At 69.9% G+C, this 112662-nt stretch carries 107 protein-coding genes, 1 tRNA gene, 1 other RNA gene, 1 pseudogene and 1 riboswitch (1 of these 111 only partly in view); of the genes and pseudogenes, 49 read left to right on the top strand and 61 right to left on the bottom strand.

The features are described 5' to 3' along the window. Positions 1–776, top strand: the 3' portion of a protein-coding gene (gene sepH, locus ACFSE6_RS14820) for a septation protein SepH (protein WP_388008749.1). Its footprint begins 388 nt before the window's first position; 776 of the gene's 1164 nt are visible here — the last part of the coding sequence; the start codon falls outside the window, past its left edge; it ends in the stop codon at positions 774–776. 204 nt (positions 777–980) lie between these two features. Here sepH and ACFSE6_RS14815 read toward each other — a convergent pair whose 3' ends face one another. From ACFSE6_RS14815 to ACFSE6_RS14800, 4 genes are read right to left on the bottom strand one after another with little or no spacing between them, the layout of a single operon-like run. Then, positions 981–1637: a thymidine kinase gene (locus ACFSE6_RS14815; protein WP_388008746.1), complete on the bottom strand. Its 657-nt coding sequence runs from the start codon at positions 1635–1637 to the stop codon at positions 981–983. Beyond that, entirely contained in the window at positions 1637–2773 is a 1137-nt protein-coding gene (locus ACFSE6_RS14810; protein WP_388008743.1) for an alkaline phosphatase family protein, read from the bottom strand. Before ACFSE6_RS14810 ends, ACFSE6_RS14815 begins: the two co-directional genes overlap by 1 nt. Continuing rightward, a complete protein-coding gene (locus ACFSE6_RS14805; protein WP_388008740.1) occupies positions 2770–3345 on the bottom strand; it encodes a DUF5998 family protein in 576 nt (191 codons plus the stop codon). Before ACFSE6_RS14805 ends, ACFSE6_RS14810 begins: the two co-directional genes overlap by 4 nt. Before the next feature lie 4 nt (positions 3346–3349). Then, positions 3350–6106, bottom strand: a complete 2757-nt coding sequence (locus ACFSE6_RS14800) for a GNAT family N-acetyltransferase (protein WP_388008737.1) — start codon at positions 6104–6106, stop codon at positions 3350–3352. 91 nt (positions 6107–6197) lie between these two features. Between ACFSE6_RS14800 and ACFSE6_RS14795 the strand changes: the two genes are divergently transcribed. Then, a complete protein-coding gene (locus ACFSE6_RS14795) occupies positions 6198–8654 on the top strand; it encodes a DNA gyrase/topoisomerase IV subunit A (protein WP_388008734.1) in 2457 nt (818 codons plus the stop codon). A gap of 149 nt (positions 8655–8803) precedes the next feature. Here ACFSE6_RS14795 and ACFSE6_RS14790 read toward each other — a convergent pair whose 3' ends face one another. The 3 genes from ACFSE6_RS14790 to ACFSE6_RS14780 form a co-directional block, all read right to left on the bottom strand. Continuing rightward, a complete protein-coding gene (locus ACFSE6_RS14790; protein ID WP_388008731.1) occupies positions 8804–9877 on the bottom strand; it encodes a GNAT family N-acetyltransferase in 1074 nt (357 codons plus the stop codon). Between the two features lie 163 nt (positions 9878–10040). Continuing rightward, complete coding sequence (locus tag ACFSE6_RS14785) at positions 10041–11087, bottom strand: GNAT family N-acetyltransferase (protein WP_388008728.1); 1047 nt, start codon at positions 11085–11087, stop codon at positions 10041–10043. Positions 11088–11152: 65 nt separating this feature from the next. Then, positions 11153–13294, bottom strand: a complete 2142-nt coding sequence (locus ACFSE6_RS14780; RefSeq protein ID WP_388008725.1) for a DNA gyrase/topoisomerase IV subunit B — start codon at positions 13292–13294, stop codon at positions 11153–11155. Between the two features lie 112 nt (positions 13295–13406). Between ACFSE6_RS14780 and ACFSE6_RS14775 the strand changes: the two genes are divergently transcribed. Further along, on the top strand, positions 13407–13613 hold the full coding sequence (locus ACFSE6_RS14775) for a DUF7455 domain-containing protein (protein WP_388009127.1): 207 nt from the start codon (positions 13407–13409) through the stop codon (positions 13611–13613). A gap of 118 nt (positions 13614–13731) precedes the next feature. On the opposite strand, the gene ACFSE6_RS14770 is transcribed toward ACFSE6_RS14775, so the two are convergent. From ACFSE6_RS14770 to ACFSE6_RS14745, 6 genes are all read right to left on the bottom strand, one after another. Then, positions 13732–15279 carry an RNA polymerase sigma factor gene (locus tag ACFSE6_RS14770; protein WP_465254166.1) on the bottom strand — a complete coding sequence of 516 codons (1548 nt, stop codon included), beginning with the start codon at positions 15277–15279 and terminating at the stop codon, positions 13732–13734. Between the two features lie 176 nt (positions 15280–15455). Continuing rightward, positions 15456–18314, bottom strand: coding sequence for an aminomethyl-transferring glycine dehydrogenase (gene gcvP, locus ACFSE6_RS14765; RefSeq protein ID WP_388008722.1), 2859 nt, complete (start codon positions 18312–18314; stop codon positions 15456–15458). Further along, the gene (gene gcvH / locus ACFSE6_RS14760; protein ID WP_388008719.1) at positions 18311–18697 is read right to left on the bottom strand and encodes a glycine cleavage system protein GcvH; all 387 of its coding nucleotides are present in this window, start codon (positions 18695–18697) and stop codon (positions 18311–18313) included. The genes gcvP and gcvH overlap by 4 nt, the downstream gene beginning before the upstream one ends. A 30-nt stretch (positions 18698–18727) precedes the next feature. After that, the gene (gene gcvT, locus ACFSE6_RS14755) at positions 18728–19843 is read right to left on the bottom strand and encodes a glycine cleavage system aminomethyltransferase GcvT (protein WP_465254165.1); all 1116 of its coding nucleotides are present in this window, start codon (positions 19841–19843) and stop codon (positions 18728–18730) included. A gap of 82 nt (positions 19844–19925) precedes the next feature. Beyond that, positions 19926–20013: riboswitch (glycine riboswitch) on the bottom strand. A gap of 62 nt (positions 20014–20075) precedes the next feature. Further along, positions 20076–20474: a universal stress protein gene (locus ACFSE6_RS14750; RefSeq protein WP_388008713.1), complete on the bottom strand. Its 399-nt coding sequence runs from the start codon at positions 20472–20474 to the stop codon at positions 20076–20078. Positions 20475–20573: 99 nt separating this feature from the next. Further along, on the bottom strand, positions 20574–21674 hold the full coding sequence (locus ACFSE6_RS14745; RefSeq protein ID WP_388008710.1) for a DUF4192 domain-containing protein: 1101 nt from the start codon (positions 21672–21674) through the stop codon (positions 20574–20576). Between the two features lie 166 nt (positions 21675–21840). Here ACFSE6_RS14745 and ACFSE6_RS14740 point away from each other — a divergent pair, with 166 nt between their 5' ends. Next, a complete protein-coding gene (locus ACFSE6_RS14740) occupies positions 21841–22935 on the top strand; it encodes a polyprenyl synthetase family protein (RefSeq protein WP_388008707.1) in 1095 nt (364 codons plus the stop codon). An 18-nt stretch (positions 22936–22953) separates the two neighbouring features. On the opposite strand, the gene ACFSE6_RS14735 is transcribed toward ACFSE6_RS14740, so the two are convergent. Next, positions 22954–23340, bottom strand: a complete 387-nt coding sequence (locus tag ACFSE6_RS14735; RefSeq protein WP_388008704.1) for an Rv2175c family DNA-binding protein — start codon at positions 23338–23340, stop codon at positions 22954–22956. 135 nt (positions 23341–23475) lie between these two features. On the opposite strand from ACFSE6_RS14735, the gene ACFSE6_RS14730 reads away from it, so the two are divergent. Both ACFSE6_RS14730 and pknB read left to right on the top strand, forming a co-directional pair. After that, entirely contained in the window at positions 23476–25011 is a 1536-nt protein-coding gene (locus tag ACFSE6_RS14730; protein WP_388008701.1) for a LysM peptidoglycan-binding domain-containing protein, read from the top strand. 71 nt (positions 25012–25082) lie between these two features. After that, positions 25083–27071, top strand: coding sequence for a Stk1 family PASTA domain-containing Ser/Thr kinase (pknB, locus tag ACFSE6_RS14725; protein ID WP_388008698.1), 1989 nt, complete (start codon positions 25083–25085; stop codon positions 27069–27071). Positions 27072–27109: 38 nt separating this feature from the next. On the opposite strand, the gene ACFSE6_RS14720 is transcribed toward pknB, so the two are convergent. The 3 genes from ACFSE6_RS14720 to ACFSE6_RS14710 are packed head-to-tail and all read right to left on the bottom strand — an operon-like array spanning position 27110 to position 30354. Beyond that, positions 27110–27718, bottom strand: coding sequence for a molybdopterin-dependent oxidoreductase (locus ACFSE6_RS14720; RefSeq protein WP_388008695.1), 609 nt, complete (start codon positions 27716–27718; stop codon positions 27110–27112). A gap of 40 nt (positions 27719–27758) precedes the next feature. After that, on the bottom strand, positions 27759–29111 hold the full coding sequence (locus ACFSE6_RS14715; protein ID WP_388008692.1) for a class II 3-deoxy-7-phosphoheptulonate synthase: 1353 nt from the start codon (positions 29109–29111) through the stop codon (positions 27759–27761). Positions 29112–29127: 16 nt separating this feature from the next. After that, entirely contained in the window at positions 29128–30354 is a 1227-nt protein-coding gene (locus tag ACFSE6_RS14710) for a pyrophosphate--fructose-6-phosphate 1-phosphotransferase (protein ID WP_388008689.1), read from the bottom strand. A 104-nt stretch (positions 30355–30458) separates the two neighbouring features. Between ACFSE6_RS14710 and ACFSE6_RS14705 the strand changes: the two genes are divergently transcribed. Next, a complete protein-coding gene (locus tag ACFSE6_RS14705; RefSeq protein ID WP_388008686.1) occupies positions 30459–31013 on the top strand; it encodes a hypothetical protein in 555 nt (184 codons plus the stop codon). On the opposite strand, the gene ACFSE6_RS14700 is transcribed toward ACFSE6_RS14705, so the two are convergent. Further along, positions 31010–31948 (bottom strand): ROK family glucokinase, encoded by a 939-nt coding sequence (locus tag ACFSE6_RS14700; protein ID WP_388008683.1) that lies wholly within the window; start codon positions 31946–31948, stop codon positions 31010–31012. The two genes, ACFSE6_RS14705 and ACFSE6_RS14700, sit on opposite strands and share 4 nt — an antisense overlap. Before the next feature lie 138 nt (positions 31949–32086). Between ACFSE6_RS14700 and ACFSE6_RS14695 the strand changes: the two genes are divergently transcribed. The 3 genes from ACFSE6_RS14695 to ACFSE6_RS14685 all read left to right on the top strand — a co-directional run bounded on the left by ACFSE6_RS14695 (position 32087) and on the right by ACFSE6_RS14685 (position 36141). Further along, on the top strand, positions 32087–33928 hold the full coding sequence (locus ACFSE6_RS14695; protein WP_388008680.1) for an AMP-dependent synthetase/ligase: 1842 nt from the start codon (positions 32087–32089) through the stop codon (positions 33926–33928). 109 nt (positions 33929–34037) lie between these two features. Then, positions 34038–35834, top strand: a complete 1797-nt coding sequence (locus ACFSE6_RS14690; RefSeq protein WP_388008677.1) for a DEDD exonuclease domain-containing protein — start codon at positions 34038–34040, stop codon at positions 35832–35834. A gap of 25 nt (positions 35835–35859) precedes the next feature. After that, on the top strand, positions 35860–36141 hold the full coding sequence (locus ACFSE6_RS14685) for an Lrp/AsnC family transcriptional regulator (RefSeq protein ID WP_388008674.1): 282 nt from the start codon (positions 35860–35862) through the stop codon (positions 36139–36141). 138 nt (positions 36142–36279) lie between these two features. On the opposite strand, the gene trpD is transcribed toward ACFSE6_RS14685, so the two are convergent. Both trpD and ACFSE6_RS14675 read right to left on the bottom strand, forming a co-directional pair. Next, positions 36280–37344, bottom strand: a complete 1065-nt coding sequence (gene trpD / locus ACFSE6_RS14680; RefSeq protein WP_388008671.1) for an anthranilate phosphoribosyltransferase — start codon at positions 37342–37344, stop codon at positions 36280–36282. Then, complete coding sequence (locus tag ACFSE6_RS14675) at positions 37341–37763, bottom strand: hypothetical protein (RefSeq protein ID WP_388008668.1); 423 nt, start codon at positions 37761–37763, stop codon at positions 37341–37343. Before ACFSE6_RS14675 ends, trpD begins: the two co-directional genes overlap by 4 nt. A 245-nt stretch (positions 37764–38008) precedes the next feature. On the opposite strand from ACFSE6_RS14675, the gene ctaE reads away from it, so the two are divergent. From ctaE to ACFSE6_RS14650, 5 genes are all read left to right on the top strand, one after another. Further along, positions 38009–38665: an aa3-type cytochrome oxidase subunit III gene (gene ctaE, locus ACFSE6_RS14670; protein WP_388008665.1), complete on the top strand. Its 657-nt coding sequence runs from the start codon at positions 38009–38011 to the stop codon at positions 38663–38665. Positions 38666–38720: 55 nt separating this feature from the next. After that, on the top strand, positions 38721–39503 hold the full coding sequence (gene qcrC, locus ACFSE6_RS14665; RefSeq protein WP_388008662.1) for a cytochrome bc1 complex diheme cytochrome c subunit: 783 nt from the start codon (positions 38721–38723) through the stop codon (positions 39501–39503). Next, a complete protein-coding gene (gene qcrA / locus ACFSE6_RS14660; protein ID WP_388008659.1) occupies positions 39500–40552 on the top strand; it encodes a cytochrome bc1 complex Rieske iron-sulfur subunit in 1053 nt (350 codons plus the stop codon). Before qcrC ends, qcrA begins: the two co-directional genes overlap by 4 nt. A gap of 59 nt (positions 40553–40611) precedes the next feature. Next, the gene (gene qcrB / locus ACFSE6_RS14655) at positions 40612–42345 is read left to right on the top strand and encodes a cytochrome bc1 complex cytochrome b subunit (protein ID WP_388009121.1); all 1734 of its coding nucleotides are present in this window, start codon (positions 40612–40614) and stop codon (positions 42343–42345) included. A gap of 155 nt (positions 42346–42500) precedes the next feature. Further along, positions 42501–43127, top strand: coding sequence for a superoxide dismutase (locus ACFSE6_RS14650; protein ID WP_388008656.1), 627 nt, complete (start codon positions 42501–42503; stop codon positions 43125–43127). A gap of 60 nt (positions 43128–43187) precedes the next feature. Here the strand turns inward: ACFSE6_RS14650 and ACFSE6_RS14645 are convergent, their stop codons facing one another. From ACFSE6_RS14645 to ACFSE6_RS14605, 9 genes are all read right to left on the bottom strand, one after another. After that, positions 43188–44060, bottom strand: coding sequence for a carbohydrate ABC transporter permease (locus ACFSE6_RS14645; protein ID WP_388008653.1), 873 nt, complete (start codon positions 44058–44060; stop codon positions 43188–43190). Next, the gene (locus ACFSE6_RS14640; RefSeq protein WP_388008650.1) at positions 44057–44962 is read right to left on the bottom strand and encodes a carbohydrate ABC transporter permease; all 906 of its coding nucleotides are present in this window, start codon (positions 44960–44962) and stop codon (positions 44057–44059) included. Before ACFSE6_RS14640 ends, ACFSE6_RS14645 begins: the two co-directional genes overlap by 4 nt. A gap of 2 nt (positions 44963–44964) precedes the next feature. Further along, positions 44965–46263 carry an extracellular solute-binding protein gene (locus ACFSE6_RS14635; protein WP_388008647.1) on the bottom strand — a complete coding sequence of 433 codons (1299 nt, stop codon included), beginning with the start codon at positions 46261–46263 and terminating at the stop codon, positions 44965–44967. A 164-nt stretch (positions 46264–46427) separates the two neighbouring features. After that, positions 46428–46826, bottom strand: coding sequence for a cytochrome c oxidase subunit 4 (locus ACFSE6_RS14630; protein ID WP_388009118.1), 399 nt, complete (start codon positions 46824–46826; stop codon positions 46428–46430). Positions 46827–46867: 41 nt separating this feature from the next. Next, positions 46868–48640: an aa3-type cytochrome oxidase subunit I gene (gene ctaD / locus ACFSE6_RS14625; RefSeq protein WP_388008644.1), complete on the bottom strand. Its 1773-nt coding sequence runs from the start codon at positions 48638–48640 to the stop codon at positions 46868–46870. Further along, complete coding sequence (gene coxB / locus ACFSE6_RS14620; protein WP_388008641.1) at positions 48640–49578, bottom strand: cytochrome c oxidase subunit II; 939 nt, start codon at positions 49576–49578, stop codon at positions 48640–48642. The genes ctaD and coxB overlap by 1 nt, the downstream gene beginning before the upstream one ends. Positions 49579–49696: 118 nt before the next feature. Continuing rightward, positions 49697–50632 (bottom strand): FKBP-type peptidyl-prolyl cis-trans isomerase, encoded by a 936-nt coding sequence (locus ACFSE6_RS14615; RefSeq protein WP_388008638.1) that lies wholly within the window; start codon positions 50630–50632, stop codon positions 49697–49699. Between the two features lie 91 nt (positions 50633–50723). Next, positions 50724–51077: an iron-sulfur cluster insertion protein ErpA gene (gene erpA, locus ACFSE6_RS14610; RefSeq protein ID WP_388009115.1), complete on the bottom strand. Its 354-nt coding sequence runs from the start codon at positions 51075–51077 to the stop codon at positions 50724–50726. 177 nt (positions 51078–51254) lie between these two features. Continuing rightward, the gene (locus tag ACFSE6_RS14605) at positions 51255–52382 is read right to left on the bottom strand and encodes a glycerate kinase (RefSeq protein WP_388008635.1); all 1128 of its coding nucleotides are present in this window, start codon (positions 52380–52382) and stop codon (positions 51255–51257) included. Positions 52383–52459: 77 nt separating this feature from the next. On the opposite strand from ACFSE6_RS14605, the gene ACFSE6_RS14600 reads away from it, so the two are divergent. Beyond that, the gene (locus tag ACFSE6_RS14600) at positions 52460–52915 is read left to right on the top strand and encodes a DUF4333 domain-containing protein (RefSeq protein ID WP_388008632.1); all 456 of its coding nucleotides are present in this window, start codon (positions 52460–52462) and stop codon (positions 52913–52915) included. Here ACFSE6_RS14600 and ACFSE6_RS14595 read toward each other — a convergent pair whose 3' ends face one another. Then, the gene (locus ACFSE6_RS14595; RefSeq protein ID WP_388008629.1) at positions 52916–54277 is read right to left on the bottom strand and encodes a dipeptidase; all 1362 of its coding nucleotides are present in this window, start codon (positions 54275–54277) and stop codon (positions 52916–52918) included. It lies immediately after the preceding gene. Between the two features lie 55 nt (positions 54278–54332). On the opposite strand from ACFSE6_RS14595, the gene ACFSE6_RS14590 reads away from it, so the two are divergent. Then, positions 54333–54914, top strand: a complete 582-nt coding sequence (locus ACFSE6_RS14590) for a DUF3043 domain-containing protein (RefSeq protein ID WP_388008626.1) — start codon at positions 54333–54335, stop codon at positions 54912–54914. On the opposite strand, the gene ACFSE6_RS14585 is transcribed toward ACFSE6_RS14590, so the two are convergent. Genes ACFSE6_RS14585 through ACFSE6_RS14575 form a run of 3 tightly spaced genes read right to left on the bottom strand, consistent with a single transcriptional unit; the run spans position 54889 to position 56740 of the window. After that, on the bottom strand, positions 54889–55944 hold the full coding sequence (locus ACFSE6_RS14585; protein WP_388008623.1) for a quinone-dependent dihydroorotate dehydrogenase: 1056 nt from the start codon (positions 55942–55944) through the stop codon (positions 54889–54891). The two genes, ACFSE6_RS14590 and ACFSE6_RS14585, sit on opposite strands and share 26 nt — an antisense overlap. Then, on the bottom strand, positions 55941–56390 hold the full coding sequence (locus ACFSE6_RS14580) for a hypothetical protein (protein ID WP_388008620.1): 450 nt from the start codon (positions 56388–56390) through the stop codon (positions 55941–55943). The genes ACFSE6_RS14585 and ACFSE6_RS14580 overlap by 4 nt, the downstream gene beginning before the upstream one ends. Next, on the bottom strand, positions 56387–56740 hold the full coding sequence (locus tag ACFSE6_RS14575; RefSeq protein WP_388008617.1) for a hypothetical protein: 354 nt from the start codon (positions 56738–56740) through the stop codon (positions 56387–56389). The genes ACFSE6_RS14580 and ACFSE6_RS14575 overlap by 4 nt, the downstream gene beginning before the upstream one ends. Positions 56741–56804: 64 nt before the next feature. On the opposite strand from ACFSE6_RS14575, the gene ACFSE6_RS14570 reads away from it, so the two are divergent. Beyond that, complete coding sequence (locus tag ACFSE6_RS14570; protein WP_388008614.1) at positions 56805–58280, top strand: leucyl aminopeptidase; 1476 nt, start codon at positions 56805–56807, stop codon at positions 58278–58280. A 1-nt stretch (position 58281) separates the two neighbouring features. On the opposite strand, the gene ACFSE6_RS14565 is transcribed toward ACFSE6_RS14570, so the two are convergent. After that, positions 58282–58608, bottom strand: coding sequence for an oxidoreductase (locus tag ACFSE6_RS14565; protein WP_388008611.1), 327 nt, complete (start codon positions 58606–58608; stop codon positions 58282–58284). A 154-nt stretch (positions 58609–58762) separates the two neighbouring features. On the opposite strand from ACFSE6_RS14565, the gene lpdA reads away from it, so the two are divergent. Then, complete coding sequence (gene lpdA, locus ACFSE6_RS14560) at positions 58763–60142, top strand: dihydrolipoyl dehydrogenase (protein WP_388008608.1); 1380 nt, start codon at positions 58763–58765, stop codon at positions 60140–60142. A gap of 24 nt (positions 60143–60166) precedes the next feature. Beyond that, a complete protein-coding gene (gene sucB, locus ACFSE6_RS14555; RefSeq protein ID WP_388008605.1) occupies positions 60167–62017 on the top strand; it encodes a 2-oxoglutarate dehydrogenase, E2 component, dihydrolipoamide succinyltransferase in 1851 nt (616 codons plus the stop codon). A 74-nt stretch (positions 62018–62091) separates the two neighbouring features. Here sucB and ACFSE6_RS14550 read toward each other — a convergent pair whose 3' ends face one another. Beyond that, complete coding sequence (locus tag ACFSE6_RS14550) at positions 62092–63354, bottom strand: protein kinase domain-containing protein (protein WP_388008602.1); 1263 nt, start codon at positions 63352–63354, stop codon at positions 62092–62094. 142 nt (positions 63355–63496) lie between these two features. Next, a complete protein-coding gene (locus tag ACFSE6_RS14545; RefSeq protein WP_388008599.1) occupies positions 63497–65662 on the bottom strand; it encodes an MMPL family transporter in 2166 nt (721 codons plus the stop codon). A gap of 96 nt (positions 65663–65758) precedes the next feature. Between ACFSE6_RS14545 and lipB the strand changes: the two genes are divergently transcribed. The 3 genes from lipB (at position 65759) to ACFSE6_RS14530 (ending at position 68271) form a co-directional block, all read left to right on the top strand. Then, complete coding sequence (gene lipB / locus ACFSE6_RS14540) at positions 65759–66427, top strand: lipoyl(octanoyl) transferase LipB (RefSeq protein WP_388008596.1); 669 nt, start codon at positions 65759–65761, stop codon at positions 66425–66427. 9 nt (positions 66428–66436) lie between these two features. Next, complete coding sequence (lipA, locus tag ACFSE6_RS14535) at positions 66437–67477, top strand: lipoyl synthase (protein WP_388008593.1); 1041 nt, start codon at positions 66437–66439, stop codon at positions 67475–67477. Positions 67478–67542: 65 nt separating this feature from the next. Beyond that, positions 67543–68271 (top strand): DUF4191 domain-containing protein, encoded by a 729-nt coding sequence (locus ACFSE6_RS14530; RefSeq protein ID WP_388008590.1) that lies wholly within the window; start codon positions 67543–67545, stop codon positions 68269–68271. 154 nt (positions 68272–68425) lie between these two features. Here the strand turns inward: ACFSE6_RS14530 and ACFSE6_RS14525 are convergent, their stop codons facing one another. Continuing rightward, a complete protein-coding gene (locus tag ACFSE6_RS14525; RefSeq protein ID WP_388008587.1) occupies positions 68426–68779 on the bottom strand; it encodes an RDD family protein in 354 nt (117 codons plus the stop codon). Between the two features lie 211 nt (positions 68780–68990). Between ACFSE6_RS14525 and glnA the strand changes: the two genes are divergently transcribed. The 3 genes from glnA to ACFSE6_RS14510 all read left to right on the top strand — a co-directional run bounded on the left by glnA (position 68991) and on the right by ACFSE6_RS14510 (position 71925). After that, the gene (glnA, locus tag ACFSE6_RS14520) at positions 68991–70415 is read left to right on the top strand and encodes a type I glutamate--ammonia ligase (RefSeq protein WP_388008584.1); all 1425 of its coding nucleotides are present in this window, start codon (positions 68991–68993) and stop codon (positions 70413–70415) included. Positions 70416–70847: 432 nt separating this feature from the next. Beyond that, positions 70848–71354 (top strand): GNAT family N-acetyltransferase, encoded by a 507-nt coding sequence (locus tag ACFSE6_RS14515; protein ID WP_388008581.1) that lies wholly within the window; start codon positions 70848–70850, stop codon positions 71352–71354. 109 nt (positions 71355–71463) lie between these two features. Continuing rightward, a complete protein-coding gene (locus ACFSE6_RS14510) occupies positions 71464–71925 on the top strand; it encodes a P-loop nucleotide/nucleoside kinase family protein (RefSeq protein ID WP_388008578.1) in 462 nt (153 codons plus the stop codon). On the opposite strand, the gene ACFSE6_RS14505 is transcribed toward ACFSE6_RS14510, so the two are convergent. Genes ACFSE6_RS14505 through ACFSE6_RS14490 form a run of 4 tightly spaced genes read right to left on the bottom strand, consistent with a single transcriptional unit; the run spans position 71915 to position 74457 of the window. Continuing rightward, positions 71915–72502 (bottom strand): sensor domain-containing protein, encoded by a 588-nt coding sequence (locus ACFSE6_RS14505; RefSeq protein ID WP_388008575.1) that lies wholly within the window; start codon positions 72500–72502, stop codon positions 71915–71917. The genes ACFSE6_RS14510 and ACFSE6_RS14505 overlap by 11 nt on opposite strands. Before the next feature lie 52 nt (positions 72503–72554). Then, complete coding sequence (locus tag ACFSE6_RS14500; RefSeq protein WP_388008572.1) at positions 72555–73352, bottom strand: ABC transporter permease; 798 nt, start codon at positions 73350–73352, stop codon at positions 72555–72557. Next, complete coding sequence (locus ACFSE6_RS14495; protein WP_388008569.1) at positions 73349–74095, bottom strand: ABC transporter ATP-binding protein; 747 nt, start codon at positions 74093–74095, stop codon at positions 73349–73351. The genes ACFSE6_RS14500 and ACFSE6_RS14495 overlap by 4 nt, the downstream gene beginning before the upstream one ends. Continuing rightward, positions 74092–74457 (bottom strand): hypothetical protein, encoded by a 366-nt coding sequence (locus ACFSE6_RS14490; RefSeq protein ID WP_388008566.1) that lies wholly within the window; start codon positions 74455–74457, stop codon positions 74092–74094. Before ACFSE6_RS14490 ends, ACFSE6_RS14495 begins: the two co-directional genes overlap by 4 nt. Before the next feature lie 75 nt (positions 74458–74532). Between ACFSE6_RS14490 and ACFSE6_RS14485 the strand changes: the two genes are divergently transcribed. Both ACFSE6_RS14485 and ACFSE6_RS14480 read left to right on the top strand, forming a co-directional pair. Next, positions 74533–75105, top strand: a complete 573-nt coding sequence (locus tag ACFSE6_RS14485; RefSeq protein ID WP_388008563.1) for a helix-turn-helix domain-containing protein — start codon at positions 74533–74535, stop codon at positions 75103–75105. A gap of 6 nt (positions 75106–75111) precedes the next feature. Beyond that, the gene (locus tag ACFSE6_RS14480; RefSeq protein WP_388008560.1) at positions 75112–76332 is read left to right on the top strand and encodes an MFS transporter; all 1221 of its coding nucleotides are present in this window, start codon (positions 75112–75114) and stop codon (positions 76330–76332) included. Between the two features lie 87 nt (positions 76333–76419). Here ACFSE6_RS14480 and ACFSE6_RS18985 read toward each other — a convergent pair. Continuing rightward, a pseudogene (locus ACFSE6_RS18985) lies at positions 76420–76979 on the bottom strand (peptide deformylase). A gap of 60 nt (positions 76980–77039) precedes the next feature. Beyond that, positions 77040–77585, bottom strand: a complete 546-nt coding sequence (locus tag ACFSE6_RS14465) for a helix-turn-helix domain-containing protein (protein ID WP_388009112.1) — start codon at positions 77583–77585, stop codon at positions 77040–77042. A gap of 144 nt (positions 77586–77729) precedes the next feature. Between ACFSE6_RS14465 and ACFSE6_RS14460 the strand changes: the two genes are divergently transcribed. Further along, a complete protein-coding gene (locus ACFSE6_RS14460) occupies positions 77730–78533 on the top strand; it encodes a DUF3626 domain-containing protein (protein WP_388008554.1) in 804 nt (267 codons plus the stop codon). Positions 78534–78733: 200 nt separating this feature from the next. Here the strand turns inward: ACFSE6_RS14460 and ACFSE6_RS14455 are convergent, their stop codons facing one another. The 3 genes from ACFSE6_RS14455 to ACFSE6_RS14445 all read right to left on the bottom strand — a co-directional run bounded on the left by ACFSE6_RS14455 (position 78734) and on the right by ACFSE6_RS14445 (position 80604). Further along, entirely contained in the window at positions 78734–79078 is a 345-nt protein-coding gene (locus ACFSE6_RS14455; protein ID WP_388008551.1) for a GNAT family N-acetyltransferase, read from the bottom strand. Positions 79079–79384: 306 nt separating this feature from the next. Next, a complete protein-coding gene (locus tag ACFSE6_RS14450) occupies positions 79385–79990 on the bottom strand; it encodes a LysE family translocator (protein WP_388008548.1) in 606 nt (201 codons plus the stop codon). Positions 79991–80412: 422 nt separating this feature from the next. Further along, positions 80413–80604, bottom strand: a complete 192-nt coding sequence (locus ACFSE6_RS14445; RefSeq protein ID WP_388008545.1) for a hypothetical protein — start codon at positions 80602–80604, stop codon at positions 80413–80415. Between the two features lie 796 nt (positions 80605–81400). Between ACFSE6_RS14445 and ACFSE6_RS14440 the strand changes: the two genes are divergently transcribed. Then, positions 81401–82462 (top strand): NAD(P)/FAD-dependent oxidoreductase, encoded by a 1062-nt coding sequence (locus ACFSE6_RS14440; protein WP_388008542.1) that lies wholly within the window; start codon positions 81401–81403, stop codon positions 82460–82462. A 597-nt stretch (positions 82463–83059) separates the two neighbouring features. Here ACFSE6_RS14440 and ACFSE6_RS14435 read toward each other — a convergent pair. Together ACFSE6_RS14435 and ACFSE6_RS14430 are read right to left on the bottom strand one after the other, a co-directional pair. Continuing rightward, positions 83060–86131 carry a bifunctional [glutamine synthetase] adenylyltransferase/[glutamine synthetase]-adenylyl-L-tyrosine phosphorylase gene (locus ACFSE6_RS14435; protein ID WP_388008539.1) on the bottom strand — a complete coding sequence of 1024 codons (3072 nt, stop codon included), beginning with the start codon at positions 86129–86131 and terminating at the stop codon, positions 83060–83062. A 4-nt stretch (positions 86132–86135) separates the two neighbouring features. Further along, positions 86136–87473, bottom strand: coding sequence for a glutamine synthetase family protein (locus tag ACFSE6_RS14430; RefSeq protein WP_388008536.1), 1338 nt, complete (start codon positions 87471–87473; stop codon positions 86136–86138). A gap of 115 nt (positions 87474–87588) precedes the next feature. Here ACFSE6_RS14430 and panB point away from each other — a divergent pair, with 115 nt between their 5' ends. Next, positions 87589–88434 carry a 3-methyl-2-oxobutanoate hydroxymethyltransferase gene (panB, locus tag ACFSE6_RS14425; protein WP_388008533.1) on the top strand — a complete coding sequence of 282 codons (846 nt, stop codon included), beginning with the start codon at positions 87589–87591 and terminating at the stop codon, positions 88432–88434. A 34-nt stretch (positions 88435–88468) separates the two neighbouring features. Here the strand turns inward: panB and ACFSE6_RS14420 are convergent, their stop codons facing one another. Then, positions 88469–88669 carry an SPOR domain-containing protein gene (locus tag ACFSE6_RS14420; protein WP_388008530.1) on the bottom strand — a complete coding sequence of 67 codons (201 nt, stop codon included), beginning with the start codon at positions 88667–88669 and terminating at the stop codon, positions 88469–88471. Positions 88670–88704: 35 nt separating this feature from the next. Between ACFSE6_RS14420 and map the strand changes: the two genes are divergently transcribed. The 3 genes from map (at position 88705) to ACFSE6_RS14405 (ending at position 90730) form a co-directional block, all read left to right on the top strand. Continuing rightward, complete coding sequence (gene map, locus ACFSE6_RS14415) at positions 88705–89577, top strand: type I methionyl aminopeptidase (protein ID WP_388008527.1); 873 nt, start codon at positions 88705–88707, stop codon at positions 89575–89577. A gap of 23 nt (positions 89578–89600) precedes the next feature. Then, positions 89601–90368 carry a polyphosphate--glucose phosphotransferase gene (gene ppgK / locus ACFSE6_RS14410; protein WP_388008524.1) on the top strand — a complete coding sequence of 256 codons (768 nt, stop codon included), beginning with the start codon at positions 89601–89603 and terminating at the stop codon, positions 90366–90368. Between the two features lie 155 nt (positions 90369–90523). Further along, positions 90524–90730, top strand: coding sequence for a PspC domain-containing protein (locus tag ACFSE6_RS14405; protein ID WP_388008521.1), 207 nt, complete (start codon positions 90524–90526; stop codon positions 90728–90730). A gap of 45 nt (positions 90731–90775) precedes the next feature. Here the strand turns inward: ACFSE6_RS14405 and rnpB are convergent. Further along, an RNA gene (rnpB, locus tag ACFSE6_RS14400) (RNase P RNA component class A) lies at positions 90776–91146 on the bottom strand. Positions 91147–91199: 53 nt separating this feature from the next. Here rnpB and ACFSE6_RS14395 point away from each other — a divergent pair. Continuing rightward, positions 91200–92006 carry a YaaA family protein gene (locus ACFSE6_RS14395; RefSeq protein WP_388008518.1) on the top strand — a complete coding sequence of 269 codons (807 nt, stop codon included), beginning with the start codon at positions 91200–91202 and terminating at the stop codon, positions 92004–92006. Positions 92007–92017: 11 nt separating this feature from the next. On the opposite strand, the gene ACFSE6_RS14390 is transcribed toward ACFSE6_RS14395, so the two are convergent. Continuing rightward, the gene (locus ACFSE6_RS14390; protein WP_388008515.1) at positions 92018–92773 is read right to left on the bottom strand and encodes a zinc ribbon domain-containing protein; all 756 of its coding nucleotides are present in this window, start codon (positions 92771–92773) and stop codon (positions 92018–92020) included. After that, positions 92770–93918, bottom strand: a complete 1149-nt coding sequence (locus ACFSE6_RS14385; RefSeq protein WP_388008512.1) for a Nif3-like dinuclear metal center hexameric protein — start codon at positions 93916–93918, stop codon at positions 92770–92772. The genes ACFSE6_RS14390 and ACFSE6_RS14385 overlap by 4 nt, the downstream gene beginning before the upstream one ends. 49 nt (positions 93919–93967) lie before the next feature. Here ACFSE6_RS14385 and ACFSE6_RS14380 point away from each other — a divergent pair, with 49 nt between their 5' ends. Genes ACFSE6_RS14380 through ACFSE6_RS14370 form a run of 3 tightly spaced genes read left to right on the top strand, consistent with a single transcriptional unit; the run spans position 93968 to position 95717 of the window. Beyond that, the gene (locus ACFSE6_RS14380; RefSeq protein WP_388008509.1) at positions 93968–94549 is read left to right on the top strand and encodes a DUF4352 domain-containing protein; all 582 of its coding nucleotides are present in this window, start codon (positions 93968–93970) and stop codon (positions 94547–94549) included. Then, the gene (locus ACFSE6_RS14375; protein ID WP_388008506.1) at positions 94546–95133 is read left to right on the top strand and encodes a hypothetical protein; all 588 of its coding nucleotides are present in this window, start codon (positions 94546–94548) and stop codon (positions 95131–95133) included. Before ACFSE6_RS14380 ends, ACFSE6_RS14375 begins: the two co-directional genes overlap by 4 nt. Then, positions 95130–95717 carry a hypothetical protein gene (locus ACFSE6_RS14370; RefSeq protein WP_388008503.1) on the top strand — a complete coding sequence of 196 codons (588 nt, stop codon included), beginning with the start codon at positions 95130–95132 and terminating at the stop codon, positions 95715–95717. The genes ACFSE6_RS14375 and ACFSE6_RS14370 overlap by 4 nt, the downstream gene beginning before the upstream one ends. Here the strand turns inward: ACFSE6_RS14370 and ACFSE6_RS14365 are convergent. Further along, positions 95671–96978, bottom strand: a complete 1308-nt coding sequence (locus tag ACFSE6_RS14365) for a hypothetical protein (protein ID WP_388008500.1) — start codon at positions 96976–96978, stop codon at positions 95671–95673. The two genes, ACFSE6_RS14370 and ACFSE6_RS14365, sit on opposite strands and share 47 nt — an antisense overlap. A gap of 155 nt (positions 96979–97133) precedes the next feature. Here ACFSE6_RS14365 and ACFSE6_RS14360 point away from each other — a divergent pair, with 155 nt between their 5' ends. The 4 genes from ACFSE6_RS14360 to ACFSE6_RS14345 all read left to right on the top strand — a co-directional run bounded on the left by ACFSE6_RS14360 (position 97134) and on the right by ACFSE6_RS14345 (position 99171). Next, on the top strand, positions 97134–97754 hold the full coding sequence (locus ACFSE6_RS14360) for a TetR/AcrR family transcriptional regulator (RefSeq protein WP_388008497.1): 621 nt from the start codon (positions 97134–97136) through the stop codon (positions 97752–97754). Positions 97755–97975: 221 nt separating this feature from the next. Next, on the top strand, positions 97976–98206 hold the full coding sequence (locus tag ACFSE6_RS14355) for a hypothetical protein (RefSeq protein WP_388008494.1): 231 nt from the start codon (positions 97976–97978) through the stop codon (positions 98204–98206). Then, the gene (locus ACFSE6_RS14350; protein ID WP_388008491.1) at positions 98199–98612 is read left to right on the top strand and encodes an SRPBCC family protein; all 414 of its coding nucleotides are present in this window, start codon (positions 98199–98201) and stop codon (positions 98610–98612) included. Before ACFSE6_RS14355 ends, ACFSE6_RS14350 begins: the two co-directional genes overlap by 8 nt. An 82-nt stretch (positions 98613–98694) precedes the next feature. Beyond that, positions 98695–99171, top strand: a complete 477-nt coding sequence (locus ACFSE6_RS14345; RefSeq protein WP_388008488.1) for a hypothetical protein — start codon at positions 98695–98697, stop codon at positions 99169–99171. A gap of 63 nt (positions 99172–99234) precedes the next feature. Here ACFSE6_RS14345 and ACFSE6_RS14340 read toward each other — a convergent pair whose 3' ends face one another. From ACFSE6_RS14340 to ACFSE6_RS14325, 4 genes are all read right to left on the bottom strand, one after another. After that, on the bottom strand, positions 99235–99633 hold the full coding sequence (locus tag ACFSE6_RS14340; RefSeq protein ID WP_388008485.1) for a hypothetical protein: 399 nt from the start codon (positions 99631–99633) through the stop codon (positions 99235–99237). Positions 99634–99708: 75 nt separating this feature from the next. Further along, a tRNA-Val gene (locus ACFSE6_RS14335) sits at positions 99709–99785 on the bottom strand. A gap of 78 nt (positions 99786–99863) precedes the next feature. Continuing rightward, positions 99864–100343, bottom strand: a complete 480-nt coding sequence (locus ACFSE6_RS14330; RefSeq protein ID WP_388008482.1) for a peroxiredoxin — start codon at positions 100341–100343, stop codon at positions 99864–99866. Next, entirely contained in the window at positions 100340–100768 is a 429-nt protein-coding gene (locus ACFSE6_RS14325) for a DUF3052 domain-containing protein (protein WP_388008479.1), read from the bottom strand. The genes ACFSE6_RS14330 and ACFSE6_RS14325 overlap by 4 nt, the downstream gene beginning before the upstream one ends. Before the next feature lie 249 nt (positions 100769–101017). Here ACFSE6_RS14325 and aceE point away from each other — a divergent pair, with 249 nt between their 5' ends. The 7 genes from aceE to ACFSE6_RS14290 all read left to right on the top strand — a co-directional run bounded on the left by aceE (position 101018) and on the right by ACFSE6_RS14290 (position 109595). After that, entirely contained in the window at positions 101018–103771 is a 2754-nt protein-coding gene (gene aceE, locus ACFSE6_RS14320; RefSeq protein WP_388008476.1) for a pyruvate dehydrogenase (acetyl-transferring), homodimeric type, read from the top strand. A gap of 106 nt (positions 103772–103877) precedes the next feature. Next, positions 103878–104552 carry a hypothetical protein gene (locus tag ACFSE6_RS14315; protein WP_388008473.1) on the top strand — a complete coding sequence of 225 codons (675 nt, stop codon included), beginning with the start codon at positions 103878–103880 and terminating at the stop codon, positions 104550–104552. 112 nt (positions 104553–104664) lie between these two features. Next, positions 104665–105858 (top strand): PucR family transcriptional regulator, encoded by a 1194-nt coding sequence (locus ACFSE6_RS14310; RefSeq protein WP_388008470.1) that lies wholly within the window; start codon positions 104665–104667, stop codon positions 105856–105858. Between the two features lie 130 nt (positions 105859–105988). Further along, on the top strand, positions 105989–106918 hold the full coding sequence (locus tag ACFSE6_RS14305; protein ID WP_388008467.1) for an ACP S-malonyltransferase: 930 nt from the start codon (positions 105989–105991) through the stop codon (positions 106916–106918). After that, on the top strand, positions 106915–107928 hold the full coding sequence (locus ACFSE6_RS14300) for a beta-ketoacyl-ACP synthase III (protein WP_388008464.1): 1014 nt from the start codon (positions 106915–106917) through the stop codon (positions 107926–107928). The genes ACFSE6_RS14305 and ACFSE6_RS14300 overlap by 4 nt, the downstream gene beginning before the upstream one ends. A 76-nt stretch (positions 107929–108004) precedes the next feature. After that, positions 108005–108253 carry an acyl carrier protein gene (locus ACFSE6_RS14295; RefSeq protein ID WP_388008461.1) on the top strand — a complete coding sequence of 83 codons (249 nt, stop codon included), beginning with the start codon at positions 108005–108007 and terminating at the stop codon, positions 108251–108253. 109 nt (positions 108254–108362) lie between these two features. After that, entirely contained in the window at positions 108363–109595 is a 1233-nt protein-coding gene (locus ACFSE6_RS14290) for a beta-ketoacyl-[acyl-carrier-protein] synthase family protein (protein ID WP_388008458.1), read from the top strand. Between the two features lie 95 nt (positions 109596–109690). On the opposite strand, the gene ACFSE6_RS14285 is transcribed toward ACFSE6_RS14290, so the two are convergent. From ACFSE6_RS14285 to ACFSE6_RS14270, 4 genes are all read right to left on the bottom strand, one after another. Beyond that, a complete protein-coding gene (locus tag ACFSE6_RS14285; protein ID WP_388008455.1) occupies positions 109691–110191 on the bottom strand; it encodes a DUF3145 domain-containing protein in 501 nt (166 codons plus the stop codon). Between the two features lie 157 nt (positions 110192–110348). Then, positions 110349–110837, bottom strand: a complete 489-nt coding sequence (gene def / locus ACFSE6_RS14280) for a peptide deformylase (RefSeq protein WP_388008452.1) — start codon at positions 110835–110837, stop codon at positions 110349–110351. A gap of 109 nt (positions 110838–110946) precedes the next feature. Further along, complete coding sequence (locus tag ACFSE6_RS14275; RefSeq protein WP_388008449.1) at positions 110947–111651, bottom strand: SGNH/GDSL hydrolase family protein; 705 nt, start codon at positions 111649–111651, stop codon at positions 110947–110949. An 86-nt stretch (positions 111652–111737) separates the two neighbouring features. Next, the gene (locus ACFSE6_RS14270; RefSeq protein WP_388008446.1) at positions 111738–112400 is read right to left on the bottom strand and encodes an SGNH/GDSL hydrolase family protein; all 663 of its coding nucleotides are present in this window, start codon (positions 112398–112400) and stop codon (positions 111738–111740) included. Positions 112401–112662 lie beyond the last annotated feature (262 nt).

Raw genomic sequence — 112662 nt, 5'->3', positions numbered from 1 at the left:
TCGAGACGCTCGAGTGGACGGCGGTACGCCGGGCAGGCAAGCCCTGGGAGGTGGTCGCCACCTTCCTCGCCGGCGACCGGGAGCGCGAGGCTCGCTGGTCCGTCGACCTGGCCAACCGCACCTTGCACGCCGTCGACGACGAAGGTCGCTGGCTCTCCGAGACCGAGCTCGGTGCGCCACCGCAGCCGGCCAAACGGCACCTGAACGCCGTCGTCGGTGACCGCTCTGGCCCCACCGGCCCTACTGGCCCTACCGGCACTGCCGGAACCGCACCGTCGTCGACCTCCCCCGCGTCGCCGAGTGGACGTTCCACCCGGTCGGCGGCGACACCGGCCGGATCCGCGCAGGAGGCGCCCTCGGCCGGCTCGGCCCCGGCCGCGTCCGCCGGCGCGACGCACCGAGACGACGGGACGGAGACCCTGCTGGCAGAACTCGCCGCGAGCCGAGGCACGCGCGTCGAGCTCCAGCCCGAACTCGAGGCGGAGGACGGGGACGCACTCTGGCCTCCGGCAGCACATCCACCCGCCTCCCGGCCCGAGGAGGCACGCGACGCCCACGTCCTGTCGCTGCCTCGGCGCCGGAGCGGCAGCGAGGACGGTCCGGGCACGACGCCGGCGCTGCCCGCCGAGGAGCCCGAGGCGTCGCCTCCACCCCAGGACGAACAGCCGGCCGAGCAGAGCCAGTCCCCGCAGCAGAACACGCGGCGCTCGCGGCGCCGCAACCGCCGCAGCGTCCCCAGCTGGGACGAGATCGTCTTCGGCGCGCGGCCCGAATAGCGGTTGCCCACGCGCACCGCCAACCGCCGCCGGCCACCGACCTGCGGCCGGCCGACCTGGATCAGAGCGTCTCGTGCGGCGCCGGCGCGCCCGGCCGCTCTACCTGTGCCGCGAGAGGCTCCGGTGCCTGCACGCACTCCGGTGGCACGTCGGGACGGTCGGACACGGATCCAGTGTGCGACGCGGTGCCGACACCTGCGGACTTCACACCGAGTCGTCCTCGAGCGGCAGGGTCGCCGGGCTCAGGCTGGCCGCGTGCGCGGCGGCCGCCGTCATCCTGCGGAGGTGGTGCTTGCGGCACAGCACCTCGTAGCCGACCTGGACCTCCGGACGCTCGGTGTCACCGACAACCACCTGTTCGCCTTCGGTCACCATGATGCCGCCGACCGTCCGGGCGTTGTGGGTCGCACGTGCTCCGCACCAACACAGGGCCTCGACCTGGAGTCGTTCGACCCGGTCGGCCAGTTCGATGAGCCGCGCCGACCCCGGGAACAACTTGGTGCGGAAGTCCGTGGTGATGCCGAAGGCGTAGACGTCCAGGCCGATCTCGTCGACCAGCCGGGCGAGCTGCTCGACCTGTGCCGTCGTGTAGAACTGCACCTCATCGCAGACGAGGTAGTCCACCCGGCCGCCCCGGGTGCGTCGGCGGACGACGTCCGCCCAGAAGTCGGTGGCGTCGGTGACCTCCACAGACTCCACCGACAGCCCCAACCGGGAGGACAGCACACCCGAACCGGCGCGGTCGTCGCGTGAGTAGATGACGCCGGCGAGACCGCGGGCGGCATGGTTGTGATCGATCTGCAGCGCGAGCGTCGACTTGCCCGAGTCCATCGTGCCGGAGAAGAAGACCAGCTCAGCCACTATCCGATCACCTCGCGGATCAGGGGGACCTCCATCTCGGCCGCGGTGAGTCCCCCGTGGACCCCGACGAGTCCGACCATCCCGGGAGGTTGGCTTCGCGAGTCCACCACCACCTCTTCTCCGCCGAGCACCGCGACCACATCGCCGGCCGCGTCGGCCCGGTGGGTGTCCCGGCCGAGGAGACCGGAGGCGACCAGGTCGCTCCGCTCGAAGATCGCGGCTCGGTCACCGAAGACGTCACGCCAGCGCGCGGCCACCTGCGCGGCGCGGCCGGGCGCCGTGTAGATGTGGGCGGCGCGCCCCTCACCGGCGACGAGCTCGACATCCCGGGCGAGTTCCGGCATGTGGGCAACGTCGGTGCGGCGACTGACGTCGACCATGCCGTGGTCCGCGGTGATGAGCAGGAGCGTGCCGGCGGGCAGCACGCGGGCGAGGCGCGCCAGCTCACCGTCCGTCGCGGTGACCTCCTCGCCCCACTGCCACGACCCCCAGCCGTGCCGGTGGCCGAGGTGGTCGACCTCGCCCCAGTACAGGTAGACGGCACGGACGTCGGGGCGCCGCAGGGCGCGCGCAGTGGCGTCCACACGGTCACCGAGCGACTCCGCGGAGACGTTGCGCATCCCCCGGAACGCGCACTCGGTCAGGCCGGATCCGACGAAGCGGGCCGGGCCGACGCCGACCACCGACGTGGCCTCGCCGCGGCCGGCGAGCTGTTCCGGCAGCGTGTCCACCCGCTGCCACTCGCGCGGACGGACCTGACTGTTCTCCCACGAGATCAGGTTCAGCAGCCCGCCGTGGACGGGGTCACGCAGGCTGAAGCCGAGCATGCCGGTGGCGCCGGGCAGCTCGCCCGTTCCGAGTGCGGTCAGCGCCGACGCCGTCGTCGAGGGGAAGGTGCTGGCCAGGGTGAGTGCCTCGGGAAGCCTCGCGCGGAGGAAGGGCGCATGACCGCCGCGCTCGGTGAGCATCCTCGTTCCCAGCCCGTCGACGAGGACCACGCACACTTTCTCGGCCTGCGGCAGGCCGAGGTCGGCACGGTCCTGGTCCGAGGTCCGGTCCGCGGACGCGGTGGGCAGACCGACGGCGTCCAGCGCGCCTGAGAGGACGGCCCGGATATGGCGGCCCTCGTCGCTCACGCCGGCGCGTTCCTCGCGGTCGCCGCGGAGAGTGCCCGTGCGAAGTCGATGGCGCCACGCAACGCCGCAGAGCCTTCGGCGTGCGCGCTGATGCGCAGCTCGACGCCCTCGGGGGCGAGCGTGCCGGTATAACCGTGGTCGGCCTCACACTCCGGGTCCCCGCACGACGCGGGCTGCAGGTCGACCGACTGCGCGGTGCCCCAGTTCACGGCGAGCGTCAGTTCCTGGGTCTGCATGGCGCTGCCGCGCGCGGGCTCGCTGACACCGTGCGTCAGGGTCACGGAGCGGACCCGGTTCAACGCGACGGCGTCCGTGGTGGCCAGCGCGGCCGGGCCCGCCTGCTCCCCCGGGGCATCGTCGACGTGCGCGATCACGAGCCGGGACGGGGTCAGGACCAGGGCCGTGAGGTGGCGGAAGACCTCGGTTTCGTCGAACGTCGTCTCCGGATGCACCAGGAACGAGACGACGGGCTCGTCGGCCAGCGCCACGTCGATGACGCCCGCCACCACGTCCGGGTAGTACCCGGCGCGATCGAGGTCCGCCCGAAGTTGCTTGGCGAGATCGGTCAGCACCGGTTCATTCTTCCACGGACGCCGTGGAGGCGTCCGACGGCCATCCCGGCTGTGCAGCCGGCAGCATCCGCCGCCCGGCGTCCTGGCGCACCGGGCGCGCCACCCGCACGGTGAAGCCGGCGATCTGTGCGCCGTGCTCGGCGACGATGACCGGGTTGAGGACGACCTCCGCGACCTCCGGCAGATCGTCGGTGAGCATCGACACCCGCGCTACGAGGTCCTCGAGGGCGCCGATGTCCACCGCCGGCAGACCGCGGTGCCCGAGCAGCCGCGGCGCCGCCCGGACCGAGCGGACCATGTCGCGCACGTCGGCTGCGGTCAACGGCGGAATCCGGTAGGAGACGTCACCGAGCAGTTCGGTCGCGTCGCCACCGAGGCCGAAGGCGACCACCGGTCCGTACAGATCATCCTCCGTCCCGCGCACCACGCACGCCACGCCGGTGGGCGCCATCGGTTGGACCTCGACGGCGACGTCGCGGCCGAGGAACCGGCGTGTGCGGGCGCACAGGCGCTCGTAGGCCTCGCGGACGTCGTCCGGGTCCGACAGATCGAGACTGACACCTCCGAGGTCGGCCCGGTGGCGCAGGACCTCGCTCGAGGTCTTCAGGGCCACCGGGTACCCGAAGCGCTCGGCCGCGGCGACAGCAGCCTCCGCGTCCGCCACCGTGGTGGAGGGCAGCACCTCGATGCCGTACGTCGCGAGCAGCGCCGAGGCGGTGGCCGCGTCGAGGGTGAGGCGGGTACCGGCAGGTAGGTCGGACAACGGCTCGGCCACGATGCGGCGTGCGACGACGGGATCCACACCGGGCAGATCGACCAGCGGGTCGCTCGCGCCGGCGCGCCAGTCAGCGTGGCGTACTGCTCCGGCCAGGGCGGACACGGCGTCCTCGACCGTGACCATCGACGGCACCGTCGCCCCATCCGCCGAAAGCTCGTCGGTCAGTCCGACCAGTCCCTGCGCGCTGGCCACCCAGGTCCGGCCGTCGGCCGCGGCCGCCCGGGCGAGGGCGGCCGCGATCTGCGGGTCGGTCTCCCCCACCGGGGCGGCGAGGGCGACCACGACGTTGTCCCAGTCCTCGCGGGCGAGAAGTGCCTCGAACGCAGCGGCGTAGTCCTCCGGACCGGCGAACGGATCGAGCACGACCGGGCGGCCCGCGAGAGGAAGCTCGTGAGCGGCCGCGACGTCGGTGACGAGCGCGGCGAGCGAGGTCGAGGAGGAGACCACCGCGGTGCGTGGACCGGCCGGCAACGGCTGGGCCAGCAGCAGTGCTGAGACGTCGAGCATCTCCGAGATGTTGCGGGCGCGGACGAAGCCGGCCTGCCGCATCATCTCCGTCAGCACCCGTTGCGGTTGGGACGAGGTGCGCACGGCATGGCCGGGCGGCGTCGCCTGGCCCGTGCTGCCGGAGACCACCGCCACCAGCGGCTTGCTGGCCGAGAGGCGGCGCGCGATGCGGGAGAACTTGCGCGGATTGCCGATCGACTCCAGGTACACCGCGCCGACCGCCGTGGGCTCGTGCACGGACCAGAACTGGAGTGTGTCGTTGCCCGAGACGTCGGTGCGCAGCCCGGAGGACAGGAAACTCGAGACGGGCAGTCCCCGGTCGCGCGCGGCACGGCGCAGCGCGTATCCGCCGGGGGCCGACTGGCAGAACAGTCCGAGTCCTACCGATTCCTGCTCGCCCGCGGCGGTGGGCGGCCGCAGGAGTGCGGGCGCGTCGTCCCCACTCCAGAGGCTGAGGTCGTAGCGGCCGGCGTCGCCGTGTCCCACCACGCCGTAACTGGCCGGGCCCACCAGCCGGACACCGGCCTCCCTGATCCTGCGCAGCAGGGTCCGTTGGCGTGCCATCCCCTCCGGCCCCTGCTCGCCGAAACCGTGAGAGAGCACGACGAGGGAACGAACCTCGAGTTCCCTCAGTTGTGGGACGGCGTCGACGATCTCGTCCGGCGGACCGGCGAGGACGGCCAGCTCCACGGGCGGCGTGGCGTCGGCGAGCCGATCGTGGCACGTCAGGTCCCCTCGCGCCGGCTCGGCGGCGAGGCCGACCAGCTGGACGGGACCGTCGAACCCGCTGCGGAACAAGGACCGCGCGGCGGCGTGGGCGAGCGTGGCGCTCGGGTGCTCCTCTTCGCCGAGGCGAGCAACGAGCACCGAGGACGCCGCGAGGACGCTGCGCATGCTCAGTGCCTCGGTGTGACGTTCCCGTTCGGCCATGACACGCCAGGACCGTTCCGTCTCCTCGATGGAGAAGGACACCGACAGGACGCCGTCGTCGTACTCCTGGGCGACGTCGTAGCCCGCGTCGGTGAACACCCGGACCATCCGTGCGTTGGTGGGCAGCACATCGGCCACGAAGGTATGGATGCCACGGTCCCGGCCCGCTGCGGCGAGGTGCTCCAGGAGGACCGATCCCAGGCCGCGCCCGTGTTCGGTGTCGGCGACGTAGAACCCGACCTCCGCCACGCCGGCTCCGACCACGTCGAACCGTCCGACGGCACGGATCTCACCGCCGAGGGTGAGGACCAGGGCCACCCGCTCGACGTGGTCGACGTGCGTGAACCGATGGAGGTCACGGTCACTGAGCCGGCCGACCGGCGCGAAGAACCTCAGGTACCGCGATTGCTCGGACTGCGCGAGGTGCATCCGCTGGAGCGCCTCGGCGTCGTCCGGCCGGATCGGGCGGATGTGCATCGGCGTGCCGTCACGCAGGACGACATCGGCCTCCCACTGGCTGGGATAGCGCTCCGCGGGCCCCTCCATAGAGGCAGAGCCTAGGCAATCGCTGCAGGAATCCGCGGTGCAGGCCGTGGCGATGCGGCCGGAACGGCACCTGATCGGCGAGAATCAGCCCATGCCCCGCAAGACCACGCCTCCCCCGCCCGGTCCCGAGACGATCGTCGACATCGACGTCTCGACCGAGATGCAGGGATCGTTCCTCGAGTACGCCTACTCGGTCATCTACTCCCGTGCGCTTCCGGATGCGCGCGACGGCCTCAAGCCGGTCCAGCGACGAATCCTCTACCAGATGGACCAGATGGGCCTGCGGCCCGACCGTGGGCACGTGAAGTCGGCCCGCGTCGTCGGCGAGGTGATGGGGCGCCTGCACCCGCACGGCGACGGGGCGATCTACGACGCGATGGTCCGCATGGCACAGCACTTCGCGCTGCGCCTGCCGCTGGTCGACGGGCACGGCAACTTCGGCTCCGCCGACGACGGGCCGGCCGCCTCCCGCTACACCGAGGCGCGCCTGACCGCCGCGGCGCTGGCCATGACGGCGGACCTCGGTGAGGACGTCGTCGACCTGGTCCCCAACTACGACAACCAGCTCACGCAGCCGGAGGTACTGCCCTCCGCGCTGCCCAACCTCCTGGTCAACGGTGCCTCCGGCATCGCCGTCGGCATGGCCACGAACATGCCCCCGCACAACCTCGTCGAGGTCGTCAGCGCCGCCCGGCACCTCATCGCCCATCCGGAGGCCGGCCTCGACGAGCTCATGCGGTTCGTGCCCGGGCCGGATCTGCCCGAGGGCGGCAAGATCGTCGGTCTCGACGGCATCCGGGAGGCCTACGCCACCGGACGTGGCAGCTTCCGGACCCGCGCCACCGCGCGGGTGGAGAACGTCACCGCCCGCAAGAAGGGCGTGGTCGTCACCGAGCTGCCCTACATGGTCGGTGCCGAACGGGTCATCGAGAAGATCTCCGACGCCGTGCGTTCGGGCAAGCTCAAAGGCGTCACCAACGTCCAGAATCTCACCGACCGGCACCACGGTCTGCGCTTGGTCATCGAGCTGAAGAACGGCTTCAACCCGGAAGCGGTGCTCGAGCAGCTGTACAAGCTCACCCCGATGGAGGAGTCCTTCGGGATCAACAACGTGGCGCTGGTCGAGGGGCAGCCACGCACTCTGGGACTGCGCGAGCTGCTGCAGGTCTACGTCGACCACCGGCTGACGGTGGTGCGGCGTCGGACCCGGTACCGCCTGGGCCGGGCCACGGACCGGGCGCACCTCGTCGAGGGACTGCTCATCGCCATCGCGGACATCGACGAGGTGATCGCGGTCATCCGCTCCTCGGACGACGCGGAGACGGCCCGCACCCGCCTCATGCAGATCTTCGACCTCACCGAGCCGCAGGCGGAGTACATCCTCGCCCTGCGCCTGCGCCGGCTGACGAAGTACTCCCGGATCGAACTCGAACAGGAACGCGACGAGCTGGCGCGGACCATCGAGGAACTGCAGGCGATCCTCGACTCCGACGAGCTGCTCCGCGAGGTCGTCTCGGACGAGCTCGCCGAGGTGGCACGCGAGCACGGCACCCCACGGCGGACGGTGCTCCTCGAGCACGCCGGCGGTGGATCCGGCGGGAACGGTGCGGCACAGTCCGCCGCAGCGAGCGTTCCGCTCGAGGTGCCCGACGACCCATGCTGGGTCCTGCTCTCCGGCACCGGCCTGGTGGCGCGTACGGCCGACGGTGACGCGCCCGCACGCTCGGGTCCCCGCGCCGCCCACGACGCCGTCGCGCACGCGGTGCCGGCGACCGCACGCGGACAGGTGGCGGTGGTGACCTCGACCGGACGCCTCGTGCGCCTGGATGTCCTCGACGTGCCCGGCCTACCGCCGACGAGCACGGCGCCCGGACTCTCCGGCGGCGCTCCCCTCACCGAGCTGGTGAGCCTGGAGTCCGGGGAGAACGTGGTCGGCCTCGCCCGGCTGGACGACGACGCCGCTCCCCTGGTGCTCGCGACCGCCGGTGGTGTGGTCAAGCGGGTGACCGGCGACCGGCCGTCGAACAAGGACAGCTGGCAGGTCATCTCCCTCAAGGAGGGCGACGTCGTGGTCGGCTGCGGACACGCCACGGACACCGACAAGCTCGTCCTCGTCACCTCCCAGGCGCAGCTTCTTCGCTTCGACGCCTCCGTGGTCCGCCCTCAGGGGCGCTCGGGACAGGGAGTCACCGGCATCCGGTTGAGCGACGGTGCCCGCGTCATCCACCTGGCGACCGTGGCCGACGAGGATGTTTCCTCCTCGGAGGTCGTCACGATCGCCGGCACCGACGACGCGCTCCCGGGCACCGTCGCCGGCTCGGCGAAGGTGACGCCGCTCGACCGCTATCCGGCGAAGGGGCGCGCCACCGGCGGGGTGCGCGCACACCGGTTCCTCCGCGGCGAGGACTCACTGCAGCTCGCGTGGGTCGGAACCGCTCCGGCACGCGCCGTCGGTTCCGGCGGCCAGTCGGTCGAGCTGCCCCCGGTCGACGAGCGGCGGGACGGTTCCGGCCAGCCGCTGCCGGCGCCCGTGGCCGCCATCGGCTGAGGCGCGAGGCTTCCGCCTCGGCGGAAACCTCGTCCCTCGGCCCCCACCTCGGCTGCGCTTTCGTCAGCCCCGGTGCCAAGGGTCGGTCTTCCTCAGCTCCGCCTCGGCGGAAACCTCGTCCCTCGGCCCCCACCTCGGCTGCGCTTTCGTCAGACCTCCAGTGTGTAGACGACCGAACCGCGCACGCGCTCGTAGCCGAGGTGCTCGAACAGTCCGATCGCTCCCGACGGGTCGTCAGCGTCCACATCCAGGCCGGCGTACTGCATGCCGTCGGCCGCGTACGCTCGCATGGCGTGCGCCAGCAGTCCGCTGGCGACGTGCCGGCCGCGCCATGCGGGCAGCACCCCCAGGATCTCGGTGTACCCCTCGGTCCATCCCAGCGCGTGCCAGTCCTGCTCGTACCGTCCGGACATGAGGTATCCGGCCACCTGCGCGCGGTCGCTCGAGCGGTCCAGGGCGACGAAGCTCCACTCGGGCACGTGATGTGCGCGTTCCGCCTGCCAGTCCTGCGGTGACAGCGGTTGGGCGCCCCACAGGTCGTGGAAGGCCGCATTGTGCGCACGGCGCACGGCGTCATCCAACGCCGGCGTCCACGGCTCCACGGTCAGCGGCCACTCGACGGCCACCTCGGGGATCGGCCTGGACAGGTCACGCCGCATCTGGCTGTAGTGCCGTGCCTCCGTGAAACCGCGCGTGGTGAGCAGGCGCACCAACGAGGTCTGATCGTCGTCGACGTGCAGCAGCAGACGCCCTCTCGCCACCGGGTCGTCCGCACCGTCGGCCCGGGCCAGGATCTGCCGTGCCCGGGCGATCTGCCAATCGAGCACGGCACTGCCGATTCCCTGGTCGCGCAGGGACGGCTCCAGCCCACCGGAGATGAAGACGCGCTTGATCTCGGCGTCCGCCCTCCGCAACCGGGCGAACGCGAACGCGTGCAGGATGCCGTCGGCGTCGAATCCGCCGATCCCGGAGTAGTCGTGGCCCTCGTCGTCGAAGTAGTCGGCGACCTCTTCCGGCGAGGTGCGGTACGGCGGGTTGTCCACCTCCTCGATATGGGCGATGAACGTCGTGAGGTCCTCGGCATCCGCGGGCGTCAGCGCACGCCAGGTCAGGCCTCCTGTCTCGGGGAGCGGAGGCAGCACGTCAGGCGCCTGCGCGCGCACGACCAGTGGTTCGTCAGGTGTCTCGCGCGCGGCGTCGCTGCTGTTCCAGGCACCGGGCACGTCGTGACCATACGCGGTCCCGACCACGTCGGCCACGACCCGCCTGGCCCATGTGGGCCATCTCTCGCCGAGACCGGGAACCGGCGTCCAGACCGCCGTGACGCGATGAGGCGATGGCGCCGGGTCGATGTGTCGTCGACAACCGCCGGGCCGTGGCTCCGTCTCAGATCTCGATGGTGTACAGCGTGCGGGCTCCCTGACGCTCGTAACCGAGCCGCTCGTAGAACAGGTGGGCCCCGGACGGATTGATCGTGTCCACATCCAATCCGGTGGACTCGATGCCATCCTCGGCCAGCGCTGCGATGACCTCCACCAACAGCATCCGTGCGAGCCCACGGCCGCGATACGGCCGCCGTACGCCGAGCAACTCGGTGTACCCCTCGGTGTGCCCGAGTTGACTCCAGAGATGCTCGTGCCGGGAGGTCATGGCGTACCCGGCGACCTCTTCGCTCTCGTCGGGGCCCCGGGCCAGGGCCACCTTCGACCAGCGGGGTTCGAGCTCACGGTTGACCCGCCGCCACGATTCGTGACTCATCGGCTGGGAGCCCCAGTGGTCCTGGAAGGCCTCGTTGTGCGCGTGCCGGACGTCCTCGTCGAGGTCGGGTGTCCAGTCCACCACCCGCATCCCGGCTGGCAGCCTCGCCTGAGGAAGCGGCCCGTCGACCGGCCGCCGCATCTCCTGATAGACGCGCCTGGGCTGGAAACCGGCATCGGTGACCAGTCGGCGGCGATCGGTGAGATGTTCGTCGACGTAGGTCGCGATCCGCCCCGGCAGCAGCCGCCCGTCGTGCGCGAGCAGCTGGCGGGCACGCCCGACCTGCCAGCGCAGCAGCGCCGTACCGATCCCGCGGCCGCGCCGGCCCGGCGCGACGGTCCCGGTGAGGAAGGCGCGGACCACGTCCGTTTCCCCGGCCGGCAGGTAGACGACACCTACCGCCTCCAGGCTGCCATCCTCGCCCCCTGCGGCGTAGCCGCCCAGGCTGGAGATGACCCTCGCACGCGCCGGATCCAGCGCGTCGGTCACCTGGTTGGGACTGGGGGCCGCCATCGGCCGATCCACCGCGCTCGCGCGGGCCACAAGGTCGAGCACGGCGTCGGCGTCATCGGCATGCAACTCCCGCCAGGCCAGCCCGTACTCCGCGCCCGGCACCGGCACCGTGCCGGGCGCCGCTGCCCGCTGCGCGAGCGGAACGCGCGTGCCTCCCGCCATGGCCCGATGGTAGCGATGGGCCCGCCGGTCCGCTCGTCACCCGGCCCACCGGGCGATCGGCAACCTCAGGCGTCGATACGCTCGGGGTCGATGTGCTGGGCGCCGTCGATGATGAAGTCCTTCCGCGGCGCGACGTCGTTGCCCATGAGGAGCTCGAACACCCGCTCGGCCTCGACGATCGCCGCCTCGTCCGCCATCGAGATACGCCGGAGCGTGCGCCGCTCCGGATCCATGGTCGTCTCGGCCAGTTGGTGGGCGTCCATCTCACCCAGGCCCTTGTACCGCTGGATCGGCTCCTTGTACCGGCGTCCCTGACGCTCGAGCTTTGCGAGCAGATTCGTCAGCTCCGCCTCGGAATAGGTGTAGACGACCTCACCCTTCTTGCCGCCCGAGCCCATGATCTCCACGCGGTGCAGCGGTGGTACGGCGGCGAAGACCCGGCCCGCCTCCACCAGCGGACGCATGTAACGGAAGAACAGGGTGAGCAGCAAGGTCCGGATGTGCGCGCCGTCGACGTCCGCATCCGTCATCAGCACCACCTTGCCGTAGCGCGTCTGACTCAGGTCGAACGTGCGTCCCGACCCGGCGCCGATCACCTGGATGATCGAGGCGACCTCGGCGTTCTTCAGGATCTCGCCCGGTGAGGCCTTCTGGACGTTGAGGATCTTGCCGCGGATCGGCAGCAGCGCCTGGAAGTCGCTGGACCGGGCCAGTTTCGCGGTACCGAGGGCGCTGTCACCCTCGACGATGAACAGTTCCGAGCGCTCGACGTCGTCACTGCGGCAGTCCGCGAGCTTGGCCGGCAGGCTAGAGGACTCGAGCGCGTTCTTGCGCCGGGAGATCTCCTTGCTCAGACGTGCCGAGACGCGGGCGCGCATCTCGCCGACGACCTTCTCGAGCACCTGCGTGGCCTCGGCCTTCTCCTGGCGCTTGGTCGAGGTCAGCCGCTTCGTGAGCTCGGTCTCGACCACCTTGGAGACGATGCCGCGAACGGGGGCCGTACCGAGGACCTCCTTGGTCTGCCCCTCGAACTGCGGCTCCGGAAAGCGGACCGTGACGACGGCCGTCAGGCCGGCCAGCACGTCGTCCTTCTCGATCCGCGAGTCCTTCGAGGTGACCTTCAGACGCCGGGCGTTGGCCTCGATCTGCTTCCGTACCGTCTTGAGCAGCCCCTGCTCGAAGCCGGCGAGATGCGTCCCACCCTTGGGCGTGGCCACGATGTTGACGAACGAGCGCACGTTGGCGTCGTAGCCGGTCCCCCAACGCAACGCGACCTCGACCTTGCAGGTCCGTTCCACGTCCTTCGGCGCGAGGTGACCACGGGCGTCCAGGTGCTGAACGGTCTCGGCAAAGGTTCCCTCACCGGCCAGCAGCCACACGTCGCTGACCGGGCCGTCCGTGGCGAGGTGCTCGGTGAAGTCGACGACACCGCCGTCGTGCCGGAACACCTCCTCCACCGGCCCCTCCGCGCCAGGCGTGTCCGGCAGTGCGCGCTCGTCGCGGACCCGCAGGGTGAGTCCGGGCACGAGAAAGCTCGTCTGCCGGGCTCGCTCGATGAGTTCCTCGTAGGAGAACTCGGCCGACGGCGGGAAGATCTGCCGGTCCGCCCAGTAGCGCACGCGGGTTCCCGTGCGCTTCCTCGGCACCTTGCCGACCACGCCTAGCTCCGAGGAGGAGGTGAACGGCTTGAACGGGTTCTCCGGCGAGGGGCCGCCCTTGTCGTCGTAGACACCGGGTTCCCCGCGGTGAAAGGTCATCCGGTACGTCTTGCCACCCAGATCGACCTCGACGTCAAGCCGGGCCGAGAGGGCGTTGACGACCGAGGCGCCGACGCCGTGCAGCCCCCCGGATGCGGCGTACGAGCCGCCGCCGAACTTACCGCCGGCGTGCAGCTTGGTGAAGACCACCTCGACGCCGCTGAGGCCGACCGATTCGACCGTGTCCACCGGGATGCCGCGACCGTCGTCCCGCACCTCGACGGAGCCGTCCGGGTGCAGCACGATCACGACCTCGCTCGCATGGCCCTCGAGCGCCTCGTCGACCGCGTTATCGATGATCTCCCAGAGGCAGTGCATCAGCCCCCGGGAGTCGGTGGAGCCGATGTACATGCCCGGTCGCTTCCGCACGGCCTCGAGGCCCTCGAGGACCGAGATGTGGCGTGCGGTGTAACTGGACTCGGGCTTGGTAGCGGCAACAGCGGTGGACACACACCGATGCTATGTCGGTCGGCGTCGCTACGCCGGGAGCGAACCGCCGGGTTCGCGAGGAGTACATGTGGGCCCGGGATGGTTACATGCTCACGTGAGCACCACGACTGATATGCCCGCCATGACCGTGCAGGACCGTTGTGACGCCTGCGGGGCGCAGGCGTACGTGCGGGTGCAGATGGAAGCCGGAGAGCTGCTGTTCTGCGCCCACCACGCGCGCCGGCACCTCGACGAGCTCCGCAAGGTCGCCACCCACATCCAGGACGAGACGGACCGGCTCCACGCCGAGGAACGCCAGACCCAGGCCATCGAGGACTGAACGGCCGGCCCGGATCGGCCTGCCGGATCCTGCGGGACCGGCACGGCTACGACCGAGCGCACGAAGGCCGCCACCCGAATCGGGTGGCGGCCTTCGTCGTCTCGTGGGTCGAGGCTCCTCAGTCCAGGTAGTCCCGGAGCACCTGGGACCGGCTCGGGTGCCGCAGCTTCGACATGGTCTTGGACTCTATCTGCCGAATTCGCTCCCGCGTCACGCCGTAGACCTTGCCGATCTCGTCGAGGGTCTTGGGCTGGCCGTCGGTGAGGCCGAACCGCATGGAGACCACCCCCGCCTCGCGCTCGGACAGTGTGTCGAGCACCGAGTGGAGCTGCTCCTGCAGGAGCGTGAAGCTCACCGCGTCCGCCGGGACGACGGCCTCGGAGTCCTCGATGAGGTCACCGAACTCGCTGTCGCCGTCCTCCCCCAGCGGGGTGTGCAGGGAGATGGGCTCGCGGCCGTACTTCTGGACCTCGACGACCTTCTCGGGCGTCATGTCCAGCTCCTTGGCGAGCTCCTCCGGGGTGGGCTCGCGGCCCAGATCCTGGAGCATCTGCCGCTGCACGCGGGCGAGCTTGTTGATGACCTCGACCATGTGCACGGGGATGCGGATGGTGCGGGCCTGGTCCGCCATCGCGCGAGTGATGGCCTGACGGATCCACCAGGTCGCGTAGGTGGAGAACTTGTAGCCCTTGGTGTAGTCGAACTTCTCCACCGCGCGGATCAGGCCGAGGTTGCCTTCCTGGATGAGGTCCAGGAACAGCATGCCCCGGCCGGTGTAGCGCTTGGCCAGGGAGACCACCAGACGCAGGTTGGCCTCGAGGAGGTGGTTCTTGGCCAGCCGGCCGTCGTTGGCGATCCACTGCAGCTCACGCCGCAGCTTGGACGGCAGGCCCTCCTCGCTGGCGAGCTTCTCCTCGGCGAACAGGCCGGCCTCGATCCGCTTGGCGAGCTCGACCTCCTGCTCGGCGTTGAGGAGGGCGACCTTACCGATCTGCTTGAGGTAGTCCTTGACCGGGTCGGCGGTCGCGCCGGCGGTGACGACCTGCTGGACGGGAGCGTCGTCGTCGTCGGTGTCGGAGACGACGAACCCGGTCTCACCCGGGACGTTCACCGCGTCCGTGGTCGACTCGGAGGTGGGGGTCTCGTCCGTGACCGCGACCTCCTCCGTGTCCTCCGCCCCGTCCGCGGCGTCCGCCTCGTCCGGTGCGTCGGGCGAGTCGGGAACGGCCTTGAGGTCGCGCTCGGGCGCCTCGACGTCGTCGTCCTCGACCAACGCGTCGGTGGCGAGCTCGTCGGTCTCCTCGACGGCCGGGTTGTCCGCGGCGTCGCTGGCCGGCGCCGCCTTGGTCGAGGGCTTCGCGGACTTCTTCGACGGCGCAGACTTCTTCGCCGCCGTGGACTTGGCGTTCGAACGCCCGGAGGAGGACGAACCGCCCTTCTTCTTCGGCGTCGCCGGAGCCTGCGTCGCCGTCTGCTGGGCGGCCGTCTTCGAACGGGCCGACTTCGAAGGGGCCGACCTGGTCTTTCCGCCCGTCGCGGACGAGCTGGTGGTGTTCTCGGCTGTGGTGTCCGCGCGCTCTTCCGCGCGAGCTGCGCGGTTGGTCTTGGAGGCAGAGGAGGGCGTCACGATGACCTTTCGGCGGGGTGCGGGAGGCCGACGATCGATCCGGTGAGACCGTCGCAGGCCTACAATTATAGCGTCGACGAACCGAACGGCGGGCGACACGGCACACAAGCACCTGCCCGATCACGGCTCGGAAGGCCCCGCTCGAGCGGGGCACACCCGGACAGAACGCGTGAGCCGGCGCGATCATTCCCGCCAGGCGCCCCAGAATCGGTCCCTCAGCTGAAACTCTCCACCGGTGGGCAGGCGCACACGAGGTTCCGGTCGCCGTACGCGCCGTCGATCCGGCGTACCGGCGGCCAGTACTTGCCGGTCTCGCCCCCAGCGGCCGGAAAGACAGCCTGGGCGCGCGTGTAGGGGTGGTCCCACTCCCCTGTCAGCGCGGCAGCCGTGTGCGGCGCGTTGACGAGCGGATTGTTCGCGGACGGCCACTCGCCCGCTCCCACGGCCGCCGCCTCGGCACGGATCGCGATCATCGCCTCGCAGAAGCGGTCCAGTTCCGCGAGGTCCTCGCTCTCCGTCGGCTCGACCATGAGCGTGCCCGCCACCGGGAAGCTCATCGTCGGCGCGTGGAACCCGTAGTCGACCAGCCGCTTGGCCACGTCGTCCACCGTGATACCGGTCTGCGCCTTGAGTGGACGCAGGTCGAGAATGCACTCGTGGGCGACGTGTCCCGTGGTGCCGCGGTAGAGCACCGGGTAGTGCTCGGCGAGACGAGTTGCGACGTAGTTCGCCGCCAGAACGGCGGCGTCGGTGGCCCGGCGGAGCCCGTCGGCCCCCATGAGGGCGATGTAGGCCCAGCTGATCGGCAGGATCGATGGCGAGCCGTACGCCGCCGCGCTCACGGCTCCCTCGGTGCGCCCACCCCGTTGATCCAGCGGGTGGCCCGGCAGGAACGGGATCAGGTGCTCGCGCGCCGCCAGTGGGCCGACACCGGGTCCACCACCGCCGTGCGGGATGCAGAACGTCTTGTGCAGGTTCAGGTGAGAGACGTCACCGCCGAAACGGCCGGGCCGGGCGTGTCCGAGCAACGCGTTGAGGTTCGCGCCGTCGATGTAGACCTGCCCGCCGGCCGCGTGCACCGCCTCGCAGACCTCGCGCACCTGGTGCTCGTAGACACCGTGCGTGGACGGGTAGGTGAGCATCATGCAGGCGAGGTGATCGGCGTGCTCGGCGATGCTCGCCCGAAGATCGGCCAGATCGACGTTGCCGTCCGGGTCGGTCCCGACGACGACCACGCGCATCCCCGCCAGGACGGCCGAGGCGGCGTTGGTCCCGTGGGCGGACGCGGGGATCAGGCAGACGTCACGGTCGCCCTCACCACGAGAGGCGTGGTACCCCGTGATCGCGAGCAGGCCGGAGAGCTCGCCCTGGCTCCCGGCGTTGGGTTGCAGGCTGACCGCGTCGTAGCCGGTGGCTGAAGCGAGCCAGGACTCGAGGTCGTCGATCAACTCCAGGTAGCCGGCGACGTCCGCCGCGGGGGCGAACGGATGGATGCGGGCGAACTCTGGCCAGGTGACGGCCGCCATCTCCACCGCCGCGTTGAGCTTCATCGTGCACGACCCGAGCGGGATCATGCCGCGGTCCAGGGCGTAGTCCTTGTCGGCGAGCCGGCGCAGGTAGCGCATCATCGCCGTCTCGCTGCGGTACGTGGAGAACACCTCGTGCGTGAGGTATGGCTCGGTGCGGACGAGCTCGGGCGGGATCGCGGATCCGGTGGCGGACCGGACCTGCGGTGCGTCGACGCCGAGTGCGCCGGCGACCGCCCGGGCAAGGTCGGCCAGGTCCTGCTCCGTCGTGGTCTCATCCACGCTGACCCGGACCCGGTCGGCGTCCTCGACCCAGACAGTGATGTTCTCCGCCAGCGCGGCGTCGCGCACCTCCTCGGCACGTCCCGGCACGTCGATCTCGAGGGTGTCGAAGTAATGCTCGTGCCGCGGATTCGCCCCGATCGCCCGCAACGCAACTGCGAGGCTGCGCGCCCGGGCGTGCACGGCCTGCGCGATCTCCCGGATGCCGTCCGGTCCGTGGTACACGGCGTACATGGAGGCCATGACGGCGAGCAGCACCTGAGCGGTGCAGATGTTCGAGGTGGCCTTCTCGCGTCGGATGTGCTGCTCCCGGGTCTGCAAGGCCAGGCGCAGTGCGGACCTGCCGTCCGCGTCCCGCGAGACGCCGACCAGGCGCCCGGGCAGTTGACGCTGCAGTCCGTTGCGCACGCTGAGATACCCGGCGTGCGGGCCGCCGAAGCCCATCGGGACGCCGAACCGCTGGGTGGTTCCGACGGCGATGTCGGCGCCCAGATTCCCCGGCGAGGCCACGAGAGCGGCGGCCAGGAGATCGGCGGCCATCACGACCTGTGCTCCGGCGTCGTGGGCGGCCGAGACCAGGCGCTCGATCGCGGCGCGTGGCGGGATCCGGCCCGAGGCGCCCGGGAGCTGGATCAGCACGCCGAAGGCGTCCTCGAACGTGTCCGGTCCGAACTCGTCATCGACGTCGAACGGCACCAGCTCGATACCGACTCCGGCGGCTCGCGTCTGAAGCACCGCACGGGTCTGGCGGAACAGGTCCCGGTCGACGAGGAAGCGTGTGGACGGCACTTTGGCTTTCGTTGCCCGCCGCGCGAGCAGCATGCCCTCGGCGGCCGCGGTGCCCTCGTCGAGCATCGAGGCGCCGGCGACGTCCAGTCCGGTCAGATCGATGACCATCGTCTGGAAGTTCAGCAGCGCCTCCAGGCGGCCCTGGGAGATCTCCGGCTGGTACGGGGTGTAGGCCGTGTACCAGGCCGGGTTCTCCAGGACGTTGCGCTGGATCACGGCGGGCGTGTACGTGTCGTAGTACCCCTGGCCGATCATCGACGTGCGCACCGTGTTCCGGCGCGCGAGCGCGTGCAGGCGCTCGAGGACCTCTTGCTCGGTACCGGGTTCGGGCAGGCCGGTCGGCAGCTCGTCGTCGCGGATGGACCGCGGCACGGCCTCGCGGACGAGTTGCTCGACCGAGGTGGCGCCCACGACCTGGAGCATGTGCTCCTGGTCGCCGCCGTCGGTGCCGATGTGCCGGGCGGCGAAGTCCTTCACGCGCCCTGCCCCTGGACGAACTCGCCGTAGGCCTCGGCGTCCATGAGTTCCTCGGGCACGACCCCCACCCGCATGGTGTAGAGCCAGCCCTCTTCGTACGGGTCCGAGCCCACCGTCTCTGGGGACTCATCCACGGCGTCGTTGACGGAGAGGACCTCACCGTCCGCGGGGGCGACGAGGTCCGAGACGGACTTTGTGGACTCGATCTCCCCGCATGTCTCGCCGGCGGTCAGCTCGGTGCCGACCTCCGGCAGGTCGACGTAGACGACGTCACCGAGCGCCTCGGCGGCGTAGGCCGTGATACCGACGCGAGCGGTGTCGCCGTCGATGGCGATCCACTCGTGGTCCGCGCTGTACTGACGGTCGTCGGGATAGCTGGTCATCGGTTGCTCCTCGTGCAGTGTGGGCGTGGTTCAACGGGGACGGCGGTAGAACGGCAGGTCGACGACGGTCATCGGTTGGCGGCGCCCGCGCACCTCGACCTGCAGGGATGTCCCGGTGGTGACGCGCGTGGCGTCGGCCAGGGCCATCGCGATCGGATGGCCGAGTGTGGGTGCGAGCACCCCGGAGGTGACGGTGCCGATCTGGCCGGTGTCATCGTGCAGGGTGCTGCCGGCACGGGCCGCGCGCCGACCCTCACCGACGAGCCCGACGAGCGCGATGCCGGTGGGGGCCTGACGGCGGGCAACCAAGGCGTCCCGGCCGACGAAGTCGTGGTCGAGGTCGACCAGGCGTCCCTGCCCGGCCTCGTCCGGGGTGATGTCGCGGCGCAACTCGTGGCCGTAGAGCGGCATCCCCGCCTCGAGGCGCAGGGTGTCGCGGCACGCGAGGCCGCAGGCCTGCAGGCCTTCCGATTCGCCCGCCACCGAGAGCGCCTGCCAGACTGCCGCGGCCGACGGCGCCGGTACCGAGATCTCGAAGCCCGTCTCGCCGGTGTATCCCGTGCGGGCTACCAGCGCCGGCACACCCGCCACCGTGCCGGACCGGGCCGTGTAATAGCGCAGTTCGTCCGGGCGGGCACCGTCCTCCAGCGTGGTGACGGCCGCGAGCACCCGCGGGGACGCGGGGCCTTGGACGGCGATGAGGGCGCGCGCCGTGGTGCGGTCCGCGACGTGCACCTGCTCTCCTGAGCGGGCGGTCAGTTCGTCGAGCACCACGGTCCGGTTGGCGGCGTTGGCGACGACGAGGTAATCGGTCTCGGCGAGCCGGTAGACGATGAGGTCGTCGAGGATCCCCCCGTCCTGCGCGACCATCATCGAGTAGCGCGCCCGACCGACCGGCATGGACGAGGGCCGGGTGACCAGGGCGTGATCGAGCCCGGCGGCGGCGCCCGGTCCGGAGATCTCGATCTGGCCCATGTGGGAGAGGTCGAACAGTCCGGCGCGTCGGCGGACAACGGCATGCTCGGCGAGGTCCGAGGTGTAGCGCAGCGGCATCTCCCAGCCGGCGAAGGACGTCATCGTGGCCCCGGCGCCGGTGTGAACGGCGTGGAGCGGGGTACGCAGGGTCTCCAGGTTCTCGTCGAGCATCTGGGGCTCCGTGGGTGTCGGGCCGGCGCGCCACGCCGCCGGCAGGTCTGCCATCGGTTCCCCCTCTGTCAGCCAGAGTGGCCTCATCGGCACGGTGCGGGTACCTGAGAGTTTGCCGGGGTGGTTGCTCCTACGGTGCGTCGCGTGGACGACTCTCCCGTGCCGACTGATGTCGGCCCCATGTGAAGTTGTGTGCCTGCGTGCGGCGCACCGCACGCTACCACCGGGCTGACTAGGCCGCCGCTGAGCGGGGCTTGACGGCGAGGACCGGGCACGGCGCGTCGAGGAGGATCTTCTGCGCGTTGCTGCCGAGGATCAGCTTGCCGACCGGCGAACGACGGCGGAGCCCGATGACAATGAGGTCGGCGTCGACCTCCTCCGCCGTCGTCACGAGGGAGTCCGCCACGTCGTCCGAGCGGCGCAACTGCCGGACGTCGTAGGCGATGTCGGCCTGGTCGAGCACGTCCCGCACGGCATCCGCCTCGGCGTCGAGGACGGCATGGTCGTCGCCGCCGGACTTGCGGGCGAGGACCACGACGAGGCGCGTGTCCCGCCGTCGTGCCTCCTCCACGGACGCGGTGAGTGCGGCCTCACCCTCGTTCGTGTTGACGTACCCGACGACAACGCTCATCACCGCTCCGTCCTGCCGAACGACCTGGACTGTGGGCCGGACGTTACCCGATGACGGCGTGCCCGGCCGGTCGGTCGGCCGGATGTGGCCGGTCATCGGTCACGACGGATGTGCGACCCACGGGGGCGGCACGCCGGATCCCACCGTCGCGGCGACGAGGTGAGCGAGGCGGTGCTCGGGATCCTCGGTCAGCGCCTGGCGTGCCACGACGTCCGCCCGCGCACCGTCGCCCGACCACCACGCCAGGTACGCCAGCAGGCCGAGCGCCGGTGCGGCCGCGCCGTGGGGAGCGTGCGCGGCCACGGTCTCGGCCATCCGGCACGCGAGGCGCAGCTTCTCGCGTGGGCGCCCGCCACGGTCGAGCGCGCGGCCGATCTCACGGGGATTGAGAAGATCCGCGGCACGGGCATCGGTGACGGCGGCCGCCACCGCAGCGTCACGAACGACCGTGTCCGCCAGGGCCACCGCGAGGCGTCCGAGGTCGGCAGGATCGGCAGCGGCAGGAGCACCGCACGTCCGGTCCCACAACTGGGTCGCGGCGCGGCGATACTCCCCCGGCCGCAGCCGTGCGCGGCGGGTCGACTCGTCCTCGGCGGCCCGGTCCGCCGCCGCGCGGTCCGGCCCGCCGACCGGAGTGACGGCGAGCTCCTCGCGTGCACCGAGTGCCACCTTTCCGGTCAGCACCATGCCGGCTGCGACGGCGGAGGTCTCCAGGACGTCGAGGGGTTCCCCGGAGGGGGCGCAACAGTCGCACGGCGCAAGGTGACCCCAGCCGTCCGTGGCGACCACCCACACGTCCGACGGCTCCACGCGCGGACCGCCGCCGGGCAGTGCGTCGTCGACGGTTGTCACGGCGGTCGGCAGATCGGGGTCGAGGCGAGCTGCGCCGAACGTCTCGGGCACGTAGCACACGAGCAGGACACGCTCGGCGTCCGGCCCGACCATGCGGGTCGTGGCTGCACCGGCCACGGCGTCGCCCGCGTCCGGGTCGATGAGGCCTTCGACGTCGAGCCGGGCGAGCGGGCCGAGGGTCTTGGTCCGGGCGCCCGGCGCGCGGCAGAGCGTCGTGAGGACGACGGAGTCCTCCGGTCGGAACCCGAGCTGATACGGCAGGGCGGCGAGCAGGTCCGCCGCCGTTCGGATCGGAGGCGGCGTGCAGTCGTCGGCGGGAATGGTGGTCAGCGAGTCGTCGGTGGTCATGGCTCCATGACGCCGAAGGCCCACCTCCTGCCGCACCCGCGCCGCGGGCGGCTGGGGACAGGCCGCGCCACGGGGGACGGCATGGTCGCAGGCAGGACCTGTGGACCGGGTGGCGACGGGCCTGCCGCGTCGTTCCCGGCGGCTATGCACGCCGTAGGGTCGGACCATGGTCCGCGTCCTCACCGACCTTGCCGATGCCGTCTCGAGACGAGTCGACGACGCGCTCACCGAGTGGACGGCCCCGTTCGAGCCGGTCGGTGACGCACTGCCGGACCTGCTTGCGCCGGCACGCGCCCTCCTCACCGGCGGCAAGCGGTTGCGGCCGAGACTGTGTGCAGCCGGCTGGCTCGCCGCCGGCGAGACCCTGCCCACGAGTGACTGTGTGATCCGTGCGGGTAGCGCCCTGGAACTGTTCCAGGCCGCCGCCCTCGTCCACGACGACGTCATGGACGGGTCCGCGACTCGCCGGGGCATGCCTGCTGCCCATCGCCGCTTCACGGCCGAGCACGAGGAACGCGCCTGGGCCGGGGATCCCGGTGCCTACGGGGTCGCGGGCGCGATCGTGCTCGGCGACCTGCTGCTGGCCGTGTCCGCGACCGAGATGGAGGCGGCGGCCACGAGCGCAGGCCCGCTCGCCGGGCGCGACGCCCACCGCGTCTACGACCGGATGACGGCCGAGGTCGCGGTCGGTCAGTATCTGGACGTACGCGCCCAGGCGCTGCCCTGGAGCGAGACCGAGGCCGGCCCCACCGGCGCGGTGGAACGCGCGATGCAGGTGGTCCGGCACAAGTCGGCGCGCTACTCCGTCGAGCATCCACTCGTGCTTGGTGCCGCACTCGCCGGCGCGGATGCGGAGCTGATGGGTGCGCTCCAGGCGGTCGGGCTGCCCCTCGGTGAGGCGTTCCAGCTCCGCGACGACGTCCTCGGCGTGTTCGGCGACCCCGAGGTGACCGGCAAACCGGCGGGCGACGATCTCCGTGAGGGGAAGCGGACCGTCCTGCTCGCCATGACCGTCGACCGTGCCGACCCCGAGGGACGCACCCTCATCCGCGAACGTGTCGGCGCCGAGGACCTCCACGAGCACGACGTGGCGCGTCTGCAGGAGCTCATGCGAGCCACCGGCGCGCTGGAAGCCCACGAGGAACTCATCGGCGAACGTTATGCGGCGGGCCTTCGCGCCCTCGACGCTGCCGACCTGCCAGACCCCGCGGTGCGGGCGCTGCGCGAGCTGGCGTCCGCGGTGGTGCGCCGCAGCGCCTGACGCCGAGGTGGCGGGGCCTCAGAACGCCGTCGTGCGCGCCACCCTGCGAACCGCGTGGGTGCGGCGCTGCCGAAGGGCCTCGATGGGTGTGGTGCCGAGTTCGTCGTCGGGCGTGTAGAGCCACCGGAACGACTCCTCGGCGTCGAAACCCGCATCGGCGAGCACCATGAGGGTGCCGCGCAGCGTCGGTAACGGCGCCGGGCCGTCCTGCTCGTCCGGACCGAGGAGGAGCTCCGCCGGGACGGACAACGCCGCGTTCGGGCCCTGCCGGACGGCGAGGAGTCGGTGCTCCCGGAACATCGACCGCACATCACGGTCGCGTACGCCGAGGAATGAGGCCGCCTCCGGCACGGAGAACCACCCTGCGGGCTCACGCGCCGTGGGTATGTCAGGGACACCACTCACACCGGGAGCTTAGGTCAGATTCCGTGCTACGGGTTGTCGACACGCCACAAGAGTCGCTACTGTCACACACGCTCCATAAGTCACAGCAACATCACGGTTCACACAGGTCACTGACCGCAGGTCGATGGAGGATCGATGAGCAAGGTCGAGAACAGCTCTCGGGCCGCTGCCCGCAATGCCGGCCGGGCCGGCCTCGGCCTCGCGGTCGTGGCGACCGCCGTCTCGGTGGCCGTGCCCGCCCACGCCCACGGCACGTTCGGCCAGGCGCCGACGTCCCCCACCGGCGACATCAGGCCCGTGACACCGTCCACCGCGGGCGCCACCGCCCTGGCGACGCAGCGCACCATCGCACCGGCGACCCCGTCGATGACCTACCGGGTCGTGGCCGGTGACACCGTCTCGCACATCGCGGCACGGACCGGCAGCTCGGTCAGTGCCATCGTCCGAGCGAACAACCTGGGACCGGACGCGCTCATCCGCGTCGGCCAGATGCTGCGGATCCCGTCCGCCGCCGGGTCGCCGCAGCGGTCGGGGGGTGACTCTGCCGCCGCCGACGAGTCGGGCGGTCAGACTCAGCGGGCGCCGCGCGGGACGTACACGGTTCGCGCCGGTGACACGCTCTCGCAGGTGGCGTCGCGGACCGGGACGAGCGTCGAGCGCCTCGTCCGACTCAACAGCCTGGACTCGCCGGATCTCATCTACGTCGGTCAGCGGCTGCGCGTCTCCGGTGAGTCCTCCGGCTCGTCCACGCCGTCCGCCCCCGGCTCGACAAGCGTGCCCTCCTCACCGGCCTCGAGCACGGCGCCCTCCTCGAACTCCGGCGGGCGTACCCACACCGTCCGCGCTGGAGAGACGGTCTCCGGCCTGGCGCAGCGCTACGGCACCTCGGTGCGCACCATCGTCCAGGCGAACAACCTCGGTGCGAATGCGTTGATCTACGTCGGCCAGCGCCTCGTCGTCTCGGGCTCGGCAGGTTCCGACGACGGCGCACCGAGCCGGTCGTCGAACTCCTCGAACTCCTCGGACTCCTCGAGTCCGGTCAGCTACACCGTCGCGGCTGGGGACACCGTCTCGGGCATCGCCGCCCGGTTCGGCGTCTCTGTGCAGACCGTCGTGGCCGCCAACGACCTCGGGTCCGCGGCGCAGATCTACGTGGGCCAGCGCCTGACGGTGCCCACCTCGACGAACCTCGTCGGCGACAGCTTCGCGGGCCGCACCTACCCGCAGGAGACCGTCGCATCGGCGAACGCGAACAAGTCCGCCCTCCTGTCGATGAACCTCCCCTCGCGCAGCGCGATGCAGTCGATGGTCGTCCAGGTCGCCCGCCAGATGGGTGTCGACCCCGCTCTCGCCCAGGCCCACGCCTACCAGGAGTCCGGGTTCAACCACGCCTCGGTCTCGCCGGCGAACGCGATCGGCACCATGCAGGTCATCCCCTCCTCCGGTGAGTGGGCCTCGGACCTCGTGGGCCGCGAGCTCAACCTCCTCGACCCGTACGACAACGTCGTCGCAGGGGTGGCGATCATCCGGGCGCTGCAGAGCAGCGCGAACTCCCTCGACGAGGGCATCGCGGGTTATTACCAGGGCCTGAGCTCCGTGCGCAGCAACGGCATGTTCTCGGACACCCGGAGCTACGTCGACGCCATCCGCTCGCACATGAACCGGTTCTGACCGGTCCAAGACCGAGCCCGACACGGCACGCCGCACCGGGAGATCTGCGCCGGGACGGATACGCTCGCCGGGTGGACACGACGACCCTCGACCCCATGATCGGCCGGTTGGTCGACGAGCGGTACGAGGTGACGTCGCGCATCGCGCGGGGCGGGATGGCCACGGTCTACCGGGCGACGGATCGCCGCCTGGACCGGACCGTGGCCGTGAAGGTCATGCATCCGCACCTGGCCGAGAGCCCCGATTTCGTCGCGCGGTTCCGCCGTGAGGCGCGCGCCGCTGCCCGGCTGACCCACCCCGGTGTCGTCGCCGTCCACGACCAGGGGGCGGCCGGCGAGGCCAGCTACCTCGCGATGGAGTACGTCGAGGGGCCGAACCTGCGGGCCGTGCTGCGTAGCCGCGGCGCCCTCCCGCTCGGTGAAGCCCTGACTCTCACCGAACAGATCCTCGACGCCCTGGCCAGTGCGCACCGAGCGGGCCTGGTGCACCGCGACGTCAAACCGGAGAACGTGCTCCTCACCGCGGACGGGCGGGCAAAGGTGGCCGATTTCGGGCTCGCGCGCGCCGTCACCGAGGCGACGGCGGCCACCACCGGGACCGTGCTCGGCACGGTTGCGTACCTCGCGCCGGAGGTGGTGACCGACGGCACCGCCGACCCCCGTACGGACGTATACGCCGTAGGGATCCTGCTGTACGAACTGATCACCGGGCACCAGCCGTTCACCGGCGAGGCCCCCATCCAGGTCGCGTTCCAGCATGTCAACGGCCGCATCCCGCCGCCCTCCGAGCAGGTGGACTGGCTGCCGGCCGAGCTCGACGAGCTGGTGCTGGCGCTGGCCGCTCGGGAGCTCGCCGACCGTCCCGACGACGCGGCCGCAGCGCTGGCCCTCGTCCGGCGCTGCCACGACGCGCTCGACGACGCCATGCTGGCGCGTGCCGCCGAGGTGCCCGCCGGCAGGGGCGGCGGACCGGAGGGACCGCGCACCGATGAGGGGACCGGCGGGCCGGTTGCCTCCGCCGCCTCGCGCGGGTCCGATCCCGATAGCACGACGGCGCTGCGCCGGACCGGCGCGGACGAGGCGGCCGGCACCGGGCACGGCACGGTCGCGCTCCCGATCGGGGCGATCCCTCCCCCGTCCCAGCAGGAGGCCGCACCGGTCCGGCGCCGCCGGCGCGCGTGGCCACGTGTGCTCGCCGTCCTTCTCGTCCTGGGCCTGATCGCAGGCGCCGGAGTGACGTGGTGGTTCCAGGTCGGCCCCGGCGCGACCGTTCCGGCGCCGGATGTGGTGGGGATGCAGGAGGCCGACGCGGTCGCCGAGGTCAGGCAGGCGGGCCTCGAGGCGCGGGTGACGCGGGACCATCACGACGACGTGCCGGCCGGCGTCGTCATCTCGACCGAGCCGGGGCCGGGCGCCGAGGTGCACCAGGACGGTTCGATCACCGTCGTGGTGTCCGAAGGGGTTCTCATGCTCGACGTCCCGGACGTCTCAGGCCGCACACTCGACGAGGCGACGGCTGCCATCGAGGACACCGGGCTGACGGTGGGCGAGACCTCCGAGGAGTACCACGACAGCGTGCCGGAGGGTGCTGTCGTGGGGACGTCGCCGCAGGCGGGCGAGACAGTGCGGCATGACCGGCCCGTGGACGTCGTCGTCTCGGCGGGCCGGGAGCCGGTGGAGGTCCCGGACATCACGGGCAGGACCCGCGAGGACGCCGTGGCGGCGCTGGAAGAGGCCGGACTGACGGTGGGCCAGGAGTCCCAGGAGCATCACGAGGAGGTCCCGGAAGGGTCGGTCATCTCGGTCTCACCGGGCCCTGGAGAGCAGCTCTATCGCGGTGACGCCGTCGACGTCGTCGTCTCCCTCGGACCTGAGCTGCACGAGGTTCCGAGCGTTGTCGGTCAGCAGGTCGGGCAGGCGCGACAGACGCTCGAGGACGCCGGATTCACCGTCGAGGTCGATGAGATCCTCGGGGGCTACTTCGGCACTGTACGATCCCAGGATCCAGAGCCGGGCGCCATGGTGCCGCAGGACACCGTCATCACCCTCACCGTCGTCTGACCTGGCCGGGCCCGGACCGAGCGCGGCCGGCCGGCTATTCATTCCTGGTGGGCGTAGCGTTCCGCACGCCACGCGTCGCCACGCAGGTGGTAGCCACGTTCCTCCCAGAACCCCCGCACGACGCCGGTGAGGTAGTCCCAGCCCCGCACCCACTTCGGGCCCTTCCAGGTGTACAGGTGCGGGAGGATCAACCGCATCGGCCCGCCCCGTTCGTCGCTGAGGGGCTCGCCGTCGTGATGGGTGGCGAGCACGGCGCGCGGGGAGGTCAGGTCCTCGAGCCGGATGGTCGTGGCGTACCCGTACTCCGCAACGACCAGTACGTGCTCGACGTCCGGACGCGGGGGCACGCTGCGGACGACGTCGCGTGCCGCTACTCCTGACCAGCGCTGGTCCACAGAGGTCCATCCGGTGGCACAGTGCATGTCGGCGACCACCTCGAGCGGCGGGAAGGCGAGCACCTCATCCATCGTCAGCGCGCGCGCCTCGCCGTCCGCGGTGGCCCCGCCGACCGTCAGGCGCCAACGCTCCGGTCGGCGCCGCGGGACCGGGCCGTAGTGCATGACCGGTGCGGTGGCGACCAGGCGCTGGCCGGGCGGGATGAACCGGTCCGCAGGTAGCCGTGGCGGCACCGTGACGCCGGCGCCCATCGCATCCTGCCTGTCGTCCTGCCCCATCACCGCCCGGCTCTCAGTGGTCGCGCAGCATCTCGGCGACGTCGAAGGCCATCTCGAGGGACTGCTGGTGGTTCAGGCGCGGATCCACCAACGTTTCGTACCGGCGGGCCAGAGCCTCCTCGTCCACGTGCTCACTTCCACCGAGCACCTCGGTGACATCGTCACCGGTGAGCTCGACGTGCAGTCCACCCGGGACCGTGCCGACGCCGTGGTGCACCTCGAAGAATCCGTGCACCTCGTCGATCACGGTGCTGAACTCACGGGTCTTGTACCCGGACGGCGACGTGATGGTGTTGCCGTGCATCGGGTCGCACACCCACGTGACGTTGCGGCCTTCGGCCCGCACGCGTTCGGCCAGGGCGGGCAGCACCTCACGGATCCGACCGGCGCCCATTCGGGTGATGAAGGTCAGCCGGCCCCGTTCGTTCTCCGGGTTGAGCGCGTCCGCCAGCGCCAGCGCGTCGTCCGCAGTGGTCGTCGGGCCGAGCTTGACGCCGATCGGGTTGTGCACCCGGGAGAGCAGGTCGACGTGCGGACCGTCGAGCTGCCGCGTCCGCTCCCCGATCCACAGGAAATGGGCTGAGGTGTTGTACGGATGTCCGGAGCGCGAGTCGATCCGCGTCATCGCCGCCTCGTAGTCGAGCAGCAACGCCTCGTGCGAGGTGTACATGTCGACGGTGCGCAGGGCGTCGAAATCGACGCCTGCGGCACGCATGAACCGCATCGCGCGGTCGATCTCGTTCGCCAGCACCTCGTAGCGCGCATAGGCGGGATTGGCGGTGAAACCGCGGTTCCACTGGTGCACCTCGCGCAGGTCGGCGAACCCGCCGTAGGTGAAGGCGCGGATGAGGTTGATGATCGTCGCGGACCGGTGGTACGCCTCGAGCAGGCGCTGCGGGTCCGGCGTCCGCGACTGCTCCGTGAAGGCGTGCCCGTTGACCGCGTCGCCCCGGTAGACCGGCAGGGTCACTCCCTCCCGGGTCTCGGTGTCTGCGCTGCGGGGCTTGGCGAACTGCCCGGCCATCCGCCCCATCTTGATCACGGGCAGCGAGGCGCCGTAGGTCAGGACGGCGGACATCTGGAGGATCGTGCGGATCTTGTTCCGGATGCGGTCCGCGGTCGATTCGGCGAACGTCTCGGCGCAGTCGCCGCCCTGGAGCAGGAACGCCTCGCCCTCGGCAGCCATGGCGAGCTTGGCCCGCAGACTGTCCGCCTCGCCGGCGAACACCAGCGGCGGGTATCCCTGAAGCTCCTCCGTGACGCGTGCCAGTTCCTCGGGGTCGGGCCAGGTCGGCTGCTGCCGCGCCGGAAGCGTTCGCCAGTGCCGTAACCCGTCCAGGACCTCCGGGGGTGCCTCGATACTCACGTGCGCAGGATAGGCGTCAGTGGGCCGCCGCCGGGGCGGCGCTCACGGACTGGCCGATGGCGCCCATCATGTCGGTGAACCAGGGCTGGGTGATGTCGAAGGCCTTGCCGCCGGCGATACGGGGGAACGGCACCGCCTTGAGTCGGTCGCTGTCCTCCTCATCGTGACCGATGACACCCGAGGTCGACTCCAGCGCGCACTGCACGGCGAGGTCGGTCATCGACTTGATGAGGCGGAGATCCTCCGCGTTCGCCCGGGAGGACCGCGAGAAGTAGCCCGACTTCTGGACCATGACCTTCTCCGCCCCGAGCTTCTCCGCGAACTGCTTCGCGAACCATGCACCAGGGTTGATGGTGTCGAGCTTGACGTGGCCGAACGGGTCGCGCTGGACCTCTTCGCCCTTGGCCTCGAGCTCGGCGACGATCTCGGGCACGCCGGCACCTTCGGAGAGGAAGATGTTGACGTTCCCCAGGCTGTCCATCACCCCGCGCAACCGGTCGGCCTCGCCGGCGATGTCCAGCGCCATCTCGGGGACGAAGACCGCGTGGACGTCCCAGCGCTCGCGGCTGAGCCCGAGGCTGGGCACCCATTCCTGCGTGTCCAGCCAGGCGCGGTAACGGTGCGCGGCCGCCGCGGTGAGCCACCCGCAGTGCCGGCCCATGACCTCGTGCACGATGAGCATCCGCGGGCTGACCCGGTGCTCGCCGATGATGTTCTGCGCGAACTCGCTCGCCTCCTCGGCGGCCGTCCAGGCGCCGAGGGACTGACGGATCGGGACCACGTCGTTGTCGATCGTCTTGGGCAGGCCGACCACGGTCAGGTGGTAGCCGTTGTCCTCGAGGTAGGCGGCCAGGTCGGCCGCGGTGGTATTCGTGTCGTCGCCGCCGATGGTGTGCAGCACGTCCACGCCGTCGGCGCGCAGCTGCTCGGCCGCCACGGCGAGGGGGTTCTCTCCCTCACGGACGAGGCCGCGGCGCACCAGGTCCTCGGCGTTCGTCAGCTTCACCCGAGAGTTGCCGATGGGGCTGCCGCCGAAGCGGTGCAGGACGCCCGCGCCACGGCGGGCATCATCGTCGATGGTGATCTTCGTGCCGGTGAGCAGGCCGTGGTAGCCGTGTTCGTAGGCGATGAGCTCGATCTCCGGCGCGATCTCCGTGTAGCGCTCGATAAGCCCGCCGACGGCGGAGGACAGGCAAGGGGCGAAGCCGCCCGCGGTGAGGAGGGCGACGCGACGGACCGACATCGGCGACCTTTCGTAGTGTCTCGGGGAAGCTGGACCGGCATTCATCCTAGGTCCATCTCACGCGGGGTCGACGCGGGTGGCCCTTGCCGCCGTAGAGTTGCCGTATGGCCGGACCTTCCCGCGACGGCGACACCGAACCGGGGCCGCTCGACGACGCCACGGTGGCGCAGCGATGGGCGGAGCTGACCGCAGACCTCGGTGACCTCCAGGTCCCGGACGGTCTGCGCGAGGACGCCGAGACGGCCCGTGGCGACGGCGGGTCTGCGGGCACGGACGAGAACCCGCAGACCGACGTCCCGCAGAGGCGCCCGGACCGAGACGGTGCGCTCGATCCGGGCGCATTCGCGCCCTCGCGTGACCTGTTCGCCGAGCGTGCCCTGGGCCCGCGCGACTACGTCGAGCCGGAGGACCCCGACGGCGACCGGTTCGTGCCACCCGACCCGGAGCCGATCGGCGGAGCCGACCCGGTTCTCACGCTGGGATGGGTCGCGACCGCCGGATCGTTGCTCGCCGCCCTGGTGCTGGTCGTGCTCGCCTCTCCCCCACGCTGGCTGCTTCTGGCCCTCGGTGCGGCGCTGCTGTGCGGGATCGGGCTGCTGCTGTGGCGGATGCCCGCCGGTCGCGACGAGGACGATCACGACGACGGCGCTGTCGTCTAACGGCGGGCGAGATCGGCGGCGCCGATGATGCCCGCCTCGTTCCCCATCTCGGCCACCTCGATTCGCAGCTCACCCCGAAAGCCGCGGGCGGTCAGGTGCCGCCGGAAGGCCTGGCGCGCCGGCTCCATGAGGAGGTCGCCGGCGTCGACGACGCCACCACCGACGACCGCCAGTTCGGGATCGACCACGGCGACCAGGTCGGCGATCCCTTTCCCGAGCCACCCGCCGAGCTCGGCGAACAACTCCTTGGCGAGCGGATCGCCCGCCTGGGCCGCCGCGGTCACGTGCCGTCCTTCGATCGCCTGGTCCGGTCCGCCGGCGGCCTCGACGAGTGCGCCGATACGGTCGGGCTGGGCCACCGCAGCCGCCCGGGCCGCCCTGGTCAGCGCCCGGCCGGAGGCGTACATCTCCCAGCATCCTTCCTGACCGCAACCGCAGTAGTGACCGTTGGGCACCATCTCCATGTGCCCGAACTCCCCGGCGGCACCGAAAGCGCCACGTAGCAGGCGCCCGTCGTGGATGACGGCGCCACCCAGCCCGGTACCGACGGTGAGCATCACCATGCTCGAGATCGCCTCGCCCGCACCGAACCGGAACTCCGCCCAACCCGCCGCGTTCGCGTCGTTCTCGACGACGATCGGCAGGTCGATGCCGGTCGCGAGACGGTCCCGCAGCGGATAGTCCCGCCAGGAGATGTTCGGCGCGAAGACCATCGCGTCGCGCAGCGGGCTCACGTAGCCGGCGGCGGCGACGCCGACGGCGCCGATCTCGTGCCGTTCCCGCAGCTCGGTCACGGCGGCGGTGACGGCGGCCTCGATCGCTGCCGGGTCGGTCGGATCGGTAGGGTGTTGGGTGTGTTCGAGCAGGCTCCCGTCCTCCTCGACGACTCCTGCAGCGATCTTGGTCCCACCGATGTCCACGCCTACGGTCAGCATGCTCGCATTGTGCCCGGAATCCGCCGCGGACCACGTGTCCGTCCGCCGCATCGACCCGCCCGTGGCCCTGGGTGACGGATACTGTCAGTCAAGCACCCGCCACCGGGGCGACGCCCCGCACTGCCGACGGAGCCAGCGATGAACGAGTTCAGCACGCCACGAGGGATCGACGTCGACCCCTCCCGCAGCATCACCGACTACCTCGTCGACCATGCCCGTCAGCGGCCGGAGGCGCCGTTGTACGAGGAGAAGGTCGGTGATACGTGGGTGCCGCACAGCGCGGCGGCCACGCTGGAGCGGGTCACCCGGATCGCCAAGGGCCTCGTCGCCGCAGGAGTCGGCCCCGGCGAGAAGGTCGCCATCATGTCGCGGACGCGGTTCGAGTGGACGCTCGTCGACCTCGCCGCGTGGCTGGCCGGTGCCGTGCCGGTGCCGGTGTACGAGACGTCCTCACCCGAGCAGGCGCACTGGATCCTGTCCGACTCCGACTGCACAGTCGCCGTCGTCGAGCACGCCGACAACGCGGCCACCATCGAGCAGGCCCGCACGCTCTCCGGCGGGCTGTCGAATCTCGGACGGGTGTGGCAGATCGACGACGGCGGTCTGGATACGTTGGCCGAGCTCGGCAGCGACGTGCCGGACGCCGAGATCGCCGAGCGCAGTGCGGGCGTGGGCCTGGACTCCCTCGCGACGATCATCTACACCTCCGGCACCACGGGCCGACCCAAGGGTGTGGAGCTCACGCACGGCAACTTCGTGCTGCTCTCGCTCGAGGCGATGAACGACCTGTCGGTCATCTTCCGCGAGGAGGGCGCGCGCTCGTTGCTGTTCATCCCGCTGGCGCACGTCTTCGCACGGTTCGTCGAGGTCGTGGTGCTACTGGCCGGCAAGCCCCTCGGGCACACGCCGGACGTCAAGCAGGCCGTCGCGGACCTGGCGACCTTCCGTCCTACCTTCATCCTGTCCGTGCCGCGCGTGTGGGAGAAGGTCTACAACGGTGTCGAGCAGCGCACCGGCGGTGGATTGAAGACGAAGATCTTCCGGTGGTCCGCGGCGTCGTCGATCGCGTACTCGCGCGCGCTGGACACACCGTCGGGTCCGTCCGCCGTGCTGCGGGCGCGGCACAAGATCGCCGATCGCCTCGTCCTCAGCAAGATCCGCGACGCACTCGGGGGCCGGGCCCGCTACGCGATCTCCGGCGGCGCTCCGCTCGGCGAACGGCTGGGGCACTTCTACCGCGGCGTCGGCTTGGTGGTGCTGGAGGGCTACGGCCTGACCGAGACGACCGCACCGACCAACGTCAACCGACCGGACAAGATCAAGATCGGAACCGTGGGACCGCCGCTGCCGGGCACGTCCATCCGTATCGCCGACGACGGGGAGATCCTCGCCAAGGGTATTCCCGTGTTCCGGGCCTACCACAACAACCCGGAGGCGACGGCCGAGGCACTCGAGGACGGCTGGTTCCATACCGGCGACCTCGGGTCGATGGACGAGGACGGTTACCTGCGCATCACCGGCCGCAAGAAGGAGATCATCGTCACGGCCGGTGGCAAGAACGTCGCACCGGCGCCGCTGGAGGACCAGATCCGGGCGCACCCGATCGTCTCGCAGTGCGTCGTGGTGGGAGATCAACGCCCGTTCATCGGCGCGCTCATCACGCTGGATCCGGAGATGCTGCCGGGCTGGCTCGCGAATCACGGCCGGGAGGAGCTCTCGGTCACCGACGCAGCGCAAGACCCCATGGTGCGTGAACACCTCCAGGCGGCCGTGGAGCGGGCCAACGGCGCGGTCTCGCGGGCCGAGCAGATCAAGGAGTTCACCGTCCTCGACACGGACTTCACGGTCGAGAACGGCTACCTCACGCCGTCGATGAAGGTGAAGCGCCAGCTCGTTCTCGCTGACTTCGCCGGGGTCGTGGACGACTTCTACGCCGGTGCCGCTGCGGCACGCGCGGCACGACCGCGCGACCACGCCTGAGCCCGGACGTCACCGTCCGGAGGCGGTCGGTCGGGCTTCGACACCCCTTTCCGGCAACATGATCGTGTCGGGCGGGGCGGTGTGGGTGGTCGCGCCTACGGTCGCGGCCATGGCCTCGTCCCTGCTCGAAACCGCCCCGGGTGGCCGGCTCTCGCTCGACGACCGCACGCGGACCGCCTCCGGGCACGGCCGTCCCGTCCAGCTCGGCCTCGACGAGGTCGGCACACCGTTGCACGAGGTCACGTTCGTGGTGGTTGACCTCGAGACGACCGGTGGTTCACCCACCGACGCCGAGATCACGGAGGTCGGCGCCGTCAAGGTCCGCGGGGGCGAGGTGCTGGGCGAGTTCCAGACGCTGGTGAACCCGGGCACGGCGATTCCCCCGACCGTCACGGTCCTGACCGGCATCACGAACGCCATGGTCGTGGCCGCTCCGCGGATCAGCGAGGTCCTCCCCTCCTTCCTCGAGTTCGCCGGCCTGGCCGGAGCCGATCCCGGTGCACCGGGGACGGTGGTCGTCGCCCACAACGCGGGGTTCGATATCGGCTTCCTCCGGCAGGCCACCGAGCGGATGGATCTCGTCTGGCCACGTCCCCAGGTGTTGGACACGGTGGCGATGGCGCGCCGGTTGGTGACCAGGGACGAGGCCCCCAATCATCGTCTCGGCACGCTCGCCCAGCTCTTCCATGCCAAAGTGACCCCTGACCACCGCGCTCTGACGGACGCCCGCGCGACGGTCGACGTGCTGCACGGCCTCCTCGCCCGCGCTGCGCCCCTCGGGGTCACGCACCTCGAGGACCTGCGGACCGCCACGGACCCCGTCCCGCCGCGGCGCCGTCGGAAATCGGCCATGGCCGACGGGCTGCCTGGCGGGCCGGGCGTGTACCAGTTCCTCGGCCCGGGGCGTGAGGTGCTCTACGTCGGCACGGCGTCGAACCTGCGGCGGCGGGTGCGCCAGTACTTCACTGCCGGGGAGAAGCGCCGGCGTATCGGGGAGATGCTCGACATCGCTGTCGGGGTGCGGCCGGTGCCGTGCGCGACGGTGCTCGAGGCGCAGGTGCGGGAACTGCGGCTCATCGCGGAGCTCGACCCGCCGTACAACCGGCGGTCCCGCAGACCAGAGCGACGGCCGTGGCTGCGGCTGACCGATGAGCCCTTCCCGCGGCTCAGCGTGGTTCGCCGGGTGGGCTCGGCGGAGATGGCCGAGGTCCTCGGACCGTTCGGGAGTCGCCGGGCCGCCATGTCGGCCCTCGAGGCGCTGCAGGAGGTGGCCCCGGTCCGCCGGTGCACCTCCCGGCTCCCCCAGGCACCTCGCGCCGGAGCCAGCGCCTGTGCGCTCGCCGAGATGAACCGATGCGGCGCACCGTGCGTGGGCGGTCAGACCGTCGAGCTCTATCGCGGCGCGGTCCGGCCGGTCCGGGAGGCACTTCGGGCCCAGGTCGACGGCGCAGCGGCGCGGTTGCACGAGAAGATCGCCGAGCTGGCACGCCAGCAGCGGTACGAGGAGGCAGCGATCCAGCGGGACCGCCTGGCGGCACTGCTGCAGGGCGCACGGCGCGCCGAACGGCTGCGCCCGCTCGTCGCGACGCCGGAGATTCTCGCGGCGCGCCGTAAGGAGTCGGGAGGGTGGGAGTTCGTCCTGGCCAGGTTCGGCCGACTCGCCGGGACGGCCGTCTCGCGTGCGGGCGAGGATCCGATGCCGGTGGTCGGCGCACTGCGGGCCGGGGGCGAGGTGGTGCGGGCTCCGGAGGCTGCCTGCGGCGCGGCTCCCGTGGAGGAGACGGAGCTGATCGCCTCCTGGCTCGAGCAGCCGGGGGTCCGCCTCGTGGCCGTCGAGGAGGGACCGGTTCCGCTCGCGTGTCCGGTACGTGGCGCCGCGCGGCACCGCGTGCCCACCGCCGGATGAGCCGGCAGTGCGTCATGATGGCCGCATGTTGACTGCCATCGTCCTCATCGACGCCGACGTCGCCCGCATCCCGGAGGTCGCCCAGGAGGTCGCGGACCTCCCGGGCATCAGTGAGGTGTACTCGGTTACCGGCGACATCGATCTGGTGGCCATCGCTCGCGTGCGCCAGCACGACGACCTGGCCGATGTGGTCTCCGACAAGCTCGGCAAGGTGCCCGGCGTGCTGCGGACCCAGACGTACATCGCTTTCCAGGCCTACTCGCAGCACGACTTGGAGCAGGCCTTCCACATCGGGCTGGAGGACTGACGAAGGCGCAGCGAGGGTGGGCGTGAGGAACGAGCGTCCCGCCCGCAGCGCAGCTGAGGAAGTCCGACCACCAACCCGGGACTGACGAAGGCGCAGCGAGGGTGGGCGTGAGGAACGAGCGTCCCGCCCGCAGCGCAGCTAGCCGCGGGTAGCCTGCACCCAGCGATCGAGCACGCCGGCGGCTGCACCAGAGTCCACGGCACGAGCGGCGTGCTCGAGCGCGGCGCGCAATCGTGTCAGCAGATCTCCACTGTCCGGTCCAGTACCGGGGAGACGGCCGTGGGCGACGAGGGCCGCGGCCGCGTTGAGCAGCACCGCCTCTCGCACCGGGCCGCGCTCGCCGGCCAGGAGCCGGCGAGCGACGTCGGCGTTGTGTCCGGCGTCGTGCCCCCGCAGGTCGCCCACCGTCGCCGGAGCCAGGCCGAGCTCGGCGACGGCGTCGATCGTGTGTTCGTGGATCTGCCCGTCCCGGACCTCCCAGACGCCGTTCACCGCCGTGGCAGAGAGTTCGTCCAGGCCGTTGCGGCCCCGGAAGACGAGCGCGCTGGCGCCTCGGGCGGCGAGCACGCCGGCGACCAGAGGCGCGGCGGAGGCGCGCGCTACGCCGATGGCGCCAGCCCTCGTGCGGGCCGGGTTGGTGAGGGGACCGAGGATGTTGAACACGGTCGCCACCGCGAGCTCCCGGCGGGTCGGTCCGGCGAACCGCATCGACGGGTGGAACACGGTGGCGAAGCAGAACGTGATGCCGACCTCGCGGTAGACCCGGGCGACGCCGTCGACGGGCAGGTTGAGATCGACGCCGAGCGCCTCCAGCACGTCGGCGCTGCCCGACGAGGAACTTGACGCACGGTTGCCGTGCTTGACCACGCCGACGCCGGCACCCGCGACGACGAGCGAGGCCATCGTCGAGATGTTCACCGTGTGCAACCGGTCCCCCCCGGTGCCGACGACGTCGACGGCGTCGGAGCCGTCGACGTCCACGGGGACGGAGTGGGTCAGCATCGCATCGGCCAGACCGCGGACCTCCGCGACAGTCTCCCCCTTCGTGGCGAGCCCGACGAGGAACCCGGCCAGAACCTCCGGCGTGGTGCGGTCGGTCATCACCTGGTCCATCGCCCATGCCGTCTCGTCGGCGGACAGGTCCTCGCGGGCGATGACGCGCGACAGGAGGTCCGGCCACGACCGCTCGGCCCCTGCGGTCATCGCGACGCGCCCGCATGCTGCTGCAGCAGGCCTGCGACGGCCTCCTGGAGCGCGATCGGATCGTAGGGTGCCGGCACGATCGCGTCGGCGTCCGCCCATGTCGCCAACCACCGGTCCTCGGCCCGAGCGGTGAGGATGATGGCGTGCGGGCAGTCGTAGATCTCGCTCTTGAGCTCCCGTGCCAACGCCATCCCGCCGGCCTTCGCCGTCTCGCCGTCGAGGACCAGCAGCGCGAAGTCCCCGTTGCGAACCTTGGTGAATGCTCCGTCGCGGGTGGCGGCCTCGGTCCACCGCACGGCCGGCAGGCCCTTGCCGGGACGCCGCCCCACCGAGTCGATGACAGCCCGGCGGGTGTCCACGTCGTCGCTGTAGATCAGCAGATCGACGGTCTCCTCGTCGGCTGCGGGGGCGCTGGTCATCCTTGTCCTCCTGCGCGGATCGGCGTGCGGACGAGCCGCCTGAGCGCGGCCCGCGCCTCATGTTAATGCCCGGCTACAGGTGGTCCCCGTCACACCTGGCCGGGCCGCGTCGGTCACCGACGACGCACGAGCGCGCCCGAGCCGCGCGATCATGCGATCCATGCGAGCGAGCCGTGGGCCGGCCGGGCGACGCGCAGCGTGTTCGAACTGGCCAGGAGGGGCTCTGACTAGGCCATAATGACCAGGTGTCGTCAACAACCGCCGCCGCGTCCACCGGGTCCGTGCATGTCAAGCGACCCAATGTCCTGTCGGTCGGCGTCATCATCTGGCTCTCCAGCGAGCTGATGTTCTTCGCGGGGCTGTTCGCCATGTATTTCACGCACCGGTCGGTGGCCGGCGCGGAGGCATGGGGCGAGGCCTCGAGCGTGTTGAACTTCCCGTTCGCGCTGGGCAACACCACCATCCTGGTGTTGAGTTCGGTGACCTGCCAGATGGGCGTCTTCGCCGCAGAGCGCTTCCAGGCGAACCGGACCGGTTCGCTTCTCGATGTGCGCAAGTGGGGCATGATCGAGTGGTACACGCTCACCTTTGTCATGGGGGCGATCTTCGTCGCCGGTCAGGTGACCGAGTACACCGAGCTCATCGAGCACGGCATGCGGATCTCGACCTCGAGCTACGGCTCGGTCTTCTACATCACGACTGGCTTCCACGCCCTCCACGTGATCGGCGGCCTCGTTGCCTTCCTGTACGTCTTGGCCAGCTCCTTCGCCGCCAAGCGTTTCGGTCACCTCGAGGCCGGCCGCGCCGTTGTCACGTCGTACTACTGGCATTTCGTCGACGTGGTATGGATCGGCCTGTTCTTCGTGATCTACGTGCTCGACTACGCCCTCGTGCATCTGTAGACCACACCTCCCCCGCCCCTTGCCCGCCGCCCCCGACACCCGAGGACGTCACATCGTGAAGGCACTTGCCGCAAGCAGGAGGAGCCGGTTCGCGCCGGCGCTGTTGGTCCTGCTCGCCCTGATTCTCACCGGCGCCATGTACGCCGCCTTCGCCCCCCAGCCGGCCGAGGCCGCAGCGGGTGACGCCACCGAGGATGTCGAAGCCGGCCAGGAGCTGTTCCGCACGAACTGCGCCACCTGCCACGGGCTCAACGGGGAAGGAACCGACGTCGCCCCCTCGCTAATCGGTGTCGGCGCCGCCTCGGTGGACTTCCAGATGGCGACCGGCCGGATGCCGATGCGGAACAACTCCCCGCAGGCCGAGGCCGGCCCCCCGCAGTTCGATCCGGAGCAGATCTCCCAGGTCGCGGCCTACGTGGCCTCGCTCGGTCCCGGACCGGCCATCCCGAGTGAGGAGATGGTCGACCCGGCCACGGGCGACCCCGCCAACGGACTGGCGCTGTTCCGCACCAACTGCGCGATGTGCCACAACGCCGTTGGCGCCGGCGGCGCGCTGAGTGAGGGGAAGCACGCCCCTGCCCTCTGGGACTCGACTCCCACGGAGATCTACGAGGCCATGCTCACCGGCCCACAGTCGATGCCGGTGTTCAACGAGGCCAACATCTCGCCCGAGGGCAAGCGGGACGTCATCGCCTACCTCATGGAGGTGCGCGAGCCCACGCCGGGTGGCGTCAGCCTCGGCTCCCTCGGTCCGGTGTCCGAGGGCCTGTGGGTCTGGATCATCGGTATCGGCGGTCTCATCGGCGCCGCCATCTGGATCGGAGCGAAGTCCTCGTGAGCACCGAGCAGCACGTCGCTCCTGCGGAGGCGCAGGAGCCAGAGCTCTTCGAGAACCCCGGCACGGAAGAGCACCGCGAGCGACTGGGAGATGTCGACCCCAGGTACGCCAAGGCCAATGAACGGCTGATCGCGCTCATCCTCGCGGTCAGCGCGCTCGCCTCGATCGGGTCGATCGTCGCCTACGTCGCGCTCCCGCTCGAGGATCTGTGGAGCGTGCGCAACTCGACGCTCTTCCTCGGACTCGGCCTCGGCATCGGCATGCTCGGCATCGGCGTCGCCGCCATCCACTGGGCCAAGACACTGATGTCCAACGTCGAGTACGTCGAGGAGCGCCACCCGCAACGTTCCGACGACGAGACCCGCGCCGTCGCCGCCGACATGATGAAGCACGGCGTCGAGGACTCCGGCATCGGTCGGCGTCCGCTGCTCAAGGGCGCGGCGCTCGGGGCCGTGGCACTCGCCCCGCTGCCGTACGTCGTCCCGCTGGTGGCGAACCTCGGCGGGGACTGGAACGTCGGCGCCTTCCGGCACACGCTCTGGGGGGAGACGCCGGAGGAGTACTCCGGTCGACTGCCGGACGGCTCGCTCGGGCGTCGCCTGGCACGTGACCCCGAGGACACGCCGATCCGCGCGACGGACGTGACCAACGGTTCGGTCTTCCACGTCATCCCGCACGGCCTGAACGAGCACGAGCACTTCTACGAGGAGAAGGCCAAGGCCGTCGTCCTCATGGTGCGGCTCGACCCGGACCTGCTCCACGAACCCGAGGAGAAGGCCGACTGGTCCTACAACGGGATCGTCGCCTACTCCAAGATCTGCACCCACGTCGGGTGCCCCGTCGCGCTGTACGAGCAGCAGACCCACCACCTGCTCTGCCCGTGCCACCAGTCGACGTTCGACATGACCGATCAGGCCAAGGTGGTCTTCGGGCCCGCGAAGCGTCCACTGCCGCAGCTGCCGATCGCGGTCGACGACGAGGGATACCTCGTCGCCCGCGCCGACTTCGACGAGCCGATCGGCCCGAGCTACTGGGAGCGTCTGCAGTGACCGTGTCCTCCTCCACCCCGACGGCACGTCCGTCCGGCGAGTACCGCCCTTCGAAGGCGATGGGATCGACGGCCGACCTCCTCGACACCCGGGTCGGCGTCGCCAAGGCCGTGAAGTTCATCGGCCGGAAGATCTTCCCCGAGCACTGGTCCTTCCTGCTCGGCGAGATCGCGCTGTGGAGCTTCGTCGTGCTGATCCTCACCGGGATCTTTCTGACGATGTTCTTCGACCCGTCGATGGCGCATACGACCTACCCCGAAGACGCTATGCCCGCCACTCACCAGGGCATGGAGATGTCCGTCGCGTACGAATCGACGGTGCTGATGTCCTGGGAGGTCAAGGGGGGCCTCCTCATGCGGCAGATGCACCACTGGGCGGCGCTGCTGTTCGTCGCCGCGATCGTGGTGCACATGTTCCGGATCTTCTTCACCGGTGCCTTCCGCAAGCCGCGCGAGATCAACTGGCTCGTCGGGTTCACGCTGCTCATCCTCAGCCTGCTCGCCGGCTTCTCCGGCTACTCGCTGCCGGATGACGTGCTCTCCGGCAACGGCCTGCGAATCGCCGACGGCGTGGCGAAGTCGATCCCGATCATCGGCTCCTACGTCAGCTACGGCCTCTTCGGCGGCGAGTTCCCCGGTGAGCACATCATTCCGCGGCTGTTCACGGTGCACATCCTGCTGATCCCGGCCGCGATCGTCGCGCTGGTGACCGTCCACCTGATCCTCATGGTGGTGCACAAGCACACGCAGTACCCCGGGGTCGGACGCACGGACAACAACGTCGTCGGCTACCCCGCGTTCCCGGTCTACGCCGCGAAGATGGCCGGTTTCTTCCTCATCGTGTTCGGGTTCATCGCGCTGATGGGCGCGACGATGTCGATCAACAACGTGTGGAACTACGGTCCGTACGACCCGTCGCCCGTCTCGGCCGGCGCCCAGCCGGACTGGTACATGCTCTTCCTCGAGGGCGCGTTGCGTCTGATGCCGGGATGGGAAGTCGTCATCGCGGGCTACACACTGTCGTTGAACATCCTCATCCCCGGCGTCATCGTTCCGGGGCTGCTGTTCACCTTCCTGGCGGTCTACCCGTTCCTCGAGGCAGCCGCCACCAAGGACCAGCGCGAGCACCACGTCCTCGACCGGCCCCGCAACGTCCCGGTGCGGACAGCCCTCGGCGTGGCCTACCTCGGGGCATTCGGCGTCACGGTCCTCGCCGGTGCCAACGACCTCATCGCGACGCACTTCGAACTCTCCATCAACGACATCACGTGGTTCTTCCGGATCGCCTTCTTCGTGCTGCCCGTGGTCCTGTTCATCGCGACCAAGCGGATCTGCCTGGGGCTGCAGCGCCGAGACCGCGAGTTGGCGCTGCACGGCCACGAGACCGGCCGGGTGGTCCAGCTGCCCGACGGCGCGTTCATGGAGGTGCACAAGCCGCTCACGGACGAGGAGCGCTGGCTCCTCGTCGCGCACGAGGCGCAGCGCCCGATCGAGGTCGGCCCGGCCACGGACCGCCGCGGGGTCGACCGCCCCGGTTACCGCGCGGACCGTATCCGGCACCGCATCTCGAGGTTCTTCTACGAGGACCGCGTCGAGCCGGTGACCCCGGCCGAGCTGGCGGCTGCCGCCCACCACGGGCACGGTCCGGAGACGGACGGGCACCCGGAGGAACCGCACGAGATCCACGGCGGTTCGATGGAGGTCACCCGGCCCGAAGCCGCCGTCGACGAGCAGGTCGAGCAGCCACCGAGCGGTGGTTCCATCGCAACCTTGGCCCGGGGAGAGAAGGGCTGACGGCTGCTCGGTGACGTACCGCGCTGTCCCGTCCGTCCGCTTTCTGGACGGGCGGGAACAGACCGGTACCGACTAGGTTGGACCTGGTGAGGGGTTCCTGACCAGGGACCGTCCCGACGCGCGGTGTCATCGCCGCCCGAGTAACAGGAGGACACATGGCCGTGTATACGCTGCCCGACCTTCCCTACGACTACAGCGCGCTCGAGCCGCACATCAGCGGCAAGATCATGGAGCTCCACCACGACAAGCACCACAAGACGTACGTGGACGGCGCGAACGCGGCCCTCGACAAGCTGGCCGCCGCGCGTGAGGCGGGCGACCTGGCTGCTGTGAACCTGTACGAGAAGAACCTCGCGTTCAATCTCGGCGGACACATCAACCACACGATCTTCTGGAACAACCTCTCCCCCGACGGCGGCGGCGAGCCGGAGGGTGAGGTCGCCGAGGCGATCAAGGACTCGTTTGGTTCCTTCGACGCCTTCAAGAACCACTTCACCGCCAACGCGACGTCGATCCAGGGCTCGGGCTGGTCGGTGCTCGCATACGACTCGGTCTCGCGCGGCCTGGTGATCTTCCAGATGTTCGATCAGCAGAACAACGTGCCGGTGGGCACGATCCCCCTGCTACAGCTCGACATGTGGGAGCACGCCTTCTACCTGGACTACCTCAACGTCAAGGCGGATTACGTCAAGGCGTTCTGGAACATCGTGAACTGGCAGGACGTCGCAGGACGCCTGCAGCGCGCCACCTCGCAGGCTCCGGGGCTCGTCGTCCCGAACTGACGGCGCAGCACCAGGACCGATCCGCAGCCCCGGGCCGCCGGCCCGGGGCTGCGTCGTGCCTCAGCCTTTGACGGCCCCGGCCGTGAGGCCGCCGCGCCAGAACCGCTGCAGCACGACCATCGCCACCATCAGGGGCACGATCGAGAGCAGCACACCGCCGGTCGTCAGCTCGTAGAACTCGGGCAGCCGCTCCACCTGGGCGTTCCAGTTGGCCAGCCCGAGTGTGACGGGATAGAGCGACTCGTCGGCCAGCATGGTCAGGGGCAGGAAGTAGTTGTTCCAGATGCCCACCAGCTGGAAGAGAAAGACGGTCACCAGCGCGGGGACCATGGCACGCAGCCCCACGGTGTGGAAGATCCGCAACTCCCCCGCACCATCGATGCGGGCAGCCTCCACGAGGGAGTCGCTCACGGTGGCGTCGGCGTAGATGCGGCAGAGGAAGAATCCGAACGGCGAGACCAGCGAGGGGATGAGCACGCTCCAGTACGTGTTGGCGATGCCGAGCGTGGAGAAGAGCAGGAAGAGCGGCAGCGCTGTCGCCGTGGCAGGGACGAGGACGCCGCCGAGCACGAGACCGAAGATCGCCTCCCGCCCTCGGAAGGAGTACTTCGCCAGCGCGTACCCGCCCGCGGCCGCGAAGTAGGTCGCGAGCAGTCCGCCCACGCCGGCGTAGAGCATGCTGTTTGCGAACCACCGCACCAGGATGCCGCCGTCGTAGGTCAGCGCCTGCGTGAGGTTCTCCCACAGGTGCACGCTGGGACCGAGGAGGAAGCCGTGCGTGGCGAACAGGTCCTCCGTGGTCTTGGTGGCCGCGATCACCACCCAGTACACGGGCACCAGGAAGTAGACCGCGACCACGGTCAGGATGCCCGTGACCACAATGGTCGACGCCGCGCTGCGGCCGGTGCGCCGGGCGCTCGAGGATCGCCTCATCGTTGCCCCCGGTTGGTCAGCCGGAGGAAGACGAAGGACAGTGCGAACGCCGTCAACGCGATGATGACGGCCTCGGCCGCCGCGAGGTTGTAGTCGTTGTAGTTGAAGGCAGCGTCGAAGGCGGCCATGTTCGGGGTGTACTCGTTCCCGACCGCCGTCGAGACCTGCTGGAGGATCTGCGGCTCGGCGAAGATCTGCAAGGTGCCGATGATCGAGAACACGATGGTCAGCAGCAGGGCCGGCCGGATGAGCGGGAGCTGGACGGACCCGGCCACGCGCAGCGGTCCGGCGCCGTCGACCCTGGCCGCCTCGTAGATCTCGGCGGGGATGGCCTTGAGCTGCGCCACGATGATGAGCATGTTGTAGCCGGTGTAGGTCCACGTGACGATGTTGGCGATGGACCACAGGACCGTCGAGGGCCCGAGGAAGTCGATGTCGATCCCGACGAGCGCGGCGACGTCGATGATCGGGCTCAGGCCGGGCACGTAGAGGAACGACCACAGCACGGAGGCGATCACCCCTGGCACGCCGTACGGCATGAAGTACGCGGCACGGAAGGCAGCCGGCCAGCGGGCGGAGGCGGACTCCAGCAGGAGCGCCAGCACCGTCGCCGCGGCGATCATCACCGGGACCTGCACCACACCGAACAGGAACATCCGTCCGATGGAGCCGACGAACTCGTTGTTCGCGAAGGCCTCCGCGTAGTTCCTCAGGCCTGCGAAGGACGACGTCGTCCCCTCCTCGCCGAAGAGTCCCGCGCGCTCGACCCGAATGAAGCTCTGGTAGATCGCGTACCCGATCGGTGCGACGAACGTGCCGAGGAACAACACCAGGAACGGGGCCAGCAGGATCCATGCGGCGCGTCGCTGGGGTGCGGCGGCGTCCCCCTCTGTCGTTGCCATGGTCACGCCGCCCGCGCGTTGAGGCCCTTGTCGGTGAGCATCTCGACGGCGGCCGTCTGAGTCCGGCGACACGCCTCGACCAGGCTCGAGCCGCCGCTGACCGCACGCACGAAGCCGTCGCTGAGCTCGTTGAACACCTGCTGGGTGGTCGGTGCCCACGTCCAGTCGGGATGCTGCTGTTCCGCTGCGGGCACGAAGACCTCCTCGTTGTAGCGCTGGCCCCCGAAGAACTCCGAGGGCTGCTCGCGTGGCGTCCCGATGTGGTCCGGTACCGGGGACCATCCGATACCGGAGTGCTCGATCTGGGCGTCGATCGCCTCCGGTGCCGTCGTCATCCAGATGGCGAACTCGGTCGCCTCAGCCGGATGCGGGCTGGTGGAGAACACCGCGGTCGTCGAGCCGCCGAGCTGCGCGGACCCGTACCCACCGTCCCATCGCGGCATCGGAGCCACCTGCCACAGCCCGGCCGTGCCGGCGGCGCCTTCGATGAGGGCGTCCGCCCATGACGCCGACATGCAGGCGCCGAGGCGGCCCTCGTTCGCGGCGGCGAACCAGCCCGGGGAGAACGGCGCGAGCGAGGTCGAGACGAGGTCCTCGCGGACCGCCCGGTCGAAGAAGTCTGCGGTCTCCAAGGTGGCGTCGTCGTCGATGCTCACCAACCAGGTGTCGTCGTCGATCGCGAACCAGGTGGCCCCGGCCTGCATGGCGAGCGCGGCGAAGTAGCTGCCGTCCGAGGGGTTGAAGATGTCGAGGTAACGGTCGGTGGCGCGGAACTCGCGCGCCAGTTCGGCCCACTCCGGCCAGGTCTGCGGCGGCTCGGCGCCGATCTCCTCGAGCAGATCGGTGCGGTAGAACCACGCGGTCGGTCCCCAGTCCTGCGGCAACGCGTACACGGCGTCGTTGAACGTCACCTGACCGAGGATCGCCTGCTCGTAGCGGTCGAGGACGGCGTCGGCACCGTACCGGCGGGTGTCCACGAGGCCGTCGACGAGCAGGAACGCCGGGGTCTGGCGCAGTTCGACCTGGGCCAGGTCCGGACCGCCGCCCGTGGCCAGCGACGAGAACATCTTCTGGTATCCGCCGTCCGGACCCGGCTGGATCCAGACCGCCTCGACCTGGACGTCCGGCCGCTGGGCGTTCCAGACGTCACAGACGAGCTGCAGGTCCTTCAGCCACGACCAGTACGTCAGGTGGACGGTGCCGTCCGGGTCAGCCGCCCGCCCCGAACCGCACGCCCCGAGCAGCGCCCCGGCGCCGAGCCCGAGGCCGGCCCGCAACGCCGTCCGCCGTGACCACTGCACACCGTGCTCCTTCGCCGCCCGGGACCGCATCGTCCGTAATGGCTCCATTGAACCGGTTCACAGGCGCTGCGCCAAGTTTCGGCGCGTCGGATCGCTTGGGGCGCAGGTCGCCGACGCGGCCGGGGCAGAGCCCCACCCACGAGTCAGCGGTGATCAGTTAGTGGTCAGTGGGCGTGCTGGCCGCGGTAGAACTCGAAGAGCTGGCCCACGAGCCCGACAAGGGCGAGCGCGATCCCGAGGCCGACCATCCACCACCCGATCGCCAGCCCGAGGAAGCCGAAGGTCGTGGCGAGGCCGAGAACGAGAGGCCACCAGCTGTGCGGGGCGAACACACCGACCTCACCGGCGCGTTCGGCGATGTCAGCGGTCGGGTTGTCTTCCGGGCGCGGATCGATCCGGCGGGCGGTGATCCAGAGATACCCGCCCGCCAGGGCCGAGAGACCACCGAGCAGGAACAGCCCGACCGTTCCCACCGGCTCCCAGTCGGCGACGATCCCGTAGATCACCCCGACCGGGATGAAGAAGACGACGCCGGCGAGGAACAGCCACGTCTCGACGAACATCGGTTTGTGGCGTTCCGGGTCCCGCTCGTCATGCATGTCCGTCATCGCTGCTCTCCTTCGGTGTGGCCCGACCGACGATCGTCAAGCACCTCTGCGCGGCCGCGGACCTCACTGCTGGCATACGCCGAGTCAAGGATGTCCCGGTTGGGCTCCGCCTGATCCATCGCCGCGACCTCGGGGTGGTGCAGATCGAACGCCGGGCGTTCGGACCGGATACGCGGCAGCGAGGTGAAGTTGTGCCGCGGGACCGGTGAACCGGTCGCCCACTCGAGGGAGTTGCCGAAGCCCCACGGGTCGTCGACGAACACCGTCCGCGGTCCTCGCATCGTGATGTACACGTTCCAGAGGAACGGCAGGGTGGACAGGGCGATGAAGACCGCACCTATCGACGAGATCTGGTTGTAGAACGTGAACCCGTCCTCCGGTCGGTAGTCCGCGATACGGCGCTGCATCCCCTGCACACCGAGCCAGTGCTGGATGAGGAACGTGGTGTGGAACCCGAGGAAGAGAATCCAGAACTGGATCTTGCCGAGTCGCTCGTTGAGCATCCGGCCGGTCCACTTGGGCCACCAGAAGAAGAACCCGGCGTACATCGCGAAGACCACGGTGCCGAAGACGACGTAGTGGAAGTGCGCCACCACGAAGTAGCTGTCGTGAACGTTGAAGTCCATCGCGGGACTGGACAGGATGATGCCGGTCAGGCCACCGAAGAGGAACGTGACCAGGAAGCCGAGCGAGTAGAGCATCGGCGTGTCGAAGGTGATCTTCCCTCGCCACATCGTGCCGATCCAGTTGAAGAACTTCACGCCCGTGGGCACCGCGATGAGCATCGTCATGAGCGAGAAGAACTCGAGCATCACACCGCCGGTGGTGAACATGTGGTGCGCCCACACCGTCACCGACAGCGCGGCGATCGCGATCGTCGCGAAGACCAGGCCCTTGTAGCCGAAGATCGGCTTGCGTGAGAAGACGGGGATGACCTCGGTGATGATGCCGAAGAACGGCAGCGCGATGATGTAGACCTCGGGATGCCCGAAGAACCAGAACAGGTGCTGCCACAGCATCGACCCGCCGGCCTCGGGATTGAAGATCTGGCCGCCCATGATCCGGTCGATCGCGAGACCGAAGAGCGCGGCCGCGAGCACCGGGAACGCCATCAGCGCCAGCACCGACGTGATGAGAATGTTCCAGGTGAAGATCGGCATCCGGAACATCGTCATGCCGGGCGCGCGCATGGTGATGATCGTCGTCGCGAAGTTCACCGAACCGAAGATGGTGGCGAACCCGGTCATCCCGAGTCCGAGCACCCACAGGTCGCCGCCGAGTCCTGGCGAGAACATCGCGTTGGACAGTGGCGTGTACGCGGTCCACCCGAAGCTCGCCGCGCCCTTGGGGGTAAGGAACCCGCCGATCACGAGCAGGCCACCGAAGAAGAACAGCCAGTACGAGAGCATGTTGAGTCGCGGGAAGGCGACGTCGGGCGCTCCGATCTGCAGCGGCACCAATGCGTTCGCGAACGCCGAGAACAGCGGCGTCGCGAAGAGCAGCATCATGATCGTGCCGTGCATGGTGAAGAACTGGTTGTACTGCTCACGCGACTGCAGCAGGATCCCCGGCTCGAACAACTCGGCACGCACCAGAAGTGCCAGGACGCCGCCGATCATGAAGAACAGGAACGAGGAGGCCAGATAGAGGTTGCCGATGACCTTGTGGTCCGTCGAGGTCATCCAGCTGACGATCTTTGTGCCCCAACTCTGCCGTTCGGGGCGCAGGCCCGGGGTGATCTCCGGGCGCAGCGAGGTCGCGGTGGCCATCAGTGCGTCTCCTCCTGCGTCACCATGTACTGGCGGTTGTACTCGTCCCCGAGGCGCCCGGTCTGGCCCGCGTCGCGCAGGCGCTGCATCTGCTCGTCATAGGTCTGCCGGTCCACGACGGCGACGTCGAAGAGCATCTCGGCGTGGAACTCGCCGCACAGCTCCGCGCACTTGCCGGAGTAGACACCCTCCTGCTGCGGGGTGACTTGGAAGGTGTTCACCCGGCCGGGGATGGCGTCCACCTTGTAGAGGAACGCCGGGATCCAGAACGCGTGGGCGACGTCGCGGGTGTGCACGGTGAACGTCACCGTCTCCCCTACCGGCAGGTAGAGGGTCGGCAGTTCGTCCGTGCCGTCCTCGCCGTTGATCGAGACGCGGCCGCCGGCGTAGTAGACGTCGTCGCTGAGGTAGTTGAAGTCCCAGCTCCACTGCTTTGCGTACACCTCGATCGCCAGGTCGGCATTGCTGTCCTCGGGGGTGATCTCGGTGTGTGCCGCCTGGTTGACGCCGTAGCCGACCTCGTCGCCGACTCGATTGACGTCGTTGGTGATGCCGGAGGAGAAGTAGAACAGGACGCCGACCATGAGCAACGGCAACGCCGTGTACATCAGCTCGAGCGGCACGTGGTAGCGCACCTGGACGGGCAGCTGGTTGTCGTTCTTGCGCTTGCGGTAGGCCAGCACGCACCAGATCGTCAGGCCCCACACGACGACGCCGACGAAGAGCGCGGCGATCCATGCCCCGTTCCACAGGTCGATGATGCCGTCGACCCGGTCGGTCAGCCCGCGCTCGGTGGGGAGGAACCCGACGTCGACGCCCAGCCCCGGCTCGCTGGGGTGCTGGTCGGCGGGCGCGCAGGCCGCCGCGGTCAGCGCGACGACGCCCGTGAGGGCGAGCGAGCGCACGACCCGGCGCCGAGTGCGGCGATGGGATGGCACGGATCTGACCTTCCGACGCGATGGTGATGCGGTCCCCACCTTAATAGGCGCTGGGACCGTTCCGCCCCATGTCGGGCGGTGTGGCCCGCCCGTTCGGTGAGCGAGCACGCGGCGCGACTCAGCGCGCACGGATCGCGTCGACGACGTCGATGACCAATGCGGTCGGCGGGACCTCTGCCGATTGCTCGCCGGCCGGCTGACCGGGGAGTTGGAGCACCACCCGCGAGCCGACCGGTACGTCGGCGAGCAGACCGGTGGGTAGCTCCTCGTCGATCGTGAGCGATGTCACGCCACCGGCGTCCCACGTGGACTGCTGGTTCGAGTTGTCCCACGCCGTCTCGGCCACCTGGACCAGGGCGGTCTCGCCCGCGCGCAGCAGATCGCCGTCGCCGGTGGCGATCACCGTGGCCCCGGCCTCGGTGGGTTCGGGCGCGCCGTCGTCGACGGTGATGGACGCCGGCTCGCCGAGATCCCCCTCGACGGTGACGGGCAGCTCCGGCTCCGGTGTGACGGGCTCCGCGTCGGCCTGAGCGCCCGCGTCCGGTGGGTACACCTCGACGACGTCGACGACGAAGACCAGACTCGCATCCCCGGGGATCCCACCCTGGGGCTGTCCCTCGGCGCCGTAACCCAGCTCGGGCGGGATGGACAGCAGGACCCGGTCGCCCACATGGGTCCCGGCAAGGCCCTGCTTCCATCCCTGGATGACGCCGTTGAGGCTGAAGCCGCTCGGAGCGTCCCGCGCGAATGAGCTGTCGAACGCCTGCTCCTCGCCCCAGACCTGCCCGTGGTAGTCCGCGACGACGAAGTCGTCGGCTCCGACCTCGGTCCCGTCGCCCTCCTGCAGCACCTCACTCTGCAGCTCGGCCGGCGCGCCGGACTCCGGGAACGTGATGGTCGGCTCGTCCCCGTAGCCTCCCTCGACGGCGGGCAGCTCCTCGCCCGCCCCCGTTGACTCCGGCTCCTGCCCACCGCCTCCGTCGTCGCTGCAGGCGGTGACGGCCAGTGCGATACCGGCGAGCAGGGCGGTCAGGACGGGCAGGCGGGGTCGCACGGAGGTCTCCTTCGTGGGCTGGACATGACGACGGCCCCGCCCGGAGTACCGGCACGGGGCCATCGGGGTCGTACGGGGTGTTGCGGACGGCTCAGTGGAAGGAGTCGCCGCAGGCGCAGGATCCCGTCGCGTTCGGGTTGTCGATGGTGAAGCCCTGCTTCTCGATGGTGTCCGCGAAGTCGATGGTCGCGCCCTCGAGGTACGGCACCGACATCCGGTCGACGATCACCTCGACGCCGCCGAATTCGCGCAGCGCATCGCCGTCGAGGACGCGCTCGTCGAAGTAGAGCTGATAAATCAGGCCCGAGCAGCCGCCGGGCTGGACCGCGACGCGCAGGCGCAGGTCGTCGCGCCCTTCCTGTTCCAGCAGCGTTCGAACCTTGTCGGCGGCGACGTCGGTGAGGACGACCCCGTGGGTGGCGACCTGCTCGGCGGTCTCGCTCATCACACTCTCCAGCTTCTCGGGTACGCCTGGACGGCTCTTCGACACGGCAAACACGGTCGGCCGCATGCTTTGTTCCCCGGCCAGCGTACGTCGTCAGCGGCACCGCGTGCACGGGCCGCGCGGTACGCGCGCTCCGCAACTCCGCCGTGGCGCACGATGCAGCCGGTGCGTCCTGACTCACGTGGACCAGGTCAGGGCCAGTCGCGCGACGCGCGCACGCACCGCCTCGGCCAGCTCGCCCGCGCCGGGTCGGGGCGCCGTCGGACGCACGCGCGAACGATCGCGGACCTCGTAGGCCCCGGAGATGCCGAGCGGGGCGATCTCGCGGCGGGAGGTGCGCAGTTCCTCGGCGACCACGACCACCGGGATCGCGCGATCGAGCGCGTGGTGGGCGACCGTCGCCACCACCGATTGGGTCAGCCCAGGCGCATCGAAGACGGCCGTTCCGGTGAGAATCAGGTCCGTCCCGGCGACGGCGCCCGCAAGCCCGATCTCCCCCGCGACCACGTCGGCGCCGGGCAGCGCCCGCCCGCCGAGCAGCCGCAGGGCGAAAGCCACCCCGCCTGCGGCACCGCTGCCCGGCGCGCGCCCCGACGGCGGAGCGGTGGTCACGCGTTCGGAGCCGGTGAGCAGGTCGATCCCGCCCGAAGGGCCGTGGTCCTCGACCTGCGCCACCCAGCCGGCGACCTGACGCTCGAGCTCCTGGGCGAGCCCGGGCCCGATCTCCGGCTCCTCCCCGAGGACGGCGCCCGCACCGTGCAGCCCGAGCAGCGGCAGGTCGTCGGCCACCGCGAGCACCAGATCCCTCCCGGCGAGCAGCTGTCGTGCGCGCGCTATGCCGCCGAGAGCCTCGATGAGCCCTCGCCCGCCGTCGTGCGTGGCCGCCCGCCCCGGGACCCCGACCACGATGCGGCCGGCGCCGGTACTCGCCGCCGCCTCCAGAAGCGGCGCCAACGGTGCGGACGTCCCCGTCCGCACGCTCCGCTCCCAATCGCCCGGATCCACGAGGTGCCGGCCGATGGCCTGGTCGGCCTCGACGTACGCGGTCCCGCCACCGACTCCGTCGACGTGGAGCACGGCGGCGACCGTGGCACCGCCGAGGGGGTCGGAGGTCTCGACGGGGACGAGCTCCCCGGGCCGGGCGGCGCCGATCGCCTCGAGCAGGCCCGCTGACCCGTCGGACATCGGGAGGGTGTGCACGTCGTCACCGGGCGCGCTCGAGGCCCACCCGGTGGCGAAGAGGCGGGCGGCCTGCACCGCGTTCGACGGGCCGGAGAATCGGTCGGGCGCGATGAGGACGTGCACCGGGCCATCATGCCGGGTACGGCGTCCACGGGACACGGGTGCCTCGTCCGCGCTGCAGCTGTGGCACCATCTGCGCCATGCATGCGCCCCGCACCGTCCAGCGTGCCGCCGCGTTCGCGGCCGGCACCGCCTGCCTGGTGATGGTGACCGCGTGCTCCGGCGAGCAGTCGGTCGAGCCAGTCTCGCCCGGCGCGCTCGAGGAACAGATCGCGGACGCCATGGAGGACGAGGTCGGGGTGCGCCCGAGCGTGACCTGCGAGGAGGAGCTGCCGGCCGAGGAGGGCGCGGAGGCGACGTGTGATGTCGCCAACGAGGACGACCCGGACTCGGCCTTCACCGTCACGGCGACCGTGACCTCCGTGGACACCGAGACCGGGACTGTCGAGTTCGACCTCAGCGAGACCGAGCCGGGCGCGGGCGGATCCGACGACGCAGGATCGGACGACGGGCAGAGCGAGACCGACCAGTCTCAGGACGGCCAGGACGGCGAAGGCGGCGAGGACGGACAGGAAGGCCGAGACGACCAGGGCTGACTACAGCGAGCCGCCCAGCCGGGCGAGCAGGAGGGCCTCGGCCAGGACCACCTTCTCCAGCTCGGCCAGGTGGACGGATTCGTCCTCGCTGTGGGCGCGCGAATCAGGGTCCTCGACCCCGGTGACGAGGATGTCGGCATCGGGGAAGACGGCTTTCAGATCCGAGATGAAGGGGATCGACCCGCCCACGCCGATGTCGACCGGCTCGCGGCCCCAGGACTGACGGAAGGCCCAGCGTGCGGTCCGCATCGCCTCGGTGTCGGCCGGGCCGGCGAACGCCTGGGCGCGCTCGCCCGCAGTGACCGTCACCTGTGCCCCGAAGGGGGCGTGTGCGCGGAGGTGGTCGTGCAGCAACCGTTCGGCCTCGGCCGGATCCTGACCGGGTGCGGTGCGCAGTGAGAGCTTGGCGCGGCACGCGGGGGCGAGGGTGTTGGATGCCGCCGCCACGGCGGTGGCGTCGAGACCGATGACGGACAGCGCCGGCTTGCGCCACATCCGCGCCGTGATCGGTCCGCGCCCGGCGAGCCGGTATCCGTCGACGACGCCCGCGTCCGCCCGTAGATCGTCCTCTGGGTAGTCGACGTCGACATCGTCACGACGGACCAGACCCTCGACGGCGACATCGCCGGCGTCGTCGTGCAAGGTCGCGATGAGACGCGCCATGAGCGTGACGGCGTCGAGCACCGGACCGCCGAACATGCCGGAGTGGACGGCGTGATCGAGCACCCGGACCTCGACCTCGCAGTCCACGAGACCGCGCAACGATGTCGTCAGTGCCGGCACCCCGACCTTCCAGTTGTTGGAATCGGCGACGACGATGACGTCGGCGCGCAACCGGTCGGCGTGGGTCGCGAGGAAGTGGGCGAACGTCGGTGAGCCGATCTCCTCCTCGCCCTCGGCGAAGACGGTCACGCCGACGCCGAGCGAGTCGCCGAGCACACGCAGTGCCCCGACGTGCGCCATGATCCCGGCTTTGTCGTCGGCGGCGCCGCGCCCGTACAGACGCCCGTCGCGCTCCTGAGGGGTGAACGGCTCACCCGTCCACCGCTCCGCCGGGCCGGGGGGCTGGACATCGTGGTGCGCGTACAGCAGGACGGTCGGGGCGCCCGCGGGGCCGGGCCGGTGCGCGACGACGGCGGGGCGGCTGACGTCACCGTCGGGCGTCGTCGCCGTCAGGATGTCGACCTGCGGCATCCCCGCCTCACGCAGCAGTCCGGCGACCGCTTCCGCACTGGCGCGGATCTGGTCCTGATCGAACGCCGGGGCGGACACGCTGGGGATGCGCACCAGGGTCTCGAGATCGGTCCGGATCGCGGGGAAGGCCTCGTGCGTACGTCGTGTCAGGGAGTCGATGTCGGTCACGACCGCGAGACTAACGCCCGCCCGGGCCGGGCCCGTCGTCGACTACCCTGCTGGGGTGATCGGACGCAAGCGCACCCCCGTGGAGGAACCCGAACCGGCGGCGGACGAGCAGCCGGCGGGCAAGGGCCGGCCGACGCCGAAACGCCGCGAGGCGGAGATGCGTAACCGGCGTCCGCTGGTGCCGGACGACCGCAAGGAGGCGAAGCGGCGCCAGCGCGAGCAGCGAAACGAGATGTGGCGCAAGCAGCGCGAGGCGATGATCACCGGCGAGGAGCGCTACCTGCCGATCCGGGACAAGGGGCGGGTGCGCCGGTACGCCCGGGACTACGTCGACGCGCGGTTCTCGGTGGCCGAGATCTTCATGCCGGTCGCACTCCTGATGATCATCGCCATGCTCTTCGTGGGCACGTTCCCCGAGCTGGCGAACATCGTGGTCCTCGGGACTTACGCGCTGCTGCTGCTGTCGATCCTCGACGGCGTCGTCATGGTCCAGCTGCTCAAGCGTCGCCTGCGGCGGACGTTCGACGAGAGCGAGATCCCGAAGTGGACGGGCCTGTACGCGTTCACCCGCGCGTTCTACTTCCGTCGGATGCGACAGCCCCGCCCGCAGGTCAAGCGCGGTCAGTACCCGGCCTGAGTCGCATCGAGGCCTCGGCCAGCGCGCGGTTCACCCGCCCCGGCCACGCCGGTCCCTCGTAGACGAAGGCGGAGTAGGCCTGGAGCAGGTCCGCACCGGCGGCGAGCATCGCACGGGCGTCGGCCACCCCTCCGATCCCTCCGACACCGATGATGAGCCGATCCGGTCCGAGTCGGGCGCGCAGTCGCGCGACGACGTCGACGGCGCGCTCACTCAGGGGCCGGCCGGACAGTCCGCCGGGTCCCAGGTGGTGCGCGATCGTGGTGTTGGTGGCGACCACACCGGTCAGGCCAAGATCGAGGACGAGGTCCGCGACCCGGTCGACGTCCGCGTCGGCGAGGTCCGGAGCAATCTTGACCAGCAACGGCATCCGGCGTCCGGCCGTCCGGTCTGCCACGGCCTGGACCGCCTCGAGGATGGGGCGGAGAGCCTCGACGGACTGCAGATCGCGCAGGCCGGGCGTGTTGGGCGAGGAGACGTTGACGACCAGGTAGTCCGCCCACCGTGCGACCTCGCGTGCCGAGCTCTCGTAGTCACCCACGGCTTCTTCGAGGGGCGTCACCTTCGACTTGCCGATGTTCGCGCCGACGATGACGCGCCGCCCCCGCCTGGTACGGCGCAGCCGCTGGAGACGGCGCCCGGCCGCGGCGGCGCCGTCGTTGTTGAAACCCATGCGGTTGCGCAGGGCCCCGAGTTCGAGCTCGCGCCAGAGGCGAGGCCGTTCGTTGCCGGGCTGGGCGCGTGCCGTGACCGTGCCGACTTCGACGAAACCGAACCCGAGCATGTCCATCCCGAGGACCGTGTCGGCGTGCTTGTCCATGCCCGCCGCGAGGCCGAGCAACCCGGGCACCGGCCGTGGGAGGCCCGGGACCGTGACCGGGGCGGCCGGACGCCGGCCGAGGACGGCGCGCACGGCATCAGAGAGAAACGGCACGGCTGCGACCGTACGAATGAGATCCATGGCGCGGGTGTGAGCGTCCTCGGGATCGAGCCGGACGAGCACGTGGTCGAACAACTGCCGATAGATCATCGGTCCGCCCGGGCCGCGATCCGCGCGGGCGCGCTGTGCCAGAGCCACGCGATCCCGAGCACCGGCAGAAGCGCAGGAACATACCCGTACCCCGCGCCGAACCGGCTCCAGACCGAGTCGTCGGCGAACAGCTGCGGCTCGAGCGTGGTCAGGACGCCGACGGTGACGACGCCGGCGAGCTCGACCAGCACCGTGATCCAGCCGACGCGGCGCATGCGGCGCCCGTTGTGCGCGAGGGCGACCGTCGCCAGGATGTAGACGAGTCCGGCGACCGCTGACAGCGAGTAGGCTAGCGGCGCCTCGCCCGCACGCGTCATGAGCTGAACAGTGGCCCGGGCGGTCGCCGCGAGCGCGAAGATGCCGTAGACGAGGATAAGCACGCGGCCCACGCCGTACGCCGGTCGCCGCGTGTCCTCCGCGGAGTGCGTCCGCACCTCGTCGCTCACGCGGACCACACCTGCCAGATTCGTGCCTGCATCGCCAGCAGCGCGACACAGATAACGAGCAGCGCGAGCGAACTCGTGCGTGTGCGGTCGGCCATCGCCCAGACGGCGGCGACGGGCAGCAGGAACAACGCGGTGATGACGTACCCCCAGAAGGTCCAGGGCTCGTGCAGAGTGGCCCCCCGAATGGTGGCCACGAGACCGGCCACGAGCTGCGCGAGCAACGCCAGTTCGACGACGGCGGCGCCGATGAGCTGCCGGAACACCACCGGCCGCCCCCGCACCAGGTGCCAGGCGGACCACAGTCCGAGCAGGCCGCTGGCAGCGGCGGCGGCCAGGACGCAGACGAGCACCCCGGGAGACTACCTCCGCCCGCCGCCGCCGGCGCACCGGGCTCGCGGGTTAGCATCGCTGATCGTGACGGATATCGAGCTGACAGCCAAGGATCCCGCCAAACTCTCTGCCGACGCCCTCGTGGTGGCGGTGGCCGCGACCGAGGACGGACCGCGGCTCCTCCCGTCCGCGCTCGGCGGTAAGGCCCTGACGCGGCTGGCGAAGGCGTTGCCCGCGCTCGGTGTGCGCGGCACCGTCGACGAGGTGGTCCGCGTCCCGGCGGACGAGGACGTGGCAGCCGACGTGGTCGTGCTGACCGGTGTCGGTTCGCTGACCGGGCAGGCACCGGACCGCGAGGGGCTGCGCCGCGGTGCCGGCGCCGCCACCCGCAGCCTGTCCGGTGTCGGCTCGGCTGTCCTCGCCCTGCCGGCCGACGAGGTCGACGACGTGGCCGCCGTCGCCGAGGGTGCGCTCTACGGGGCCTACCGCTTCGCCGAGTACCGTAGGACGGACCCCGCTCCGCTCACACGTGTGCAGCTGGCCTCACCACTCGCCCGGCGGAAGGACGCGAAGGCTGCGCTGGAGCGCGCGGTCGTCCTGGCCACCGGTGTCCACGGCACCCGGGACCTGGTCAACGCCTCCCCGCGCCACCTCTATCCCGCGACGTTCGCCGATCACGCGCGAGCCGCGGCGAAGGGCACCAAGGTCTCGGTGACGGTCCTCGACGAGAAGCAGCTCGCGGCCGGCGAGTATGGCGGCATCACCGGCGTCGGTCAGGGCAGCGCCCGACCCCCGCGACTGGTCAAGCTCAGTTACTCGCCCTCGCGTGCCAGGCGGCACTACGCCCTGGTGGGCAAGGGCATCACGTTCGACTCCGGCGGCCTCTCGCTCAAGCCCGCGAAGTCCATGGAGACGATGAAGGACGACATGGCCGGTGCCGCGACCGTCCTGCACACTGTGCTGGCGGCTGCCGCGCTCGCCCTGCCGGTCAAGGTCACGGGCTGGCTGGCGCTCGCCGAGAACATGCCGGGAGCGAGCGCGCAACGCCCCTCCGACGTGCTGACGATGCGCGGGGGGAAGACGGTCGAGGTCCTCAACACCGACGCCGAGGGACGCCTTGTCATGGCCGACGCACTGGTCGCCGCCGTCGAGGAGGGCCCGGACGCGGTGCTCGACATCGCCACGTTGACCGGCGCGCAGGTCGTCGCGCTCGGAGCGCGCGTGGGCGGGGTGATGGGCACCGAGGACATCCGCGGCGAGGTCGTCGGCGCCGCCGAGTCCGCCGGCGAGCAGTTCTGGCCGATGCCACTGCCGCGGGAGCTCCGTTCCTCGCTGGACTCGGCCGTCGCGGACATCGCCAACGTCGGCGGCCGCGAGGGCGGCATGCTCACCGCCGGGCTGTTCCTCCAGGAGTTCGTGGCGGACACGCCGTGGGCGCACCTCGATGTCGCCGGCCCGGCATTCAACGAGTCCGAGGCGTACGGCTACACCCCGAAGGGCGGTACCGGCATGGGCCTGCGGACCCTGGTGACGTTGCTGGAGAGTGCTGCCGGCCGCTGAGTCACCGGTGCTTGTTGCGCGAGTTCCACCGCCGCATCCGCGGCGGATATCCGGTGACCATGACGTCGTAGACCGGCACGCCGAGCTCCTTCGCGAGTGCCCGGCCCGTCCGAGCGTCCGGCACTCGCCGGCGAGTCCACTCGCCGGTCTCGGCGATGAGCACGACGGTGACCGGATCGTTGCGAGTCGGTGGCTCGAGGTAGGCCTCGACGCCCTGCCGGGTGCTCACGAACTGCCGGAAATGCGCCAGCGTGCGCGCCTTGCTCTCGTCCCGGGACACCTCGCCCGGGCGGCGGCGAACGAACGGCAGGCGCGAAAGCAGGCGCATGGCACCACGGTACGGCGACCGACACGGAGCCGGCCGGTGTGTGACAAACGGCACGGGCGCGACAGCGCGAGGCGACGGGGTGTCCCGCGGGTGGAACAATGTCGGCGACCGGCCCGGTACACGTAGGGTTGGTCACGCGCTCAAGGAGAGGTACGTGGCAGATTCGCAGGACTACGACATCGTCATCCTGGGTGCCGGAAGCGGGGGTTACGCGGCGGCACTGCGGGCCGCCGAGCTCGGGATGACCGTGGCACTCGTCGAGGGGGACAAACTCGGCGGGACCTGCCTGCACCGCGGCTGCATCCCCACCAAGGCGCTGCTGCACTCCGCCGAGGTCGCCGAGATGGTCCGTCACGCCGGTGCTGTCGGTGTCAACGGCAGCCTGGACGGCATCGACATGGCCGGCGTGGCCTCCTTCAGGGACGGCGTCGTGGGCCGTCTGTACCAGGGGCTCCAGGGCCTCGTCGCGGCCCGCCAGGTGAATCTCGTCCACGGGTGGGGTCGGCTGGTCGCCCCGGACGCCGTCGAGGTCGACGGCGTCCGTTACCGCGGCAAGCATGTGATCCTCGCGTCCGGCTCGCGGTCGAAGACGCTCCCGGGGCTGGAGATCGGCGGCCGGGTCATCACCTCCGAGCAGGCGCTCGAGCTCGACCACGTCCCCGCCAGCGCGATCGTGCTCGGCGGCGGAGTGATCGGTGTCGAGTTCGCCTCGTTGTGGCAGTCGTTCGGGACCGCGGTGACCATTCTCGAGGCACTGCCGAATCTCGTCCCGAACGAGGACGTCTCGGTCTCGAAGGCGCTCGAGCGTGCCTTCCGTAAACGGAAGATCGCCTTCCACACCGGGACGCGCTTCGCCGGTGTGGAGCAGGGCGCCGAGGGAGTCACGGTGCGCACGGAGGACGGCGGGACGTACACGTCCGAGATCCTTCTCGTCGCCGTCGGCCGGGCGCCGATGACCGAGGGGCTGGGCTACGACGAGCAGGGCGTGCGGTTGGAGCGCGGATATGTCCGCACCGACGAACGGCTGCGCACGTCGGTCCCCGGTGTGTACGCAGTCGGGGACATCGTGCCCGGTCTCCAGCTCGCCCACCGGGGCTTCCAGCAGGGCATCTTCGTCGCCGAGGAGATCGCCGGGTTGAAGCCGGCGCCGGTGGTCGAGTCCGGCATCCCACGGGTGACCTACTGTGATCCCAACGTCGCCTCGGTGGGCCTCACGCACACCCAGGCCGTCGAGGCGCTCGGCGAGGAGAACGTCGTCACGCTCGAGTACAACCTCGGCGGGAACGGCAAGTCCCAGATCCTCCAGACCGGCGGGTTCGTCAAACTGGTGCGCGAGAAGGACGGCCCGATCGTCGGGGTCCATATGCTCGGCGACCGGCTCGGCGAGCTCGTCGGCGAAGGACAGCTCATCGTGAATTGGGAGGCTTACCCGGAGGATGTCGCCGCACTGCTTCACGCTCACCCCACGCAGGACGAGGCCCTGGGCGAAGCGGCCTTGGCCCTGGCCGGCAAGCCGTTGCACGCCCACAACTGACCCGATCGAAGGAGATTCCTGGACATGTCCGAGTCCGTGAAGATGCCCGCCCTGGGTGAGTCCGTCACCGAAGGCACGGTCACCCGGTGGCTGAAGTCGGTCGGGGACAGCGTCGAGGTCGACGAGCCGCTGCTCGAGGTCTCGACCGACAAGGTCGACACCGAGGTCCCCTCCCCGGTCGCCGGTGTCGTGGAGAAGATCCTCGTCGAGGAGGACGACACCGTCGAGGTCGGGGCGGAGCTCGCCGTGGTCGGCGACGGCTCCGGCGGCGGGGAGCCGGAGCCTGCCGGTGAGCAGGCGCCGGCGGCTGCCGAGGCCCCTGCGCAGGCGGAGGCGTCCGAGACGCCGGCCTCCGAGGAGGTCGAGGCGGCGCAGCCCGCGGCGGAGCAGGCCGAGCCACCGGCTCAGGCGCAGCAGGAGGCCACGGAGTCCGCACCGCAGCCGGCCGGTTCCGGTACGCAGTCCGATGGTGAGGCCCCGGGCGAGCCCGTGCTGATGCCTGCTCTGGGTGAGTCGGTCACCGAGGGCACGATCACCCGGTGGCTGAAATCGGAGGGCGACAGCGTCGAGGTCGACGAGCCGCTGCTCGAGGTCTCGACCGACAAGGTCGACACCGAGGTCCCCTCCCCCGTCGCCGGGACGGTGCAGAAGATCCTGGCCGGAGAGGACGAGACCGTCGAGGTCGGTGCGCAGTTGGCCATCGTCGGGTCCGGGTCCGCCGCCCCGGCGCAGGAGCCAGCCCAGGAGGAGCAGCGGGCCCCGGCGCAGGAGGAGCCTGCCCCGCAGGAGCAGGAGCAGGAGCAGGAGCAGGAGCCAGCCCAGCCGCAGGCCGTGCCCGCGCCGGCGGCAGAGGCCACTCCCGAGCCCGAGCCGCAGGCTGCGGAGCAGGCGGCCGAGGAGCGGGCGCCACAGACCGAGCAGTCGGGTCGTGAGCGTCCGGCGCAGGCAGCGGGCCGCTCGTACATCACTCCGCTGGTGCGCAAGCTCGCGGCGGACAAGGGCGTGGACCTGTCCACGGTGACCGGAACGGGTGTCGGCGGGCGTATCCGCAAGCAGGACGTCGAGGAAGCCGCGGCGAAGGCCACCGCCCCGGCGGAGGCGTCGCCTCAGGCTCCTCAGGCCGCGGCTCCGGAACCGAAGCCGGTGGAGGTCTCCCCGCTGCGCGGCACCACGGAGAAGATGTCGCGCCTGCGGCAGATCATCTCGCGCCGGATGAAGGAGTCGCTCGACACCTCCGCGCAGCTGACCACGGTCGCCGAGGTCGACGTCACCCGGATCGCGGCGCTACGCGCCAGGGCAAAGGACTCCTTCGCCGCCCGCGAGGGGACGAAGCTGACCTACCTGCCGTTCTTCGTCAAGGCGGTCACCGAGGCGCTCAAGGGACACCCGAAGCTCAACGCCACCATCGACGGCGACCAGGTGATCTACCACGACGTCGAACACATCGGTATCGCCGCGGACACCCCGCGCGGCCTGCTGGTGCCGGTGGTCAAGAACGCCGGCGACCTCACCCTGGGGGGCATCGCGAAGACCATCAACGACCTCGCCGCCCGCACGCGGGAGAACAAGGTCACCCCGGACGAGCTCGGCGGCTCGACGTTCACCATCACGAACACCGGATCGGCCGGGCTGCTGATCGACACCCCGATCATCAACCAGCCGGAGGTCGCCATCCTCGGCACGGGTGCGATCGTCAAGCGCCCGATGGTGGTCAAGGACGCGGACGGCAACGAGACGATCGGCATCCGCTCGATGGTCTACCTGTCCCTGACCTATGACCACCGCCTCGCCGACGGCGCCGACGCGGGCCGTTTCCTCATGGCCGTCAAGGCCCGGCTCGAGGAGGGCGCGTTCGACGCCGACCTCGGCATCTGACCCGGCATCCGACCGGTCCCGGCCCGGCCCCGCACCAGCTCGGTGCGGGGCCTTCGCCGTCGCGCGTCACCTCCTCACCCGCACTCCTCGGTGGCGGCCACGCGCCACGGTGGACCCGCGATCACCATGACGGTGCATCGGGGCTCGGACGCGGGAACGACGACGCCGTCGCTCTCTCCCCTGCCGCTCAGCGTGTACTCCCCTTGCCGGGTCACGACCCGGACACGCCGGCGGCCCTCGCCGTCGACCCCCAGCGCAGCTACCTCGCTCACGCGTGTCCGCAGACCGTCCGGCCGCACCCCTGCCCGGCCCAGGTCAGCCACGAGCGCGGCGTCCGCGGCTGCGAGCTCGCTACCAGGTTCGGTCAACTCCCCCAACGCCTGGGCGTCGCCGGTGGCCAGTGCGCGGTCGCGGGCCGCGACCAATGCCGTGACGACGTCCTGGACGTCGTCCTCCCCGAGCGGTTCTGCCCCACCTGCCCATCGGGTCGCCATGCCGGTCACCGCGACAACCATCGACAGCCCGGCGGCCACCAGCGCCATGTGCCGCCCTCTCCGAGTTCGTCGCCGATGTCGTCCACGAGGTCGCCGGTCCGCGCGCCGTTGCGTGGCGTCCTGACCGGAGCGCAGGCGTGCCTGTGCCAGGTCGGCCTCGGGCGGCAGCTCCAGGTGCTCGACCGCACCGAGCCCGGCGGCGGCCGTGGCGAGCCCTTCCGCACTCGGCCGTGTTGCGACGTCTGTCGACAGAGCCGGTGCGAGAATTCGTGCGACGTCGGGATGATCACCGCTGGCCCACCGCACGACCTCGGCCAAGGCCCACACGTCCGCGGCCGCGCCTGCCGCCGCCCCCGTACGCACCTCGGGCGCCGCGAACCCTGGCGTACCGCGCTCCGTGCTGACCTCACCCGCCAGATCGACGAGGACCGGGACACCACCAGCGGTGATGACGATGTTGTCCGGGGCGACATCACCGTGGATGACGCCCCGTGCATGGAGTTTCGCCAGGGCCGAACCAAGTGCCGTCAGGAGAGTGCGGGCTGCCCCGGGAGTCAGAGCGCCCCCGGCGGTGCGCACCGTGGTCAGCGTCGGCCCGGCGACCTCGTCGGTCACCAGGGCGCACCGGTCGTCCCCCAGGCCCACCACGTCCAGCACGCGCGGAAGATGGGGGTGGCAGGTCGACCGCAGCGCGGCGAGGCGACGCAGCAGGGCGGTATTGCGGTCGCCCGGAGGCAGCTGCAGGAAGGAGACGACCACCGTCCGGCCCGTCTCGTCACGTGCCCGCCACACGGCCCCGCCGGCACCGAACCCGACCGGAGTGAGCATCTCGTAGCCGGGCACATGCTCCTGCCTGCGCCGTCCGGGCCGACGGCACCGCCCACGCGTCGTGTCCATGGAGGCCAGCCCAGCACGAAGGGCGCAAAGCCTGCAGGCGTTATCCACAGGTCGCGTTGGTGGCCGGGCGGCTGGGGACGCGCCGGCGTCACAACCGGGGGCTGAGGCGCTCCGTCTCGGCCGCCTCCCGGGGGACGTGCCGTTGCCACGGCCACCACACGCGGCGTCCGAGGTCGAGCACCAGGCCGGGCACCAGCAGGCTGCGGACGAGCAACGTGTCGATGAGGACACCGGCGGAGACGATGAATGCGAGTTGGAGGAGAAAGAGGAGGGGAACCACCGACAGTGCCCCGAAGGTGGCTGCGAGCACGAGCCCGGCGGAGGTGATGACACCGCCGGTCACGGCAAGGCCGCGACGGGTCCCCGGCCGGGTGCCGAGCCGGAAGGACTCTTCGCGCACGCGCGTCATGAGGAAGATCGAGTAGTCGATGCCGAGCGCGACGAGGAAGACGAACCCGTAGAGCGGGACCGACGGATCTGCTCCCGGCAGATCAAGGACCTGATGGAAAACCACCGCGCTCAGCCCCATGGTGGCACCGAACGAGAGCAGGTTCGCCACGAGCACCACCAACGGGGCGACGATCGCCCGAAGGAGCAGGGCGAGCAGCACGGCGATCGCCGCGAGCACGAGCGGGACAATGGTACGCAGGTCGCGCTCACCGGCCTCGATCGTGTCGAGCCGTTCGGCCGCGGCCCCGCCGACGAGCGCCTGCGGGTCGGCGGCGTGCACCGCCTCGCGAAGGCCATCGACCGACTCCACCGCCTCGTTGCTCTCGGCCGGCGCGGCCAACGCGACCTCGACCTGCACGCGCCCGTCGACCGTGAGGGGAGCACCGTCCTCCGCGGTGACGACCTCGGCCGAGCGCACACCGTCGACGTCACCGGCAGCGGTGCGCAGTTCGCCGGCTTTCTCGGCGTCGCCGATGACGAGAGCGGGCTGGACCGAGCCGGCGTCGAAGTGCTCGGCCAGCACCGTTTCGCCGGCCACGGACTCGACATCATTGAGGAAGATGTCGGATTCGCTCGTGCCCTCTGCCTGGAACGTCGGCGCGAACGCCGCCGCACCGAGGAGCACGACCGCTGTCGTGACCCAGACCCGGCGCGGACGAGCCCCCACGGCGTCCGCGACCTTGGGCCACAGCCGGCTGTCGTTCCGTCGGTTCCCGGCACGCCCGGGCACACGAGGCCAGAAGAGCACGGTGGAACGGCGGCCGGCAGCAAGTAGCAGGGCCGGCAGCAGTGTCAGCGCCGACAGGACGGCGCAGCAGATCCCGATGGCGGCGACGGGCCCGAGCCCGGAATTCGAGCGGAGATCGGACAGCAGCAGACACAGCAGACCGGCGACGACGGTTCCGGCGCTGGCCAGGATCGGCTCGAGCGATGCACGCCAGGCCGCGCGCATGGCGGATGTCGGATCGGCACCCGATTCCAGCTCTTCGCGGTATCGGGCGATGAGCAACAGCGAGTAGTCGGTCGCAGCGCCGACCACGAGGATCGAGAGGATCCCTTGGCTCTGTCCGTTGAGGAGCAGCACGTCCCGCTCTGCGAGGTTCTTCACCACCAGCGCGGCAGCGCACAGTCCGAGCACGGACGTCAACAAGACAGTGAACGGCAGAAGTGGTGACCGGTAGACCAACAGGAGGATGACCAGTACGACCGACAGGGCGACTGCGAGCAGCACGGTGTCGATCGATCCGAATGCGGAGCCCAGGTCGGCGACGAACCCTGCCGGCCCGGTGACCCAGGCTTGCAGACCAGTCCCGCTCAGCTCCTCGTCGGTCAATGCCCGTAGTTCATCGACGACGACGGCGCCGAGCTGTTCGTCTTCCGGCCCGACCACCTCGTCGACCTGCGCACCGTCGAGCGCGACCGTCAAGAGGGCAGCCGCGCCGTCCGGTGCCGGCACAGCGACAACGGGAGCTCGCGCAACATCGGAGAGCCTGCGACCGTTGGGCAACTCGAGCTGGCTCGCGGTGCTCGCGAGACGGTCGAGGATCTCCAGCTCGGACCTGTCGAGCTTGCCACCGTCCTCGGGCCGGACGACCACGAGCGCAGGCAGCGTCTGTTCTCCTGTGAACTCTTCCGCCAAGTGGGCGGCGCGGGTCGATTCGGCTGATTCGGGCAGGAATGCGGCGTCGTCGTTCTCCTGCACCTGGGAGAGTTCTCCTTGGGCCACGCCACCCCAGGCCGCGACCACCAGCCACACGAGCAGGACCAGGACGAGGCCGAGCACCCGGACCGTACGACGGCGCATGAGTCTCCTTCGGTCCCGGGTCCGGCCAAGCGCCGCACCGGCTCATGGTGCGACCGCCGAACCACACCCGCAACACGTCGGAGTTAGCATCGTCGGGTGGACCTGCAGTGGGTGGATCTGGGCACGGGAACGGTGGACTACCGCTGGGCGTGGGAGCTGCAACGCGAGGTTCACGCTGACGTGATCGCCGGGCGCCGCCCGGACACGGTCCTCCTCCTCGAGCACGCCCCGGTGTACACGGCCGGGAAGCGGACGGCTTCGCGGGAGCGGCCCACGGACGGCACCGAGGTGATCGATGTCGACCGCGGCGGCCGGATCACCTGGCACGGTCCCGGCCAACTCGTGGCCTACCCGATCGTTCGGCTCGCGGAACCGGTCGACGTCGTCGCCTATGTGCGGGCACTGGAGGAGGCCGTCATCTCGGTGGCCGGCCGCTACGGGGTGGGCGGATCACGTATCGACGGCCGCTCCGGGGTGTGGGTCCGCGCGGACGAGCGGGGTCGCGACCGCAAGCTCTGTGCGGTCGGGGTGCGGGTGGCACGCGGAGCCACGATGCACGGCATCGCGCTCAACGCCGATCCGGACCTGAGCTGGTTCGACCGCATCATCCCGTGCGGGATCGAGGACGCGGACGTCACCTCGTTGAGCGCTGAGACCGGCCGGCGGATCACGCCGCTCGACGTCGTCGACGATCTCGGCGAGGCGTTGGTGACTGCCCTCACACCCCTGGCTGCCGCTGGCGCACCGGTTGCGGTGCGTGCCTAGGATCGCAGGGTGAGCGTCAATCCCGAAGGCCGCCGCATGCTCCGCGTCGAGGCGCGCAACGCCGAGACTCCCATCGAGCGCAAGCCCGAGTGGATCAAGACGAAGGCGGTGATGGGCCCCGAGTACCGGGAGCTCAAACAGCTTGTCCACGGGCAGGGCCTGCACACGGTGTGCGAGGAAGCCGGATGTCCCAACATCTTTGAATGCTGGGAGGACCGGGAGGCCACGTTCCTCATCGGCGGGTCGCAGTGCACCCGGCGGTGCGACTTCTGCCAGATCGACACGGGCAAGCCCTCGCCGCTCGACCGGATGGAGCCGGCCAAAGTCGCCGGATCGGTACGCCAGATGGGCCTGAAGTACTCCACCGTGACCGGTGTGGCCCGGGACGACCTCGAGGACGGTGGCGCGTGGTTGTACGCCGAGACGGTCCGCCGGATCCACGCCGAGAACCCGGGCACCGGTGTCGAGCTCCTGATCCCGGACTTCGACGCCGACCCTGCTCAGCTGGCGGAGGTGTTCTCCTCTCGACCCGAGGTCCTGGCGCATAACCTGGAGACGGTGCCGCGGATCTTCCGCCGCATTCGGCCCGGCTTCCGGTACGAGCGGTCGCTGCGAGTGCTGACCATGGCGGCCGAGGACGGCCTGGTGACGAAGTCCAACCTCATGCTCGGGATGGGCGAGACGTTCGACGAGGTCGTCGAGGCCATGCAGATGCTGCACGAGGCGCGGTGCGACCTGCTGACGATCAACCAATATCTGCGCCCGTCGGTGCGCCACCACCCGGTGGAGCGGTGGGTCAAGCCAGAGGAGTTCGTCGAGCTCTCCCGGATCGCCGAGGAGATCGGCTTCCTCGGTGTGATGGCCGGTCCGATGGTGCGCTCGTCCTACCGGGCTGGCCGGCTGTGGGCCCGCGCCATGATCAAGAAGGGGCGCGAGGTGCCTGCGGAGCTCGAGCACCTGACTCAGGAGACCACCTCCCGGCAGGAGGCGAGTGCCGTCGCCGGCCGGCTCGGGATCGAGCAGCGTCTCGGCGCGGCGGTGGGGTCCTGACCCCGCGTGTGAGACGTACCGCGCCCGGTGCGGCGGCCGCTACCTGAGCCGTAGACTGCGGGATCATGGCCCGCAAGAAGTCCGAGACCGACACGACCGCCTCCGGCGCCACCAAGCCGGAGAAGAAGCAGCGCTGGTACCACAACGTCCGTGACGCGTACCGCCTGACCCGTCAGGTGTATCCCGCGATCACCTGGATGCTTCTCGGGACCTTCGTGCTGATCATGGCGGTCGCGCTCGCGATCGGGTTCGCCTGGGGGCACCCGATCTACATGACGTTCTTCGGGCTACTGGTCTCCCTGACCCTGATGATGGTCGTGCTGTCGGTGCAGACCAGGAAGGCCAGCTACCGCCAGATCGACGGGCGCCCCGGCGCCGCCGGTGCAGTGCTCGGGCAGATCCGGCGCGGGTGGAACGTCGAGCAGGAGCCGGTGGCGGTCAATCCGCGCACCCAGGACATGGTCTTCCGGATGATCGGCCGGCCCGGGATCGTGCTCGTCTCCGAGGGCCCCAGCCATCGCGTCAGCCGGATGCTCGCTGACGAAAAGCGCAAAGTTTCCCGCGTGGCGCCGAACGTGCCGGTGCACCTCATCCAGTACGGCAACGACGACGGCCAGGTGCCGATCAGCAAGCTGATGGGCAGCGTGCGCAAGCTCGACAAGAAGCTCACCGCCGCCGAGGTCGCGCAGGTGGGCAAGCGGATGCAGGCGCTCGGCAGTGCCAAGCTTCCGGTGCCGAAGGGCATCGACCCGATGCGTGCGCGTCCGGACCGCAAGGCAGTCAAGGGCCGCTGACGAGCCCGAGTGAGGAACGAGCGGAGGGCGAGGAGGCGGGCGATCAGGCAGGGCCGCTGACGAGCCCGAGTGAGGAACGAGCGGAGGGCGAGGAGGCGGCCGATCAGGCAGGGCCGCTGACGAGCCCGAGTGAGGAACGAGGGCGCCGCCCGCCTCACCGTATCCGTGTCACCGTGGTTCCTGCGGCGACGTCGTGCAGACCTCGGCCGTCGGCGGTCCACACCACGGCCGGGATCACCAGGCACAGGAGGACCGTCCGCAGCAGCGCGCGCAGCGGCCCGGCCGGACCGCGACCCGGGGTGCGCACACCGATGCCGACCACGAGGTGCCCGATGCTGGCGCTGATGGTGGCAACCATCGCGATGGTCATGACGGCGAACGTGCCCAAGGTGGCCATCGGGTGGTAGTCGAAGAAGCCGGCGCTGATGACGGAGGCCAGTGTCCAATCGATGGCCAGCGCGACCGCACGGCGACCGAGACCGGCCACGGGGGGAAGCTCATCGGGCACCGCACGAGCCTAACCGCGCGACGCCGTCGTCCGAGCCGCGGATGGGGCCGGGGCGTACCGATACGTGACCACCCCATGGGATGCCGTAGCGGTTCGCGTAACGTGTTCGACACATTCGGGTGACACAAGGGAAACGGCCGACAGCTAGCGTCAGGGCGGTTGCACGAGGTCGCCCCTGTCACCGTCAGTCCACCCTCAAGGAGCTAACCGGATGTTCTCAACCCCCGAGGAGGCCATCGCCTTCACCAAGGAGCAGGACGTCAAGTTCGTCGACGTCCGCTTCTGTGACTTGCCGGGAGTGATGCAGCACTTCAACATCCCGGTGGAGGCGTTCGACGAGGACGCCTTCAACGACGGGCTGATGTTCGACGGGTCCTCCATCCGCGGCTTCCAGCAGATCCACGAGTCCGACATGAAGCTGGTCCCGGACGTGACGAGCGCCTTCGTGGACCCGTTCCGGAAGCAGAAGACCCTGGTCGTCAACTTCTCGATCGTCGACCCCTTCACCGGTGAGGCCTACTCTCGGGACCCGCGCAACATCGCGGCGAAGGCGGAGGCGTACCTCAAGAGCACCGGGATCGCGGACACGGCGTTCTTCGGGGCCGAGGCGGAGTTCTACGTTTTCGACGACGTGCGGTTCGCCACGAACGCGCACTCCAGCTTCTACTACCTCAACTCGATCGAGGCGGCGTGGAACACCGGCGCCGAGGAGGACGGGCACAACCAGGGGTACAAGACGCGCTACAAGGGCGGATACTTCCCGGTGCCGCCTGCCGACCACTTCGCTGACCTGCGCGATCAGATGGTCAGCACACTCCAGGAGGTCGGTCTTCAGGTCGAGCGGGCGCACCACGAGGTGGGCACCGCGGGCCAGCAGGAGATCAACTACAGGTTCAACACCCTGCGTAGCGCGGCCGACGACGTGCTGAAGTTCAAGTACGTCATCAAGAACACCGCCTGGGAGGCCGGCAAGACGGTCACCTACATGCCGAAGCCGCTCTTCGGTGACAACGGCTCGGGTATGCACTCGCACCAGTCGCTGTGGAAGGACGGCGAGCCGCTGTTCTTCGACGAGCGTGGCTACGGCGGCCTGTCGGACACGGCGCGCTGGTACATCGGTGGCTTGCTCAAGCACGCTCCGTCGCTGCTGGCGTTCACGAACCCGACGGTGAACTCCTACCACCGGCTCGTGCCGGGCTTCGAGGCGCCGGTGAACCTGGTCTACTCGGCCCGCAACCGTTCGGCGTGCATCCGGATCCCGATCACCGGCTCCTCGCCGAAGGCCAAGCGCATCGAGTTCCGTGTGCCGGATCCGTCGTCGAACCCGTACCTGGCGTTCTCCGCGATGCTCATGGCCGGCATCGACGGCATTCAGAACCGGATCGAGCCGCCCGAGCCGGTCGACAAGGACCTGTACGAGCTGCCGCCGGAGGAGCACGCGCAGATCGCGCAGGTGCCGGACTCGCTGCCGGCCGTGCTGGACGCGCTCGAGGCCGACCACGAGTTCCTCACCCAGGGCGACGTGTTCACCGAGGACCTCATCGAGACCTGGATCGAGTACAAGCGCGAGAACGAGATCGACCCGCTGCGGCTGCGCCCGCACCCGCACGAGTTCGAGATGTACTACGACATCTAAACCGGGGGTTCCACCCTTTGTCAGTAGTTGCCGGAACGGCGGCTGACCTGCGGAAACGTCTCTCGACGTCATCCAACGGCAGCCGCCGTTCTTGGTTGCTGTGTGTAACCGGTGTGCAACGAGCGCTCATCGCTACGACGGACGACGGAACGCACGCAGGCTCGTGACGCTCCCACCGCGCCCCCGGACGAACGCGGAAGCGCCCGCTCCCCCATCTGCTCGACTTTGTGGCCGAAGTTGACGCGCACACAACCCGATCAGCCGGCGTTCGTGGCCCATGGCCGCACGCTACGGAGCCGGCGAGCGACCTCGGGAGGGCTGGGGCCTTCGGCATCGCCCCGACAGCTCCAGCAACGTGATGCCTTTTGCTTGCCGAAAGCTTATAGCAGACACCATAACGCCACGTCCAGGGGCGTCATAGACGATCCAGACATGACCTTAGATACGCCAGCCGCCCTCCGGGTCACCGCAGCAAGCAATGCGGACCGGGATGTGCTCGAACGGCTGTGGGGCATGTTCAGTCACGATCTCTCGGAGTACAACCGTGTGCTACCCGATCGCAATGGGCGGTTCCGTCAGGAACGGCTCAACGCCGCCCTCGACGGCGAGGCAGGTTGGGCCGCCCGACTGATCCATCTCGGCGCCTCACCTGTCGGCTTCGCCGTGCTACGAGCCCTAGACAGCTCGCCCCACGTCATCAACAGCTTCTTCCTCGTCCACGGCGCTCGACGACGCGGCATTGGAACCCTCGCCGTCAAGCGCATTGTGGAGGAGTTCCCCGGACGCTGGTCCGTCGCTTTCCAGGACACTAATGAACCTGCGGCAGCGTTCTGGCAGCGCGTGTGCAACTCGGTCGATCCCGCCGCCACGAAGGAGCACCGTCCAGTGCCGGGTCGTCCCGAGCTCCGACCAGACACGTGGATCGACTTCACCGTCTGACGACGCCCCAGCGGAGGTCGACCACGCGTTCGAGCAACCATTGGGCACTTCCTCTTCATATACCCGATTAGGATGACTTGAAAGTTCACCGGAAAGTATGATCGCCTGTATGAGCAGGGTCGTCTTTATGTGCGGCCCGGCCGGTTCGGGAAAGTCGACCGTCGCCCGCCAACTCGAAGACGGCGGCATGACGCGGCTGTCCTTCGACCAGGAGGCATGGCGTCGCGGCATCCGGTCGATGCCATTGCCAACAGATCTCCATCGGGAGATCGAGACCGAGCTCCGCGCCCGCTTGACCGCGCTCGTCACCGCGGGCACGGATGTCGTCCTGGACTTCTCGTTCTGGTCGCGGTGGGAACGCGAGAAGTGGCGCAGCCTGGTCAGGCCGCTCGGCGTGGAGCCCGAGACGATCTACCTCGCCACAGCGCGCGAGGTCGCGCTGGAGAGGGTGGGCGCCCGCCGGACCGACGAGGCAGACGCATATCAGCTCGACTCCGATCTCGCGGCCGCCTACTTCGACAACTTCGAACCGCCGACCCCGGACGAGGGCCCGCTGACCGTCATCTCGTGACCGGCAGCGCGCTCAGCGTAAGCCGTCCGTGGGCGGTAGCGAGGACGGTCGCGAGCAGCCAGAGGATGATGCCGAGCACGAGCTGGATGCCGCCGAGTCCCGCCGCGGTGCTCCAGTTGGTCACCGGTTCGCCCAGGAACTGGACATGGTCGGCGAGCATGGGCGTCCACCACAGCGCGCCGGCGAGGATCGTGACGAGGACGACGCCGACATCCCCGAGTGCCAGCAGGCCGAGGACGATGCCGAAGACTGCCTGCATGACAAGCCAGCCCAGTTCTCGCCGGGTCCCGGGATCTTGGACCTGACGACGAAGTACGCCCCAGCCACTGCCTTCGTGGGGCGAGTGCTGCTCGAGGGCCGCTCGTCCCAGCAGCCGTGCAGCCGCACTCTGATGCCATGTGGCCCAGGCGTGCAATGCGCGTAGCGCGGCGGGGAGGAGCAGGAGGCCGATGCCGAGCAGGCACAGCAGCGCGCAGAGCAGCAGCACCGGCAGGAACACGAGGCTGACCAGCCCGGTGAACAGGTTCAGCAGGGCGTAGGCGCTTCGGCGGCCGAGGCCCGCGATCTGGCTGTTCATTCGATAATTCTCCGTTCGTTCGAGATGAGAGGTGTCGGGCTTTCGGCCGTGCTCAGGCGATGTCTCGCCGTAGCGGGAGGACGAAGGCAATAGCTGCGGCGACGGCCGCATACACGAAGAGCACGAGCGCGCCGACCCACGGGCTGAGGATGCTCGGCCCAGACAAGTGCAGCTGGGCCCTCATGGCGTCGGTGAGGAAGGTGAAACCGACCAGGCTCGCTGTCGCCCCGCCGGGCAGCAGCGGGTAGGCGGTGTTGATGCCGGGGATGAGCATGATCATCGGCTCGACGAGGTAGAACCAGCCCAGCACGATCCCGGCAGCGAGCAGGAAGTTGCGGGCGATGGCTCCGACCGCGACGCCGATGGCCGTGTAAGCGACGGCGGCGAGAGCGACGCCGGCGAGATTTCGGGCGAGATCGGCCGGTGCAAGTCCAAGCGGCGTCCCGCTGATGCCGGCGTGGAGCAACAGCACGGCTCCCGTCGACGCCGCCAGGAGGATGCCGTAGCCGAGACTGGCGAATGCGTAGACGAGCAGTTTCGCGACGAGAACTGTTCCGCGTCGGGGGGCGGCGATGAAGGTGGTGACGATGGTGCGGTGCTGGTACTCGCCGGCGATGACGAAGACGCCCAGCAGCGCGGGAAGGAACAGCGTCAGCGCGGTGATCCCGAGCACGATCTGCACCCCTTCTGGCGTGTCCAGCCCAGGCATGGGAGGAGTGGCGTTCTCCGGCCCCACGATCGAGATCACCGCGGGGAAGAAGGCGCCGGCCGCCAGCGCAGTCACGGCCGCCCATACGGGGATCCTGGTTCCGAACAGCCGGCGCAGCTCGCCGGCGATCACGCGGTTCATCGGCGCACCTCTCCTTCGCCTCCGGTCCGGCTCCCGGTCGACGTCAGCGTCAGGAAGACGTCTTCGAGAGAGCGCTGCCCGCCGTCGGTCAGATCGCTGAGAGAGCCGCGCCTGATGGTTCGTCCCCGGTCGATCAGGATGACGTCGTCGACGATCTGCTCGACCTCGGACAGGACGTGACTGGCCAGCAGCACGGCCCCGCCCCGATCCGCGAAATCCCGCAAGAACCCGCGCAGCCACGCGATTCCGGCGGGGTCGAGTCCGTTGGCCGGTTCGTCGAGAATCAGGATGCTTGGGTCCCCGAGTAGCGCGGTCGCCACCGACAGGCGCTGCCGCATACCGAGGGAGAACGTTCTGACGCGCCGTCCGGCGAACGCGTCGGTCCCCAGGAGTGCCGAGACGGTCTCCACGCGCTCGTCGTCATGCCCGCCGAGGACCGCGTGGACCCGGAGATGCTGCCGGGCCGTCAGCGAGGGCTGCAGGCCGCCACCGTCGATGACAGCACCCACCCGGGCGGTCGGGTCCGGCAAGTCCACGTAACGCCTGCCGCCGATGACCGCCGTGCCCCCGTCCGGGCGGATGAGTCCCAGCAACATGCGAAGCGTCGTGCTCTTCCCGGCCCCGTTCGGCCCCAACAGCCCAGTGACCCGCCCGTAGGCGGCCGTGAGCGAGATCTCCTCCACGGCCGACACCGAGCCGAAGCGCTTCGTGAGACGTTCCGCCTCAACGGCGGCGCCGCTCACGCCCCGACTCCTGCAGACAGGCGCGCCGCCATTTCATGCGCGTTGGGCGCGCTCACCAACACCTCGGAGAACCCCTCAGCACCGTCGGGAGCGCACGAGAGTCTCAGCGTCGGCGTGCTTCGGCGCATCGCCAGCAGACGACGGGTTCCATCGAGACCCACCCAGATGCCGACCTTGAGCATCCCGGAAACGACCACCCCTCCGTGTCGCAACCCCAGGCTCCTCGTCACCCATTCGTCGGAGGCCGTGACCGCGAAAAGCGCCGACCTCTGGACGGTCAGCGCAGGACGGCGTGTCGCCATCGCCTCCCATCCGCTCATCCGGATGGTGACGTGCTGCGCCTGGACGTCGATCGTGGCCATGTTGCCTCCCTCGTGTGTACCCGCTAGTGTTCTCCATACTGCAACTATTCGCAAGTGTGCGACTGATAGGAGTTGGTGAGTGGCGAGTTGAACTCATTCGAAGCGCTGTTCCATCCGGTACGGCTGCGCATCTTGCAGGCAGTGGCCTCTCGAAGAGTCACGGTCTCAGAGCTGGCGGCTCTCATCGAAGGAGTCGCCGCCACGACGGTGTACCGACATGTGAATACGCTCATCACCAGCGGCGTGCTCACGGTCATACCAAAGCGCTCTCGCCACGGTTCACCGCAACGCGAACTCGCTCTCTCGGAGGACGGCGCGCGTCCTCCTGACATCAACACGATCCATCTTTCACCCACTCACGAGAGCCAGCGGGCGTTCGTGGTGTTCCTTGCGCGTTTGGCCTCCGAATTCGACCGCCTTATCGAATCCACGAAGGGGTCCGTTACACCGGACTTCGGTTACAGCCAGACCTTGCTGTACGTCACCGATGAGGACCTTCGGCACATTCGGGGATGCCTTCGTGATCTTCTGAGGCCTCACCTTCGGCCGCGAACCGGGCGAGAAGCACGAACGACCCTGGGAATTGTGCTGATACCGGACGATGGCCCGGCGAGCCGCATGGAAGAGCCCGATGCTGGAACACCCTGACGAGTCATGAGTACCGAGCATTCCATGGGCATGGACATGACGAACGGCTATCCGAAAAGCCTGCAAGCCTGGCTCATCGCATCCTTCGGGCTAGAACTCGGGGTGGCGGCTCTCGCGTTCGCGATGACGTGGACGGCGTCGGCCTATGGTCCTGACACTGCGTCCGCGGTGCTCACGCTGACCCTGGCTCCGACCGTGGTGCTCGGGCTGCTGGGCGGATTGCTCGCCGATCGACTCGGGCCACGCAGAACGATGATCGCCAGCATCTTGGGGCTGGTCGCCATCTCCGTGATTCTGGCGGCCGTGGCGTGGGGTGCCGGAACATCTCCTGCGTTGCTGTTCGTCATCGCGGCATTGATGGGAACCGCGTCCGCTTTCTTCCGCCCAGCCTCTGCCGTGTTCGCGCGGCTGTTCGTCGCTGACCGCGAGCTGGGCACGGCGATGGCTCGCGTGGGAATGGCAGGTCAGCTGGCACGCACCATAGGCCCGCCGCTCGGCGGATTGCTGATCGGCATGCTGACGCTTGCCGGAGTGGCCTGGATCGGGGCTGCGGGTGCAGCGGTGATGCTGTGCGTCCTTCTGTTGATCCGCGTCCCCCGTCGGGTTCAGCCGTCAGATGTTCGACTCGGTGTCCGCGGCATTCTCGATGCGATGAGCGCCGTGCGATTGAGAAGGGACGTTCCGGCGCTTCTCGCGTCAGTGGCGATCATTGCGGGTGCGGTCATCCCCGTCGTCGCCCTCGGTATCCCCCTCGCTGCGCGTGAGCGAGGATGGTCAGCGAGCGAGGCAGGTCTCATCGAGGCCGGGTGGATCGCGGGCGGGCTGGTCTGCACGGCGTGGTTCGGTTGGAAGGGAACGCTGACCAACGCCTGGAAGCCCATGTTCGTCGGCCCGATCGTTATCACCCTCGGGCTCGGCCTGCTCGCGATCGCACCGAGGTGGGAGGTCGCGGTGTCGTCCACGGTCCTCGTCGGCGCGGGCGTCGTCCTGTTCACTGCTCACGCGTTCCCGACATACGTGCTCCTGGCACCGGCCACTATGTTGTCGCGGTTTCAGAGTCTGCTGCTGTTTGTACAGCAAGCTCCGCAGCTCGTCGTGGCGCCGCTGGTCGGATTCGCCGGGGAGGCTCTCGGCATGGGGGCCGTCATCGGGGCGTTCGGTGCGCTCGCGCTCCCAGCATCGCTTCTCGTGGTTTCGAATCGAAGCCTGCGGGACTTTCGAATGTAAGGACTGTCCGGGATATCAGAGAGGCCGATTTGCCTTCGTGAGCCCATCTCGACCGGCCGCGTCGCGCGGTGGGAGCGAGTCGGTGGCTTACGCGGGCCAGCTGCTGGGATACTGCTTGGCGACTTTCTTGTGCTGGCGGTGGATGTCACGGCGCTCAGCCGCGGTGAGGTGGTCTTCCATCACGATGCCATTGACGTGGTCGGTCTCGTGCTGCAAGCACCGTGCGAGGGTTCCGGTTCCGGCGACCTTGATGGGCTCACCGAACTGGTTATAGCCGTGGCATACGGCAAAACCGGGGCGAGAGACCGGCAGATTTGCGCCGGGAAGCGAGAGGCACCCCTCTCCAAGGATTTCTTCTTCCGGCTCTGCGGCGAGCGCGATCGTGGGTTGCAGACGAGGCCCCGGCGCTCGCGTCCAAAGGCGTCGTGACATTCGTAGACGAACACGGCAAGGTCCACGCCGATCTGCGGTGCAGCCAGGCCGGCGCCGTCCGCGGCAGTGTTCGTGGCGAACATGTCGCAGAGCAGGTTCCACAGATCGGGGCCGAAGTCTGTGACCCGCCTGGCCGGCCGATGTAGCACATCGTCTTCGCCCCACCGGACGATCGGGCGGGCCGAGCCCAGAGACATGATCTGTTCAAGAGGCATATCGAGTGGCTCCTCTTCATCTCGGGTAGTCGCAATTCTCATGGCGGCAACCGTGGTGCGTCAGTCGTCCTGGCTTGTACTTTCCGGGATGAGGAGCGTCGCCAGGCTGACTCTATGTTCGTCAAGACCGCCGCGCGAGCGGAGATAGGGCTCGAGAACGGCCCTGAGCTGCTCCTGGACGTCGCCGAGATCGTCTTCAGTCAGGTGCAGGATGGTCTGCCCGTAACCGAACAACGGCATCGCCGCTTCATCGTCGCGTGCGATGAAACGGTCGAACTCGGCCGCCTGATGAGCAAGGAACACGGTGAACGCCTGCCGATGCTGATCCTCGGACATCTGCGCGGCGTCCTCGGCGTTCATCTGTGCCGCATCTTCGACGAGCGCGAGCGTGCGCTCCACCGCCCCACGCACCCGTCGTTCGGACACGATCGTCAACACCCCGGCATCCAGGAGGGTGTTGACATGCCGATAAACCGTTGCAGCAGCGACATCATCGAAGAGTCCGGCAAGCTCCGCGGTGGTCATGGTCCGTCCTGTCATCGCTTGCAGAATCCGCAACCTCAGCGGGTGCAGGATCAGTTCGAGCGTCGACGCTTGGGCCGCCATACGACGGACAGATGAGCCAGACTGGCCGGCTACGGGGTCACGAGTTTCGCGGTTTGCCATCATGCTTCCACGGTTCGCAGGCTAGCGATTAGTTGCATAGTCGATAATATTAGCGAGCCGATCCACTCGAAGCAAGGAAGATGCATGACCACGCCTGACGCGGAGCCTGACAGCGCCCCGGACGGTCTCGCCCGACGAGTGGCCCGCGTGACGCTGCAGTTCCATCCCGACTGGCCGTATCGCGACGGTCTGGTCATCGAGTCGATGGTGCACGATGGCAGGTATCGGTCGCAGTTCGAGACTGGTACGAGCAACGGTGGGTTGACCGCGCATCCGGGTGGTGATCGATTCCGGTGGGAGAGCCAGCTCTTCGCGGGGCAATACGACAGCCTCCCCGCTCACACGCGGCCGGTCTACGGTGCCTGGAACAGGAGGGGAGACCTCTATGGCGGTTCGCCGAGGTTTGGTTCCGCATATTTCCGCCTCACGCCAGAAACGGCAGCCTGGTCGACCTTCTGCTTCCCCGATAGTGTCCACGAACCCACCGAAGTGGGCGGGGAGGCCGAACTGCCACGGCTCGTGCGACTCGCCGACCAGGGAGGTCAGGACTATCTCGATGACTACATCGAAGCCCACGTCCACCGGCCGGTGTTCTTCGCCGCGCATGTCGAGGCGCTCGTGCTCGACCCCTGCCATCGCGACGGAGCCGTTCGCGAGTACGCAGAGCAGCTCGGCTGCCCTATCGAGTTCCACCACGGATTCCGCGTCGACACCGCTTGGTTGGACCGAGACTACCGAGGCGAGGAGCCAGTGCGGGTCGCCCAGAGCCTGGCGCGCACGTTGATGCCCGATCGCCTTGCCGAGGCCGCACGCAGCGGCAAGCAGGAGCCGCAGACCGTGAAGTACGCGTGGCGCCTGCTCGCACGCTTCGGGCGAAAAGGGCAGTGAACGTTGAGAGCGCTGACGCTCGTTCGGATCGCACTACGAGGATTAGAGTTCGCTCTCCCTGGAGCGCAACTTTCAGCTCTTGGTGAGCGTGAGCGCGGACTTCATCGTCAGATGGAGGCAGTAAGTTCACTCTTTAGCTGGTACAGCATACTGAGCAGGGTGCCGACAAGATCACACGTAAGCGCTCGGACAACAACCTACTAGCCAAGCGCGTGGAAGTAGCTCAGAAATTCGGAGGCATTTCCGGAGGGTGCGACTCCAACCCCTCGCCTTCGGAAGATGAATCCGGCTCTGGCGAGGGCACGTTGTGACGCCGAGTTCTCTGGCACGGTTCGAGCGGTAAGTTCCTGCAGTCCACTTTCTCGGGCGAATCGGACGGCGAGATTCAGGGCGGCAATGCTCAAGCCTGCCCCACGGTAGGCAGGGTGAATCCAGAAGCCGACTTCCCCCAACAGTTCGGTGATATTAAAGATAACGAGGCTGCCTGCGAATGCGTCAGTAAAGGTGTCTGCGATTGCAAGAACTCCCAGATCGCCGCGAGTCAAGCCGCGGGAACCGCCTCCCGTACGATCGTCTTCTTGACCGACGTGGGCGTGTATTCCGATTCCGGAAGGTGCCCGTACTTCCGCACGGCTGGATCGGCGGCGCCTTCAGCGAAGGCAATGGCGTCATCGGACTCAATCGTACGCAGTCGTACGTTCTGATTTTCGAGTGGGAGTAACGATGCGTCAAGCATGAAAACTGCCTTAGATCAAATACGGGTACGTGAGGTGTTGTGACTGTCGCTGACAGGCTGGACGACGCTCGTTCGGTTCGCACTGACGTGGAGTTCGCATCGCATCTGCACCCCTTCAGCTCTTGGCGGGCGTGAGCGCCAGTGTGGCCCCCATGCCGATGAGCACACCGCCGCCGACGCCGCGCATGGTGGCCATACGTCGCGGTGAGGTGGCGAGCCAGCGCCGAGCCGCCGAGGCGATCAGCACCCAGCACGCGTCGCAGCAGAACGCGATCACAGTGAACACGAGGCCCAGGATCATCATCTGGATCGGCACTCCTCCGGTGTCCCGATTCACGAACTGCGGAAGGACGGCAACGAAGAACACGATCGTCTTGGGGTTGGTCACGCCCACGACGATCCCCTGCAGCAGAGTGCGCCAGGACGAGACATGACGGTCGACCTCGGTAGCACCCAGCGTCACACCCATCTTCCTTTGACGGATCGCCTGAACTCCCAGGTAGACGAGATAGCCGGCGCCCAACAGCTTGACGGCGAGGAACGCCGGAGCCGAGTAAGCGACGAGATTGCCCACGCCGGCGGCGACCAGCAGCACCAGGGGGATCCCTCCAAGTTCGTTGCCGAGCACGCTCAGCAAGCCGCCGCGCTTACCGTGAGCCAACGAACGCCCGATTACGAACAGCACGCTCGGCCCCGGGATCACGATCAACGCGAACGACATCAGAGCAAACCCAGCGACTGACTGTAGGTCCAACCGACTACTCCTTACTATCTAGCCCTGGGCTAATGCGGGACCCGCGTCCGGATGCAAGGCCATGCACGGAGCGGGCAGTGTCGGCGCGAGGCGATCGCCGCTGGCAACGACGGTAGGAGCGGACCCGCACTATCCTTCTCTCCCTTGCGATTGGTTGCAGTTGTGATAAAAACTATGATCATGGTCCGGAGGAGGCAACCCGGCTCGGCGAGCGCGAACGCACTCTGCCCCTGCGCCTCAGCTCCTCTTCGTCCGCCCGAGGGACGCAAGACTCGACGCCTGCCCCTCCCGGAGCCGGTGCTGGACGCGATACATGACTCGCTTCCCGCAGGGCGAAGTAACGCTACCCTGGGACCGAATTCGATGGCGCGGAGCGAACCGTTCCCCATCTACTCACCACTCGCGAACGAGGCGCGCTCAACCCGGAGTGCTTCAACTCCAGCATCTGGCGTCTTGCCCTCGAACGAGTGGGCATCGAGGTCAAGCGAGAGAACGGCACCCATACCCTCCGCCACTTCTACGCCAGCACCCTGCTCGATGCCGGCGAGTCGATCGAGGCACTGAGCGAGCACCTCGGTCACGCCGTCACCGGCTTCATTCTGCGCACCTACACCCACCTGATGCCCACATCGACCGAACGGACCCGGAAGGCGATCGACTCCGTGCTGAGCAGGCCCCGCCGAGAAGAGCCGGCCGATGCGGAGGGAGCAACGCACCCCTCCCCTGCTCCTGCCAAGCGCCCGCTGTCCCACGCGAGCCCTCCGGCACGAGCCTGCGCCGACCCCAGTCCAACACTCCCCCGAGGCACCGGGGCTGTGACACCGGATGTGTACCCAGTGTGTAACCAGCACGACCCGGAGCAGTGTTTATGCAGGTCAGAGCGTCGCCCGCTCAGATCTACGACATCTCAACCGGGGTTTTCACGCTCTGTCAGTAGGTTCCAAGAACGGCGGCTGACGTGCGGAAACGTCTCTCGACGTCCTCCAACGGCAGCCGCCGTTTTGGTTGGTATGTGTCAGTGTCGACAGAAACGCTCTCCACTCAACGTCAACGTCGGTGTCGAGCAACTTGTCCCGGACCAAAGTGTTCTTCGCGTGACTCACTGTCGAAGCAACTGCAGACACGATCTGGCACACCTTTCTGGAACACTGACCCACCGAACCTTCGGCTGCAACGAAAGCCGCTCGGCTATCTAGTGACTGGCACGGGCCCGATGGCATTAGTGACTGTTCCGGACTCGCATCCGAAGCCCAGGAAGGCACCGCGAACGGCGAGATCGACGATGGCAGCGACGCTAAGCATCCTCTTGGACGTGGACGCAACCCGCGCTGTGCTGGTGGACAGATAACCGGTCCATTTGCCTGCCAGAATTGGGCGATGGCTGATCGCAGCATCGCCGTGGTTGGCGCCGGGATCGTCGGTGCTTCGATGGCTTACCACCTGGCCGGGTGCGGCCGTCCCGTCACCTTGATCGAGGCTGGCCTACCTGGTTCGGGTGCTACCAGTGCCTCCTTCGCGTGGATCGGCCGATCGGTTGCCAGCGTCGTGCCCTCCGCGTCACTGCGTCACCTCGCATTGGACGAGTACCGGCGACTGGAGTCGGAGCTTTCCCGGCTGTCGATCCGCTGGTCGGGTTCGCTCAGCTGGGACGGTTTCGAGGAGAACCCGGGTCCGCGCACTGAGGATGTCGGCGCGCTGGAGCCGTACCTTATCGATCCGCTGGCCACGGCCGTTCATCACCCGGAAGACGCGGCCGTCGACCCCGTAGCGGCGACCGAGGCCCTGGTCGACGCGGCGCGAAACCGCGGCGCGAAGGTACAAACGGGGACGCTGGCGACTGCGCTTGAGCATCAGGCGGGAACCGTGAGCGGGGTACGGACGACCGCGGGAGTCGTGCCCGCCGAAACCGTTGTCCTGGCCGCCGGCACCGGGACGGTCGCCCTGTGCTCTGGAATGGGCCTCGATCTTCCTGTCGAGCCGTCGCCGGCCGTCCTCGTCCGATTGCGTGCGGCGCCTGGGCTGGTACGAACGATCGCGGCGACACCGTCGCTGGAGGTGCGACAGCTCGACGACGGTACCGTTCTGGCCCCAACGGCGTACGGCGGCGAAATGGACCGAGCCGCGCTGCTCGCGACTGCGCGACGGGTCCGTGACAGGTTCGTCGCGTCGTACGCCGGAGCCAGCGGCACCGAGATCCTCTCCGCCGAGATCGGCTGGCGCCCGATGCCGTCCGACGGGGAGCCAATCATCGGCCGCCCCACCGACGTTCAGGGTCTATACATCACCGTGATGCACTCGGCGGTCACCTTGGCCGCAGCCGCTGGCCGCCTAGCCGCCTCCGAGATCCTGACCGGGCTGCCTGTCCCCGAGCTTGCCGGTTGTCGGCCTGACCGGTTCGGCTCGGCCAACGACACCGGTATCTCGGCGGTTCATCCCTAACCCACAGATGTTGCGGCGCCTAGGTCGCCTATTGGAACGCACTTGTGACAGCACATGTGTAACCAATGTATTCAGCACAGCACCCGGCAACGTTTCGACAGGTTAGAGCATGCATAACGGTCACACTCAGACACGACATCTCATCCATACGCACGGGTCCGCACGCCCCCGGACTTCTCGTCGGGCTCCCGGGGGCCGTGTGCTCCGTGACGCTCACCCCACCGATCAGGGCGCGGACGACGCGGCGGCCCGTCGCCGCATTACAGCCCGGTCCGAGACATCGGTCGGAGCGTCGTCGTGCCCGTCCGCAGGAGGAGCACACCAATGACGGGCCCGCGCGCACGAGGACGTGCACGACCTGGGAAGCCTCGACCGTCAAGAAGATGACAGTCATGTCCGCCAGCACGCGAATGACGATCGGTGGCAGGACCGAGGCGACGCGGCGTCCGATACGCGGCCAGTGCGAACCTAGGTCGCCGAGCCGAGCGCGTTGAGGGCGAGATCCTGGGGCGAGGACGGCACGCGCGGCAAGGTCCCGCCCCGGCGCGCGCTCACACCAGGGCACGCTAGCGACACCGCCCCGCCTGCGGAGGCTGTTCACTCGTAGAACAGTCGCTCCGTCACCGTCCGGGCACGCCGCGCGGCCCGCAGCCACCGTTCCTCGAGGTCCAGCCGCTCCCCCGGTTCGTGGCCGAGCAGCCGGGCCACCACTTCCAGGTCACTGACCTCGTGCGGCAGCACATCGGCCCGGCGGCCGCTGGCCCGGCCACTGCCGAGCACGATCGCGTCCCGGATCCCGGAGGCCAGCAACCACGCCTCGGACAACACGGCCTGATCCTCTGCCGAGACGACGTCGGCCTCCCGCAGCGCCTCGAGCGCCTCGAGCGTGCTGGTCGTGCGCAGCTCGGCCACCCGGCCCGCATGACGCAGCTGGAGCAGCTGGACGGTCCACTCGACGTCGCTCAGCCCACCCGGCCCCAGCTTGACATGTCGGGTGGGGGCCACGCCCCGCGGCATCCGCTCGTCCTCCACCCGAGCCTTGATCCGGCGCAGCTCGCGCACCTGGTCGGCCGGCAGGCCCTCGGCCGGATAGCGCACCGCGGCGATCATCTCCACGAACCGGTCCGCCAGGTCCGGATCGCCCGCGACGGGTCTGGCCCGCAGGAGGGCCTGACGCTCCCACGGCTCCACCCACCGTTCGTAGTACTCGGCGTACGACGCCAGGGACCTGCTCATCGGCCCCTGCCTGCCCTCGGGGCGCAGATCGGCGTCGACCGTCAGCGGCGGCTCGGGGGCGGATCCGGCCAGGAAGGACCGCGTCCTGGCCGCGACCTCGAGGGCTACTCGGGTGGCCGTCTCCTCGTCGGCACCGGCCTCCGGCTCGTGGACGAACAGCACGTCCGCGTCGGAGGCGTAGCCCATCTCCTGCCCGCCGAGACGGCCCATGGCGACGATCAGGTAGCGCGACGGCGGTGCGTCGAGCCCGGCTTCGGCGGTCGCGTCGGCGATCGCCACCCGCAGCGCGCCGTCGAGGGCAACGTCCGCAGCGCGCGTGATGATTCGTGCGGAGTCGGCACGGCCGGTCATGCCGAGTACCTGGCCGATCGCGGCCCGCACGAGCTCACGACGCCGGAGGAAGCGCCCGGCCAGGACCTTCTCGCCGGGATCCGTCCGGCGCCCCTGCAACGCGGCGAGCTCCTCGCGCAAGGCGTCCGCCGACCGTGGCGCCAGGTCGTCCTCCTCGTCGAGCCAGGCCACCGCCTCGGGCATGCGGCCCAGCGCGTCCGCGACGTACCGCGAGGTCGAGAGCAACGCCGCCAGTCGCCGGGGCATCTCGCCGGAGTCGCGGAGCAGTCGGAGATACCACGGGGTCCCGCCGATGAGCTCGGAGAGTTTCCGGAACGCCAGCAGGCCGGCGTCGGGAACCGGGCCCTCGGCTAGCCAGCCGAGCATGACCGGCAGCAGCTGTCGCTGGATGCTCGCGGCGCGGGAGATCCCCTCGGTCAGTGCTGCGATGTGGTGCAGTGCGCCGGAGGGATCGTCGTAGCCGATGGCCGCGAGGCGTGCCCGTGCCGCCTCCGGTGCCAGGGAGACGTCGCTCGTGCTCAGGCGCGCCGTCAGGGGCAGCAGCGGCCGGTAGAAGATCTCCTCGTGCAGATGGCGCACGTCGCGCCGGATCTGCCGGAGCCGCTTGGTCAGGCTCTCGGCGCCGTCGACCCTTTCCACGCCGATCGCCCGGCCGAGCCGGCGCAGGTCTGCCTCGACGGTGGGAACGAGGTGGCTGCGGCGTAGCCGGTGCAGCTGGATCCGATGCTCGAGAACCCTGAGGAAACGGTAGTGGTGGTCGAGGAGCTCAGCATCGTCGCGCGCCACGTACTCACCGGCGGCGAGTTGCGCCAATCCTTCCAGGGTGGTGCGTGAACGGATCGAGGAGTCCGTGCGCCCGTGCACCAGTTGGAGGAGCTGGACCGTGAACTCGACGTCGCGCAGGCCGCCCGGACCGAGTTTGAGCTGCCGGTCGGCGTCCGCGGAGGGGATGTGCTGCTCGACCCGACGGCGCATCGCCTGGCTGTCCTCGACGAAACGGTCCTTCTCCACCGCACCCCAGACCATCGGGCCGACCGCGTCGCAGTACGCGGTGCCGAGTTCCCGGTCACCGGCCACCGGACGAGCCTTGAGCATGGCCTGGAACTCCCAGCCCTTCGCCCACCGTTCGCAGTACGCGACGTGGGAGGCGAGGGTGCGGACCAACGGGCCGTCCTTGCCCTCGGGCCGCAGGTTGGCATCCAGCGGCCACAGTGACGGTTCGTCCGCGACGGCGGAGACGTTCTGGGCCAGCGCCGAGGCCAGGGCCGTCCCTGCCCGGACCGTCTCCTCCTCGCTCCCCCCGTCGACCGGTTCGACGACGTAGACGACGTCGACGTCCGAGATGTAGTTGAGCTCGCGGCCGCCGGTCTTGCCCATCCCGATCACGGCGAGCCGGGCCGCGGACGCGGCCTCGGGCAGATCCGCCCGGGCCACCGCCAGCGCCGCGTCCAACGTGGCGGCGACGGCGTCGGCGATGGCGGCCGCCACGGCGGGGAACGTGGCCAGCGGGTCGGCAGAGGTCAGGTCCTCGGCCGCGATCTGCATCAGCCGACTCCGGTAGGCCCGCCGCAGTGCGTTGACGCCGTCCCGGCCGGCCACCATGGCGACGGGCGCAGGAGACTCGGCGTCCGCTCCGACGGCGGCGAGCAACTCGGCACGCACGCGGTGCGCCGGCCGCCGCAGCACCGCACTACCGGCCGTCTGCCCCGCCGCACCCTCGCCGTCGTGCCCGTTCTCCTCGGTGAAGAGGGCGACCTGTGCCGGTCTGGCGACAAGCGCGTTGCCGAGCGCAGTCGACATGCCGAGCACGGCCAGCAACCGGGCCCGTGCGCCGTCCTCGGACAGCGCACGGGCCAGCAGCGGACCCTCGCCTGCCGCCTCGGCCGCCTCGGCCAGACGCAGCAGTGTGAGCAGCGCGAGGTCCGGGTCCGCAGCCCGACCCAGCGAGTCCTCCAGCGGGACTCCCGGCGCCTGCGCCACGAGCCCGGCCAGCGCCGGCTCCTGGAGACGCGCCTCGGCCACCGGCGCCTCGGCGAAGCCCAGGCGCCGCAGGGCCGCCGTCCGCGAGACCTGCCGGGTCATCGCGTCACAGCGTGGGGATGAACCGCTCGAGCTCGTACCGCGTCACCTGGTTGCGGTACTCCTCGAACTCGGTGCGCTTGTTCCGCAGGAAGAACTCGAACGTGTCTTCTCCGAGGGTCTCGGCGACGAGCTCAGAACTCTCCATGATCTCGATGGCCTCACGCAGCGAGGCCGGCAGGGACTTGATGCCCAGCGCGCGACGTTCGGACCGGGTCATCGCCGCGACGTCCTCGGCGGCTCCCTCGGGGAGGTCGTAGTCGCCTTCGATCCCCTTCAGCCCGGCGTTGAGCAGGACGGCGAAGGCCAGGTACGGGTTGGCCGCAGAGTCGAGCGCCCGGTACTCCACCCGTGCCGACCCCGGCTTGTCCGGCTTGTACATCGGCACCCGCACCAACGCGGACCGGTTGTTGTGGCCCCACGAGACGTAGCTGGGTGCCTCGCCGCCGCCCCAGAGACGCTTGTAGGAGTTCACGTGTTGGTTGCACACCGCGGTGATCTCCTTGGCGTGGGCCAGCACACCGGCGATGAACTTGCGGGCCGTGCCCGAGAGGTGGAACTCGCCGGCCGGGTCGTGGAAGGCGTTCTGGTCCCCTTCGAACAGGGACATGTGCACGTGCATGCCCGAGCCGGGGGCCTCGACCAGCGGCTTCGGCATGAACGTGGCGAGCACGTCGTGCCGGAGGCCGACCTCCTTGATCACGGTACGGAAGGTCTGGATGTTGTCGGCCATCGACAGCGCGTCCGCGTACCGCAGGTCGATCTCGTTCTGGCCCGGGCCGGCCTCATGGTGAGAGAACTCGACCGAGATACCCATCGCCTCGAGGGTCGTGATGGCGTCGCGGCGGAAGTCGTGAGCGGTGCCCCGCGCCACGTGGTCGAAGTACCCACCCGTGTCGACCGGGATCAATGGGCTGTCCGGTCCCTCGACGTCCTTGAACAGGTAGAACTCGATCTCGGGGTGGATGTAGAAGGTGAACCCAGCCTCCGCGGCCTTGTTCATCGCCCGCTTGAGCACGCTGCGCGGGTCCGATCGCGCCGGCTCGCCGTCGGGCGTGAGCACGTCGCAGAACATCCGGGCCGTGCCGTTCTCCTCGCCGCGCCAGGGCAGCACCTGGAACGTGGAGGGGTCGGGTTTGACCAACATGTCCGACTCGTAGACCCGGGAGAGCCCTTCGATCGAGGAGCCGTCGAACCCGATGCCCTCGGCGAACGCCCCCTCGAGCTCCGCCGGGGCGATGGCCACGGACTTCAGCACCCCGAGGACGTCGGTGAACCACAGCCGGATGAACCGGACGTCTCGCTCCTCGATCGCCCGGAGCACGTACTCCTGCTGCTTGTCCATCGGCGACTCCCTCGTTGTGTTGCGCTCTGCCGGCGGGTCGGGCCGGCACTGTCCCATCATGGCGCACGGCGGCGCCCTAGAGTTGATCCGTTCCGTCAGCCTGCCAGGAGGAGCGATGAGCGACACGGCCCCGGACGCCGCGAGCGAAGGAGTTCCCGTCCCGAAACGGGTCCGCGTGCACCACCTCAGGCAGGCCAAGGAGCGCGGTGAGCCCATCACGATGCTCACGGCCTACGACGCCGTCACCGCCCGCATCTTCGACGAGGCGGGTATCGACGTCTTGCTCGTCGGGGACTCCATCGGCAACGTGATGCACGGCCGGTCGACCACGATCCCGGTCACCGTCGAGGAGATGGTGCCTGCTGTGCGTGCCGTGAGCTCGGCGGTCGACCGCGCGCTGGTCCTGGCCGATCTGCCGTTCGGTTCGTACGAGGCCGACCCGCGGCAGTGCTTCGAGACGGCGACCCGGATGCTTAAGGACGCCGGCGCGCACGCGGTGAAGTTCGAGGGCGGCGCTCACCTGTCGGAGCACGTCGAGCTGCTCACCCGTTCCGGCATCCCCGTGGTCGCACATCTCGGTTTCACCCCGCAGTCGGAGAACCTCCTCGGCGGCAAGCGGGTGCAGGGCCGCACCGAGGACGCGGTCGAACGCCTCGTCGGTGACGCCCTCGCCCTTGCCGAGGCGGGCGCCGTCGCCGTCGTGCTGGAGATGGTGCCCGCACCGGTAGCCGCTCGGGTCACCGAAGTCCTCGACATCCCCACGATCGGGATCGGGGCGGGCGCCGACGTCGACGGTCAGGTCCTCGTCTGGACGGACATGGCCGGGATGACGGCGTGGTCGCCGCGCTTCGCCCGTCAGTTCGGTCAGGTGGGCACCGAGCTCTACAACGCCACCCGCGCGTACGGGCAGGCGGTGCGGGAGCGGACCTTCCCGGGCGAGGAGCACTCGTTCGCGCAATGACCTCCCGCCGCCGCCTGCGCTCGCGCCACCCGGCTCAGGAGCCCTCGTCCTCGCGCCAGCTCTGCTCGTCCTCCGCCCACGCCTCGTTGCGTTCGGCCGCACGCGCCATCGCACGGGCTGCTTCCTCCGCCGTGGAGTAGGGACCCATTCGGTTGGTCGCTCCCCGCTGCTTGCCCTCGACCACCTGGCCGCTCGTCAGGTCGTAGTAGTACTCCGGCGTCTCCTGCTCGCTCATTCGTTCCTCCCGTGCTCCGGCATAGACTCACCATCATGCTCGTCGACCGCGCGCCCCGAGGCACTCTGACGCCAGGAGCTCCGACCCCGGTCCGCACCGTCCCCGAGTCCATCCCGCGCCCCGAGTACGTCGGACGTACCGGTCCGGAACGCGTGGCCGCCCCGGACGTCAAGCCGCCCGAGGTGATCGAACGCATCCGCCGCGCGAGCCGCGTGGCCGCGCAGGCGCTGCAGGAGATCGGCCGGAACGTCGCTCCGGGAGTGAGCACGGACGAGCTCGACCGGATCGGCCACGAGTTCCTGCTCGACCACGGTGCCTATCCCTCCACCCTCCACTACAAGGGCTTCCCGAAGTCCGTGTGTACCTCGATCAACGAGGTGATCTGCCACGGGATCCCGGACACGACGGTGCTGGCCGAGGGCGACATCGTCAACGTCGACGTCACCGCGTATCTCGACGGCGTCCACGGTGACACCAACGCCACGTTCCCCGTCGGCGAGATCGACGAGGAGTCCCGGCAGCTCGTCGAGCGGACGAAGGTGGCGATGGAGCGCGGCATCAAGGCCGTCAGACCCGGACGCCGGGTCAACATCATCGGCCGGGTCATCGAGTCCTACGCGCGACGTTTCGGCTACGGCGTGGTGCGGGACTTCACCGGGCACGGCGTGGGCGAGGCCTTCCACTCGGGCCTGGTGATCCCGCACTACGACAGCGCCCCGCTCCACGACGACGAGATCGTCACAGGCATGGTGTTCACGGTCGAACCCATGCTCACCCTCGGCACGGCGGAGTGGGAGCAGTGGGACGACGGGTGGACCGTGGTGACCCGCGACCGTTCGCGCAGTGCCCAGTGGGAGCACACGATCGTCGTCACCGACGACGGCGCCGAGATCCTGACCCTGCCCTGACCCCCGGACCGCCTCGAGGAGCCATGACACGTCAGCGCCGGCCCGCAGTCGCCTTCGGCATCGACATCGGCGGCTCCGGAATCAAGGGAGCCCCGGTCGACCTGGGTACCGGCGAGTTCGCGGCGGACCGTTTCCGCATCGCGACGCCGGACCCGTCCACCCCCAAGGCGGTCGCCTCCGCCGTGGCGGAGCTGGTCGACCACTTCGACCTCGCCCCCGACGTCCCCGTGGGTCTGACGTTCCCCGCGCCGATCAAGCACGGCGTGGTGGCGTTCATCGCGAACCTCGACCAATCCTGGACCGGGGTGAACGTGCCCGAGCTGATGAGCGAGGCCACCGGCCGGTCGGTGATCGGGGTCAACGACGCCGACGCCGCCGGTGTCGCCGAGGCCATCTACGGCGCAGCCAAGGACGTGCCCGGCGTCGTCATCGTCACCACCTTGGGGACCGGCATCGGCTCGGGCATGCTCGTCGACGGCACGCTCGTGCCCAACACCGAGCTCGGGCATCTGGAGATCGACGGTCACGACGCCGAGTCCCAGGCCGCGTCCTCGGCCCGGGAGCGCGAGGACCTGAGCTGGAAGAAGTGGGCGAGGCGGCTGCAGCGCTACTACGAGACCGTCGAGATGCTCTTCTCCCCCGATCTCTTCGTCGTCGGTGGCGGCGTGAGCAAGCGGCACGAGAAGTTCCTGCCGCTGCTCGAGCTGAACACCCCCATCGTGCCGGCCGAGCTGCGCAACACGGCAGGCATCGTCGGCGCCGCGCATCTGGCCGCCATCGGTCACCGCTGACACGCCTGGGCGAGGACCGCCCGCACCGGGGCACCGGTCGCCCGGCTCAGGGGCCGGGCGACGGCGGGATCAGGGCACCCTCAGGGTCCGTCCCGGATGTGCGCCATGCCGGATTGCCGGACAGTGGAGACGTGATCGACGAAAGGAACCGCCCCATGTCCGACATCCCTGGCTCGATGCGCCGTTCCGGCCTGGTCCGTCCCCGCAGCGGCCGCGTCCTCGGCGGCGTGTGCGCGGGTGTGGCGCACCGATTCGGCCTCAACCCGTGGGGCGTGCGGCTGCTCTGGCTGCTGATCTGCCTCATCCCGGGTCCGCAGATCGTCATCTACATCGCCCTGTGGGTGCTCATGCCCAGCGAGTGATCCGCTCGCCGTCGGCCCGCGCGGACGGCGGCGAGCCGTGCGGGGCGGATGAGTCGGCCGGTACGCCGGGTTCTGTGCCCGCGGCCGTGGCCGCGGCGGCGGTCATCCATCTAGGACGTACGTTGCCGTAAGCCTCCAGCGACCTACCCGCAGGCTCGGACGGGCCGCCCTCGAACGCCTGCTGTCTGGTCTTGCTCCGGGTGGGGTTTACCGAGCCGCGACGGTCACCCGCCGCGCTGGTGGTCTCTTACACCACCGTTTCACCCTTACCACCGGGCCTGGCCCGGCGGCGGTCTACTTTCTGTGGCACTGTCCCGCGGGTCACCCCGGGTGGGTGTTACCCACCACCCTGCCCTGCGGAGCCCGGACGTTCCTCGGCGCACCCGAAGGTGCGACGCGACCGCCTGGCCGACTCATCCGCGCCGCACATGATACGCGGCTCCGGCGGGCGCTCGCCTACCATCGCCTGGTGCTCGTGCTTCTCCCGCCGTCCGAGGGTAAGACCGCGCCGGCGCGTGGCGCCCCGGTCGACCTCGACCGCCTCTCCTTCCCGGCGCTGACCGCCGCCCGTGAGCGCGTGCTCGACGCGCTCGTCGAGGCGTCCGCTCGCCCAGACGCCACCGATCTGCTCCGGGTGAGCCCGGGGCTGGCCGACGAGATCCGCGCGAATGTCCGCCTGCGTTGCGCGCCGGCCGCTCCGGCGGACCGCGTGTACACGGGGGTCCTGTACGGCGCGGCCGGTCTGGCCCACCTCACCGGTATCGCGCGGCGGCGGGCCACGCAGAGCGTGCGTATCGTCTCCGCCCTCTGGGGCGCCGTGAGACCGTCCGACCGGATCCCTGCGTACCGCCTCTCGATGGGCGTCGACCTCCCCGGCCTCGGTACGAAGCTCGCCCGTTTCTGGCGCGCGCCACTCGCCGCGGCACTCGGGGAGTCCGCAGCGGGAGATGTCGTCGTCGACGGCCGGTCCGCGGCCTACGCGGCGGCGTGGAGCCCGCCGCGCACCAGTGACCACGTTCTGGTCCAGGTGGTGCGGGAGCGGCCTGACGGCGGCCGGCAGGTCGTCTCCCACCACGCCAAGCACGCACGCGGGCTGCTGACGCGCCACCTGCTGACGCGGGCGCACCCGGCCCCGCGGACGGCCGAAGGCGTGGCGGACGCGGCGCAGGGCCTGATCGGTACGCCCACGACGACGGGCGGGCACATCGCCGAGGTCGAACTGGCTGATCCCGGCGCGAGCGGGTCCCGTACCCTCACGCTCGTCGAGCGGGCCTGACTCCGCTCCGCTCAGGCGCGTCCGGACGTCTCACCGTCGTCGAGGCGCACCAGGACGTAGCCGTGCTCGTCGGAGACGAGCACCTCGTCCTCTGGGGCGGTGTCGATGGCGGAGAGCTCGCTGACCGTGAAGTCGATACTCACGCCCTCGGTGCGGTGTCGGTGCAACGCGACGACGCCGAGCCCGCCGGTGCGCGAACGCGCCTGCTCGTAGATATCCAGCAGCTCGCCGTCGATCTGACCGGCGAGCTCCTCCCGGGCCGCACGCGTGGCCTCGGTGTCGGCGTCGATCTCGGCGAAGGCGGCGTCGCGTTCAGCGGTGTGCCGCTCGACGTCGGCGGCGATGGCACGCTCCTGCGCATCGAGTTCGGCGACCCGGGACTCGGCCGCCTCCAGACGCTCCATCACCTCGAGCTGGGTCTCCTCGAGCACGCTCTGCCGCTCGGCGAGCTGCTGGAGCTCGTTCTGCAGCGCGACCAGTTCGCGCGAGAGGCCCTTGCCGGAGTCCAGCGTGGCCTGGTGCCGAGCAGCCCGGCTACGGACCTGCTCGACGTCCGCCTCGGCCCGGGCGAGCTCGCGGCGGGTGTCGGCCGCAACCGTCTGCGCCTCGACCTGGGCCCGGTGGACGTCCTCGCCCCGGCCCGCGAGCTCATCCAGGGTGGCGAGCACCGGCAGGGTGCGGCGCTGATGCGCCAGCTTGGCCAGTTTGGTGTCCAGGGCCTGCAGATCCAGCAGCTTGCGTTGCTCGGCCTTGGGGGCGGTGGTCACGTAGGAGCTCCTTCCAGCACGATGTCCCACGGATCGGTCACCCGGGTCGAGACGTGCGTGTCCAACCTAACGCCCCGGGCGTGGGCGGCAGACCGCAACAGCTCGGCGGCGCGTGGCAACCAGGGCCACTCACTCGCCCAGTGGGTCGCGTCGATCAGGTAGGGACGTCCGCCCGCGAGATGCTCCGAGGCGGGATGGTGCCGCAGGTCCGCGGTGAGGTAGACGTCGGCGCCCAAGGCTCGTACCCGGCTCAGCAGCGAGTCCCCCGCGCCACCGCACACGGCGACCGTGGAGACCTCGGCGTCCAGGTCACCGCCGACGCGGATGCCCTGCGGCGTCCGGGGAAGCGCCTGTGCCACCCGCGACGCGAACTGCCGCAACGTGGTCGGCTCCGGCAGTCGGCCGATGCGCCCGGTCCCGGTGGTGGCGCCCGGGTCGGCCTGGGCGAGCAGCGAGTAGGCCGGCTCCTCGTACGGGTGCGCCTGGCGCAGGGCGTCGATCACGGCCCGGCGCCGCCCACGCGGGAGCACCATCTCGAGTCGGTCCTCGCTCACCTCCTCGATGTGCCCGACCGCGCCGACGGTGGGATTCGCACCGTCGAGAGGCCGGAATGTCCCGGTACCCGGCGAGACGAACGCGGCACGTTCATAGTCGCCAAGTCGCCCGGCTCCCGCGGCCGCCAATGCGTCCAGGACGGCTGTGGTCGATGCGTGCGGCACGAAGGTCACGAGGGTGTCGAGGCCGTCGGCGGGCAGCGGAACAATCGGCCGGCTCTCCACCACCCCGACGGCGTCGGCGAGGGCCTGCGCGACACCGTCGGCTGCGGCGTCGGCGTTGGTGTGCGCGGTGTACAGGGCGCTTCCGCCGCGGACCAGGGAGTGCACCACACGACCTTTGGGGTCGGTCGCGGCCACCGATGAGGTCCCACGCAGATACAGCGGGTGGTGGGTCAGCAGCAGGTCCGCGCCACGCTCGAGGGCCTCCTGCGCAGTCTCCTCGGTCGGATCCACGGCGAGCAGGACGCTGCGGACGGGCTGCTCGGGGTGACCCGCCACGAGCCCGACGGCGTCCCATGACTCGGCAGTCCCGGGTGGATAGTTCTCGTCGAGGACGGCGACGACGTCGGCCAGGCGAAGCTCGGTCATGCTCGCCGAGCCTAGTGGCCGAGTGCGGGCGGTTCCCTATGCTGTGCCCGTGCTACGGCCTGCCATCCGTTTCGTCGACCGGCATCCCGTCGCCGCGCTCGGCGGGACCGCACTCGCGGTCGTCGTCCTAGTCGTGCTCGTCGCCTGGGCGAGCGGGCCCGCCACGGCGGCCCACGCCGGGATCGAGGAACTCGCGCCGGGCGAGCCGCACACCAACGAGGAGATGACGATGCGCGTGACCGGCGCGCAGACCGCCCGCACTGTCCCGGGCTACCTCCCGGACAGTGAGGACGCGGAGTTGCTGGCCGTGGACATGACGATCGAGAACCGCACGGATGCACCGATCGTCTCCGCCGGGAACGTCGTCTCGGCCCAGATCGACGGACAGGCGTATCTCGACTACGGATTCATCAGCCCCGACGGCACCGCGCACGAGGCGTTCCAGCCCGGCCTGGCACAGGAGGTTCGACTCGTCTTCGAACTGCCCCCGGGCACCGCGGCACCGGGACAGGACGTCAGCGTGGGCCTGTGGGACCGTGAACTCGTCGAGGAGCAGGGCTACCTTCCGCGCTGGGACAACCCGACGCCGGCGGCAGTCGTCCGGCTGACCGTATCCGAGGGCCAGGGATGAGGCGCCGCCTCGGCTCCGTGGCCGCCACCGCGGCCCTGGTCGTAGCGGCGTGGGTCGTGCACGAGCTCGACGCCACGTCCTGGCAGCTGCAGGCGCCGTTCCCGGTCGACGGACGGCCCGGTGAGCCGCTCACCGGACGCAACATCTCCGCGGTCGTCCTCGCGGACGGAGCCGCCCCCCGCACCGCGGACATCCTCGAGATCGACGGAACCCAGGTCGACGAGGTCCGCACCTCGGGCGTCTTCCTGCTGATCCCGGTCGCTGCAGCCACGGTGATCGAACCGGAACGGCTCCAGTCCGTCGAACTCGAGGTCGACGGGCGCCGGTACAGCCGGCTGGCCAACCGCCTGGACTACGACGACCCGTGGGGCGCGCCGCTGGAACCTGGGATCCGGACGCGGGCCGAGGTGGTGTTCGAGGTCCCGCCCGAGGTGTTGCGGCAGGCGGGTTCCGGGCGGCTCGAACTGGGGACCGCGGCGGATGTCAGCTTGGACTCGGTGCTGCGGGTGCATGTCGGGCTCGGCGACCTCGAGCACGCCGAACGCGTCGCCCCTGCCGAGCCCGTGCGGGAGGCGGCGCCGTGAGCCGGCCCTTCCGGCACGCGGGCCAGCGCGGCTGGTTGCGCCGGCACGCGGTGGCCCTGGTCACCCTGGTCCTTCTGGTCCCGAGCGTTCTCACGGGCTGGTACTTCACCGAATGGAAAGAGTACGCGAACTGGGAACCGCGCAGTCCCGTCGGGGCACAGGTCGGCGAGCCGGCGCATCTGGCCGGTCATGAGTACGAGGTCACCTCGTGGGACGTCCTCAAGGATCCACCGGACAGTGCCGGACTTCCGGCCGGGACCGGGGTCGTGGCGGTCACGGTCGCCGTCCGGCCGCCAGGGCCGGATGCCGAGGGCTCGTGCGAGCTTCAGCTGGCCATCGACCGAGCGCGGTGGCATCCGGCCGAGAACACGTTCCAGACGTCCGAGGGCATGGCCGAGACGTGCTTCTGGAGTCCGGGCGATCGTGACGAGTTCTCCAGTGTCGAGGTCGCCTCGGACGGCACACGGTCGGTCCAGGTGGGGTTCGTGGTCCCCGTCGACGCACTCGACACCACGGGCGGCCCGGTGCTGGAGATCCTCATGCCGATGGAGTTGCCTCGGTACGTGCGGGTGCCGCTGACGTAGCGGGGCGGCCGGGTGGCGCCTGCGCCGGTGGCAGCCGGCCGAGGCAGTGGTCGAAGGTGGCGGCCAGCAGGGCGATCTGGACGACGTCGGAGACGGCGTGGACGCCGATCGAGACCATGGGGAACACCGCCTGCCACCAGTCGAGGTCCTGCGGACCGATGAGCGCGACGATGCCGCGGAACGCCCACGACGTCATCGTTTCCAGTGCGACATAGGTCAGCACGAAGCCGGCGAGAGTCACGGCCCCGGCGTGCGTCACGACGCGCCCGACGTCGACGAGGACGTCTGCCCGGGCCCGATAGTCCTCGGTGAGCTCGTCGCTGAAGAACCGGACGACTCCGGGTAGGCGCCGATTGCGTTCGCGCACCTGCCGCAGATGGGGCGACCGCGCGGTGACGAGGTCCACCACGGTGGTCCCGCCGAGCCGACGGGCGAGGACGATGCCGGTGATCGCGAGCCACGCGACGGGCAGGGCGAGGACGCCGACGGTCTCGATGAGGAACCCGGCGACGGGCACGGCGACGGTCCGCCAGGCGGCATCGAGGAAGGGCACGGCATCGAGAAAGCCCTGCCAGCCGTTGCTGAGCCAGACCACGAACTCGCGCCCGCCGAGCCATCGCGGCAGTTCCTGCAGCGGCTCGAACACCAGCATCGTGGCCAGGAAGACCCACAGACCTTCGAGGTAGACGTCGACGAAGCTGATCCAGGCGGGGAGCCGGTGCCTCAGCCGGTGCACGACGAGCCGGGCGACGAGGGCAGCGGCCAGCAGCGCCACCGCAGGGAGGGTGAACTGCAGCTGCATGGCCGCCAGCCGCTCGGCGGGGACGTCGAAGATCCGCCACTCCACCTCGAACCGATAGCGCTCGAGGTCGTCGTCGAGGTAGTTCCAGGCTGAGTAGAGCACGAAGAAGGGGACGATGACCTGGGAGGCGAAGGTGGTCACGCTGTCCGCGCGTCGGTGTCGGCGCGAGCCGGCCGAATCCGTGACGTCGATCTCGAGCTCGCCGGCCGCGGCGCGCTGCCCGTAGTGCGGCAGGTGGCGCCGCAGCACGAGGAACATCCCGACGTAGGCGCCCAGCTCGGCCAGGATCGGCAACGGCAGCAGCAAGGCCCCGAGCAGGGCGCTGCGGTGGATCGCGGCCAGCGTGGCCACGCCCAGAATCCCGATGTGCGAGAGGAAACCGCCGAGGAGGGCGAACACGAGGAGCTCCGGCCATCGCGCGCTCACCAGGCGCGCGGTGTTCCGCAGGATCTCCAGCACGTGCGCATGGTAGCGACGCGGTTCGTGGGCCTGACCGGATCACCTGCTCTCTGCGGGCTCCGCAGTAACCGCGCCCGGGCGCCGCCCTTCGCTGAGGGGCTAGCACGGCCTAACGATACGGTATCGTAGCTACGTATGCGTAGCTACAGTGAGGAATGGGCGTGAAGGAACCAAGCACTCGTCGGCGCTCGCCGGCGGACGTACGCGACGCCTGCCGGTCAGCGGTCATCGCCGAGATGACGGAACAGGGACTGGGTCGGCTGTCGGTCGAGGGGGTCGCGCGGCGTGCCGGGGTGGCCAAGACCTCGATCTACCGCCACTGGCCTTCCGTCGAGGACCTGCTGCTCGACGCGCTGGCGGAAGCCCTGCCCGTCGAACAAGTCTCTCCGAAGGGCGACGCGCTGCGCTCGGACCTCCTGCGATCTCTCGAGCAACTGGTCGGCTGGCTCGATGGGCCGACGGCGCCGGTGGTAACGATGATCCTCGCCGAACGCCAGCGCCGCCCGGATCTCGTCGAGGCCCTCTACACCCGGGTCTTCGACACTCACGGCAAACGGTTCACACGCACCGTCATCGAGCACTACGCCGCGCGCGGCATCGTCGACCACGGCTTGCTCACCCCGGTCGTCGTCGACATCGGGGAGGCACTGGTACTCAAACACCAGATCGACACTGGCAAACCACCAGACACCGACGCACTCATCGCCATTGTCGACCAAGCGATCCTGCCCGCGCTCGGCCACCCACCCTCACACCGGGAAGGAAGCCCGACATGACCACTGTTCAGCCAGATGCCGGTGCGAATCCGTCCGCCACGCTGCAGGTCGACTGAGCCAGCACGACAGGTAGATCGCGGATCACCCTCACGACCCATCTGTGGACCGCACCGCAACTGCGCCGCGGCTCCCCAATCCACGACAGGGCCTTCGACGCGTTGCGCGAGCTCGGCGCCGACTTCACTCGTTTTCTGCCATGGTTCAGTCAACCCCGGCTCGCCGTGCCGGAGCTCACCCCGCCGACCGCCACCACGACGTCGTGGAACTTCGAGCTGCTCGACCCCTTCGTCGAGGACTTCGTCGCGGCCGCCGAGGGCAGGGCGATCGTGGCGAACTTCGCGACGATCCCCACCTGGATGTTCGTCGAGCCTGTCCCGGTCTCGGAGATCGTCGACAGCATCGCGGTTATCGACGCCTATGCGACTGCCGTGGTCCCTTACGCCGGTGAGTGACTCCACCGCGACGGCGGGCACCGTCATCGACGCACCGATCGAGCACGTCCGCGAGGCGCTGCTCTCGGCCACGCTGTTGCCCGAATGGAACCCTGCCTTCGTCAAGGTCGAGGGGACCCCACGCGCTGTCGCGGGCGCCGAGTACCGGCTCGAGACCATCCGGGGCTTACGGGGAGCACTGACCTACACGTACATCGATGGCGAAGCGATCACGATCTCTTGGCGTGTCACCGGGCTCTCCGAAACCGGGGAATGGCAGCTGACTCGCCTCGACGCATCACGACAGACGCGCGTCACCCACGCGGTGGAGCGAGACGGTCCTCTCGCGTTGCTCCTCGGGCATACGCTCGGCACTCTCCCAAGCTTGCGTCTAGAACGGCTCGCTCAGCGGGTCTCCGGATCCTGAGCTCGATGACGACCCGTTGTCCCCAGAACAGAGGAGCCCCATGAACCCGTTTGCGCGACCTCCTAGTTTGGTGAGGTGGTGCGTGTACGCGGCAATCGCCGCAGCGCTACCGACTGCGCTCTGGCGCATCCCATTGGTCCTGGGATTCACACTCGGCACCCCGACCGCCTGGCGCGAGGCGCAGGACATACCAGGGACCGGGACCTGGTACCTCCTGGGCCTGTCTCTCGCCCAGCTCGCCGCCATCGCATGCATGCTCGCCCTGACGATCGAGCCCGCGAGACTGACACCGCACTGGCTACGGGCACGACGGCCGCTCCTGGTTCCCAGAGTCGTGGGCATCGCGGGAGCGACCGGCGCTCTCATTCTCGCTCTCCTCGTGACCATGTCCATCATCGCCTGGGACAACGTCGACCCCTTCAGCGGAACTGCCTACGGCGCATGGGGATGGCTATGCGCCGGATGCTATCTGGTCGCGGCCCTCTGGCCGCTACTTCTCGGCACAGCATCCCTGCGATATCTCATGCATCACTGGCAAGCCCGCGTTCCGGCTCCATGATCCGGGAGGCTCGGTAGCCGGTGACCACGGCAGAGGACCTTCACGGTTCCGCCGCGATCCATATCACCGAAGGAGCCCTCGGCGCCGCATCTTCCTGCAGTAGACGGCGAAGAGCGCCGTCACGACTCCGACTCCGATGTCGAACCACGAGGTCGCCGCTCCGAGCATTGCCCACCGGTCAAGGACAGCGAATGTCACCACGAGGAGCACAACCTGAGCGGTCGCCGCGACAAGAGCGGTGGGGACTGCCCAGCGGCTGCGCGCCACGAGCAGTACGGGAGCGATCAGTCCGCCCAGGATATTGATCGCCCAGATGACACGGAGCACGGGCGGGTAGTCGGCGAAGTAGACGATGCCGCCCGAGCCGAACTGCGCATCGATGTAGTCGGTGTCCTGGATCAGAATCAGGACGTAATCACGGAACCCGCCGATGTACAGAGCGAACACGACGATGGCCACCACCCACAGATGCCACGGGCGACGAACGCCGCTTCTGCGGGGGCCTGTACTCACCGTCTGCTATCCAATCTGCCGTTCTGGTGGGCCCGGCCGGTCTCGAACCGGCGACCTCCGCGGTGTAAGCGCGGCGCTCTGACCAACTGAGCTACAGGCCCCTGCGCCGACGGCGCCCGGACAGCGTAGTGCAGGCCGGCCCTCGGCCGCGGCTTGTCCGGGCGTCAGGTGGCAGGGACTCAGCCGGACAGTGCGGCGAGCGCCTCGCGGTACTCGTCGAGCTCGCGCGCCTGGCCATGCGGGTTGACCGTCGCCCATCGCACGTGGCCGTCCGCGTCGATCAGGAAACTGCCCCGCCGGGCGTGACCGTTGCGCTCGTCGAAGACCTCGAAACGCCGTGCGGCCTGACCGTGCGGCCAGAAGTCCGACAGCAGCTCGAACCCGAAGGCCTCCTGTGCCGACCAGGCGCGCAGGGCGAACATCGGATCGGTCGAGACGCCGAACAGCCGCACCCCGCGCGAGGTGAACTCCGCCAGATGGTCGCGCAGCTCGGCCAGCTCACCGTGGCAGATCCGGGAGAACGCGAACGGGAAGAACACGAGCAGCACCGGGCCACCGCGCAGCGCGGACAGCCGGACCGGCGTGCCGTGGGCGTCGGGTAGCTCGAGGTCCGGCGCCGGTTGCAGGCCGGGCTGCGGGGGCTCGGACGGGCCCGTCACTTCTGCGAGCGGCTGCGTGCGGCGACCCGGATGCCGTTCCACGACTCGCCGACCGACGTCGCCGACGTGGCGAGCATCCCCGCGGTGCTGGCGGCCTCCTCGATGTCCGCCGGCACCACGTGGCCGTCGCGGCCGGGTTTCGGCGTGAGCACCCAGATGAGTCCGCCGTCGTCGAGGTTCGACTGGGCGTCGACGAGCAGGTCGGTCAGGTCCTCCTGCTCGCCGTCGTCGGACCGCCACCAGATGATGGCGCCGTCGCACACGTCCCCGTAGTCCTCGTCGACGAGCTCGTTGCCCGTCGATGCCTCCACCGCCGTCCGCACGGACGGGTCGACGTCGTCGTCGTAGAGGAACTCCTGGATGACCTGCCCGGTGGTGAAGCCGAACCGGCCGGCTCCCGCTCCCGCGCTGACTGCCACGTGCATCCTTTCGTCTGTGGGACCGGTGCGGTCCTGGTGTGTACCAAGCCCACCGTAGCGGCGCGAGGGCCAGCAAGCGCACAGATCCACGCCTCTGCCGGCCCCCGGCGCGTCCCGCCGGTCGGGTGGTCGTTGTCACACCCCCCGCGGTGGGCGAAGTTCGACCGCGAGGCGGTCATGGCACGACAATGGAAGGGCCAGGTGTCGCATACCTTTGCCGTCACCGCCGACGCAAGACGTGAGAAGAGGGAACGCGTGAGTTCACGAGACGAGTCCTCGCCGCTGATCGCCGGACTCCTCAGCCAGGTGAAGGACATCGACGCGGAAGAGACCCAGGAGTGGCTCGAGTCGCTCGACGGGCTCATCGACGAGCGCGGCGGACCGCGGGCCCGCTACATCCTGCTCAACCTGCTGCAGCGGGCACGGGAGCGCTCGGTGGCGATCCCCAACCCCATCACCACCCCGTACGTCAACACCATCCCCGTCCACCAGGAGCCGTACTTCCCCGGTGACGAGGCGGTCGAGCGCACCTACCGCGGCTGGATCCGGTGGAACGCCGCGGTGATGGTCACCCGGGCGCAGCGTCCCGGTGTCGCCGTCGGCGGCCACATCTCCTCCTACGCCTCGCTGGCCACGCTGTACGAGGTGGGCATGAACCACTTCTTCCGCGGCAAGCAGCACCCGGGCGGCGGCGACCACATCTTCTTCCAGGGGCACGCCTCCCCCGGGAACTACGCACGCGCCTACCTCGAGGGCCGGCTCACCGAGGAGGACCTCGACGGGTTCCGTCAGGAGTACTCCCACCCGGCCACCAGCGAGGGCCGCGGCCTCCCGTCCTACCCGCACCCGCGCCGGATGCCGGACTTCTGGGAGTACCCGACCGTCTCGATGGGCCTCGGCCCGGCCCAGGCGATCTACCAGGCCCTGGCCAACAAATACCTTCACGAGCGCGGCATCAAGGACACCTCCCAGCAGCACGTGTGGGCCTTCCTCGGTGACGGCGAGATGGACGAGCCGGAGTCTCGCGGGATGTTGCAGCAGGCCGCCTGGCAGAACCTCGACAACCTCACGTTCGTGGTCAACTGCAACCTGCAGCGTCTGGACGGCCCGGTCCGCGGCAACGGCAAGATCATCCAGGAGCTCGAGGCCCAGTTCCGCGGCGCCGGCTGGAACGTCATCAAGGTCGTGTGGGGCCGGGAGTGGGACGCCCTGCTCAACGCGGACAAGGACCGCGCCCTGGTCAACCTCATGAACACCACCCCGGACGGGGACTTCCAGACCTACAAGGCCAACGACGGCGCCTACGTCCGCGAGCACTTCTTCGGCCGCGACCCGCGGACCAAGGAGCTCGTGAAGAACATGACCGACGAGGAGATCTGGGCGCTCAAGCGTGGCGGTCACGACTACCGCAAGCTCTACGCCGCCTACAAGGCCGCGACGGAGCACACCGGGCAGCCCACGGTGATCCTCGCGCACACGGTCAAGGGCTACGGGCTCGGTCCGTCCTTCGCGGGTCGCAACGCGACCCACCAGATGAAGAAGATGAAGACGACGGACCTGAAGATGCTGCGGGACGCCATGCGCATCCCGATCCCGGACGAGCAGCTCGAGGACCCGTACAACGCGCCGTACTACCGGCCGGACGAGAACGACCCGACGCTGCAGTACATGATCGAGCGGCGCAAGGCCCTCGGCGGCTTCATCCCGGAGCGGCTCACCGACAGCCCGCACCTGTCCCTCCCGGACGACAAGCCGTACGAGATCCTGCGCAACGGCTCGGGCCAGCAGGAGGTCGCCACCACGATGGCGTTCGTCCGGCTGCTCAAGGAGCTGATGAAGGACAAGGAGATCGGCAAGCGGATCGTGCCGATCATCCCGGACGAGGCCCGCACGTTCGGGCTCGACTCGATCTTCCCGACGGCGAAGATCTTCAACGTCCACGGCCAGCACTACACCTCCGTGGACCAGGACCTCATGCTCAGTTACAAGGAGTCCGAACAGGGGCAGATCCTCCACATGGGGATCAACGAGGCCGGCTCCGCCGCGGCGATGCAGGTGCTGGGCACCTCGCACGCAGTGCACGGCGAGCCGATGATCCCCGTCTACATCTTCTACTCGATGTTCGGGTTCCAGCGCACCGGCGACCAGTTCTGGGCCGCCGGCGACCAGCTCGCCCGCGGCTTCATCATCGGCGCCACGGCGGGCAAGACGACCCTGGCCGGCGAGGGAACCCAGCACATGGACGGCCACTCCCCCGTGCTGGCCTCGACCAACCCGGCGGTGGTCCACTACGACCCGGCGTACGCCTACGAGATCCGGCACATCGTCCGGGACGGTCTGCAGCGGATGTACAGCGGCGAGGACCCTCGGGACCCGGACGTCTTGTACTACCTCACCGTCTACAACGAGCCGATGCCGCAGCCGGCGGAGCCGGAGAACCTCGACGTCGACGGCGTGCTGCGCGGCATCTACCAGCTCAGCGCACCCGAGGGCGACGGGCCGCGGGTCCAGCTCCTCGCCTCCGGCGTCGGCGTGCCGTGGGCCGTCCATGCCCGCGAGCTGCTCGCCGAAGACTGGGGCGTACGTGCCGGCGTCTGGTCGGTCACGAGCTGGTACGAGCTGCGCCGGGACGGTATCGCCGCGGACGAGCACAACTTCCTCCACCCGGAGCAGGAGCCCCGCGAGGCGTACGTGACGACGAAACTGCGCGACGCCGGCGGCCCGTACGTGGCGACGTCGGACTTCGAGCACCAGGTCCAGGACGCCATCCGGCCGTGGGTGCCCGGCGAGTACTACACCCTCGGTGCCGACGGCTTCGGCTTCTCCGACACCCGACCGGCCGCGCGGCGTCAGATCTTCATCGACGCGCACACGATGACGGTCCGGGCGCTGCAGGCGCTCGCCGACCGGGGCGAGGTGGACCGCGACCTCGTCCGGCAGGCCATCGAGAAGTACGACCTGTTCGACGTCACCGCCGGCGTGTCCGGCAGCGCGGGTGGCGACGCCTGACATCGGCCGCAGCCGCTCCCGGTCCCTGCCCACGCCCGCGCGTGGGCAGGGACTGAGCTGACTCGTGCACCGGGCGAGCGCCCCGGCCACCGGATAGGGTCGGAGCATGTCGTGGATCGATCGCCTCCGTTCGCTGTTCACGCGGCAGGCGCCTCTCCGGCGCGTCGGTGTGCGCCGCCCGTCCACGACCGGACACCACGGCGACGACGCCCGCGAGGATGCGCTACGCGCCAACCTGGTCCATGACCCGAACGACATCGAGTCGTTCAAGGCACTCGCCGAGCTGGTCCGCCATCACGCCGCCGCGTCCGCCCCCGCCGACCCGCTCACCGCGGACAGTCCCGCCACTGAACGCGACCGCGCCGCCGATCTGGCCGTGTGGTCCCTCGCCGAGGAGATCGCGGGCAACCCGCGCGCCTGGTATGCACTCGTCGAGCTCGCCCGCCTGTCCCTGCACGACGACCGCGAGGGGGCGATGCGCCGCCTGCAGGGCGCGTGCGAACGGGACGGCACGGGTACCGCGCTCGCCGAATCGGTCCGCATGCTGCGCGAGGCTGGGCTGCCGGCCGAAGGCCTCGGGCTGGGCGTGGGCCATTGGAACGCCAAGGAGCACGTGCACGAGGCCGGGATCCAGGTGATCCGGGCTGCGCTCGAGGCCGGACGACCGTCCGAGGCGCGCCGTCTCCTCGAGACGATGGCCGAGACGTCCGACGACGTGCAGACGGCGGGGACGATCGACAAGCTCGACCGCGAGATCGCCGACGCCGAGGCGACCGCCTGACGACCGGCCATGCCACTGGCCCGCGGGATCTGATCCTCGCCGGTTCGTGGAGCTGCCGCTCCGGCCCCGCCCGTTTGTGGGAAGCCTACAAGCCTGGCTTATGCTCGCCCGCATGACGACGAGCCGGCGCAACGGGCGCGAACTCGGCAGCTCCGACGTCGTCCGCCGCCTGCGCGGCGGGACCGACATGCTCACCACGGCCGCGCTGCGCCGCCTGGACGCGGAGCTGGACTGGTACCGGGGCCTCGCGGCCGAGGACCGCTCGTGGATCGGGCTCGTGGCCCAGGCCGGTATCGCCGCCTTCATCAACTGGTACGAGGAGCCGGATGCCGGTTCCTACAACGCGCAGGAGATCTTCCGTGCGGCGCCGCCGGAGCTGACCCGGTCCATCTCGCTGCAGCACACCCTCCAACTCGTACGCGTCGTGGTCGAGGTCGTCGAGGAGAACGCCGTCAAGCTCGCCGAACCCGGCCAGCAGGACGAGCTGCGCGAAGCCGTCCTCATCTACTCGCGGGAAGTCGCCTTCTCGGCGGCCGAGGTCTACGCCCGCGCGGCCGAGTCACGCGGGGCGTGGGACGCCCGCCTCGAGGCGCTCGTCGTCGACTCGCTCGTCCGCGGCGTGGACGAGTCGTTCCGGTCGCGGATCTCCGCCCTGGGCTGGTCCGGCAAGGGTGGCACCCTGGTCGTCGTCGGGCAGGCGCCGCCGGACATGGACGAACGCCGCACCGCCGAGCTCCGGCGTGCCTGCCGCCGCGCCGCCCAGGACGCGCTGGTCGGGATCCAGGGTGAGCGGGTTGTCGTCGTCCTCGGCGGCGAGGGCGACCTCCGGGCGGCCGCCAGCACGTTGCTGCCACGATTCGGTCCCGGGCCCGTGGTCCTCGGCCCCGAGGCCGGCGAGGTCGGCGACGCCGGGCGCTCTGCACGCGCAGCGTTGGCCGGCATGCTCGCCGTCTCCGCCTGGCCCGGAGCGCCGCGCCCCGTCGCCGCGGACGAGCTGCTGCCCGAGCGCATGCTCAACGGCGATCCGCTCGCTCGCCGGACCTTGGTGGAGGACCTCTACAAACCGCTCGTCGGTGCTGGCGGCCCGCTCGTGCAGACCCTGGAGGAGTACCTCTCCCAGGGACGCTCGCTCGAAGCGGCCTCACGTGCCCTGTACGTCCATCCCAACACGGTGCGCTACCGGCTACGCCGAATCGGCCAGGTGGTGGGCTGGGACCCGACCGACGCGCGTGAAGGATTCGTCCTCCAGGTGGCGCTCGCCGTCGGCCGGCTCTCCGAATCGATCCCCGGGCACCGGGGACTGTGACGCACGTGAGCCATCTCGCGCCGCGCGGTCACCAACCCGTCAGAATTGTAGGACTTCGACAACGCCCTCGGAGGGACTTGGTAGGCGTCGTAGGCGCGGCGCCCGAACCCGGCACGGGCACAGTGGGACGGTGCTAGCCCTTCTGTGCCCAGGCCAGGGCGCGCAGTCCCCCGGGATGCTCCAGCCCTGGCTCGAGGATCCGCAGCTCGCCGATCGTCTCGATCACTACGCCGAGGTCACCGAGCTCGACCTGCGCGCGCTCGGCACCACCGCCGACGCCGAGACCATCCGGGACACCCGGGTGGCGCAGCCGCTCATCGTCGCCGCCTCGCTCCTGAGCCGGCACGCGCTCGGCGTCTCTCAGCAACCGGACGTCACGGCCGGCCATTCCGTCGGTGAACTGGCCGCCGTCGCCATCGCCGGGGTGCTCTCGGAAGAGGACGCACTCCGCCTGGTCCGTGACCGTGGCCGTGCCATGGCAGAGGCGGCCGGCGCCCGCGCGACAGGCATGACCGCCGTCGTCGGCGGCAAGCCCGAGGAGGTCGAGCAGACGTTGGAGCGCCGCGGTCTCGTCGCCGCGAACGTCAACGGCGGCGGGCAGGTGGTGGCGGCCGGAACCGTCGAGCAGCTTCAGGCCCTCGCCGACGACCCGCCGGGCCGCAGCCGCGTCATCCCGCTCCAAGTCGCCGGCGCGTTCCACACCGAGCACATGGCCCCGGCGGTGGAGCAGGTCCGTGCCACGGCCGCCGGACTCCGCGCGGCCGATCCGACCGTTCCGGTGCTCTCGAACGCCGACGGCGCGGTCATGCGCACCGGGGTTGAGACGCTGGACCGCCTGGTCACCCAGGTCGCGAACCCCGTGCGCTGGGACCTGTGCTGCGAGCAGCTCCTCGCGCTCGGGGTCACGGCCGCGGTCGAACTGTGCCCCGGTGGCGTCCTGACCGGCCTCGCACGCCGTACGCTGCCCGGGGTCGAGACCGTCGCGGTCAAGGGCCCGGAAGACCTCGCCGCCGCCCGTGACCTGATCAGCCGGCACGCCGGCACCGGAGGAGCTCAGTGAACCGTCCCACCCTGCGTCCGGCCGCACCGGTCGAGCACGCCCGCATCCTCGGCATCGGCGGTGTACGCGGAGAGAAGGTGGTTCCGAACGACGACGTCGTCGAGCCCATCAACTCCTCCGACGAGTGGATCCAGCAGCGCACCGGCATCGTCACCCGCCGCCGCGCCGGCGCCGACGTCACGGTCGCCGACCTGGCCGTGGGCGCGGGTGAGGACGCCTTGCGCTCGGCCGGCCTGTCCGGCTCCGACGTCGATGCCGTCATCGTCGGCACCGTGACCTGGTTCGAACAGACGCCCTCCCTGGCCGCGGTCGTGGCCGACCGGCTCGGGGCCACCCCGGCCTCCGCTTACGACATCTCCGCGGCCTGCGCCGGCTACGCGTACGGCATCGCCCAGGCCGACGCGCTGGTGCGCGCCGGCACGGCCCGGCATGTCCTGGTGATCGGGGTGGAGAAGATGTCCGATTTCATCGATCCGACCGACCGGTCCATCAGTTTCCTGCTCGGTGACGGGGCGGGCGCCGCCGTCGTGGGCCCCTCGGACACGCCGGGGATCGGCCGCACCGTGTGGGGATCGGACGGGTCCCAGTCCACGCTGATCCGGCAGACCCATTCCTGGCTCGACTACCGTGACCGCGCGCCGGGCGAGGTGGAGTGGCCCACCCTCCGGCAGGAGGGCCCTTCGGTCTACAAGTGGGCGGTGTTTCAGATGACACCAGTCGCCCAGGAGGCCATCGACGCAGCCGGCCTCACCCCCGCGGACATCGACGTGTTCCTGCCGCATCAGGCGAACATGCGGATCATCGACCACATGGTCAAGATGCTCGGCCTGCGCGAGGACGTCGTGGTCGGCCGGGACATCGCCGACACCGGCAACACCTCGGCCGCATCGATCCCGCTCGCCGCCGAGCGTCTGCTCCGGGAGGGGCACGCCACGAGCGGGGACATCGCCCTTCAGATCGGCTTCGGCGCCGGCCTCGCCTACGCCGCGCAGGTCGTCGTCCTGCCCTGACCCGCGCGCCTGTCCCCGGGCGCGCGCCCGACCCACCAGACTGTTCCCCGACAACCGATACACGAACGGAGAAGACATGGCTCAGAGCGAGCAGGAGATCCTGGCCGGCCTGGCGGAGATCGTCAACGAGGAGACCGGGCTGCCCGCCGACTCGGTCACGCCGGAGAAGTCGTTCACGGACGACCTCGACGTCGACTCGCTGTCCATGATGACCATCGCCACGCTCGCCGAGGAGAAGTTCGACGTGCGCATCCCGGACGAGGAGGTCGGCAACCTCCGTACGGTCCAGGACGCCGTCGACTACATCAACAAGGCCCAGAGCTGATCCGCTCCGGGGTGTGGGGCCCGGGCCGGGCCCCGCACCCCGGGTGCCGGCGCCGGCCGTCACACCTCGTCGCCTCCGGGCGACCCGAGAACCCCAGGAGCTTTCGACCATGTCGCAGCCCACCGTCGTCGTCACCGGCCTCGGCACGACGAACCCGCTCGGCGGTGACATCCCCACCACGTGGGACCGGATCCTCGCCGGGGACTCCGGCGTGCACACCCTGGAGAACGACTGGGCGGAGCAGTACGGCATCCCCGTCACCTTCGCCGGCACGATCGCCACCTCGCCCGAGACGGTGCTCTCCCGGCAGGAGACGCGCCGGCTCGACCCGTCGGCCCAGTACGCCGTGGTCGCCGCCGCCGAGGCCTGGGCGGACGCGGGCTCACCCGAGGTCGACGGCGAGCGGCTCGGCGCCGTCGTCGGCTCCGGCATCGGTGGTGTCTGGACGATCCTCGACGCGTGGGACGTGGTCCGGGAGAAGGGCGCGCGGCGGGTGATGCCGCTGACGGTCCCGATGCTCATGGCCAACTCCCCGTCGGCGAACATCTCGGTGCGCTACGGCGCGAAGGCCGGGGCCCACGCCCCGATCTCGGCGTGCGCCTCCGGCGCGGAGGCGATCGGTTACGGCGTCGAGATGATCCGGTCGGGCCGCGCGGACGTCGTCATCGCCGGCGGCACCGAGGCAGCGATCCACCCGCTGACGCTGTCGGCGTTCGCCAAGATGCAGGCGCTGTCCACCCGCAACGACGATCCGGCCAGCGCCTCGCGCCCGTACGACGTCGACCGCGACGGCTTCGTGATGGGTGAGGGCGCCGGTGTCGTGGTCCTGGAGTCCGCGGAGCACGCCGCCGCGCGCGGCGCCCGCGTGCACGCGGTCGTGGCCGGAATCGGGATGACCGCCGACGCCTACGACGTCGCTCCGCCAGACCCGTCCGGCGCCGGGCAGGAGACCGCGATGCGGATCGCCCTGAAGGATGCCGACCTGGCCGCCGGCGACGTCGTGCACGTCAATGCGCACGCCACGTCGACCCCGCTCGGCGACGGCATCGAGGCGGCCGCGATCTCTCGTGTGGTCGGACCCGACACCGCGGTCTCGGCGACCAAGTCCATGACCGGCCACCTCCTCGGTGGTGCCGGAGCGTTGGAGACGGTCCTGACGATCCTGGCGGTGCGCGAGCGCACCGCCCCGCCGACGATCAATGTGGACAACCCCGAGGAGGGGCTCGAGATCGACCTGGTGCGCGAGGCCCCCCGCGCGCTCCCGGACCGGCAGATCGCGGCGATCAACAACGCCTTCGGCTTCGGCGGCCACAACGTCGCTGTTCTGGTCACCTCAGCTTGAGTCCCCCGCGCCGAGAGCGGAAACCTGAGTCTTGAGCGGATGTGTGAACGTCCGCTCCTGACTCGATCGTCCGCTCTCGGCGTGCGCCGTCCGGGTCAGCCGACGCGGTGCAGCCAGCGCACCGGTGCGCCCGCGCCCGCGTAGCGGAACGGCTCGAGCTCGTCGTCCCAGGCCTGGCCGAGCGCCAGATCCAGCTCCTGACGCAGGCGCACCGGCTCGGTGGTGTGATCGAGGGCGGCCCGGATCCGGTCCTCGGGGACCACCACGTTGCCGTGCGCGTCGGTCTGGGCGTGGAAGATGCCCAGTTCCGGCGTGTGCGACCAGCGGCCGCCGTCGACCCCCGGGCTCGGTTCCTCGGTGATCTCGTACCGCAGATGGGTCCAGCCGCGCAGCGCGGACGCCAGCCGGGCCCCGGTCCCGACCGGACCGACCCACGAGTGCTCGGCGCGGAACATCCCGGGCGCTGCCGGCTGAGCGGTCCACTCGAGGTTCACGCGGGCGTCGAGCACGGTGCCCGTCGCCCACTCGATGTGCGGGCACAGCGCACGGGGCGCCGAGTGCACGAAAATGACGCCGCGGGTGAAGGCACCATTCATGTCGACTCCTCCTGATCCGGTTCGAGGTGCGTCTTCCCCTACGACCTCTGCCCTGATCAGGCATGACATGTTCGCGCGGCGAACCGAGACTCAGTGTGCCGGAGATCGCGCCGTCGCGCCAGCCCTGGGGGGCCGCGAGTCGGCGGGCGGCACAACCTCAGAGCTGCTCGCGCACGGCCTTCATGGCCTTCTTCCGCACGCTCTTCTCCAGCCGGTCGAGGTAGAGCATGCCGTCCAGGTGGTCGCACTCGTGCTGGAGGCAGCGCGCCATGAGCTCCTCGCCCTCGACCACCACAGGCTTTCCCTCGAGGTTCGTGCCCTCGACGCGGGCGTACCACGCGCGCCGCGTGGGGAACCACAGTCCGGGCACGGACAGGCACCCTTCATCGCCGTCCTGGTACTCCTCCTCGGACAGCTCGACGATCCGTGGGTTGAGGACGTAGCCGATCTCGTCGTCGATGTTCCAGGAGAAGGCACGCAGGCTCACGCCGATCTGGTTGGCGGCGAGACCGGCCCTTCCCTCCTCGTTGACGGTGTCGAGCAGATCGTCCACGAGCGAGCGGACGCGGTCGTCGATGTCGGTGATCTCCTCGCACGGTGTGCGCAGCACAGGGTCGCCGACGGTGCGGATGTCACGCATGGCCATGGCGCACATCGTTCCATGGCGGCGAGGTCGGGCGAGGACGCCGTGGACCGTCTGCACGCCGTCGTGACCGGTCTCACGCCGCCGGCCGCTGGCGGCACCGCCGCCGCCCTCAGTCCGCGGCGTCCAGCACGGCCCCGCGCAGCACCTTGCCGAGCGTGTCGGCACCTTCCGGCGTGGGGTGAATGCCGTCGTGTGTCATCTCCGGCAGGAACCGGGTGCCGTCGCGCAACGGGGCGGGCCCGTCCACCCAGTGCCACCCGGCGTTCTGCGCGAGCTCTCGCAGCGAATCGTTGAACGCCGCCGCGGCCGCAGGACGGCGGTTCAGGGGCGGAATGGCCGAGAGCACCACGTTCTGTGCACCGACGGTCCGGGCGATGGCCCGGATGTTGGTCAGGGAGCGTCCGTGCCCGCTGTCGGTGACTCCTTGGAGGACGTCGTTCGTCCCGGCAAGGATGACCAGCACATCGGCGTCCACCGGGGTGACGTGATCCAGCATCTCGGCAGTGGTCGCCCCGCCGCGTGCCCAGCCGCCGACCAGTTCCACACCACCTCCGACGGCGTGCGGGATCCAGCTGCGCTCCGAGAGGGCGCCCGCGGCGAACTCCGGACTGCGGCCGTGCGTGATCGAGTCGCCGACCGCGGCGATACGGACAGTCTGCCGCTGCTGCTCGCCGCCGGCGGCCCCGGCCGCTCCTGCTCCAGCGCCTGCCGGCACTGCCGCGGACTCCTCCGACGCCGGGTCAGGAACGTGCGGTCCGGCGCACCCGGTGACGAGCAGGACCGTCGCCGCGATCCCGAGAAGCCAACGACGCATCAGGCCATAGTCGCCTACCGGAGACCGTCGTGCAGCCCCCTGAGTGGTGTTCCAGGGCACGATTCGGTCTCGATCCGGCCGATGGCTCACGACGCGTCGGCGACGTCGAGCACCGCCTGGCGGATCGCCCCGCCCAGGGCCTGGGCGCCGTCCCGGGTGGGGTGCACGCCGTCGCTGGTCATGCCGTCCGCGAACAGGCCCTCGGTGGTGCGTACCTCGGCGGCAGCGTCGACCCACCGCCAGTCCTCCGCGTCCGCCAGTTCCTCGAGCGAGGCGTTGAGCTCGGCCGCCGCCCGTGGCGAATGGTCGAGTGGCGGGACCGAGGCGAGGACGACTTCGTCGGCTCCGACCGTGCCGACGAGGTCGCGGATATGGTCCGCCGTCGTCGCGTGCGGAGTGTGACCGAGGTCGTTGGTGCCGGCCAGGACGACGAGGACGTCGGCGTCCTCCGGTTCGACGTGGTCGGCCATCTCCGCCGTGGTCGCACCCCACCGCGCCCAGCCGCCGACGAGCGCGACGTCCTCACCGACGACGTACCGCACCCAGGACTCCTCACCGACCTGCCCGGCGGCGAAGTCGGGGCTGTCCGCCTCCGTGATGGAGTCGCCGACCGCCGCCAGCCGGACGGCGCCGGTGCCGGGATCAGGGGTGGCGCCGGTGCCGCCGCCGTCGGGAGAGGTACATCCGGCGGCCAGGAGGGCGAGCACCATCCCGCCACCGATCAGCGAAGAGGCACCTGGCGGTCGCACCGTTCCATCGTGCACTCCGGGCCGTCGTCGCCGACAGTGGTGCGCGCCTCTGTAGCGTCGCGCGCGGCAGCTGCCACGCAGGGCGGGTGCTCCTCCTGGCGCGCGACGCCGGACCTGGCGCGCTCGACGATCCGGACCAATGCGTCGTCGGGTGTTGGTGCCCCCGGCGGTGTCTGGTTTCAGGACATCGTTCCGCCCTGTGTCACGTCATCGTTCCGGGCCTGTGTCGGGACATCGTTCCACGGGTGTGGCGCGACATCGT

Source organism: Georgenia deserti (assembly GCF_042680605.1).
GTDB lineage: Bacteria > Actinomycetota > Actinomycetes > Actinomycetales > Actinomycetaceae > Allobogoriella > Allobogoriella deserti.
This window is presented reverse-complemented; position numbering and strand designations above follow the sequence as displayed.

Coding starts and splice junctions, on each gene's coding strand:
- ACFSE6_RS14705 (WP_388008686.1), top strand. CDS start 30,459: ATGGCCGGACCTTCCCGCGACGGCGACACCGAACCGGGGCCGCTCGAC.
- glnA (WP_388008584.1), top strand. CDS start 68,991: ATGTTCTCAACCCCCGAGGAGGCCATCGCCTTCACCAAGGAGCAGGAC.
- ACFSE6_RS14685 (WP_388008674.1), top strand. CDS start 35,860: ATGTTGACTGCCATCGTCCTCATCGACGCCGACGTCGCCCGCATCCCG.
- ACFSE6_RS14710 (WP_388008689.1), bottom strand. CDS start 30,354: ATGTCGGTCCGTCGCGTCGCCCTCCTCACCGCGGGCGGCTTCGCCCCT.
- map (WP_388008527.1), top strand. CDS start 88,705: ATGCTCGTCGACCGCGCGCCCCGAGGCACTCTGACGCCAGGAGCTCCG.
- ACFSE6_RS14325 (WP_388008479.1), bottom strand. CDS start 100,768: ATGCACGTGGCAGTCAGCGCGGGAGCGGGAGCCGGCCGGTTCGGCTTC.
- ACFSE6_RS14600 (WP_388008632.1), top strand. CDS start 52,460: ATGCATGCGCCCCGCACCGTCCAGCGTGCCGCCGCGTTCGCGGCCGGC.
- ACFSE6_RS14290 (WP_388008458.1), top strand. CDS start 108,363: ATGTCGCAGCCCACCGTCGTCGTCACCGGCCTCGGCACGACGAACCCG.
- ACFSE6_RS14740 (WP_388008707.1), top strand. CDS start 21,841: ATGGTCCGCGTCCTCACCGACCTTGCCGATGCCGTCTCGAGACGAGTC.
- ACFSE6_RS14640 (WP_388008650.1), bottom strand. CDS start 44,962: ATGGCAACGACAGAGGGGGACGCCGCCGCACCCCAGCGACGCGCCGCA.
- ACFSE6_RS14385 (WP_388008512.1), bottom strand. CDS start 93,918: ATGACCGAGCTTCGCCTGGCCGACGTCGTCGCCGTCCTCGACGAGAAC.
- ppgK (WP_388008524.1), top strand. CDS start 89,601: ATGACACGTCAGCGCCGGCCCGCAGTCGCCTTCGGCATCGACATCGGC.
- ACFSE6_RS14360 (WP_388008497.1), top strand. CDS start 97,134: ATGGGCGTGAAGGAACCAAGCACTCGTCGGCGCTCGCCGGCGGACGTA.
- ACFSE6_RS14720 (WP_388008695.1), bottom strand. CDS start 27,718: ATGGGCGCCGGCGTCACGGTGCCGCCACGGCTACCTGCGGACCGGTTC.
- def (WP_388008452.1), bottom strand. CDS start 110,837: ATGGCCATGCGTGACATCCGCACCGTCGGCGACCCTGTGCTGCGCACA.
- ACFSE6_RS14480 (WP_388008560.1), top strand. CDS start 75,112: ATGAGTACCGAGCATTCCATGGGCATGGACATGACGAACGGCTATCCG.
- ACFSE6_RS14285 (WP_388008455.1), bottom strand. CDS start 110,191: ATGAATGGTGCCTTCACCCGCGGCGTCATTTTCGTGCACTCGGCGCCC.
- panB (WP_388008533.1), top strand. CDS start 87,589: ATGAGCGACACGGCCCCGGACGCCGCGAGCGAAGGAGTTCCCGTCCCG.
- ACFSE6_RS14650 (WP_388008656.1), top strand. CDS start 42,501: ATGGCCGTGTATACGCTGCCCGACCTTCCCTACGACTACAGCGCGCTC.
- ACFSE6_RS14645 (WP_388008653.1), bottom strand. CDS start 44,060: ATGAGGCGATCCTCGAGCGCCCGGCGCACCGGCCGCAGCGCGGCGTCG.
- sucB (WP_388008605.1), top strand. CDS start 60,167: ATGTCCGAGTCCGTGAAGATGCCCGCCCTGGGTGAGTCCGTCACCGAA.
- ctaD (WP_388008644.1), bottom strand. CDS start 48,640: ATGGCCACCGCGACCTCGCTGCGCCCGGAGATCACCCCGGGCCTGCGC.
- trpD (WP_388008671.1), bottom strand. CDS start 37,344: ATGACCGCAGGGGCCGAGCGGTCGTGGCCGGACCTCCTGTCGCGCGTC.
- ACFSE6_RS14310 (WP_388008470.1), top strand. CDS start 104,665: ATGACGACGAGCCGGCGCAACGGGCGCGAACTCGGCAGCTCCGACGTC.
- gcvT (WP_465254165.1), bottom strand. CDS start 19,843: ATGCTCGACGAGAACCTGGAGACCCTGCGTACCCCGCTCCACGCCGTT.
- ACFSE6_RS14630 (WP_388009118.1), bottom strand. CDS start 46,826: ATGTTCGTCGAGACGTGGCTGTTCCTCGCCGGCGTCGTCTTCTTCATC.
- ACFSE6_RS14750 (WP_388008713.1), bottom strand. CDS start 20,474: ATGAGCGTTGTCGTCGGGTACGTCAACACGAACGAGGGTGAGGCCGCA.
- ACFSE6_RS14515 (WP_388008581.1), top strand. CDS start 70,848: ATGACCTTAGATACGCCAGCCGCCCTCCGGGTCACCGCAGCAAGCAAT.
- ACFSE6_RS14585 (WP_388008623.1), bottom strand. CDS start 55,944: ATGATCTATCGGCAGTTGTTCGACCACGTGCTCGTCCGGCTCGATCCC.
- ACFSE6_RS14315 (WP_388008473.1), top strand. CDS start 103,878: ATGTCGTGGATCGATCGCCTCCGTTCGCTGTTCACGCGGCAGGCGCCT.
- ACFSE6_RS14545 (WP_388008599.1), bottom strand. CDS start 65,662: ATGCGCCGTCGTACGGTCCGGGTGCTCGGCCTCGTCCTGGTCCTGCTC.
- ACFSE6_RS14675 (WP_388008668.1), bottom strand. CDS start 37,763: ATGACCAGCGCCCCCGCAGCCGACGAGGAGACCGTCGATCTGCTGATC.
- ACFSE6_RS14700 (WP_388008683.1), bottom strand. CDS start 31,948: ATGCTGACCGTAGGCGTGGACATCGGTGGGACCAAGATCGCTGCAGGA.
- ACFSE6_RS14450 (WP_388008548.1), bottom strand. CDS start 79,990: ATGTCGTTCGCGTTGATCGTGATCCCGGGGCCGAGCGTGCTGTTCGTA.
- ACFSE6_RS14565 (WP_388008611.1), bottom strand. CDS start 58,608: ATGCGCCTGCTTTCGCGCCTGCCGTTCGTTCGCCGCCGCCCGGGCGAG.
- ACFSE6_RS14690 (WP_388008677.1), top strand. CDS start 34,038: ATGGCCTCGTCCCTGCTCGAAACCGCCCCGGGTGGCCGGCTCTCGCTC.
- ACFSE6_RS14490 (WP_388008566.1), bottom strand. CDS start 74,457: ATGGCCACGATCGACGTCCAGGCGCAGCACGTCACCATCCGGATGAGC.
- ACFSE6_RS14500 (WP_388008572.1), bottom strand. CDS start 73,352: ATGAACCGCGTGATCGCCGGCGAGCTGCGCCGGCTGTTCGGAACCAGG.
- ACFSE6_RS14275 (WP_388008449.1), bottom strand. CDS start 111,651: ATGCGTCGTTGGCTTCTCGGGATCGCGGCGACGGTCCTGCTCGTCACC.
- erpA (WP_388009115.1), bottom strand. CDS start 51,077: ATGAGCGAGACCGCCGAGCAGGTCGCCACCCACGGGGTCGTCCTCACC.
- ACFSE6_RS14375 (WP_388008506.1), top strand. CDS start 94,546: ATGAGGCGCCGCCTCGGCTCCGTGGCCGCCACCGCGGCCCTGGTCGTA.
- ACFSE6_RS14695 (WP_388008680.1), top strand. CDS start 32,087: ATGAACGAGTTCAGCACGCCACGAGGGATCGACGTCGACCCCTCCCGC.
- ACFSE6_RS14745 (WP_388008710.1), bottom strand. CDS start 21,674: ATGACCACCGACGACTCGCTGACCACCATTCCCGCCGACGACTGCACG.
- ACFSE6_RS14730 (WP_388008701.1), top strand. CDS start 23,476: ATGAGCAAGGTCGAGAACAGCTCTCGGGCCGCTGCCCGCAATGCCGGC.
- ACFSE6_RS14530 (WP_388008590.1), top strand. CDS start 67,543: ATGGCCCGCAAGAAGTCCGAGACCGACACGACCGCCTCCGGCGCCACC.
- qcrB (WP_388009121.1), top strand. CDS start 40,612: ATGGGATCGACGGCCGACCTCCTCGACACCCGGGTCGGCGTCGCCAAG.
- ACFSE6_RS14795 (WP_388008734.1), top strand. CDS start 6,198: ATGCCCCGCAAGACCACGCCTCCCCCGCCCGGTCCCGAGACGATCGTC.
- ACFSE6_RS14775 (WP_388009127.1), top strand. CDS start 13,407: ATGCCCGCCATGACCGTGCAGGACCGTTGTGACGCCTGCGGGGCGCAG.
- ACFSE6_RS14405 (WP_388008521.1), top strand. CDS start 90,524: ATGTCCGACATCCCTGGCTCGATGCGCCGTTCCGGCCTGGTCCGTCCC.
- ACFSE6_RS14510 (WP_388008578.1), top strand. CDS start 71,464: ATGAGCAGGGTCGTCTTTATGTGCGGCCCGGCCGGTTCGGGAAAGTCG.
- ACFSE6_RS14420 (WP_388008530.1), bottom strand. CDS start 88,669: ATGAGCGAGCAGGAGACGCCGGAGTACTACTACGACCTGACGAGCGGC.
- gcvH (WP_388008719.1), bottom strand. CDS start 18,697: ATGACCAGCTATCCCGACGACCGTCAGTACAGCGCGGACCACGAGTGG.
- ACFSE6_RS14800 (WP_388008737.1), bottom strand. CDS start 6,106: ATGGAGGGGCCCGCGGAGCGCTATCCCAGCCAGTGGGAGGCCGATGTC.
- ACFSE6_RS14295 (WP_388008461.1), top strand. CDS start 108,005: ATGGCTCAGAGCGAGCAGGAGATCCTGGCCGGCCTGGCGGAGATCGTC.
- ACFSE6_RS14440 (WP_388008542.1), top strand. CDS start 81,401: ATGGCTGATCGCAGCATCGCCGTGGTTGGCGCCGGGATCGTCGGTGCT.
- ACFSE6_RS14785 (WP_388008728.1), bottom strand. CDS start 11,087: ATGGCGGGAGGCACGCGCGTTCCGCTCGCGCAGCGGGCAGCGGCGCCC.
- ACFSE6_RS14430 (WP_388008536.1), bottom strand. CDS start 87,473: ATGGACAAGCAGCAGGAGTACGTGCTCCGGGCGATCGAGGAGCGAGAC.
- ACFSE6_RS14460 (WP_388008554.1), top strand. CDS start 77,730: ATGACCACGCCTGACGCGGAGCCTGACAGCGCCCCGGACGGTCTCGCC.
- ACFSE6_RS14505 (WP_388008575.1), bottom strand. CDS start 72,502: ATGAACAGCCAGATCGCGGGCCTCGGCCGCCGAAGCGCCTACGCCCTG.
- ACFSE6_RS14465 (WP_388009112.1), bottom strand. CDS start 77,585: ATGGCGGCCCAAGCGTCGACGCTCGAACTGATCCTGCACCCGCTGAGG.
- ACFSE6_RS14435 (WP_388008539.1), bottom strand. CDS start 86,131: ATGACCCGGCAGGTCTCGCGGACGGCGGCCCTGCGGCGCCTGGGCTTC.